Consider the following 115,343-nt stretch of genomic DNA (forward strand, 5'->3'; position numbering starts at 1 on the left):
ACCACAAGCACCAAAAATCACCCCTCCAGCTGAAATTGTAAGACGTTGGGCGATTTATGCTGAACGCCATAATACGACTGTAGGAGGCGTCAAATAATGAGTGAAAAAAGAAAAGTACTTTTAGATGTTAAAGGACTAAAACAATATTTTAACGTAGGTCGTCCTGACGAAGTCAGAGCGGTCGATGATATTAGTTTCCATATCTATGAAGGTGAAACATTTGGATTAGTTGGAGAATCTGGTAGTGGTAAATCAACTACTGGACGCAGTGTGATTCGTTTATACGATCCGACGGCTGGAGAAATCGTTTTTAATGGTGATGATATCAGTAAGATCCGTTCAAAATCTGCGATGCAGGCATTCCGTCGTGAAGTGCAAATGATTTTCCAAGATCCTTATGCGTCATTGAATCCAAGAATGAAAGTCAATGACATTATCGCAGAAGGAATCGACATCAATCATTTAGCCAAAGATGCCGCAGAACGTGAAGCGAAAGTCAACGAATTACTAAAAGTCGTTGGTCTTGATCCCAGTCACGGCACACGTTATCCACATGAATTTTCAGGTGGTCAGCGTCAGCGTATCGGAATTGCGAGAGCCTTAGCAGTTGATCCGCGCTTCATCATCTGTGATGAGCCGATTTCAGCTTTGGATGTATCGATCCAAGCCCAAGTTGTCAATCTATTACAAGACTTACAAAAAGATGCTGGGTTGACTTATTTGTTTATTGCCCATGATTTATCAATGGTAAAACATATCAGTGACCGTATCGGTGTTATGCATAGTGGTAGACTATTGGAAATGGGTTCAAGTGATGATGTATATAACTATGGAGTACATCCATATACTGAAAGTCTATTATCAGCTATTCCATTACCTGATCCAGATTATGAACGTACACGTAAACGTATCGTTTATAATCCGCAACCAGAAGATAATAAAGAACGTAAACTAAGAGAAATCACACCTGAACATTATGTGTATTGCTCTGAAGATGAAGTTGACGTTTATCGTAAAAAAATTGAAGAGAAAAAAGCCAGAATGAATCAGTAAGAATTTTGGCAAACTAAATACTAGCTAAGAGAAATCATTCCTTTTTCTTAGCTAGAATTTTTAAAAAGTAAGATGAATGAATCAGTTTTCATTGTGATACAATCATTTTAAACTAGGTTCTTTAGGGGTTAAAACATTGGAAAGTTGAGACTGAACGAGCCCGTTCAGCTTTTTATTCAATCTAGCTTTACGGGCTAGCGCCTCAGAAAAAAGATAAAATAAGAGTGAGACAAAAAGCGTCTCAATCGTATTTTCCTATTTTTCAGTCGGAGCTAAACGAGCCCGTTCAGCTTTTTATTCAATCTAGCTTTACGGGCTAGCACCTCAGAAAAAAGATAAAATAAGAGTGAGACAAAAAGCGTCTCAATCGTATTTTCCTATTTTTCAATCGGAGCTAAACGAGCCCGTTCAGCTTTTTATTCAATCTAGCTTTACGGGCTAGCACCTCAGAAAAAAGATAAAATAAGAGTGAGACAAAAAGCGTCTCAATCGTATTTTCCTATTTTTCAATCGGAGCTAAACGAGCCCGTTCAGCTTTTTATTCAATCTAGCTTTACGGGCTAGCGCCTCAGAAAAAAGATAAAATAAGAGTGAGATAAAAAGCATCTCAATCGTATTTTCCTATTTTTCAGTCGGAGCTAAACGAGCCCGTTCAGCTTTTTATTGGTAGGGTGGTATTCTAATGAAGGTATTAAAAGCGTATAAATACAGACTTTACCCTACTTTATTACAAGAAGAGTTTATTAAAAAGACTTTTTCTTGTGTACGGCTTGTGCACAATCTTTTATTGCAGGAAAGAATTCAGCTATATAAAAATTTGAAAGAAAATCCTGATTTGAAAATTAAATTACCGACACCAGCTCAATATAAAAAAGAGCATCCTTGTTTAAAGGAAGTAGATAGTTTGGCATTATCCAATGCACAAGTATACTTAGATCGAGCATTTAAAAAATTTCATCGAGAAAAATCAATTGGATTTCCTAAATTAAAGCAGAAAAAGAATTCCGTTTCCTCTTACACAACGAATAATCAAAATGGTACGATTAAGATTATTGACGAAAAATATTTAAAAGTACCGAAATTGAAATCGTTGATCAAAATTAGAATGCATCGTCCGTTAATAGGGAAAATAAAGTCAGCAACGATTTCTTTGACTCCAAGCAATAAGTATTTTGTTTCGATCTTGTGTGAAGAAGAAATACCTAAAGTTGAGAAAACATATTCAGCAATCGGGATAACTTTAGGTGCTTCGGAATTTGCTGTTTTATCAAATGGTAGACGTATTGACAATGATAAATATACGAAAGAATTTGAACAGCGGATTACTAGAGAAGAAAGAAAATTAACACGGCGTAAAGAAATTGCTAAATTAAAAGGGACAGATCTTTCTCAACAAAAAAACTATCAGAAGCAAAAACTAAAGGTAGTAAAAATGCGGGAAAAGTTAATGAATCAACGAATCGATTTTATGAATAAAATCACGACAGAAATTGTCAGGAAATATGATTTGATTTGTATAGAAGATATTCATCAAGCAGATTTTTTCAGAAATTCTAAATTACATCGTGGGATTTCAGATGTTTCTTGGGCACTGTTTGTTTCTAAACTTGAATACAAAGCTAATTGGTACAACAAACGAGTTGTCAAAGTTTTATCATGCAAAAAAAGTTCTGAACATTCAGATAATAAATCAGTAAGCCAGATATTTACCCAAGACATTAATGTAAAAAAAGGTCAGCACGATCCTGAAACTGCGGCGAGCATACAAGTGTTGATTCAAGGCTTACAGGATGCAATACCTAATTAAAAAATGAAGAACTGTAGGGACTACAGGGATAGCCTAGGGCATATAAGATAGATATAGCGTTTAGTCGATCATTTATCTTTTTCTAGGAAATTTCTAGTTGAATAGAAATAGTTCACTAATTATTAGTTGATAAAAAAGTTAAACTTTATTCTAGTTGTTCAAGCGATAAACGGTTTGAATAAAATGGAATAAAGTTTTTTTACGCTCTATTTTGAAAAGTATAGTACAATAATACTAAGGGATGATGAAAAAGGAGGAGAGGTATGAACAACTATAAAGCGCTTGTTTTTTTTGACTTAGATGGAACATTATTAGATGCTGAGTCAAATTTGCCTAAAGAAAATCACCAAGCAATTTTACAATTACGGAAAAACAAAATATTACCATTGGTAGCAAGTGGACGTTCACCAAAAGAAATCAAACAAATTACGAAAGGAACGCCAATTGATTCTTATGTGAGTTTAAATGGACAGTTTAATGTTGTGGAAAATAAAGTTATTTCAAAGCATGCAATACCATTAAAATACATTCAAAAATTGATGGCGCTTTCTAAAACATTAGGGCATTCCTTAGCTTGTTATACAGCAGATGAATATGCTGCTTGTTATTCAACTGAAAGTATGGAAAAATTATACAAATTGGATCACGCACCACTGCCGCAAATTTCAGCAAATTTTTACAAAGAACATGAAATTTATATGCTTTATCTTTTTTCAGAAGATGAAGAAACAGATCGATTCTATCAAGCAGAATTTGGTGACACATTTACCTTTTTTAGAGATAGTCCATACTCGTTAGCTGTTGTATTAAAAGGCCAGTCGAAAAAAGCAGGTATTCAACAAATTGTTGAGCACTTGAAGTTAAACGAGCTGCCTACATACGCGTTTGGCGACGGTAATAATGACTTGGGTATGTTTGAAGCGGTACAAACAGCAATTGCTATGGATAATGCCTCCGAACATGTGAAAAGCCACGCTGATTTTGTTACAAAATCTCATATGGATGATGGCATTTGTTTTGGTTTAAACTATTTTGGGTTGTTAGGCTGAAAGGAAGTAAAAAAATGACAGTAAAAATGATTGCGGTGGATATGGATGGAACATTTTTGAATAGCCAACAAGATTATGATCGAGAAAAATTTAACCAGTTGTACAAGCAAATGAAAAACCAAGATGTTCGTTTTGTAATAGCAAGCGGAAATCAATACTATCAGCTTAAATCTTTTTTTCCGCAAATCGAAGATGAGTTATCTTTTGTAGCAGAAAATGGAGCATATGTCGTGAGTGAAGGAAAAGAAATTTTCACTGGTGAAATTGATCCTGAAGTGATTCATGATGTGCTAACAATTTTAGCTGATTTTAAGTACGGGCATACAATACTTTGTGGGAAAAAAAGCGCCTATGTTTCAGACGATGAACCGGAATCATTTGTTGAATATGGCAGGAAATATTATCATCGATTGAAAAAGGTACCGAATTTATTTGAAGTGAAAGAGGATACCTTATTCAAGTTTGCTTTGAATTTTCCTACTGAGCAAGTAGCAGAAGTACTCGAACAATTACATGAAGCATTAGGAGATAAAGTGATTCCTGTTTCTAGTGGGCACGGAGATGTTGACTTGATCATTCCGGGAATTCACAAAGCACATGGTTTGATGAAATTACAAGAATTATGGGGAATAAACGATCATGAAGTGGCTGCTTTTGGTGATAGTGGCAATGATCTGGAAATGCTGAAACATGCGGAATATAGCTATGCCATGAGTAATGGACATCCAAATATCAAAGTAGCTGCTAAAGAAATTATTTTATCCAATGATGAAAATGGTGTTCTTGTTAAGATAGAAGAACTACTTGGAAACTAGTGAATAAAGAGGAAGACAGAAACTAGTTCATTCAAAATAACTAGTTTCTGTCTTAATTAAAAAAAGCATTGACAAAAGCTAATAAATGTCCTATACTATTAAAGTTGAGAAATGAAAGCAGAAGCACCCGCTTCTCGCCTTAGCTGACAACGTCACTGGGCTAGATATGGACTCTAGATATCATTATAGGAGTCTGAAATCAATCGCGGGATCTGTATTCAGAGCCTGTTTTTTATTGTATTTTTTACGATAACAAACTTTCTGAAAAAGAGTTTCAGCAATGATTTTCTCTTAAAATACTTGGAGGTGAATGACCATAGCAAAGGATATGATGGTGAACGACGGCATTCGTGCACGCGAGTTACGTTTGATCGGACAAGATGGGGAACAATTAGGTGTCAAAACAAAAGTGGAAGCATTACAAATTGCTGAAACTGCCAACTTAGATTTAGTTCTAGTAGCACCTACTGCAAAACCGCCTGTTGCGCGAATTATGGATTACGGAAAATTCCGTTTCGAAACGCAAAAGAAAGAGCGTGAAGCTCGTAAGAAACAAAAAGTGATCAACGTAAAAGAAGTACGCTTAAGTCCAACAATTGACTTAAATGACTTTAATACAAAACTTCGTAATGCACGTAAATTCTTAGAAAAAGGGGACAAAGTGAAAGCTTCGATCCGTTTCAAAGGCCGTGCCATTACCCATAAAGAAATTGGTCAGAAAGTTCTTGATCGCTTAGCGGAAGAAACTGCAGATATTGCTACAGTGGAACAAAAAGCGAAAATGGATGGACGCAGCATGTTCCTAACGCTGGCACCGAAAAACGAAAATTAAGCGAACAAGCTGATAACTAGTTAATAAAATTTTTGAGGATGCTAGTTCAACTTTTTCAACTAATTTAGTTGAACTGTATGCGAAATGAAAATGTAGGAGGAAAATTAGTCATGCCAAAACAAAAAACACACCGCGGATCAGCAAAACGTTTCAAACGTACTGGTAACGGCGGGTTAAAAAGATTCCGTGCGTTTACAAGTCACCGTTTCCACGGTAAAACAAAAAAACAACGTCGTCAATTGCGTAAAGCAGGAATGGTTTCATCAGGCGATTTCAAACGTATTCGTCAACAATTAGCAAGAATGAAATAAGAAAGCTTTTAGGATTATTTCCTGAAGTTGTATTTAAAAAACTTGCTGAATTTGAGAAATCTGAAATAATTCATGCAATAACTTAGCAATTAAAATAACTCATAGAGACAACAGATATTTAGGAGGAATTAACCATGGCACGTGTTAAAGGTGGCGTAGTAAGCCGTAAACGTCGTAAAAAGATCCTTAAATTAGCGAAAGGCTATTATGGATCAAAACATACTTTATTTAGAACAGCAAAAGAACAAGTAATGAAATCTTATAGTTATGCATACAGAGATCGTCGTCAAAAGAAACGTGATTTCCGTAAATTATGGATTGCTCGTATCAATGCAGCAGCTCGTATGAATGGCTTGAGCTATTCTAAATTGATGCACGGTTTGAAATTGGCAGAGATTGATATCAACCGCAAAATGTTAGCTGAATTGGCTGTTAATGATGCAGCAGCATTTACTGCATTAGCTGACCAAGCTAAAGGTGCTTTAGCTAAATAATGACTGAACCAAGAGATTGGGAAAGAAGCGTTTAACGCCGAGAAATAAGAGGGAATTCATGAAAATGGCTTTTCAAATTTTTGTGGAGTTCAACTTATCACCGATGGCGTTGCTTATGCTCCCACCGTTTATTCGGATTCTTTAAGGCTAGGATATAACTCGTAGAGTTATGTTCTAGCCTCTTTTTATATAAAAAATAGATAATTTAACATGTTATTTAGATTATTTTGTACATTTTTATGGATTTAATGTTATAATTATCTCGATTAATTGAATACAATAATAAATAGAAAGCTGGTTTTAAAGTGAGAAAGAAAATTTTTTGGGTTATGACGCTTATCCTTGGTTTTTTATTCTCGTTTGGGATGAAAACGGAGGCTGCTTCGCTCAATGATTTACGATTTGGTTCTCATGTTCAAACTTATGGTGATACTGGTTTTGGTAAGGACAAGAGACTAAGAACAATTAGTGAGATGGGTGCAGACGGTACAGGAAGTGGTTCAGTTCGAGAATCAAAAAGAATGGAAGCCATGTTTATTAGAGGAACAAATGATATCACGATCAATACGCATATTGAAAGTATTGGCTGGTTATCTGAAAAATTGACGGCAAAAGAGAAAAATGCAGGTGTTTCGAAACGTAACATTAAAGGCCGTAATACGACGATTTATTACGAAGCTGGTCGTGGCGGGACCGCTGGTGGATCTTTGCGAGTAGAAGCAGTCGAGTTTACCGTGAATGGTAGCTTGGCTAAACAGTATGATATGTATTATTGTGTCCATGCACAAAGTTATGGTTGGTTAGGCTGGTCGAGGGCAAAAAGTACAGCAGAAGATAGCAATTCAACAGCACACAAAGCAGGAACTGCCGGAGTTGCAAAACGCTTGGAAGCTTATAAAGTAGTGCTGGTCCCAAAAGGCTCGCCAGCACCGAAAAATTTTAGTGGACAAAAGAATTACCAATACATTGCAAAAGACTCATTGGGTCGAGTGTATGCTTATAAAGATGGTAAGCGAGTAGCTAAATAGACAAATCAACATGATTCACTCAAATACGCTTTTACAGTCATTTACTGCGTGGCTGAAGTCTGATATTATTAAAGTGTTATATAAAAATTTAGACAAAAAGGAGCGTATTGGGATGGAATATGTCAAGAAATTTTTTATTTTGGTTGGTTTGTTTTTAGTAAGTCAAATTAGTATGACAGTCTTTGGTGTAGCAAAAGGATTTTCTTTAGAGATGGGAGAAACTAATTTATCCTTGTTTGCATCGATTCTATTGATCCTAGTGGTTATTGGAAACATATGGTTGTTGATGTTTTTAGGAAAAAAGCTGGGATTTCTAAATTTAAGTTGGGATTTTTTTACTAAGAAAAATGTTGGGATTATTTTAGGCGGTTTTATTTTAGCACGTGTGATTGCGATTGGAGGAACACTTCTATTAAACACTCAAGGATCAGAATCTACTGCCAATGATGCTGCGATTCAAACCATGTTTTTAGGAGAAAATCCTTTATTGATCCTATTATTGATTGGGTTCTCGGCACCAATTATGGAAGAAATCGTGTTTAGAGGTGGAATTATCGGTTTTTGGTTGGAAAAATTTCCAATGGTCGGTATTGCAATCAGTTCTATTTCATTCGGTTTGATTCATGGACCGACGAATCTGATCAGTTTTTTGATTTATGGTTTGATGGGCTTGATTCTTTCTATGGCGTATTACAAAACGCAGCGTTTAGAGATCAGTATATCTATTCACTTTTTAAATAATATACTTGCAGCGATCGTAATCGCTTTTGGACTGATTTAGTATAATAAATTAAATAAAAAGAGGTTGGACAGCAGTGTTTGTTCATATTCCTTAAGGTTAGGAGCTAACTCTACGAGTTATACCCTAACCTCTTTTTTGTTTCATAATTTCTCCTGTTGGTTTATTATTCTTTTTTTGCTTTTACTTGTGCATCATAAACCGCTTCACCTTCCATTTCAATCTGATAGGCTTTTGAATCTTCCAGCTTGAAGAAAGGATAATACAATCCAAAGCTAAGTAAAATCTGTACGATTTGCAGAATAGCTCCCCGCCAGCCACTAACCATCAATCCTGAAATGATAGGCGGCATGGTCCAAGGTAAATTCACTCCATTTGCTAAAGGAACAATTCCAGTTGCCATTGCAGTATATGCCAAAAGACACATCAAAAGTGGGGCAATAACAAAGGAAATCAGCATCATTGGATTTAAGACGATCGGAATACCAAAAACTAAAGGTTCATTGATATTAAAAATTGCAGGTGCAAATGATAATTTACCCAATGTTTTAAACTGAGAGGACTTTGCGAAAAATAGACAAGCAATAGCTAAACCAATAGTTGCGCTAGACCCACCAAGTTTGACAAAGTTACTATAAAATTGATAGTTTACAATATTGGGGAGTTTTTCACCTGTAGCGAAAGCTTGGGCGTTTTCTACGGTGAGTGCGATCCAAATCGGCTGCATTACGGCGCCTACAATATTCGAACCGTGAATACCGAAGGACCACAACAAGGCTTCAAAAAGTAAAATAATCAATGTTGCAGGAAGTGAACTACCTAAAGCTAAGAGCGGTGTTTGGAGAACCTCAAAAATAAAATTTTGAGCCGTTTCATAAGAAGTGAAGGTAAACCCGATCCGAACCAGGTTAAATACGATCACCACAAAAAATCCGGGAATCAATGCTGAAAAAGATTTCGCGACATTAGAAGGAACAGAATCAGGCATTTTGATTGTCCAACCTTTTTGTACGACCCAACGGAAAATTTCAGATGCTAGAATAGCCGTGATCATACCGACAAACAGGCCTGATGCACCAAAGTTTCCTAAAGGCAGAAATGAACCAGCATCTGTTGAAGTGATCGGTGTTAGCACTAGAAATGCTACAAGGGCAATTGCTTGAGTAGAGCCTCGATCGACAGAATAATATTTTGCCATCTCACTAGCAATCCCTAAAATCACAAATAAGGTCATTGCATTCATAGTCATATCATTGACTTGTAAAAATAGTGACATCCAGTCTTCACCTAAAATGGCTGCCATAAAGTTAGTATAAGGTTCAATCGGCAATTGTGTGATTAATAAAAACAAAGAACCAATGATCAATAAGGGCATAGCGACAAAAAAACCATTTTTGATTGCTGAAAGATAACGATTAGAATCAAGTTTATAGGCAATCGGACCTAACTTTGTTTGTAGCTTATCTAAAAAAGTATTCATGTTGTTCCTCCTTTATTTTTTATGAAATAAAAATTTGAACCTTGAAGATTTTGTAAGCCTTTACAAAAATGAGGAATAATTGATAAACTTATTTTATAGTATATGCTTGTTAAAATCAATACATTAAAGTTGTTTTTCTTTACAAAAAGATTTTTTTATCATTAATATTTTTCAGAAAAATTATCTACTTGTTTACAAATGTTATTTCTAAATTATTTGAATCTAGAGGTAAATTAAATAGAAGCTCACTGCCATTTTTTAGCATTTTTCTATTAAACTATAAATGTAGTACGATAGTTACGAGGTTGCCGAGAACGAGTATAACTTCGTATCATATTATTAAAAAAACATAGAAGACTTACAAAATTCGGGAATGTTAGTTGTATTTTTCATTAAGATATTTTACGTTGATTACATGAATGGATTTTGAAGGTTCCAACGATCTAGCTTTTTTAGTTTTTAGATTTTTACATCGTACAAAAAAAATGTTATATTATTCTTATGAAGAAAGAGTAGCGAATGTCTATTAAATAGATGGATACAAGTATTTTATGTTATCCAGCTTCATGGGCTAGTCTCTAGGAAAAAAGATGAAAATGGCATGAGGCAAAGAGCACCTCAGTCAATTTCCCCTATTTTTCAGACGAGACAAAACGAGCCCATTCAGCTTTTAAATTTAGGAGGAAGAAAATGAAAGAGGAACAAAGATTTGGAATTATGAAAAAATATGTCAATTGGGCTTTGGATGTTGTTTTAGGTATACTTGCCTTACTTATTTTGATTTTTATGATTCGTCAACTGATTGATATTGGCACATTTATCAACAAACCAATGACCCCTAAAAATTTATCGATTGTGATGCAAGAAATTGTTGCATTCTTCATGTTATTTGAGTTTATTATGATGGTGATCCGTTATATTCAAGAAGGTCATCATATCCCGATCAGGTATTTGATTTTAATTTGTATTACGGCAATTTTAAGACAGCTCATGGTATTACATGGGGAGGCGGTTCAAACATTATTATTATCTGTATCCATTTTATCACTGGTTATTGTATTGTTTGTGCTCAATTTAAGTGGGAATAAATCGTATGCGGGCTTTAAATCTCGTATAGATGAGAATCAACAAATCGATAAATAAAAAAAAGCCACTCGGTAAAAGCTAGAGTGGCTTTTTTGTTTAGCTATACTTAAATTCTTAATAAAGAAATCAGCATGATAGCCAGTACAACTTGGATGAAGCCGACTGATAATCCATAAATCAAGAAACGTTTGCCTTCTTTAAAGAATTTTTGGAAATCCAAGCGTAAGCCAATGGCAGCTAAAGCAGTGATTTCAAACCAACCGCTAATGAAGTGAGCCGTTTCACTGAATGCCACTGGTAAATGAATCAGACTATTTACAACACAAAATAAAACAAATCCGATTACATACCAAGGCAAAGGTAATTTTTTTTTCTGTGATATCATTTCTACTGATGAAGAAACAGTGGCTTTTTGCTGTTTGAATGTACCAAAAAAGTAAACGACGAATACAAGCAACATAATTCGCATAATTTTAAACAGCATAGCAAGCTCTACAACTTGTCCATTGACCATGCTGGCACTTGCTACGACTTGTCCCACAGATTGTAAGATACCACCAATCAAGGCACTTTTGGTTAGAATATCGTTGCCATAAATAAGAGAGGCAATAACAGGCAACAGCAACATTAAGATTGTTCCTAGTAAATTGACTAATGTAATAATTTGACCTTTTTCCTCTTCTTTTGCATGGATAGTAGGCGCAATCGAAGCAATTGCAGAAGAACCGCAGACCGCATTTCCACCTGCCATCAATAAGGACATATTTTCTGAAAATCGCAATTTTTTACCAAGTATATAAGAAGCTATGATCGTCAGGCCCATTTGTAAAAGAACAAAAATACCTCCTTTAATACCGATTTGGGAGATGGTTTGGAAGGTAACTGTTACACCTAGCAGTACGACGGAAAATTCTAAGAGCTTACTTTCCGCTAGTTTAGTTCCTTTTTCCAACAAGGGGTTTTTCAAAAATGTATTCCCAAGTAAAATACCGACTAAAATCGCAATAGTTGCTGCTCCTAAAGTCGGTAGCCAAATTGCGATGATTTTACTGATGACAGCTACAATAAAAGCTGTCATTAACCCTGGTAAAATCACTATGATATTTTTTAAATATGGTTTTTTTTTATAGTTGCTCTTCACTAAATCATTCATCTTCTTTCTCGTTTTTGTTTATCTCTACATTTAGTATAACGAAACAATTTGCATTTGAGAAATAAATAGTTAAAATAATATCTATAACTAAAATGAATGGAAGGGCTCCCTATGTTTAGATTACTGAAAACATTTCGTATCGTATATGAAACAAAAAATTTTTCAAAAGCAGCGGACTATTTATTTATTTCTCAACCTGCCGTTTCTAATCAAATCAAGCAATTAGAAGAAGAACTTGATTGTCCACTATTTGTTCGTAATGGACGGCAAGAAATACTATCTACAAAGCAAGCAGATATTTTATATGAACATTTACTTAATTTAACTGATGACTGGGAAGATGTCTTGCAAGCGTTACAACTCCAAGAGTCTAATAGAGAAACCTGTAGAATTATTGCGTCTAATACCTTTGCGGTCTATTATTTGCCAGAGTTGATGGTGCAATTGATCCAGCACTTTCCAAAAGTATCATTTGTATTAGATATGAAAAATTCTGAAGAAGTTTTAGATAGAATCGAGAAACATCAAGCACATTTTGGATTTATTGAGAAGCCGTTAATAACGGATTCGATTGTTCGTCAAGAAATTTTAACTGATGAACTAGTTCATGCTGGTGAATTTTTTGCCGATTTATGGTTGGTCCGTGAAGAAAATTCTGGTGTTTTTCATTATACAGAACGTTACTTTTTAGAACATAATTTAAATCCTCAAAAAATGATTATAAAAAATAATGAAATGATCGTCAGGTGTCTGGAACAAGGGATTGGTCAATCGATCCTATCAAAGAGAGTACTAACGAAAAAAATAAAATGGCGTTCTTTAGGGCGAGAATATCAAAGGGACTTTTATTTTATTAAAAGGCCGCATATCAAATCTGCTCAATTGCGAGAAATTGACATGTATATCAATCAATACTATAAAAATTAAAAATTTGAAAATTTAAAAGTGGGGAAAAGTAATAATATAATATATTTATATAAATAAAATAGACGTTTTAATGGAAGAAAGCAGGTTAATTGTGCTATCTTAATAAGAGATATTCAATAAGGAAAATAAATCAAATAGTTATTTTCTAAAGGTAAGTTTATTTGAATGATTGTTATGATAGGAGGAAATAGTATGGAAACATTTTTATGGAACATTCCGCTAAAAGAATATGTTGCCAAAGTGGACCAAACAATTGAGATTGATCAGGAGTTTATTGATTTTTACGAGAATTTAGCAAAAGAGGCAAATCAATTAGTCGAACTTGTGAACCCTACAACATTGCCAGTGATTCTACCAAAACTGATTGCTATAGATGAGAAATGTACATTGACCATGTTTTATATCTTTAATGGATATGTATTTGAGAATGATAGCGCGGTTGATATGATTCGCTTAATCGAACGAGAATACAAGAAAACACACAGAGAAAAATATATTTTTGATATGCCAGAGTACGAAACATGGTCGATTTCTCAAAGAATTATCTAATTGAGACGTTTATCATTACATAGAATTTCGGTAAAGAATCAATAAAAAAGCATTGAAATTTTTATAAACGTAACACGACTAGTTAGTAGCTTTTAGTTGTGTTTTTTCTTTTGTTCAGAGAAATAACGTATGCTACAATAAAATAGCTATTCTGGCAAAGAACACAATTGATAGCTCAACGTCTCTTTAACTAAGTGGAGGTATCGCGATGGAATCAATGGACTATTTATCAAAAATCATTCCAAGAATAAGTGATTATTCTTTAGATGATTTCAAAGTGGAAGAACAAAATGAAGAGTATGAGGGAACTATTTTTCACTTGGGTAATCATTCGTATCGAAGTAGAAAGGCAAAAATAACGCCTAAAAAACTTGGATACTTTGTTGTGTTCTGGGAAAAAGATGAGACAAATAAAAACAAACCTTATGACTTTGATTCATCACCAGATAAATTGATTATTACGGTAGTGGATCAAGAAAAACTTGGTCAATTTATATTTCCAAAAGAGATTTTAGCAAAAAAGAAAATTTTAAGCGATGGAAAAAATAAAGGAAAAATGGCTCTTCGTGTATACCCAGATTGGGTAACAGGATTGAATAAAACAGCTCGAACGACACAACAATGGCAAAGTTCTTTCTTTATTGATTTAACAAATAAGCAAGAGCTCAGTAAATTACAAAAGCTATATTTTGGCTAATTATCTAAAGGGAAGAAAAGAAGGATTTTATTGATTATAATCAAAGTACTTTTCAAATTGAGCCACAGAAATACAGATTATTTAGCTTTTGTACCGGATCCTGTAAATGTTTCATTCTATCTTAAAAGTGAATCGTTCAAAATCATTAAAAGAAAAAACTGGAAATAAGCATTATTGCTTATTTCCAGCACTAATAGTCATCAATAAAGAAAATACAAACAATGATATTCGTATAAAAGGAAGTATCGAAAAAGGTTACGTTAGTTGTTACTCATTGTTTTTCTTAAAGAATACTTGGGAGTAGTAATTGACTATTAGTTTTAAAATCACTGCTTACTCTTTAAATCATCCAGGAGAATGGGTAAAAGCTGGTTGGGATCAGCGTTTAACAAAGTCAATGGTTGGTTGACTATTATAATTATGATTTAAAAAGTAAGCAAGTGTTTTCTAGATAGAAACGAATACACAAAAAATGGCGTTGGATACACATCCAACGCCATTGCAAGTTCAATAAATAAGCATAAACAAATCCAAGTCAGAAAAAACTAGCATAAACCCCTAGAAATTTCTCTCAAAATTGAGTAAAATGGAAGATGTCAATGTATAAGTATTGGCTTAAGCAACTTGATTGGTCAGGTGTTCACTGACTGTTCAGGGCTTCATGATTTAGTTGGTAGCTAAATCGTGAAGTGCTTTTTTTGTCTTATTCGCTTCTATCTAACACCCATTTTATAGGAAAACCCTTTTAGGGTCAATAAAGGGATGAAAAAAAATAGATAAATCTGTATTTTATTGTTTTTTTGTGTAAGTTATCTCTTTCTTTAGAGGGGGAATAAATGTCTATAGCTATTTAGGTTAAAAACACAAAAAATTAAAAAAGAGATAAACACTAATGTTCTTATTTCTCGAAATGTATAGACTGTCAAACTAAAGAAATGACTTTTCTTTAAAAAAAGTCAGGATTAGCGTAAAATGTAAGTGTATACAAAAATATGAAAATCATTGTGGGGATTAAAATGTTGATAGAACTAGTGATGGTGCTGACAATTTTTACATACGGTAGTAATTTTATTTTGTATCTGATTCTTAGAACGAAGGAAAAAATCAAAGGAATCGAAAAACTTTCAATCTTTTTCGGTGTAAATATGACAATTTTACTTTTGGATGGGGTCTTTTTGTTTATAGGAAAAGCAATTGCAGATAATAATATTACTGTTTTAGAATAAATGTTGAAAGAATGGGGACACTAATTTTAGGTTGACTTCATTTTTTTTTGTTAAAAATTCGGCTAAAAGTCCTATATGAATGACGAAGATTTTCTGATAAGGTACAATAGAAGAAACAACTGGAGGGGAAACTGATGGCAAAAATCATGATTATAGAAGATGAGGCAACGATTCGTGAATTAATCAGCGAAGAATTGCAGAAATGGCAGTTTGACACATTTGGAACGACAGATTTTAATAATGTTTTAGAAGATTTTCAGCGTGAAGAGCCTCAATTGGTTTTGTTGGATATTAATCTTCCTGTTTTTGACGGTTATTATTGGTGTCAGAAAATACGTGAAATTTCTAAAATTCCGATCATCTTTATTTCTAGTCGTAATACGAATATGGATATGATCATGGCAATGAATATGGGTGCTGATGATTTTGTCACCAAACCTTTTCAAATCGATGTGTTGATTGCCAAGATAAATGCGTTGTTACGTCGTTCATATAATTATTCAGAAGTTGGCAGTGAAATTATGTCGCATAATGGAATCACGTTGAATGTTGATAATGGCAGTATGGAAATTGATGGTGCAGTGATTGATTTAAGTAAAAATGAATATCGTCTGCTGTATATTTTGATCAAGAAACATGGGAAAATTTTAACGAGAGAGAAATTATTACGTGCGTTGTGGGAAGATGAGCGCTTCGTAGATGACAACACGTTGACTGTCAATATCAATCGATTGAGAAAAAAAATCGAACAAGCAGGTCTTGAAGGATATATTGAGACAAAAGTAGGGCAAGGCTACATCGTACCGTAGAATAGGAGAAGAAAATGACAATTGGTAAGTACTTAAAAGATCATTGGCTTTTATTGATCGGCTGGCTATTTTTTATTGGCGTAACCTGCTTTATTTTATGGTTGTCTCCTGATATGGTCGTGAATCTATCCATCATAGGGTACTTGGTCTTATTGCAAGGACTATTTTTACTTCTTTTCTTAACAATCGATTATTCATTAAAAAAACGCTGGTGGCGTTCTCTGGATATTTCACAACATCCTCCTTCTTTGGAGCAGTACTTAAGTGAGGCTTCAAAGTCAGAAGAAAGAATCGTTCAAAATTATATTAATGGCTTATTGGTGGAACATCAACAAATTATGCAACAAGCAATTAATAATCAACAGGATCAAAAAGATTACATCGATTCGTGGGTTCATGAAATCAAAGTGCCATTAGCGGCAGTCAATTTGATTTTACAATCGATCGAAGATGAGATTCCAGAAAAGAAATATTATTTAGTCGAAAATGAGTTAGGTAAAATCGATGAGTATGTCGAACAAGTTCTTTATTATGCTCGATTGGATAGTTTTTCTAGAGATTACTTGATTCAGGAGTATTCATTGAAAGAAATCGTTCAATCTGTTATTCGCACTCAAGGAAATTATTTTATCCAGAAAAATTTACGTTTTTCAATAGAAGGAAATGATCAAATGGTCTTGACCGATGCAAAGTGGGTTGCCTTTATTTTCAAACAATTAGTCAGTAATGCAATCAAATATACACCTACTGGCGGTGAGATCACAGTTGTGCTAACGCGTACGAAAGAAGGCGCTTGGTTATTTTTGAAAGACACTGGAATCGGTATTCCCGAAGAAGATCAACGACGCATTTTTGACAAAGGCTTTACGGGAGAAAACGGTCGATCGAGTGAGCAGCATTCAACAGGTTTAGGGCTATATTTGGCGAAAAGTCTTGCGGATAAATTAGGCCATCAATTGACGATGGAATCAGTTGAAGGAGAAGGTACGACGATGAAGTTGTTGTTTCCGTTTTTGAGTTACTTTAATGAGAGAAGATAATAAGCGTGTTGAGAAATAATGGGTTTATTTCTCAACACTATTTTTTATTTTTTAATAAGGTGAGTGATCACTTTTCTTCAATGAACGAGTGATCGCTTATTTTTTACCGACAAGAAGAAGGTTTTTTTTGAAGAAATGACTGACGGACAAAAAACGTTAGCCAAGAAAAAAGACAACTAGAAAAGCATTCGGAAACCTTATATGAAGCAGAATTGCAAGCACTCCAAGAGGAGAAAGATGCCCATGGTCTAAAGGGAAATGAGGAAATTCTATCAATCTTTTATTTGTCTTATAGTTGTATAGATAGAGCTTTTATTGTTAGACTAAGCCTATCATACTTTTGATAGGAGTATATTATGGAGATAATAGTAGCGTTGATTCCAATGTTCGCGTGGGGCAGTATAGCTCTTGTCAGTGGTAAAATGGGCGGTAGTGCAAATCAGCAGACATTGGGAATGACCATTGGTGCGTTGTTCTTTTCGGTCGTTGTTTTTTTAATTGTTCAGCCGATGATCAATAGTCAAATGATCGTCATTGGTATTTTGTCGGGCTTGTTTTGGAGTGTTGGGCAAAATCAGCAATTTCACGGTATGAAATATTTAGGGGTCTCTGTAGGATTACCTGTTTCAACGGGGATGCAGTTGATCGTCAATACAATTGCTGGTGCTGTATTTTTTCATGAATGGACAGGTAGTAGAGATTTTCTTTTAGGGTTTATTGCACTTGCCTTATTGGTTTTTGGGGCTTATTTGACAGCGCGACAAGATGATGACAGCGGTGTGAAAATGACGAATACTATGTTTGATTTTAACAAAGGGCTGCGAGCGTTAGTTGTATCAACAATTGGTTATGGGGCGTATACGATTATTATCAATGCGGCAGGACTTGATCCAATGGGGATCATCTTGCCTCAAAGTATTGGTATGTTGTTTGGAGCCAGTTTCTTTGCATTTAAAAGGGTTAAACTGGATCGTTATGTTTGGCGGAATATGAGTTGTGGACTTTTGTGGGGTGCTGGAAATATTTGTCTGTTACTGACGATGCGTCAAATTGGATTGGCTATCAGTTTTTCACTGTCTCAAATGGGTATTATTATTTCAACTTTGGGCGGAATCTATTTACTTGGTGAGCGCAAGTCTAAAAAAGAAATGAGAGATGTCATTATTGGTTGCTTATTCGTTATTTTAGGTGGTATTCTTTTAGGGTACATGAAAGCGTAAATGGAGTATTTACGCTTATTTTTATGAAAATTTCTGCAATTATGTGCATGAGAAAATTTGTTGATTTATATTATTGGAGGAAAAGAAATGTCGATGTTTCGAAAAAAAGAGCTGACGGCTGTTTCAAGTGAGCCAAGCGCAATGAAAAAGGATTTAAAAACAATGGATCTGATCATGCTCGGGATCGGTGCGATTGTTGGGACAGGAATTTTTGTAGTAACAGGGGTTGCAGCTGAACAATATGCGGGACCTGCATTGTCGCTGTCCTTTTTAGTGGCTGCAGGCGCGATTGTTTTAGCCGGCTTGTGTTATGCGGAGTTCGCATCGCGGATTCCAGCGATTGGCGGACCGTATGCGTATATGTATGTTGTATTTGGTGAACTTGTTGCTTGGATGACGGGTTGGCTAGTGATATGTGAATTTTTTTTAGCAGTATCCTCAGTTGCTTCTGGTTGGTCTGGATATGTTCATGGATTTTTAAATAGCCTTGGGATTGATTTGCCTAGAGCGTTGAGTGGTGCTTATAATCCGGAAAATGGTACATATGTTGATGTGATTGCGATGCTTGTTCTTTTAGCGGTTATGTTTTGGGTATCATTAGAGGCGAAAACGGCTTTGCGGTTGAATAATGTGATGGTGTTTGTCAAGTTTGGGATTATTGCTCTCTTTCTAATTGTCGGTATTTTTTATGTAAAACCTGACAATTGGCACCCTTTTATGCCTTTTGGGTTTTCAGGTGTGGTGAGTGGAGCCGCAGTGGTTTTCTTTGCCTTTTTAGGATTTGATGCAGTAAGTATGACTGCAGAAGAAGTGAAGGATCCGCAAAAGGATATCCCTAAAGGAATTATCGGTTCGATTATCATAGCAACTGTTTTATATGTGATCGTAACGCTGATTTTAACTGGAATTGTGCCTTTTGATTCACTTGGCGTGAAAGATCCAGTAGCCTTTGCTATGCGTTTTGTGCAGCGTGATGGCGTGGCAGCAGTGATTTCTGTGGGAGCAATTTTGACGCTGTTGACTGTGACGATTTCAATGATGTATAGTTTAGCTAGAATTATTTATGCGATCAGTAAGGATGGATTATTACCGAAATTTATGAGTAAGATCGATGAAAAAAATCGTACACCAAAAAATGCAACATATGTAGCAGGTGCTTGTACAATGATTTTTGCAGGTCTCGTTCCGATGGAGCTTTTGGCTGAGTTGACGAATATTGTGACATTGATGTATTTAATCGTGATGGCGATTGGTATTATACGTTTGAGAAAAACAGCAGGGGATCCTAAACCAGGGGAATTTAAAATTCCATTTGTCCCGTTTGTCCCAATTTTGCTCGTTATTGTTAGTATTGGGTTGATGTTACAATTACAAGCAGCAACGTGGAAAGCTTTCGTGATAGCATTGATTTTAGGGTTTATTATTTATTTTGCTTATGGGTATAAACATAGTAATGAAGGTAAAATCAAAAATTAGAAGAAGAAATCAGTGATCGTAATGGTTGCTGATTTTTTTATGTTTCTTTTTCATAAAAAAAGATTTTTACTGTAAATCGTGATAAGTTTACAGTATAGTGATAGTAAATGGAGTAGAAAAGAGGAGAAGGAAAGCATGTCTTATCGTATCGAAAAAGATTCTATGGGAGAAGTTCAAGTACCCAAAACAGCACTTTGGGGCGCACAAACTGAGCGTAGCAGACAAAATTTTAATATCGGTATAGAAAAAATGCCTGTAGCCTTGATTCAAGCATTAGCATTAATAAAAAAGAATGTTGCTAAAGCAAATGAAGCGACAGGGAGATTAGAAAAAAAGATCAGCCAAGCAATCCAAGAAGCTGCAGATACGATCATTATGGGAGAGGTAGATGACCAGTTTCCGTTATCGTTATGGCAGACGGGAAGCGGCACACAAACGAATATGAATGTGAATGAGGTCATTGCTCATATCGCTACTAAAAGTGGCGTAGTTGTTCATCCAAACGATCAGGTGAATATGTCTCAAAGTTCAAATGATGTTTTCCCAACGGCGATTCATATAGCCGCTGTGCAGCTGATCGAAGAACGATTGTTTCCGGTGATGAAGCAAATGATTCAAACATTGAAAAAACTTGAATCAGAAAATGAAAAAATCATAAAAATCGGCCGAACTCATTTGCAAGATGCAACGCCTATAACCTTTGCGCAAGAAATCAGTGGTTGGCGATCTGGACTGGAACATAGTTATCAAATGGTAGCCTTGACGTTAAATGAATTAAAACAGCTAGCGATCGGTGGTACAGCTGTAGGGACTGGTTTGAATGCGTCTAAAGAATATGTTGGAGAATTCTTTAAGTACTTGAATGAAGAGACCAACGCTCACTTTTCAGAAGATCTAAATAAATTTCATGGTTTAGCAAGCAAAGATGCGGTCGTTTTCACTTCAGGCGCTTTAAAAGCATTGGCTGCAAATGCAATGAAGATGGCAAATGATATTCGCTGGATGGCTAGCGGTCCACGAAGTGGTTTCGGTGAAATCACGATTCCTGCTAATGAGCCGGGCAGTTCGATCATGCCAGGGAAAATCAACCCGACACAATGCGAAGCCTTGACTATGATCGCAATTCAAGTTATGGGAAATGATACAACAATCGGAATTGGCGCGTCACAAGGGAACTTTGAATTAAACGTCTATATGCCCGTTATGGCCTATAATTTACTCCAAAGTATTGAGTTATTAACAGATGGATTGCGTTCTTTCGATCAGAATTGTTTGAGCGGAATCAAAGCAGATCAGGGAAAAATGAAACAATATGTGGAGCAGTCATTGATGCTTGTCACAGCACTAAACCCTCATATTGGTTATGATAATGGAGCTAAGATTGCCAAGAAAGCTTTTGTGGAAAACATGACATTGAAACAAGCAGCCTTGGCTTTAGAATTAGTTACGGAACAAGAGTATGAAAACTGGGTAAAACCGGAGCAAATGTTAGGTGAATAAACGTGGTCAATTTAGAAAGGGATGGGAAAGATGGCAACAATTTATGAAGAAGCTTTAAAAGCACATGCACATTGGCGTGGAAAAATTGATATTCATTCAAAAATCGAAGTAAAAACAAAAGAGGATTTATCCTTAGCATACACCCCCGGAGTTGCTGAACCGTGCAGGAAAATTCATGAAGATCCGAATGCTGTCTATGATTATACATGGAAAGGGAATACTGTAGCTGTTGTAACAGATGGGACAGCTGTTCTTGGTTTAGGTGATATTGGTCCTAAAGCGGCCTTACCTGTTATGGAAGGCAAAGCGCTATTATTTAAAGAATTTGCAGATATTGATGCAATTCCTATATGTTTGGATACAAAAGATCCTAAAGAAATCATCAACATTATCAAAGCCATGGCACCAACCTTTGGCGGAATCAATTTAGAAGATATCTCTGCGCCTCGCTGTGTGGAAATCGAACGTACCTTGATGGAAGAGTTAGATATTCCCGTTTTTCATGATGATCAACATGGAACGGCGATCGTAACCATTGCAGCGCTGATCAATGCCCTGAAAATCGTTCATAAAAAAGTCGATGAAATCAAAGTTGTTGTGTCAGGAACAGGTGCTGCAGGAAGTGCAATCATAAAAATGCTCCATCATTTTGGTGTGAAGAATATCATCACATTTAATATCGATGGCGCGTTATCTAAAACGATGGCAAGACCGATGAACTTTTTAGAAAAAGAAATTGTAGAAATTACGAATTTTGAAAACTTCAATGGTTCTTTAGCAGAAGCGATGCTGGGAGCAGATGTTTTTATCGGTGTTTCTGCCCCTAAGTTGGTGTCAAAAGAAATGGTAGCGTCAATGAACGAAGGGGCTGTCGTGTTTCCGATGGCTAATCCTGAATCAGAAATTGATTATCAAGATGCAATCGATGCGGGTGCGGCAGTTGTTGGGACAGGTCGTTCAGATCATCCAAATCAAATCAATAATGTTTTGGCTTTTCCTGGCTTATTTAAAGGGGCTTTCGTTGCAGGTGCAACAAAAATTACTGAGAATATGAAATTGGCTGCTGCAAAAGCAATCGCTGAAATCATTCCAGAATCAGAGCTTACCAGTGAGTACATTATCCCATCTGCTTTTAATCGAGAGTTGGTAGATGTTATCATTCGAGAAGTCGCTGAAATGGCTGTTCAAGATGGCGTTATCAGAGAATAAATACAACATTAACTAGAAGTTTCTGTCAGTTTTTTTTAAAAGTGAAACTGACAGAACTTTTTTATATCGAGAAAATATAAGGATTTCTAGTTCAATAAAGCCAAGTATGGTATACTACTTAGGAGTAAATTCAAGAGAATGCTAGAAGGAGGATGTTTCTACATGTCAGAAAAAGAAACATTTTATATTACCACCCCAATTTATTATCCAAGTGGACAACTACATATCGGCAATTCCTATACAACGATTGCTTGTGATGCGATGGCCCGTTATAAACGTTTGATGGGCTATGATGTATTTTACTTAACAGGTGTGGATGAGCATGGGCAAAAAATTGAAAGTAAAGCTTCAGAATTAGGCGTTACACCAAAAGAATATGTCGATAAAATGGCGGCAGATGTTCAGAAATTATGGAAAACACTTGATATTAGCTATGACAAATTCATCCGCACAACAGATGATTATCATAAAAAAGCGGTTCAACAAATCTTTGATCGTCTATTAGAACAAGGAGATATCTACCTTGGTGAATACGAAGGCTGGTATTCTGTTTCAGATGAAGAATACTTTACTGAAACACAGTTAGCAGAAGTCTATCGTGATGAAGAAGGTAAAGTAATTGGTGGTAAAGCACCAAGCGGTCACGAAGTTGAATTAGTCAAAGAGGAATCTTATTTCTTCCGTATGAGTAAGTATGCAGATCGTTTATTGGCTTATTACAATGAACACCCAGAATTCATTCAACCTGAATCACGTAAGAACGAAATGATCAATAACTTCATCAAACCAGGTTTAGAGGACTTGGCTGTGTCACGTACGACGTTTTCATGGGGGATTCCATTGTCTAATGATCCAAAACATGTGGTATATGTTTGGATCGATGCGTTGTCAAACTATATCACAGCATTAGGCTATGGATCAGAAGATGACAGCTTATTTAAAAAATATTGGCCAGCAGATGTTCATATGGTCGGAAAAGAAATCGTCCGTTTCCACACGATTTATTGGCCGATCATGTTGATGGCCTTGGACTTACCATTACCAAAGAAAATTTTTGGACATGGTTGGTTAATGATGAAGGATGGAAAGATGTCTAAATCTAAAGGAAATGTGGTTTATCCGGAGATATTAGTCGATCGCTATGGATTAGACGCATTGCGTTATTATTTATTGCGTGCGATTCCTTTTGGTAGTGACGGTGTCTTTACACCAGAAGATTTTGTTTCTCGTTTGAATTATGACTTGGCGAATGATTTAGGGAATTTATTGAACCGTACAATTGCGATGATCAATAAATATTGCGATGGACATGTTCCTGCATATGCATCAAAAGTTACACCGTTTGATAGCGAATTATCAACGACTGCTGCTAATGTAATCGGCAAGTATCATGAAGCGATGGAAAAAATGGAATTTAACACGGCAATCGCTGAGGTTTGGACATTGATTTCACGTGCTAATAAATATATTGATGAAACACAGCCATGGGTTTTAGTGAAAGATGAAGACAAGAAAAATGAATTGGATAGCGTCATGGTTCATTTAGCTGAAAGTTTGCGAATCGTAGCGATTCTTTTACAACCGATGATGACTGAGACACCAAGAAAAATCTTTGAACAATTAGGTATAAATCCTGACAAGATGAATATGGAAGAAATTCATTTCGGCGAATTTCCAACTGGAATCAAAGTTGTTGCAAAGGGAACACCAATTTTCCCTCGTTTAGAGATTGATACAGAAGTTCTTTATATTCAAAAGAAAATGACTCAAAACGCACAAACGACAACAGAAGAAATTAAATGGAATCCAGAAGAAACAGAACTTGTTTCGATCAAAGAAAAAGAAATCAAGTATGAAGATTTTGACAAAGTAGAGTTAAAAGTAGCAGAAGTCATTGATTGTAAAAAAGTCAAAGGCGCAGATAAATTATTACAATTCCGATTAGATGCAGGAGATGAACAAGATCGCCAAATTCTTTCAGGTATTGCAGAGTTTTATCCAGATCCAAGTGCGTTGATCGGTAAAAAAGTCGTGATCGTAGCAAACTTGAAGCCAAGAAAAATGCGCGGACAAATCAGTCAAGGCATGATTCTTTCAGCAGAGTCACCAGAAGGAAAGCTGCAACTTATCGATGCACCAAAAGAAATGCCAAATGGGGCAGTGATTGCCTAGGTTAATAGATAGAATGTTTAAATAAAAAATGACCAAAGGATCTGAGTTTTACATGGCAGATACTTTGGTTATTTTGATGTAAATCTAATGATTTGGAGATTTTATTAAAATTTATACCAAAATGATATGTTTTATTGTATCATTATAATTGAACAAAAAAATTGAGTGATTAAATAAGGAGAATGTTGGATGAAAATGAAGAAGTACATGTTGGGGATCATTACAGGGGTCGTAATCTTTTTATTAGCAGCTTGTGGGTCGGATCCAAGAAAAGATTTTACTAAAGAGTTGTTAAGCTCAAAAGGCGATGACTACAATGCTGCAAGTTTTAAGATGAAAATCAATGATTTGTCGTATGATGGTGACGAAGGTGGCGCCTATGTAAAAATGATTGCCAGTCAATTAAAAGATATGAGCATTGATGGAAAATATGCAATCGATGATAAAAAAGATACGATGGAAATGGAGATCACAGCGAATTTATTTGGTGAAAAATTGCCTTTCCAATTTGTAGGGAACAAAGACAAGTATTATATGTCGACTAGTTTTGTTTCAGGTGTGATGGATTTAGCAAACTCATTTAATTACCCAGTTGAACTTAGTAAGAGTGATTTGAACAAACTAAAGGGAAAATATATCGATATAGCTGAAGCTGGCGACACACTTACTTCCGGAGAACTTGATAAGAAGACAGACCCATTGAAGAATAAAACATTTACAAACGCTGAAAATTCTAAAATGAGTAGAGAAATAAAAAAATTAATCGAAAGTTTCGATAAAAAATCATTTACAAAAGACAAAGACGTTGTGACGCATACATTTACCAAAAAAGAAATTATTAAAATAATGGAGAAGATCGATGAAGTTGCCAAAGAAGACAAAGAGTACAAAAAATCAGGCGACCAAAAAGAAATGAAAGAGGCAATCAAATCCTTAAAAAATGATCTGGATAAAATGGATATCAAAGTTAGCATAAATCAAAAAACAAAAGCAGTTGATATGAGAATGGCATTAGCTGCGACGGATGATGAAGAGGCTAATATGAGCATCGATATGACGATTTCTGTTAAGCCACAAAAAAATAGCGGAAAAATCAAGATGCCAAGTAAGAAAGAGATCATCAGCCAAGATGATTTAAACGGTATTTTATCTAATCTCACAGGCTCAATTTCTGATGATTCAGATTCAGATTTAGATTTAGACGATGATTCAATCGATTATAGTGATTTGAAAGATGATCCTGAAATTCAAAAATTGATGGACGAGCAATTAGATGAAATGATCAAACAAATCGAAGCGAATCCAAGCGCTGTAACGGAAGAAAATGCGAAAGAAGTTCGTGATGGTGCAAAAACGATTTTTAATGACGAGCAAATGAAAAAATTAAATGATGCGTTAGATAAAGCATTGAAGGCTGGAACAGTATAGAATAATAAAAAAAAGATGTCCTTTGTGTTAGCTAAATTTTTGGTTTAGTTAGCGTAAAGGATGTCTTTTTTACTAGTAGGTCAAGCTTTAAGGAATTCGAAAAAAAGGCGGGAGCAGAAGCAACCCCTTCTTAAATAAGTTGATATTCACTTCTGTCCCAACCTCATAAAAAGTTTATTTTTTTTGGTCAGTTCAAGCTGATTGGTTAAAATTTGAATTTTTTAGTTGATTTAATTCTACGGAAACGAGTTGGTAAAAACAGGATCACTATCGCATATGGTACGCTAATGATCGACCAAGTCAGGGTTCGGCTTAAACTGTTATTTTGATAGAGCCAGTTAAGTAAAAAGTGTAATCCAACTATGCTAAGTGTAACAAAAATCAAAACAGCATAAGTCGGTTCGGTTTTGACAACAGCTCGAATGATTCCGCCGAGTAGAGGTACCAGATAAAAATAAGCACTAGTTAATGAAATGCGCCAACTTTTTACTACAGTTCCAAGGTTCAACAAGAAAAATACAATAGACAAAACAATGCCTAAAGGTGGGAAAAAAGCAATTAAAAACGAATAAATAGCGCCCCATAAAAGCATGAATGGACCTTTTACGATTGCTGCGATAACAACAAAAATGGCAATCAAAAGAAATTGCTGTGTCACAGTTCCATAAGCCAACAGACCAAAAAGAATCAGTAATAACCAATGCCAGATCGTATTGACTTGAGGTTTTCGTTGAAGCGTTACATTTTTTTGAATGGTTGATTTTAGAAAGTCAGATTCTTCGAAGAAATTTTTCAAAAAGCACTCACTCCTATCAAATTTAAAATCGGACTGAAACTAAGTTTACTGCTAAAGAAGAAAAAAAACATCGGGCTAAAGTCGGTTTTTTAGATGTAGTTATGTAAGGATGAATCTGTGAATCTCCTGTTTGATTTGTCTAATATTGCAGAAGAGACGTATAAATAGTTTGACTTAGACGTTTAAAGTTAATATATTGCATCATCACTAAAAAAACGTGAATGTCTACCGAATTACAGGCATTCACGTTTTTTACGCTTATTTAAACAACTCAGAAATTTCTCCAATATAAGGCAGAAAGACTTGTTTCATTCCCCTGGAAATGGCAGTATATAGAATCTTTTTCTCACGTTCAGTCGTTCCATAACGTACAGTCGAAGGATCATGGATGATCACATTATCAAACTCAAGTCCTTTAGCCATATCGATCGAAAGAATTTGAACAGTCATAGCGCTATTTTTTTGTAAAAGTTGTTGCTGTAATTGTTCTGCTTCTGACAAGGTTTTGGTAATTATTACAGTATCTTCTCCTTGTGTTAATGAATCCAAAAGTGAAGTAAGGGTAGCTAAATATTGTTCTTCATCTTCACAGAAAATAAACGAAGGTTTTTCACCATCTTTTCGGATCGAAACAATGTTGAGTTTTTCATGATTGGTCATTAACGTTTGAAATAACTGAGTAATTTCTTTACTTGAACGATAGCTATTTAGTAATTGATATGAAGTGACGGCACGACTAGAAGCAGATAATAATGCTTTTAATTCAATAAAGCTGATCGACGTATTAAAAATTGCCTGATTTTCATCACCAGCCAAAGTAAAATTAGCTTGTGGAAATAATTTCAGCAGTAAAAGAATCTGCGCTTCAGTATAATCTTGCACTTCATCTACCAAAATAAAAGCCATTTGTCGATTAGATAAATCTTCAACAAAAGTATCTTTGATTAGTAATAAAATGACCACTTCATCTGCAGTATAAGCAGTAGTTACTCGTTCGTAGTCATTGTGCTGATAGTTCAGGTATAAGGATTCAAAAAGCCGCCACTGGTCAAACCAAGCGAAATTAGCGATAGCGTCAACTACTTTTCGGTATTTTTGCTGCAATCGTTGCAGCGCAAATTCTGCTAATTGTTCTTCTTCTTCCTCAGAGAATGTCGTGTCAAAGTAACGCAATTGTTCGGCTTCAGTCAAGTCTTGCATCTGATCGATCATTTGTTTGGATTTTGATTGTTTGATCAAGTAACGATTCCACAAACTAGATAATTTTTCTTTTGTCGCGGAAAGTCTATCTCTGATCGATAAAGTCTTAGGTGTTTCTTGATACAGACCAAAAATCAATTCGGTAGAAAAGATAGGTTTTCGTTTGAATAAAATAGGCTGAAATAGTGATTGTTGAATCAGGGATGAGTCTTGGAACATTTGAATAAAATCCACAAATTCTTGTGATTGGATTACTTGTTGTTGGACATTTACTTTTTCGGCGGTGATTCGTTTGAAATAAGCGGATTCACTTTCGATTGGTGCTTTTTCACGAAATGTAAACTTAAGAAATTGTAGTAATGTCAAATTCAATGGATTTCGTTCACCTAAATTTGGCAATACTTGAGAGATATAATCAATAAATGTCGAATTAGGAGAGAGCAGTAAAATATCATCAGCTGTAATTTTGGTCCGATGATTATAAAGTAAATAAGCGATTCGTTGCATGATCGCCGAAGTTTTACCACTACCAGCAATGCCATTGACCAAAAGCAGTGGATGACTTTCGTCACGAATGATCTCATTTTGTTCTTGCTGGATCGTTGTTGTGATATCTTTCATATATTGAGAAGAATCAGCTTCTAGAGAATGAAGTAAAATGTCATCTTGAATCGCAAGCGTAGTATCAAAAAAGTTGATCAAACGGTCTTCTTCAATGATCAATTGCCTTTTCAAATTCAAGTGAACGGGTATTTCAGTTTTATTGACGCGATAACTGCTGTCACCTAAAACGTTATTGTAAAAAAGAGACGCGATCGGTGAACGCCAGTCGTAGATTCGTGATTCGCCCTCGAGATTTGTAAAGTCATTCATCCCGATATAAAAAACATCTCGATCAGAATCGGCATCTAAAAACGTCACGTCGATTTTTCCAAAATAGGGAACTTTAAGCAAGCGCTCAACTTTTTCAAGTTGCTTAGAGGCTGTTTCGTTTTTGATGTTTAGTTGATTGATTTCTCTATTTTTCATTTCCATCATGGCAAATGTTTCTAAATTATCTGAGTAACTATCAAAATTTAGCTTTGTATCGCCGCCAAATTGTTCAAGTACTGATTTTCCTGTAGTATTGACTTCATCGATAGCAGTTTGATATGTGTCTTTTGCTTGGCTCAATTCTTCATAAACCTGCTTCAGATATTGGGTTTCTTGTGTGCGATCATTTGACATATTGGTTCCTCCTGATATGAATTGCCGTGACCGAATAGTATAAGCTATTTTTTTGAATAAAGCAATTATAAGAAGCAGATAATTTATTGGAGCTGTCCATTCAGCTTTTGATTAAAATGTGATAAAGTATAGAAGAGGAACGAGCTAATATATAAATTTAGTAGAGTTGAGTCGTTGTTACCATTTTTAAATTTAGGAGTGAATAAACATGATTTTTGATTCTCATACCCATTTAAATGCAGAACAATTTAATGAGGATATTCCAGAAACAATTGAACATGCTAGAGAACTAGGTGTAACGGAGATGGCGGTGGTTGGTTTTGATACGCCAACGATTGAAAAATCTCTGAAACTTAGTCAACAATATAAAGAAATCCAAAGCATTATCGGATGGCATCCTACAGAAGCAGGGAGCTATACATCGGATATCGAGAAAAATCTTCAACAATTATTAACAATGCCAAAAGTAGTTGCTTTAGGTGAGATCGGTTTAGATTATTATTGGATGGAAGATCCAAAAGAAGTTCAAGATCGTGTGTTTCGACGTCAAATCGCTATCGCCAAAGAAATGAATTTACCTATCAGTATCCATACTCGAGATGCGATGGAAGACACGTATAAGATTCTAAAAGAGGAAGATATTCGTGATATTGGTGGAATCATGCACAGTTTCAGTGGTGATCCTGAGTGGATGGCGAAATTTTTAGATATGGGCATGCACATTTCTCTAAGCGGCGTTGTAACATTCAAAAAGGCATTAGAAGTGCAAGAAGTAGCAAAAGCTGTCCCATTAGATCGTTTATTAGTTGAAACAGATGCGCCTTATTTAGCACCAGTTCCTTATAGAGGCAAACGTAATGAACCTGGTTATACTCGCTATGTAGTGGAAAAAATCGCTGAATTACGTGAAATGCCCTTTGAAGAAATAGCCAAACAAACGACAAACAACGCTCATCGCTTATTTAGGTTAAACAAATGACAGATAAGTTGAGAATTGAAGAAATCATTGTCGTTGAAGGAAAAGACGATACCAGACGTATTCAAGAAGTTGTGGATGCTGATACCATCGAGACGATCGGTTCAGCTATTAATGAAGATATTTTAGAACAAATCGAGCACGCACAAGAAACGCGAGGGGTCATTATTTTTACTGATCCAGATTTTTCGGGTGAGAAAATCCGTAAGACTATCATGGAAGCTGTTCCAGACGCCAAACATGCATTTCTCTCACGCCAACTAGCTGTCCCAAAAAAGAAGGGTTCAAGTTTAGGCGTAGAACATGCGAGCGATGAAGCGATTTTAGAAGCATTGGAAAAAATCGTGACACCTGTCAATGAGGTAGATGATTATAAAGAAATTCCTAGACAAATCTTGATCGAATATGGTTTAATAGCGGGAGCTCATGCAAAAGAACGCCGTGAAAAATTAGGAGATGAGCTGCGCATTGGTTACACGAATAGTAAACAATTGACTAAGCGCCTAAAAATGTTCCGCATTACAGAAAAAGAACTAATAGAAGTCATGACATACTTAACTGAATTACCAAGTGAAAAATCGGAGGAATCAATTTGACAGAATATAAAGAAATAGCCACACCTTCAAGAACCAAAGAAATTTTGAAGACACACGGCTTTTCATTCAAAAAAAGTTTAGGTCAAAACTTTTTAACAGAACCGAATATCTTACGTAAAATCGTTGAGACTGCAGGAATTGACACTCAAACAAATGTAGTAGAAGTAGGACCAGGAATCGGGGCTTTAACGGAACAGCTAGCTAAAAATGCTGCACAAGTGTTAGCCTTTGAAATCGATGATCGTTTGATTCCTGTTTTAGAAGATACCATGAGTCCGTATAAAAATGTCACAGTCGTTCATAATGATGTGTTAAAAGCAGATTTAGTCGGTACAACAAAAGAGATTTTTAAAAAAGAACTTCCTATCAAGGTCGTTGCTAATTTGCCATATTATATTACTACGCCCATTATGATGCACTTTTTAGAATCTGATTTAGATGTGCAAGAAATGATCGTTATGATGCAAAAAGAAGTCGCAGATCGAATTTCGGCAAAACCAGGGACCAAAGCATATGGTTCGTTATCGATTGCAGTTCAATACTTTATGGAAGCAAGCATTGCGTTTATTGTGCCAAAAACAGTTTTTATTCCTCAGCCCAACGTTGATTCTGCTATCATAAAATTGATCAAACGTGACAAACCAGCAGTCGAAGTAACCAATGAAAAAGAATTTTTCAAATTAACAAAAGCGTCATTCCAATTACGTCGCAAAACATTGTGGAACAATTTAATTCATTTTTACGGAAAAGATGATGTAACAAAAGCGTGGCTGACCGAAAGTTTAACAGAAGCTGAAATCGATCCATCACGCCGCGGTGAGACCTTATCACTAGTGGAGTTTGGTCGATTAAGCAATGTGTTAGAAAAAAATCGTTGAATAGAAAACTAAAAAATAAGTGGAGAAAATCGGAAAAATTTTCTCAGCTTATTTTTTAGTTTTTTCATGTAATGTAGTAGAGTTTCACACTAAATGTTCTAAAATCAAGATAGAAATCAACTTATTTTGGCTTTATGTAAAATAATTGAATTGAGTTATTGACTTTTTTAAAATATCAAGGATAATCATAAATAAGAAAACGCTTTCTTTTTTTCTTGTGAAGGAGTGATGGGATGGAAATTAATAAAAGAGGAAATGTTTCATGGATGCTTGTTGCTATATTTTTAGGATACACCTGTATTTATGTAGATAAAACGACCATTGGTATGTCACTGGTGACGATTGCAAAAGATTTAGACATTGATCCACAACAGAAAGGATTAGTATTGAGTGCTTTTTTTCTAGGATATACATTTTTTCAAATCCCATTTGGGTACTTGATTAGTAAGGTTGGAACGAGAAAAGTGATGATCACGTCCATTTTCTTAGTCGGTATTTTTCTTTTTTTATTTGGATTTGGCTTTTCTTTATTGTATTTGATTTTGATTCGCTTTATGACAGGAGCTGTAGCTCATTCGGGTTATCCTGCTTCTGTAAGCACCTTTATTTCACAAGAGTTACCAATAGAAAAACGCGGACCAGCACAATCAACAATGATTGCATCTTCTGGTTTTGCTGCAGTTGTAGGACCATTATTGATCGCACCTCTTTTACTTCGATTCGGCTGGCATAAAACCTATTATTTTATAGGAACAGCAGTCATGCTGATTGCCGTTTTGATGTATTATGTGATTCCCAAAGAATTTGGTGGATTGAAGAAACCATTAAAAAATGAAAGAACAATTTCTTTTCGAACTGTATTGAAGGATCAAAATGTCTGGATATTGATTTTTGCAGCTTTTTTTATTAATGCAGCGATATACGGACTTAACGGCTGGATGGCAACTTATCTTGTTGAAGCACACGGGCTGGCATTATCTCAAACGGCGTATGTAACAGCAATTATTGGCTTATTCACTATGATGGCAGCCATGTTAGGCGGTATTATAGTGAATAAGTATTTTATTGGTAAAGAAAAACAGGTGATTTTTACTGCGAGTTTAGGTGGCGGAATTTTTGCTATATTTGTATCGATTGTTCAGTCTTTTCTACCTAGTATGGTATTTTTGACTTTTGCGGTAGTCTGTTCCAGCCTTGCTTTTGCAACCTTGATGAGCATTCCGCTAAAACTATTTCCTTCGGAGGAAGTCTCTGCAAAATATGCTACTATAAATGCAATCGGTGTTTCTGGAGGATTTGTTGCTCCGACGATTATTGGTGTATTAGTTCAACTTTCCAAGGGTAGTTTTTTTAGTTCATTTCTATTTATAGGCATATCGTTCGTGATTTCTGGTGCAATTACCTTATTGGTGCAAAAAAATAAACAATCATGATTCAGAATTTTGAAAAAAATAAACGTCTATGAGAAAATATTTATAAAGAAATACAAATAAAAAATTGGCAATAAAATATTCGAAGAATAGAGATACAAATAAAGTAGATGGAAGAAGATTACGGGAGAGACTAGTCAATAGCACCGAAGGAATAAATGAATAGTGGCGCAAACCACTGCTTATGAAGATCTCAGGTAAACGGACCGTAATTGGACATCACTCTGGAAAGCGAAAGCACCGAAGGAGCAACTCTTCGAGATGAAGACGAATCTCTCAGGTTTTGGACAGAGGAGCAGGCATTTTTTTAAGATGTCTGCTCTTTTATCTTTATATAATTAGTTTAGCTTAGGGGTATTTTGGTAAAGTATTAAAAAATAAAAGACTAAAAGGAGTGTACATGATGGATTTAAAAACACCTTTATACGATGCACATCTTGAAGCTGGTGGAAAAATGGTTTCATTTGCTGGCTATATGCTACCCGTCCAATACAAGGACGGGGGCGTGATCAAGGAACATTTAGCTGTGCGCAATCAGGTAGGATTATTCGACGTTTCTCATATGGGTGAAGTTGTTTACGAAGGGAAAGATGCTTTAGAAAATTTGCAGTATATAGTAACAAATGATTTTAGTAATTTAGAAATTGGTCGCGTTCGATATAGCTTAATGTGTAATGAAGCTGGTGGTGTGATTGATGATTTACTAGTCTATAAATGTAGCGCTGAAAAATATTTATTAGTAATAAATGCAGCAAATAAAGCAAAAGACATTGCGTGGATGAAACAGCACTTATTCGGTGAAGTCATATTTTCAGATCAATCAGATCAGTTTGTTCAGGTTGCGTTACAAGGACCTTATGCAAAAGAAATAATTGAAAAATTGGCCGATCCAGATGAAATACCCAAAACATATTATAGCTTTACTGAAAATGCCAACGTTGGCGGAGTGAATTGTATCTTATCGCGAACGGGTTATACAGGAGAATTTGGCTACGAATTATACTGCCAATCTGAAGATGGGGTCAAATTATGGGAGTTATTGCTGGAAACAGGAAAAGAATATGGTATTGTAACTTGCGGTTTAGGAGCACGTGATACCTTAAGATTAGAAGCTGGAATGCCACTTTATGGTCATGAAATGACGGAAGAAATCACGCCATTTGAAACCGATTTAAGCTTTGCTGTTAAGCTTAAAAAAGAAAAGTTCATCGGTAAACAAGCACTAATTGATAAAGGTGAACCAAAAATCACACGGATCGGTCTACAATTGATGGATCGAGGAATCGTTCGTGAAGGAGCGGATGTTTACTTTAATGAAAAGAAAATCGGGCAAACAACTTCAGGAACAATGTGTCCGTTTATAAACAAAGCGTGTGCAATGGCTCTAGTTGAAAAGGATAACGTAGAAATCGGTTCTGAAATCGAGGTTGAAGTTAGAGGGAAAAAAATTGCAGCGAAAGTTGTCGCACTACCATTTATAAAAAAATAATTGAAAAGAAGGAGTCGTTTATCATGACAAAAATGAAAGAAATGAAGTTTTCAAAATCACATGAGTGGGTATTGTTTGATGGGGATAAAGCCAGAATTGGTCTTTCTGAATTTGCGCAAGATCAATTGGGGGATATTGTTTTTATTGATTTACCAGATGAAGGTGATGAAGTGAAAAAAGGGGAATCATTCGCGGATATTGAGTCCGTTAAAGCTGTTTCAGAAGCGTATTCGCCACTTACAGCAAAAGTGTTGGCAATTAATGAAGAGTTGCTGGATAATCCAGAATTAATTAATTCTGCACCGCTCGAATCATGGTTGATTGAAGTGGAAGGAGTAGGCGAAATAGAGGACTTATTAAGTGCGGATGAATATAAGAAATTTTGCGAAGAATCTGAGGAGGCATAATGAATGGGTAATTATCTTGGCTCAACAAAGCAGCAACAACAAGAAATGCTAAAGACGATCGGCTTGGAAAAGATGAGTGATCTTTATCAAGAGCTTCCAAAAGAAATGATAATAGAAAAATTGAATATTCCAGCAGGAAAATCAGAATTTGAAGTGCGACGTATTTTGGAAAATATGGGTAAGAAAAATAAAGTATTTTCAAGTATTTTCCGTGGTGCAGGAGCGTATAATCATTATATTCCAGCGATTGTTAAGCAGATTTCAGCAAAAGAAGAATTTATGACATCGTACACGCCTTATCAACCGGAAATCAGCCAAGGATTGTTGCAGTCGATTTTTGAATACCAAACGATGATCTGCGAAATTACGGGAATGGATGCGACGAATGCTTCTGTTTATGATGGTGCGACGGCAGCCGCTGAAGCAATCAATATGTGTTTAGAGAAAAAACGGTTGAAAGTACTCATTTCAGAAACAACCAATCCTATGACGATCCAAACAGCATTGACTTATTTTAGTTCTAGAGATATTGAATTTGTCATGATTCCAGAAAAAGATGGTTTAAGTGATTTAGCTGCTTTAAAAGAAAAACTGGATGATACAAGTGCTTGTTTCATTGTTCAGCAGCCAAATTATTATGGAGGAATCGAGGATGTCGAAAAAATGGCTGAACTAGTTCACGAAGCGAATGCTAAATTTATTATGAGTGTCAATCCTGTGGCTAGTACTGTGTTAAAAAGTGCTGGCGAAGTCCAAGCAGATATTGCGGTCGGGGATTCTCAACCTTTCGGCTTACCCTTAGCTTTTGGCGGACCGTACATTGGTTTTATTGCGACAAAAGAAAAACTTATTCGTAAATTACCTGGTCGTATTGCAGGCGAAACTGTGGATGAAACAGGTGACAGAGCATTTGTTTTAACATTACAAGCCCGGGAACAACATATTCGTAGAGAAAAAGCTGCTTCTAATATTTGTTCTAATCAAGCTTTATGCGCCTTAACGAATGCCGCTTATATGAGCACAATGGGCGCAAGAGGTATTCAGGAAGTTGCAACTCAATGCTACAGTAAAGCACATTATTTGGCCGAACAATTAAGTAAAATAAGCGGGGTCGAACGATCCGATGACAGTCCTTTTTTTCATGAGTTTGTCACTACTTTTCCTGTAACAAATGACAGTGTATTGTCAAAACTAGAAGAACACGATATCTTAGGCGGCTATCCCACAGAAAAAGGGTTATTATGGTGCGTGACAGAAATGAATACTAAAGAGCAAATGGATGAGGTCGTTGCATTGGTGAAGGAGGTGTGTGTTCAATGAAATTGATTTTTGAACGTAGCGTCGAAGGATATTTTAATGAAATGATCTCACCTTGTGATGTACCGATCACAGACCTTCCAGAAAAAATAAGACGGCAAAAAGAACTACATTTACCTGAGATCTCTCAGCCTGAGATCAGCCGTCACTATACAGAATTAGCGAATGCTACTTTTGGAATCAACAATGGTTTTTACCCACTTGGTTCATGTACGATGAAATACAATCCTAAAATCAACGACGAAATGGCAGCCTATCCGGCTTTTGCGAATATTCATCCATTGCAACCTGAGCACACAGTTCAAGGCTCATTAGAAGTCTTTACGATGACTGAAATGCTTTTAAAAGAAATTACAGGGATGGATGCGATCACGTTTCAACCTGCAGCTGGAGCGCATGGGGAGTTTACGAGCTTATTAATGATCAAAGCGTATCATGAACGAAATAATCAATCGCAACGAAATAAAATCATTGTGCCAGATTCCGCACACGGGACAAACCCTGCAAGTGTAGCGATGACAGGTATGATCACCGTCAACATCCCGTCAGATGAATATGGGTGTGTTGATATTGAAGCTTTAAAAGAAGCCGTGGGAGAGGATACAGCGGGCTTGATGCTGACAAATCCAAATACAGCTGGAATTTTTGATAAAAATATTTTAGAAATAACCAAAATCGTTCACGATGCTGGCGGACTGAATTATTATGATGGTGCAAATTTAAATGCCATCATGGGAGTTGCCCGACCAGGTGATATGGGCTTTGATATCATTCATTTAAATTTACACAAAACCTTTTCAACACCACATGGCGGTGGTGGTCCAGGGTCTGGGGCTGTTGGGTGTAAAACAATATTAAAATCATTTTTACCTAATTATTATCCAATAAATGAAGGCGGGAAAATCACCTTTACTGAGCCAGAGTATTCGATTGGAATGGTCAAGGGCTTTTATGGTCAATTTTCGGTATTTTTACGAGCATTGACGTATATTTTATTTTTAGGATCAGAAGGAATCTTATCCGCTTCTAAAGGTGCCGTGTTGAATGCCAATTATATGCTTCATGAATTAAAAGATATTTTTGAAGTTCCATATGGCGAATCTTGTATGCATGAATTTGTCATTAGTTTAGACAAATTAAAAAAAGAAACAGGTGTTACAGCGTTAGATGTTGCCAAAGGAATTTTAGATCACAACATGTATCCACCGACAATGTATTTTCCGCTTACTGTACCTGAAGCGTTGATGGTAGAGCCACCTGAAACAGAATCGAAAGAACGGATGGATGATGCAATAGCAATATATCGCAAATTGTACGAAGAAACTCATAAAAATCCAGAAGTTTTTCATGAATATCCACTACATGCTCAAATCCATCGAGTAGATGAAGTGAGAGCTGCGAGACATCCGATTGTTCGTTATGATTTTGAAAAAAAGAATGTTTAGTCAAGAGAAGACGATAAAAAAGTATTGAAAAATTAACAAAAACATGCAAATAATCCAATATATTTGGTACTATAATGAGAGAAGCTTCTGATTCGTAGCTTTGGTTGTATGTTTGGTTTTTACAAAGCTATCAAGAGCGACTTAGATTCAAAAGAAAAGGAGAAAAAAATGCTAACAGAAGAACAAAAAAAAGCTGCGGATAGTTTCGAAGAAGAACTGATTCAAATTAGGCGACATCTACACCAGAATCCAGAAATAGGAATGGCGTTACCAAATACGGTTGCTTTTGTGAAAGAAAAACTAACAGAATATGGCTATGATCCAAAACCTTGTGGAGAATCCGGTGTCACAGTAGTTGCTGGTAAAAAAGACGGAAAAACATTTTTATTGCGTGGTGACATGGATGCACTACCGATTCAAGAATTGACCGATCTTCCGTTTAAATCTGAAAATGGCTATATGCATGCATGCGGTCATGATATGCATACAACAATGTTGCTTGGAGCCGCTAAACTATTAAAAGAATTCGAAGATGAATTGGACGGTCAAGTAAAATTACTGTTTCAACCAGGTGAAGAAATTCTTTCGGGTTCAAAAGACTGTATCGAAAATCATGTATTAGAAAATCCTAAAGTTGATGCAGGTATGATGATTCATGTTTTTCCTTTTAAAGGATATAAAGCAGGACAAATCATGCCGACACCAGCTGGAACCTTTATGGCCAGTGCTGATTGGTTTGAAATCACGATAAAAGGCCGAGGCGGACATGGTTCCCAACCCGAGACTGCGATCGACCCAATCAACGTAGCGGTTCATATTTATACAGCGTTACAAGAACTTTCAGCAAGAGAAATCGGTTCAGAAGAACGCTTTGTTCTCACCATCGGGGAGTTTACCGGTGGTACACCAGGTGCGTCAAATATTATTCCAGAAACGACCGTCATGAAAGGAACGCTGCGAACATTAAAAGAAGAGGTCCGCACGCAAGTCAAAGAACGAATGACCGAAATGGCTGAAAACATTGCCAAGGCTTTTCGTGCCGAAGCACAAGTGATTTTTACAAATGGTTGTACGACAAACGTGAACGATTCAGACTTGACCGAATTTACCAAAGAATCTTTAACGGAAACCTTTGGCGCTGATCGAATTGTAGCAATTCCTACCTCTACTCCGCTAATGGGCAGTGAGGATTTTGGCGAGATTAGTCAATTGATTCCAACAACGACTGTTCTGTTGGTAGCATCAGAAGAAAATATCAATCTGCATAACCCAGCGATTGTTTTTGATGAGTCAGTGTTGATCGAGGGTGCGAAAATCTATGCAGATACCGCAATGTCTTGGTTAAAGAAAGGATAAATTGTTCTGTTTTTCGGTGAGTACGTTTCATGAAATGGAGGGGAAAAAGTGGTTAAATCAGATATTGAAATCGCACAAGAGGCAACCATGCTACCAATCGACAAAGTAGCGGAAAGAATTGGATTAGACGAAGATCAATTTGAACAATATGGAAAATACAAAGCAAAAATTGATGTTGAAAAGATCAAAGCAAATAAACAGGGAAAAGTCATTCTTGTTACGGCGATTACGCCCACACCTGCAGGCGAAGGGAAAACAACAACAGTTGTTGGCTTAGGTGATGCCTTAAATCGAATTGGAAAAGATACGATCATTGCTTTAAGAGAACCTTCTTTAGGTCCAGTTTTTGGAATAAAAGGGGGAGCAGCTGGTGGTGGTTATGCACAAGTAGTGCCTATGGAAGATATCAATTTACACTTTACAGGTGACTTTCATGCAATTGGGGCGGCAAATAATTTGTTAGCAGCAATTATTGACAATCATATTTTTCAAGGCAATGAGCTAGGTATCGACAATCGCCGTATCACTTGGAAAAGAGCTGTGGATATGAATGATCGTCAATTAAGACATATCGTTGATGGGTTGGGTGCTCGAGTTAATGGAGTACCTAGAGAAGACGGTTTTGAAATCACGGTGGCATCAGAGATCATGGCTATTTTGTGTTTATCTAATGATATTGAAGATTTAAAAGAAAATTTAGCGAATATTATTATAGGATTTACGTACGATAATCAACCAGTTACTGCTAGAGAATTGAATGCTCATGGTGCAATGACCGCTTTATTGAAAGAGGCAATCAAACCCAATTTAGTTCAAACACTTGAAAATAACCCTGCGCTGATTCATGGTGGACCATTTGCTAATATTGCGCATGGCTGTAACAGTGTGATTGCAACGAATACTGCAAGGAAATTAGCAGATTATGTCGTAACAGAAGGCGGATTTGGTGCCGATTTAGGGGCAGAAAAATTCATTGATATCAAATGTCGAAAATCTGGCATTCGTCCTTCTGCTGTCGTTGTAGTAGCAACTGTTCGTGCATTAAAAATGCATGGAGGCGTACCAAAAGATCAGCTTGGAATCGAAAACGTGGAGGCATTGACTAAAGGATTACCTAATTTATTAAAACATATTGAAAATACAACAACTGTTTTTGGGCTACCAACAGTTGTTGCAATCAATAAATTCCCAACAGACACAGGTGTAGAACTTGATCTTGTCAAAGAAGAATGCCAAAAACGTAATGTAAATGTGGTTCTTTCAGATGTCTGGGAACATGGTGGAGCAGGTGGGGAAGAATTAGCGAGAGAAGTTGTTCGTCTAGCAGATTTGGAAAATGATTTCTCTTTTGCGTATCCTGATGATCTGTCAATCAAAGAAAAAATCAGCGCAATTGTCGAAAAAGTTTATGGTGGAAATGCCGTACACTATGAAGCGATTGCCGAAAGAGAAATTGCTAAATTGGAAAAACTTGGGTTTGGCCATTTGCCGATTTGTATGGCTAAGACACAATACTCGCTTTCGGATGATCAAACCAAACTGGGAAGACCGACTGATTTTGCGATCACCATCAGTAATATCAAAATATCAGCTGGTGCCGGATTTATTGTTGTCTATACAGGGACAGTGATGACGATGCCTGGCTTACCTAAAAAAGCAGCCTATGAAAAAATCGATGTTGATTCTGATGGGAAGATTGTTGGACTATTCTAAATTGAAATCAATCAAATAAAAAAATAGACCTCAATAATTCGAGCTGGTTGTTCGAGTTGTTGAGGTTTTTAGTAATCGATTAAAAATAGAATGAAAAATCTGTTTTGCCTCCTTCTTCATAAAATAAAACAACATGTGTCTTGACACCTTGGTGGATCTCCTATAAAATAAACAGCATCATATATGTCAAGACATATCGGAGGAAAATATGAAAAAGAATTCAGTCAGACATTTAACAATTTCAGCTTTACTGGTGGCAATGGGGATCATTATCCCTATGGTTATGCCAAGAATTACAATAGGACCCGCTTCTTTTACTCTAGCTAGTCATGTACCGGTATTTTTGGCAATGTTTTTTTCGCCGGGAGTGGCGATTGCAGTAAGCTTAGGGACAGGTTTTGGATTCTTTTTATCAGCGACACCGATCATAGCTTTAAGAGCACTTTCTCATTTACTATTTGCAGTAATAGGTGCATTTTATTTACAGAAACATCCGACGATCGTTTTATCGAATAATAAGTTTGTTTTGTTCAATGGTCGGTTTCAATTATTTAATTTTGTGATCGGCGTAATACATTCTGCAGCTGAATTGGCTGTAGTCAGTGTTTTTTATACGATGGGAAATATGCCAGAAACATATTATACACAAGGGTACATGTACTCAATCTTTTTATTGATGGGTATTGGTGGCTTGATCCATAGTGTGATCGATTACAACATTGCTTATTTTGTGGCAAATGCATTAAGTAAACAATTTGATATTCCAGTATTCACTCAGGCAAAAAAAGTAAAACAAGTAAAAGTAGGTAGTATTCCACAAGAAACAGAAACGTTGGCATAAAAGAGTGTGGGACAAAAGTAGCATTCACTTTTGTCCCACACTCTAAATACTTCTGTTTAGTCTTTTCTTACATAGAAATTATGGTAATTTAATTACTTGTTCAGTTTCTGGATCGAAGAAGTGTGCTTTATTGATATTGAAGGCTAAATCGACCATTTCTTCTGGCTGATGGAAATCACGAGCATCCACTTTTGAAATAAATTCTGTGTCGCCTAACCTTGTATAAAGCATTGTTTCAGCACCTAAAAGTTCAGATACTACAACTTCAGAGCGAACGACAGCATCATTCATTGTATCTAAGGCAACTTGTTCACTGTGAATATCTTCTGGTCTGATTCCGAAAATTATAGATTTTCCTTCATATCCTTTTTCAACTAATAATTTATTTTTTCCTTCTGGAATTATAAGTTCTAACCCATGTCCATCACGAATGACGCCATTGTTTAACGTAACGTTAAAGAAGTTCATAGCAGGTGAGCCAATAAATCCTGCGACAAAGATATTATTCGGTGTATTGTAGACTTCTTTTGGAGAACCGATTTGTTGAATAAAACCATCTTTCATAATGACAATTCGATCTGCCATAGTCATGGCTTCTGTTTGGTCATGAGTAACATAAACCGTGGTCGTTTCTAGGCGACGATGTAGTTTAGCAATTTCGGCACGCATCGCTACACGTAATTTTGCATCCAAATTGGACAAAGGCTCATCCATCAAGAAGACTTTGGCATCACGTACGATTGCTCGCCCTAAGGCAACACGCTGACGTTGTCCACCAGATAATGCAGCTGGTTTGCGTTGTAAATAATCAGTTAAACCTAGAATTTCACCAGCATTTTCCACCCGTTTCTTGATTTCGACTTTGTCATATTTGCGCAGTTTTAAACCAAAAGCCATATTATCAAAAACAGTCATATGAGGATATAAAGCATAGTTTTGAAAAACCATTGCGATGTCACGATCTTTTGGTGCGACATCATTCATGATTTTATCTCCAATAGAAAGTTCGCCTTCTGTGATATCTTCTAAACCTGCAATCATACGCAATGTTGTAGATTTCCCACAACCAGATGGTCCAACAAAAACAATAAATTCCCGATCTGCAATTTCCAAGTTGAAATCTGTTACAGAATAATTTTCTGCATTATCATATTTTTTATAGACATGTTTTAACGCCATTTCTACCATAATCGTCACTCTTTTCTTTTTTTATTGTATCCTTAGTATAAATGAAAGCGCTATACATCATCAACGGAAGGTTGCACAAGAAAAAATCAAATTTTTCGTCAAAGTGACAAAGAAGCAATCCTTCCTTTAACTTTATATTGGAAGACTTTGTTATAATAAGAAAAAGAACAGAAGAGAGGGAAAACAGATGAAGATTGCATTGATAGCACATGATCGAAAAAAAGAACTGATGGTCAAACTAACATTAGCGTATCAGCCGATATTAAAAGAGCACGAATTATTTGCTACAGGAACGACTGGATTAAAAATTTCGGAAGCTACAGGACTTCCTATTCATCGCTTTAAGTCTGGACCATTAGGTGGTGACCAGCAAATCGGGGCAATGATTTCAGAAGATAAGTTGGATATGGTGATTTTTTTGCGGGATCCTCTGGCAGCACAACCACATGAGCCAGATGTTACAGCGCTGATTCGCTTGAGCGATGTGTATGAAATTCCTTTGGCAACCAATATTGGAACGGCTGAAATTTTATTGAGAGGATTACAAGCAGGTTTTGCCGATTTTAGAAATGTAGTTCATGAAACAGACAATAAACCTTTATCATTTTAACTAGTATAGTCGAAGGTTGTTGCAGCAATGGAATGAATATGCTATATTTCATTTAGGCTTAGGCCTAAATAAAACAGAGTAGGAAATAAAGCGTTAAGTGCTGAAAGGATGGGATGTTGCCTTTCGGACGAAGAATATATGAAAATAGTGATTTAGCTGCATGAACTAGCTTCTAGGAAAAAAGCTAAAATAGAATCGTGATAGAAAGCGTCATATTTCTATTTTTCAATCGAAGCTAAATGATTCATTCCACTTTTTCTGTATTCGCGGTTTTGTTTTCGCATTCGCTGCATATTTTGTGTAGCAGCTCTTAGAGGAGATGCTAGAAATGAAGAAAAGAAAAATTGATACACGAACTATTACGCTGATGAGTTTGTTGATTGCGTTAATGGTGATTTTCACACGATTTATTTCGTTTGAGACACAGTTTTTGCGAGTTAGTTTGACCTTTATTCCAGAGTCATTGATGGGTATTCTTTTTGGTCCATTTTGGACAGGGATCGGTAGTGCTGTAGCGGATACAGTCGGTATGTTGTTGTTTCCAAAAGGACCCTATTTTCCTGGTTTTACATTGAATGCCTTTATTTCTGGCGCGATTTATGGATTCTTTTATTACAAAAAGGAATTAACATGGAAACGGGTAATCATGGCGACATTATCTGTTACGCTGATTATCCATATGTTCCTGACGCCTTTATGGCTTGGACTTTTATATGGCGTAAATATCTCCAATCTCGCTTGGTGGGCGCCTAGAATCGTGAAAAACATCATCTTTTTTCCGATACAAGTTGCGGCTACTTATTATTTAGGGAATAAAGTTCCTTATAAACAATTTTTGAATAAATCATTGACCCATTTAAAATAAAAAAAGCCCTCAACTTTCCAACATCCCAAGGAAGTTTGAGGGCTTTTTATCTATTATCATAATTGATTTTTAAATTGAGCATCATATAAAGCGTGGTAATACCCATCTTTTTTATGGATCAATTCATCATGACTGCCAATCTCGACAACAGATCCTTGCTCCATTACTACTATTTTATCCGCATTTTTTATCGTTGAAAGACGGTGAGCAATTACGAAACTTGTACGTCCATCCATCATTTGTAAAAACGCATCTTGAATATTTTTTTCAGTCAACGTATCAACTGAACTTGTCGCTTCATCTAAGATCAGCATAGGAGGATCACTGATCATGGTTCTAGCAATCGTCATTAGTTGTCTTTGTCCCTCAGAGATTTTGATGCCACTAGAACCTATCAAAGTATCTAATCCTTTAGGCAGCCGAGTAACAAAATCAAAGATATAAGCCTTTTTCATAGCAGCTTCAATTTGTGCATCTGTAGCTGTCGGGTTTCCATACGTCAAATTATCACGAATTGTGCTATCAAATAACCAAGTATCTTGCAAGACCATGCCAAAACTTTTGCGCAAGCTATTTCGTGTGACTTGGGTGATATTGTGACCATCAATCGAAATCTGTCCGTTATCTACTTCATAAAAACGCATCAGTAAATTGACTAAGGTTGATTTCCCAGCACCAGTTTTCCCAACTATTGCTATCGTTTCACCAGGAAAAGCGGTCAAATTAAAATCTTGAATCAACGGTTTTGAAGGCGTATAAGAAAAATCTACATGGTTGAATATGACTTTTCCTGCAGCATCTTCTAAAACAAATGCATGTTGACCATCTGGTTTTTCTTCAGGTTGGCTGATAATCTCAAACGTTCGATCTAATCCGGCCAAGGCAGTTTGAATTTGAGTAGTGATTCCGGATAACTCAATAAAAGGTTTAGAAAATTGGCTAGAATAAATCGTGAAACTTGAAATCACACCTATCGTGACTGCCTGATTCCCACTTAATACTAACAAGCCACCAACAAGACCAATCGATAGATAGGCTAAATGATCGATAAAACGAGATAACGGATTTGTTAGTGAAGAAGAGAATTGTGCTTTTTGACCACGTACATACAAGTCTTGATTTAATGATTCAAATCGTTTTTGAGAAACTGTTTCTTGCTGAAAGGCTTTGACGATTTTTTGATTTCCAACCATTTCAGAAACAAAACCGGAAATTTCCCCCACAATTTTTTGCTGTTCAAAAAAGTTTTTCTGAGATGATTTCGCAACTGCCCAATTCACTAGAAAAATAATCGGTGTCGCAATCAAAACAACGACTGTAAGAAGTGGACTGAGTTTTAACATAAAGAAGAAGGCAATAATCACAACGGATAGTCCAGAAAATAACTGATTAAAAACAGCAGAGCAAGCCACAGAAATATTATCCATATCATTTGTAAAGCGACTGACGATATTTCCGTGAGACGTTTGGTCATAATAATTTAAGGGTAATCGATTTAAATGAGCGAAAGCATCTTTTCTCAATTCAGCTATAGAAAGATACGAAACTCGGTTACCTAAGCGTTGGATCAACCACTGACTGATTACAGTGATGACGAGAATACCCGCTAAGGTGCTAAGAAATCGTAGCAGGATCGTAAAATCAACATTGCCTTTAGAAATCATTGTGTCTACCGATTTTCCCATATAATAGGTCATTAAAACAGTAGTCAATCCGCTAAGAATACCAAGAAAAACGGCAGCAATCATCTCTTTTGGATAACGAAGCAAATAGGGCATGAAACGATTGAATGAATTAGTAGACGTTTTTTTCGTTGTCATGAGTTACTTTCCTCCTCTTGTGAAGCGACGATTTCTTGGTAAGCTTTAGAATGATGTAATAACTCTTCGTGTGTTCCCAGTCCAACTTGTTTTCCACTGGCCAAAACTAAAATTTGATCAGCTTGTTGAATCGAACTGATTCGCTGAGAAATGATAATAAGAGTTGTTTCCTTTAAATCTCGTTTTAAAGCTGTCCGCAAATTTAGATCTGTTTGATAATCTAAGGCGCTTAAAGAGTCATCTAGAATTAAAATGTCAGGTCTGTGAATCAAAGCACGGGCAATCGTTAATCGTTGTTTTTGCCCACCAGAAAAGTTTTTTCCACCTTCATAAACTTGCGTGTCTAGACCGTCGGTTAGATCTTCGACAAATTCTTTACATTGAGCAGTTTCTAATGCTTGCCAACACTCATCATCGGTTGCATTTTCTTTGCCCCATTGAAGGTTTTCTCGAATTGTACCTGTAAATAAAATAGCCGTTTGAGGTGTAATTGCGATTTTATTGCGTAGTTTATCTATAGACCAGTCGCGAACGTTGATTCCGTCAACGAATAGATTACCTTCACTGGTATCGTAAAAACGTGGTATTAATTGTGTCAATGTACTTTTCCCACCACCCGTTGGTCCAGTAATACCTAAAACTGAGTTTTTAGGTATTTTCAATGAAATATCTTTCAAAGCCAATCCAGCAGTTGGTTGGTAACGGAATGAGACACGATCGAAGACGACCTCTTTTGTTTGACTATCGGAAGAAACGCCATTGTCGATCGATTGGATACTAGGTTCGACCGATAGAACCTCCTGAACCCTGGATGCCGAAGCCGAGGCACGTGTAAAAATAATAACTAGATTTGAAACAACAATCAGTGCCAGCAGCATTTGATTCATGTAATTGATCAAAGCCAACACTTCCCCTTGTTGTAATCCGCCAATCTCGACTTTGATCCCACCGAGATAGAGCAAGGCCAAAATACCAAGGTTCATTACTAAGGTGGTGGCAGGAGTTAATAACGCTGAAATGTTAGAAACACGAATGTAAATAGAAGAAAGATCATCGGTTACGTCGCTAACATGTTTTTCCTCTGTTTTTTTTCTAGCAAAGGCTCTGATCACTCGAACACCGCTTAAATTTTGACTGATTTGTCTGTTTAACAGGTCAAGCTTTTCTTGCACCTTTTTATATAAAGGGACTGTTGTTTTAATAATAAAATAAAGAATAAGGCAAAAAATTGGAAGCATTAGTAGAAAAATAAGGCCCATTTGTACATTGATGTAAAAAGCCATAATAACAGAGCCAATACTTAAAAAAGGCGCACGAATCACTAGTCGAATCAACATTGCTAAGGCAAGCTGCAACTGATTGATATCATTTGTCATACGTGTGATCAGTGTATCCGTTCCAAAACTGTTTAATTCAGCATGAGAAAGTTGGTTGATTTTTTTCATCACTTTATTTCTTAATTCTGTTCCGAATCCTTGTGAGGCGATGGAAGAGTAGTATTGGCAGATCAATACACAAATCAGTCCAATGATAGACATTAAAAGCATCCAACCAGCCATTTGAATTACGTAAGCTCGATCATTATTTTTAATTCCTTGATCCACTAAACGTGCCATAAATAATGGCAAAACCAACTCGAAACAAGCTTCTAAAAATTTGAAAAAAGGACCAAGAATGATTTGCTTACGGTATTTCTTTGCATATGTGAGTAAACTGAACATGGGGTTCCTCCTAAATATAAAAATATGGCAGACTCATCGAGTAGAAAAAAATTTAGTGCAATTTTTTGTCATAGAGAGAATTGATTCCTGAAAGATCAGCCTGTGAAACGATATAATGCTAAGAGCATAACAGACTCACTACGTTCTAACAAAAAATGAGCTTATAAAGAAACAATCATTTTGCCAATAAAGTTTCTCTTCTATTGTATATCAATTTTTCATGAGAATAAAGTTGCTCGCATAAATCTATAGTTATTTGTTACAATAACAAGCAAGTACTATTTTAAAGGAGAAAGTATATGAATAAATTTATTGAAATTGTTTTACTATTTTTTATCTACTCATTTATCGGTTGGCTTTGGGAGACAGTCTATTGCTCATTAAAAGCCAAAAAATTTGTGTATCGAGGATTTTTAGTGGGACCGTATTGCCCGATTTATGGTTTTGGTATTTTAGGTGTTCTTTATTTTTTAGAGCCGCTTAAACAAAATATCGTTGTCTTGTATTTACTATCAACGATTTTAGTGACTATTTTAGAATACATCACGAGTTATGGTTTAGAAAAAATGTTCCATGCTTCTTGGTGGGACTATAAAGACGTGCCGTTGAATATCAATGGACGGGTTGCTTTGCCTGTATCACTATTTTGGGGGATCGGCTGTGTGCTGATTGTACGTGTTATTCATCCGAGAGTAATGTTATTTGAGGAATTTTTATCTGAAAAATTTGGTATCGTTCTACCGATTATTTTGTTACTTCTAATCATTACTGATCTAATTTACACGCTAGCGAATATGCAGTCATTCAAAAAAGTCACAGCACAGATCAGTACGGCTGTGGAAGAACGCAAACAAGACTTAGCAAGTGCAGTGACTGAAAAACGTGAGGAACTCTCAGCAAATCTATCTGAACTAAAAGAAACCGTAACGGAAGAAATGAAAGAGCGTAAACAATCAAAAATGGCAGACCGAAATTCTTGGTTAGAAGAGTTTAAAGAAAGTCCTGCAATCAAAAAATTATTGACCCATATGAACTACAATCAAAAACGTTGGATAAGGAATTATCCTAATTTGAAATTGAAAAATGTGAAAAATCCTTTCGAAGTCCAACAAATTATTAATAAAAGCAAAAAAAAGTCTAAGTAATTTTTATTTAATATAACAGTCTATTTTTGTGTCTTATACCTGTGTCAAGTAATGATATACGTGGGTTTTTACAACTAAATCGAGAAGGATAAAAGCAAACAATATTACAGGGAAATAGCTGATTTCACTGAAATGTAATAAATTGTAACGCTATTGAAACAAAATAAGCCTTATAGATTAGTATAATAGGCAGAGTTGGATTTAGTTAGGAAAGGTGTTGGATTCAGTGAAGGTAAAAAAATTGATACCATTTTTAGCTGCTGTCATGCTAGTAAATGTTGCTCTTCCAATCAGTGCTGCTGCAGAGTCATTAGACGATCTGAAGAATAAAGAAGCTCAAGCTGCACAAACTGGAGAATCGCTTAGCAAAGATATCAATACAGCTTTAAATGATGTTAATGAAAAATATGCTGAAATCGAAAAATTGAAAGCAGATATTTCAAAAGCTGAAGAAACAATCAAGAACTCTGAAGCTGAAATCACAGTGACGGAACAAAGTATTGCGCGTCGTAAAGAAGTCGTTGGAAATCGTATGAAAGATGTCCAGCTAAGTGGGGAACAGCGTACATGGCAAGTATTATTAGATGCTGAAAGTGTATCAGATTTCTTTAATAAAGCCTACGCGATGACGATTTTACAAAATGCAGAAAAAGAAAAAATCAATAGTTTATCTAAAGATAAAGAAAAATTGTCTGAACTTCAAGAAACTGTAAAAAGTAAACAAAATGAATTACAAACCAACGAAACAAAATTACAGGACGAAGCATCAGCAATGAACGAACAAGTTGTAACATTGAAACAGCAATTATCTGATAATCAAGCAGCATTGCAACAAATCGCTAGCCAAAAACAGACAGAAGAAAAACGTATCACTGATGAAAAGAAAGCTGCTGAAGCACGCAAAAAGCAAGTTGCATTAGAAGAAGCACAAAAGAAAGCTGATGCGACTGTTCAATCAAGCTCAAGCAACAGTTCATCATCAAGCAGTGATTCAAGTAGTTCAAGCTCAAGTAGCGAAGAACAACCAGTTGTTACACCACCATCACAGCCTGCAGAAACGCCAAACACTGGCGGTGAAACCGGTAATAGTGGAGCAAATGGTCAAGTACTTTACATGCAATCAACAGCGTATTCATTTAGAGAAGCTGGTTCTGGCTATATCACTGCAACAGGGATTGATCTTCGCACCCAAAGTAATGTGATTGCCGTTGATCCAAGCGTAATTCCTCTAGGATCATTTGTTGAAGTAGAAGGATATGGATTTGCTGTTGCCGGAGATACTGGTGGCGCAATCAAAGGAAATATTATTGATGTGCACTTCCCATCTGTTGACCAATGTTTAACTTGGGGTCGCAGAAACAATGTTAAAGTTACAATTCAATAAATAAAGTAAAGACACTCATTGAGTGTCTTTTTTTGCTATTCTCATTCATGTTGTACTTCATGAAAAGAAATATTTTGACCAATAATGAATAAGTTAGTAGATATCTTTAACTGTTTCTCATCCAATTATTAAAACAAATTAAAAAACAAGTGAATGTAATGCATGAACAAAAAATAAATGGTACACTTCAGTAAAGAAAGTGAGGAATAACAATGATTCGTTTTGCAACAAAAGAAGACGGAGAGGCTATTGCTCCGTTGATATTAGTTATTTTAAAAGATATGGAATTATCCTTATTAGAAATTATCCCGGAAGAAACAATTTTAGCCGTATTAGCCGAAGCAGTGGCTGATCCAACCTATCGTTATGGCTATCAACGTGGCTTAGTGTATGAAGAAGATGGTCATGTGGCAGGCATTGCGTTTGGTTATCCAAATGAAGCTGAGCCAATAATCGATGAACCACTAAAAAAAGTATTGCGCAAATACAATCTTGACGAAGAAATAAGAATATTTATTGATTCTGAGACATTGCCAGGTGAATGGTATTTGGATTCGATTTCTGTTGATGAAAAGTATCGTGGATTAGGAATCGGCTCTAAACTATTGGATGCTTTGCCTAAAATGGCTAAAAGAGAGGGTAAAAACGTAATTGGATTGAGTGTGGACAAAGGAAATCCAAATGCCAAAAAATTATACACTCGAAAAGGCTTTAAAGATGTGGCTGAGATGATGATCAGTGGACATTTATACGATCATATGCAAAAAAAAATCAGCGAATAATAGACGCTGATTTTTTTATTTTAACAGGCACCCCAACCAATGATCGGTTTATGATTGGGATTCTTTTTTTTATTGTACAACCAATAATCCAAGACTGCAGCAACACATATACATAACGGTGCATCTTCGTCATTTAGTACATCCAAACTAAAATAATCACCTGAAAAAAGAGTGGCTTTATTCATTTCCATGATTTTACGATTGACTTGATAGATGGAATAGCGATGATTTTTTATGTCTCCTAAAACACTCCAATGTAAATGTTGGATGTAGTAAAAATCTGCATTCAAATTTAAAATTTTTCGTAATACGCCGACCTTTTCAAAACCTTTGTATAATTCAAACCGTGAACCAAAAGCAAAGGATGTTTGTCTGATGCTAGCGACGAGTTCACCGCTCATCGTATATAAAGAAAGAGCATCGCCGCGTGTTCCCCAACGTCCAACAAGTAGGAAAAGAGACTTGCCATCTTCCTTTTTGACAATAGTCCTCGTGACATTGCTCAATTGTCGTTCTTGAATAAAAAATTCAGACACCGTATCTCACCTCTTTTCCAAATTATTTAGCCGTTCAGATCATTACAAATTTTCGCGAATTGCCCGCAAAATAGCTTCTCCCACACCATTTTCTAAGTTGGTAGAGGTGATATAGTTTGCATGTTCTTTAACTTCTAATTCAGCATTTCCCATTGCAAAACTAACATCAGCCCATTGCAACATACTGACATCATTGAAATTATCCCCAATTGTCATCACTTCTTTTTTTGAAATACCGCGGTCTTTTGCAACATGAGCGACGGCGATTCCTTTTTGCGCATTTTTATGATTGATCTCAATATTGTTTTGTGCAGATGAGGTGACGGCTAAATCGTTCAACTGTCTTATTTGAGTACTTGCAGGACCTAATACTTGCGGACCATCCATACTAAAACCAATAATTTTTAACACTTCAATATCCTTTTGCTCAATCAATGTCCGCATATTCTCTATATAAGTGATATCGAGTAAAGATAAGTGAGCAGCAGCCATCGCAATCGCTACTTTGTAGGTCATATGCGGCATTGTCGTTGCAATATGAGAAGCAAAGTTTTCAATTCTTTTTTCTTGTTGCTCAGAATAAATGCCTTTATTAGTAGAGACTTCAAAGTATACATTGTGTGCATCCAAAATATCCATAATTTCAGTAGTCGTTTTTTTATCGATTCCTGCGGTAAAGAGGGAATTACCTGCTTTATCAAATACTTTAGCACCGTTCAACGTGATCATTGCACATTCGATCCCAGCCTCATCTAAAGCAGGTTTTGCTTCTGTATAAGCACGTCCTGTCGCCACCATAAACTCAATACCTAAACGTTCTGCTTCTCTAATTGCTGATGCATTGTCTTTTGAAATCCCCATTTTTGAATCAAGTAGAGTTCCATCCATGTCTGAAGCAATCAATTTAATCATAAATTTTTCTACACCTCATTTATTTATCTTATCTATAGTTTACCATGTTTTTTCCATTTCAGGGCAGAAAAAAATTTCTTGTCACATCATAAAAAATCAGATATGCTTATTGTGTAAAAGAAAGCGTTCAGAATAGAAGTTTTAATTAATATGAATAGAAAAATAGCATACCGATTAAATTATAGGAGGATCAAGAATGAAAGCAATTATTCATAATAGTTGGCAAGATGTTTTAGAAGAAGAGTTCATGAAGGAATATTATTTAAATTTGAGACATTTTTTAAAGCAAGAATATAAGGAACAGACCATTTATCCAGATATGTATCATATTTATTCTGCACTGGAGTTGACACCATATGAAGAAGTTAAAGTAGTCATATTGGGACAAGATCCTTATCATGGTCCTAATCAGGCACATGGATTAAGTTTTTCTGTACAGCCAAATATTAAAACGCCACCTTCTTTGATGAATATTTACAAAGAACTTCAAACAGATTTGGGTTATCCGCCAGTTTCACATGGTTTTTTAGAAAGTTGGGCAAAACAAGGAGTCCTATTATTAAACACTGTTTTAACGGTTCGAGCAGGTCAAGCTTATTCTCATAGAGGACAAGGATGGGAAAATTTGACGGATGCAATCATTAAAAAACTGAATGATCGTGATAAACCAATTGTATTTATCTTATGGGGAAAGCCAGCACAAGAAAAAGTCAAAATGATTGATACGAACAAGCATATCATTATCAAATCACCCCATCCAAGTCCATTGGCCGCTCACCGTGGATTCTTTGGATCAAAGCCATTTTCAAAAACAAATCAGGCATTAGAGCAATTAGGTGAGACTCCGATTAACTGGCAATTACCTGATACAGTGTCTTAAAACAGCTGCTTCTGTTATAGTGCAGAAATGTGAGTTTGTGAAAACAATATCAGAATCAACATTTTTACACTAATACAGCTAGAAATAACTGTTATTTTCTTGGAGAATGGTGTATGATAAGTTTGTATAAATAAACATTGGAGGGTATATCGTGGAATTATTCGATAGCTTAAAATTTAAAGTCATTCGCCGTAACATCAAAATTGTTTTCCCAGAAGCAACAGATCCTCGTATTTTAGGAGCTGCTGCTCGTTTGAAAGCAGAAGAATTAATGGAACCAATCTTGATTGGTAAACAAGAAGCAATTGTGGAAGCTGCTCATGCTCGTGGAATCAAAGCTTCTGGATTTACAATCGTCGACCCTGACAATTATGATGGATGGGAAGACATGGTTGCTGCATTTGTTGAACGTCGTAATGGAAAAGTAACAGATGAAGATGCACGTAAGATTTTAAAGGATGTAAACTACTTTGGCACAATGCTGACATATATGGGTCTTGCTGATGGTATGGTCAGTGGTGCAATCCACTCAACTGGAGATACTGTTCGTCCAGCCTTACAAATCATCAAAACTAAACCAGGCGTTAGCCGTACAAGTGGTGCAATGATCATGGTTCGTGGTCGCGACCAAGAGAAATACATCTTTGCAGACTGCGCAATCAATGTGAATCCGAATGCGCAAGAATTAGCTGAAATTGCGGTTGATAGTGCAAAAACAGCTAAATTATTTGATATCGAGCCAAAAGTGGCAATGATGAGTTTCTCAACAAAAGGTTCTGCAAAAGCACCGGAAGTTGATAAAGTTGTTGAAGCAACAAAAATTGCTAAAAACTTAGCACCAGAACTTGAGATCGATGGTGAATTACAATTTGATGCTTCTTACGTTGCGTCTGTTGCGCAACTAAAAGCACCGAATTCATCTGTTGCAGGTCAAGCAACAGTCTTTGTTTTCCCTGAGCTGCAATCAGGAAATATTGGTTATAAGATCGCTCAACGTTTAGGTAACTTTGAAGCAATCGGTCCGATCTTACAAGGATTGAACAAACCAGTTTCAGATTTGTCTCGTGGTGCAAATGAAGAAGATATCTACAAACTTTCAATCATCACTGCAGCACAAACATTAATGAATTAATTAAGACTACTAGAGAATTGAAGCAAAACGTTCAACGTTTTGTTTCAGCTCTCTAGTTTTTTTTTCAATAATTCGGTATACTACACTACATGGAATGATAGACAGTTTAAGTAGGTAGGTGACAAAATGGATGTAACAATCAACAACCCTAAAGAAATGGAATCTCTAGCAACCATTATTGGACTAGTGGCGAATTCTGGGGATAATATTATTCTTTCAGGTGAGTTAGGTGCGGGGAAAACTACGATGACAAAAGGGATCGCATTAGGGTTAGATATTGATCAAATGATCAAAAGTCCGACGTACACAATCATTCGTGAATATCAACAAGGACGTTTACCACTGTATCATATGGATGTTTATCGTGTTGAAAATAATGCGGATGATCTTGGTTTAGATGAGTATTTTGAGGGCGATGGTTTATCTGTTGTTGAATGGGGAAAACTATTGGGAGAGTTTTTACCGATGGACTATTTAGATATCACGATTGCAAAGGATACGGAAAACATGGAAAAAAGAAAACTGTTGATTCAACCCTTTGGGACAAGATCAGAGCAGTTTCTAAGACGCATTCAGCAAAAAATGGAGGAACAAATATGACAGAGGTTGAATTTACGATTCGGGAAGCAATCCCAACAGATGCTGAAGAAATTTTACAGGCATTAACACTAATTGGCAGTGAGACACCTTATTTGGTGATGGATGAAAAAGGCATGGAAATGACGCCAGATGAGATGAGTGAAAATCTAGCAAATCTGTATGAATCTCCAAATAATGTATTGATGGTGGCTTTAGCAGACGGAAAAGTCATTGGTACGGCTTCTGTCAAAGCGTCTTCTAAAAAACGTATGGAGCATATCGGTGAGATCGGTATCAGCATTTTAAAAGACTATTGGGGGTTTGGATTAGGCACTTTGATGATAGAAGAGTTAATTGAATGGGCTAAGGAAAGTAAGGTAATCCGTCGTCTAGAACTGACTGTCCAACACCGCAATCAACGCGCGGTTCATGTATATGAAAAAATGGGATTCAAAACAGAAGCAATCATGCCTCGCGGGGCAAAAACGGATGATGGAGAATTTTTAGATGTTCATTTGATGAGTATGCTGATTGATTAAGCAAAATAATGGTTCTACGTCAAATTGTGTTGGTAAGCCAAATAACTGAATAGAAATCTAGGTCTGGTAAGGATAGAACATTCTTATCAGGCTTTTTTTATTGTTGTGAAAAAATAAGACCTTGAATAATATAAATACGTGAACGAAAATGATAAAAGTTTCGATAGCCATAGGCTACCCGTTTGATTACCTTAAGTTTATTGTTTAACCCTTCAGTGACACCATTAGAATAAGGGAAGCGAAAAGAATTTTTAATGCCTTCTTTATATTTGTTAAAGAAGAGTAATTTCTTTTTGAACCAGTGTGGTAGCTGATTATCTAGCTGTTGAAGATACTCAAAAAAGAGTGTATGTTCCCGATGAGAAAAAGCATATTTTAAGTATTGAACCGTATCATAGCCTGTCCGTAGGACAGCATCATAGTGCAACAGTTCATCGACAATATCCTGTTGACTTAATGGTCGTTTAAATAAGGGCTGGTATGCTCGACAGTTTATATCTAATTTATCGGAATCTTTCAATAGTAACTTCCAATAGCGTTTTAAGCGACGGTATTGTTTTGGTTTAGAACTTTTTAAGCGGTTCATCGTTTGAATTCGCAATTGGTTCAACGTACGATTCATTTGTTGGACGATATGAAAGCGATCCGTCACTAATTGAGCATTAGGAAAGACCGTTCGAAGAAGTTGATGGTAACTAGCGTTCATATCTGTTACGAGATACGCTACATGTAGCCGAGCTTCACGTGTAAAGCGCATGAAATGAGCGGTCAATTTGTGTAGTCGTCTATCTTCCAACACTTCTAACAACTGATTCCGTTGTCCATCCACACAAATAAAGCTCATACTTCCTTGGCAAGATTTCATGGATTTAAATTCATCAATACATAAAATTTTAGGGAGGAAGTTCCAGTTTGTTCGATAATTTTGTGATAGTCTATCCATCATTCTAAGGACTGTTATGTCTGAAACAAAGTGCTTTTGAGCAATCATTTTTCTTGAAACATTCTTTTTCAAGTCAAGCATAATTTGGTATTGAAGCTGTTTAGATAAGTGATGATGTTCTTCAATCAGCTCTGTATGAGCGTGAAAAGTAGTACCACATTCATGACAAAGAAAGCGTGTCCGTTTTAGCTCTAATAGAGTGAAACGTTCATTAAAAACAGGCAATTGAGCTGTTGTTGTATGACTGCCATTTTTGATGATTTGTCCATGATCGAGGCTTCCACATTTCTCGCAATGGGTAGGTGAATAGGTCAGCTTGGCTTTAATCACTTGAGCTTGCACTCCTTTTACTGTTCTTTGTTCCAACCAATTTTTTTCAAACCAGAGGTTTTTGTCTGTAAGTCCGAGCAATAATCTGGTATTCTTATCCATAGGGAACAACCTTTCTGATGATTTGTGGTTTTTGTCGATTTCATTTTATCAGTTAGTTGTTCCTTTTTTGTGTTTAAATGCTTAAAAAAGTGCTGGTAGAAAATCTTTTTTGATTTCCACCAACACAATATATTATAGAACCTTATTGTAAGGCCTAGAGGAAAATACCTCTAGGTTTTTCTATTCGGCTGAAAAAGAACGTTACCAAAGCATAAAGCAATTCTCAATTTAAAGTTATAAAAGTTACGAAACCCATACGCATTTCTCTTTAACACTTTGATATGGTTGTTCAAGCATTCCAATGGGCCATTGGAATAGGATAATTCTAGAGCATGCTTAATTTCATTTTGAACTTTCTTAAAGGTAGAAAAAACTGTTTGGTAATAGACGGGAAGTCCAGAACAATCTTGTTCTAATAGCGAGTGGAATCTTGTGTAGTCTCGTGTTTGTACCGCATAAAGAACGTTCTGATAACAGGTGTAACCAGATTTTAACTCCTCATCATATGCAAGGAGTCGATCAACGAGTTCTGTTTCTGTTAAATAGGTGCGGAAAGAAGGACGCCATTGGCGTTTTTCAAAATCGAGCTTCGATTGGTTCTTTTGAAGAAGTTTCCAGTACTTCTTCAAGTGTCGATATTTTTTTGCCTCTACAGTTCCTTTCTGGAGAAACAGATTCATTCGTTGAATGCGGTGTTTTAAAAAGGTTCGTCCAATGTGTTGGACAATGTGAAAGCGATCGAGAATAATCTGAGCCATAGGAAACAATTTTTTGACGAGAGAAAAATAAGGAGCGTACATATCACAAACGATATATTTTACACGTTCACGAACAGACAAAGAGAATCGTGAAAAATAACGTTGTAAAAAGGACAATTGACGGTTTTCAATGACATCAATTAACTGCTTTGTTTGACCATCCATCATGATAAAACTCATAGAAGCAGCGACCTGTTTAACCGATTTAAATTCATCAAAACAAAGGACTTCAGGCAAGGTCAGGCGATTGATTTTTTCGGTTCATAAAATTGTTTCAAGACGCGATAGACAGAAGAAACAGAGACCTTCTTTTGACGCGCAATCTCACTCATAGACGTGACCTTTCTTAATCGATCGGCAATGGATAGCTTCACTTTCTTAGAAATCGAACACCCTTTTTGGATCAGACTTGTTTCAGCGACGAACGTTCTTTCACAGGAATAACAGAAGAAACGGCGTTTCTTCAAGCGTAAATACGTTTGATACTCAGACACATCGTTCATTAAAATAAGACAAGTCGTATAGCCCCAACGAATAATCTTTCCTTTTTCTTTCTCTCCACAATGAAGACAGGAGTGGGCTAAATAGTCTAATGTACCAGAAAATACCTGACAAATTCGTCCCTTAATGCGTTCTTTTTCTAAAGAATTTTCAGTAAAAGTAATGTTTAAGTCTAGAATATCTAAGGTATTTTTGATAAGATTGGTGTAAGACATCTTGATTTCCTCCTTTTAATTGGTTTTAGTCGACTTAATTCTAAAGGATATCGGGATGTCTTTTCTATTATTTTGCATTAAAAAAAGATGCCGGTGATTTCTCACCAACATCAGAAAGTATAGAGCCATAATATTGGAATCCTTATTTATTAAGGATTCTTTTTTTTATACAAAAAACCCTTCATACACACACTATATGAAGGGAAACACAATATGAAAAACTAAGAACAATAGTATAATAGCATCTATAGTTAAAATTCTCAAATATTTCGAATTTCATATAAAAAATTGAGAATTTTAAGTGTGTAAAAATTATGTATATAATTTATTTTTAATTTAATATTTTTTAATAAATTTTTAAAATAGTAAAGGGAAATATTTTACTTTATTTCAATCGCAGTATAGAATTAAGGTAATAAATAAATTTATCTTTTTTTTTTTGTATAAATAATATTTAAATAATATTTTTGTATAATTTCAGAATGTTTAAAGCTAATCGGCTAATAAATCATTAATCAATGAGGAGGCGTTAGTGTGAAACGGAAATGGTTATTTCTATTTTTAGTAGGATTGATATTGAGCATTCTACTAGTTGATGTGCATCAAGTTTATGCAGAAGATGAAGTAGTGTATGAGCAGTCTGAAATGGAAAATGAAAAGCCTAAGTTAGTAAAGGAAAAACAAGAACGCTTGGTTACTGTAGGATCAGGTACGCTTAGCGGAACTTACACAACCGGTAGCACGAGCCAGTCGATTATTACTATGTCATATACTTATACACCCACTCTAGATTTATCATTAGGTGGTCAACCGTTGATAATATTAAAATTGCCTACGGAAATAGCCAATCAAATCAATGGAAGTACGGCAAAGCAACAAAGCTTTTTATCCTTACTTTATGGAACAGTTACACTTCCTGCAGTATTAATTGGAAGTATCAGCTATAACATTCAAGATACGACGCGTGGATTTACCTTAGCGTATAGTAGCGCTTATAATTCAGTTTATGTCACATTTCCCACTAACATTGTCAGTTTGTTAGGTCTTAGCCGTTGGGCAGTTAGCTTCAGTTTTGACGTAGCAGCTTTGTATCAAAATGGCATCACGATACCACCAGCGAGTAATGGTATAAACTATCCCATCAAAGGCGTATTCGGTTCATCAACGGATGGGTTAAATATTATAAATTTAGTTTTAGGAAATGTTTCGCAATCCGCTGTTATAGCATTGCCTTCTATGTCAATAGGGAATGGTGTTCCTAATGTTACAGCACCCATTTTAAATAGTCCCATTTTAAATTTACAAACAACTGTAAGCGGTAATATCCAACAAATACAAAATAGTGCATATACTTATACTGTTCAGCTCACGATTACTCGATCGGATGGAACATCGGCACCAATCATAGTTAGTAAGATACCAGTCGATGCATCTGGAAACTTTAGTACCGTTTTAGCATCCCCTTTACAATATGTAGATAGTATTTCAGCATTCATTATCGCGCAATCAAAAACATCAAGTAATTATATTCAAAGTCCATCTTCTGCTATACAGGCTGTTAGTTGGCCAATCAAGCCAGTAACAGCCAGCACCGCAACACCAGGAACGACTCAACTTTCGGGAACTGCAGTGCAAACAAGTGCTGGGACTTACCAAGTAGCGTTGCAAATAAATGGAGGAGCAATATATACCACACCACTTAACGCAAATGGCACTTTTCAGTTTTCTAATTTGCCAATGTTTAAGGGTGGGGAAACGGTCAATTTGTCAGTGCAAGGACTAAGTAACCGGACTGGATCTATTTTAGTAACGAGCACAAGTTACAATCAAACGATTCCCTATTTGAAGCCAAATATTTCAGTCACACAGATGGTGGAAGGACTGAATGCACAAGGAAATTGGGAAACAGCATCGTCTGTTGTTACGGGTCAAACAATTCGCTACACATTAACAACAACGTTGACCAATCAGCCAGCAACTTGGAGTCAGCAGATGTTAAAAGCTTATATTCCAAATGGAATAGCTCAATTAAGTTCAGTAACTCTGATAAAAATCTCAAGTACGGGTGTACAAACCCCAGTAGTAGGAACACAACTCTTAACAGACTCTCATTTAAATCAGCAATATTGGTATTATCAAAATACACTTCCTGTAAATAATTTTACACAGCCAAATACGACTTTTAAGTTGCAGTACACAGGAGTAGCAGCTCAGAGTACAGTCGGACAATCATTGTCTTTTTCTAGTATTATTGGTGGAGTTGACGGTGGGGGAGAAGCAATTACGCCGCAAAATAATGCAAACTCAGTCTTAGTTGAGGATGGAACCTTGCGTTTTGTTCAGTCTCCTAAGCAAATTTCGTTTAAAAACATACCTGTACCATCGAAAACAACAACTTATAGTCCTAGTGTAGTGGATACTTCATTGATGGTTGCTGATGGACGAGTTGCCAAAAATCAATGGCACTTACTTGTTAGAGAAAGTCAGCCGATGAAATCCACAACGACAGAAAAGGTAATCAATCAAGCGTTTGTTTATCGAAAAAATGGACAGGATACGTCAATCACGACAATTGCTTCGGAAGCTTATGCTTATACTTCTCCTGATAATAATAATGTTGCTATTCCTTGGAATCAGCAAAATGGTGTATTTTTAAACCTCACTCCTAGTGTAAATATCAATGTAAACGAATCGTATACTGCGCAATTACAATGGATTTTATCGGATGCTCCTTTATAATCTGGGTGTTACTTCTTACAAAATAGGAAGTTAAAATAAAAATAGAAAGAAGGAAGTACAAATGAAAAAGATTTTAGGTTCTTTATCTACTGTTGCTGTACTTATTTCATGTGGTATTGCCGGAGGAACAGTTGTGGAAGCGGTTAGCGTAGGATCTTTAAATTCAAATGCAGATATTAGTTTTTCTCAAGATACAACAATAACACAGCCCGTCAATCCAACAGATCCCACTTCGCCAGTTACCCCTAATCCAAATGATCCCCACCAACCAGGAACAGGTGGACCACTGAGTTTGGATTATGTATCTAATTTTCATTTTGGAACTAAAGCGATTCAAACGTCAGATGCCACCTACTATGCTCAACTAGATCAGGTTCAAAATGCAACGACTACCTTGATCAGTGTGCCTAACTATGTTCAAGTAACGGATAAACGTGGGCTAAATCTTGGTTGGAAACTAACAGTGAAGCAAAATGGTCAATTTAAAACGGGGGCTAGCACACCAGCTGTTTTAACGAATGCTCAAATGAGCCTGGTCGCTGCAACACCCAATTCCACTCAGTTGATTGCATTGGCACCGGTAACAGTACCAGTACTATTAGATCCTTCAGGTGCAGCCTCTTCTCCCGTAGCTACCGCAGCACTTTCAACAGGGATAGGAACTTGGACGCTTGCGTTTGGATCGGGTGCTGGGGCAGCACAAGGGGTTAAATTGACCGTACCGAACGCAACAACAAAAGTTGCAAATGATCAATACAAGACGACGCTTACTTGGACGTTGAATGACAGTCCGATTTAATAGAAATGCTATATGATTTTATGAATTGATGTAACGTGATTTTATAGCTGATTTACTGAAAAGAACCTATTTTTCTGTGAATAGTGTTCTTTTCAGTGTCATTATAAATTGTTATAAAGGAGTTTTAACTATGAAAAAGAAGTTTACTCATTTGTTGTTTGCTATTATTTTAGTCGCTTCAGTGACGATTGGATTAGTCGGTCATGCTAGTGAAATTAATTTCAGTGCTAAAGCTATTTTACCGGAGAATCAGCGAAGCAAGGAAATTAGTTATTTTGATTTAAGAGTTGTGGCAGGAGAAACTCAGAAAATTAGCATAGAACTGACAAACGATACAGAAAAAGAAATTACAGTATATGCTTCAGCAAATTCAGCAATTACAAATAATAATGGAATCGTTGACTACTCTTATAAAGATACAAAAAAAGATTCGTCAGCCATTTTTACATTTAGTGAAATTGCTTCAATTCCAAAAGAAATTATTTTACCAAAAAAATCAAACAAAATAGTCGAATGCACAATTGATATACCTAAAGATTCCTTTGATGGCTATGTTTTAGGTGGCCTTTATTTTGAGCAAAAAGAAGCTAAAGAGGCTAAAAATGAAGGAGCTTTAGCCGTTGGTAATCGTTTTTCTTATGTTGTGGGCGTACTATTGAGTGAGACAGATAGGGAAGTCCGACCAGAATTAGCACTGAATGATGTGAAGGTGACTCAATTAAATGGTAAAAATGCGGTTATTATGAACATTCAAAATAAAGAAGCTGCAATGATCAAAGAACTGCAGGTAGATGCTAAACTTTATTATGAAGATGAAACAAAGCCTCGCTATGAAAATCATCAAGAATCTTTAAAAATGGCGCCAAACACGAATTTTAATTATAAAATAGACTTAAATGACCAACCTTTTGTTGCGGGAAATTATACCGTTAAAATTAAAGCAAATGATGGTTATAAAGATTGGACATGGGAAAGAAAACTCACTATAAGAGAAAAAGAAGCAAAAGAATATAATGCGATTGCCAGTAATCTACCTCCTGACCAAAAGAAAAAAGTACCATGGACTATTATTGTTATCATAATAGTCGTAACTCTAGCCGTAATATTAGGGATCATCTATTATTTTAATCAAAAAATTAAAAAAGAACGGAAAAGACAACAGAAAAAATATCAGAAATTAAAAAAGAAACTAGATAAACCGAAGTCATGAGAATTTATCTAGTTTGTATAGTCAAAATGAAGTGCTAAAAAATTTAGTTCTTAATCAATAATTTTTGTAAAATAAATAAAAAAATATCATATTTTCTTCACAATTAACTAGTAGTATATAAGCATACCAACAACAACCCTAATAAAACACTTTTTTCATTTTTAACTCCTTTCCCGTCCTTCCCCAAAGGTCGGGTATTTTTCTTATCTCAGAAAAGAGGCCAGGACATAACTCTACGAGTTATACCTAGCCTTAATAAATCCGAATAAACGGTGGGAGCAGAAGCAACTCCTTCGGAAATAAGTTGAAATTCACAAAAATTTGAAGAGCAATTTTCGTGAGTTTCCTCTTATTTCTCGGAGCTAAACACTTCTGTCCCAACCTCATCAGAGTAGATGATGCAATTTAATCAGCGATTATAGAGCAAACGATGGGCACGTGATACCAAGAAAAGCGCACTCAAAATCAATGATCAAAAAGTAAACCATAACCTAATGCACCAATTTCTCTAATATATGTTTTAAAGGTAGCAGAAGATTTTGAAACAGCTGGAAGTCCGCTAAGCTCAGAAATCCCTAAACGTTTTGCTAATAATTTTGAGCGATACATATGAAAATCACTTGTAACAATGACGGTATTTCCTAGAACTTGCTTCTTTTGAGCATTTTGAATATTTTCTTTGGTACGTGTTGAGGTATCTTCCGTCAGAATTTGTTTTTGTGAAATTCCATTCACTCTTAGATATTCTGCCATCACATTTGCTTCACTATCAGGTTCATCAGAACCTTGACCACCGCAAACGATGACTGTTGCTTTAGGATGCTCTTTTAAATAAGGAATAGCTGCATCCAATCTTTCTTTTAAAACGGTACTTGGATAGGGATTGTCTTTTGAAGTCCCTTTTACTTGTGCACCTAAAATAAGCACAGTGTCAGGTGATGCTGTTGGCTGATCTTTTGTCCCACTTAAAATTAGGAAAAGAATGAGACCAACATATATAATTCCTAAACCTATAATAATCAACATGATTCGTTTCACCCATTTCATAACACCACAACCTTTCTTAACTAGTGTAGTAGATAAATAGAGACAATAGTATTGATGTCTTCTTATTTAAAGTTTTTTTAACGATTTTAAGAGAAAGTATAGTATGACTGATAATTTATTATTATACTCTATAGTAAAATAAAAAAATGGAGGTATTTATGAGAACAGAAGAAGAAATGTTTCGATTGATTTTAGATACAGCAATAAAAGATCCTAACGTTTTGGCTGTTGGGATGAACGGTTCACGGACAAATAAAAATATACCAAAAGATTCGTTTCAGGATTATGATATTGTTTATATTGTAGAATCGTTAGATGCTTTCGTAAAAGATCAATCTTGGATTGATAGATTTGGCTCTCGTTTGATAATGCAAACACCAGAAGATATGACGTTATTTTCACCGACTGGGAATGGAAAGTTTACATACTTAATGTTGTTTGAAGATGGGAATCGAATCGATTTGACTCTCTGTCCAAAAGAGCAGGCGAACACTTGGAATGAAGGGGATCGTTTAGCTGAAATTTTATTGGATAAGGGGGCATTATTACCTAAGTTATCAGCAGCGACTGATCAAAATTACTGGACCAAATGTCCTAATCAAGAAGAATTTTCCGATTGTTGTAATCAATTTTGGTGGATCAGCACATATGTTGTCAAAGGATTGTGTCGTGGGGAATTGTTTTACGCAACAGATCATTTAAATGAATACTGTCGAAAAGAGCTGTTACGTTTATTAGCGTGGCAAGTGGGATCAGAGTATGGTTTTACTTTCAGTGTCGGGAAAAATTATAAATACTTACCTAATTATTTAATAGTTGAACAATATGAGGCAGTTATAAAAACAATGAATTTGTCTAGTGTTTCTTTAGCGTGGAAAGCGTTAATTTCATTGCAAAAACAGTTTGATCAAATTGCATATAAGTTTTCACAAAAGAATAATCTAATTTATGATCAAAAAGTGGCTAAAAAAGTGATGCAGTATACGGCAGATTTTAGTATGAGCCACTAAAATAAATAAGACGTTGAGACAAATTGAGCACAATTTGGGGTATATTTTTAAGTTTATTGTAAATTAATTAGAATTTTACCAAAGATATTGCCAAATAGCCTTTTTTCCTTTCCCTGATATGTGGTAGAATGGTAATTACACTGTATGAAATTTTGATGATTGTCATTTCCTGTTGATAGAAAATTTAAAATTCAGCATTTATACATAAAAACATGAAATTTTTCTCATATGTAAGCAAATAAATTGAAGATTGAGAGGAATTTAACTAAACTAGCTTTAAAATGAAAATATCTATAGTAAGAATAGAAAAAAATTAAGGTAATCATAGTAGGAAGGGTTATTTCCTTTTATTTTATTTCTAAAGCAGGAAAAGTCATTAAATTGAAGTAAGCATATAAATCATAAAAAAAGGAAGATAGCATAATGGAAAATGAAGAATCAGTTAGCCGCTCAGCAAAAAATGCAAAGGCACCTAAAAATAATCCTCATCCAAATAAGAAATCAAAGAAATGGTTAGTGCCGTTAGTTGGTGTGCTGATTTGTTTAGCATTGGTATTTACTGGCGGACTTGTCTATTTTCAATCGCATTTCTTTATCTCGGCAAAGGCAAATGGGGTTGATATCAGTTTACTAAACGCAAAAGATGCGAAGAAAAAGTTAGAAGAACTAAATAAAGATGAATCTGTTGTAATCAAAGTGAATGGTAAAGAAGAAAAAATTGAATTACCTAAAAAATATGAAATTACAGAAGAGTATTTGAAACAAAATATTGGGGATCGTTCAATAAAATTACCTATTAATGAAGATTATAAAACAGAATTGAAAAATAAATTAAATGAACTTACCTTTGAAGAAGGGACACCAAGTCAAGACGCTCGTATTGAAAAAGTTGATGGTAATTATCAAATTGTACCCGAACAAGTTGGGACGGCTGTTGACAAAGAAGCATTGATGAACCAAGTAATAAAAGATGTTGATGAGAATAAAGGCGACTACGTGTACGATGTCACAGCATTTTATCAAAAGCCGACAGTGACAAAAGAGGATAAAGGTCTACAAGAAAAATTAGCATTAATGTCTAAAAAAGAAAATAAAGCAATCACACTTGATATCAATGGTGAAAAATTGACTCTTACCAAAGAAGAATTACAGTCATTTATGAATGAAAAAGGAGATATTGATCCTAACAAAGTTTATGCTTGGGTGGAACAGACGAATCAAAAATATGGTTCAATCTTCAAACCAATCATTTTCAAAAATGTTCATGGTGTCACAACAAAATATAAAAACAATGGCAGTTATGGTTGGGATATCAATATGCCGCAAACAAGAGATTTAATTGTTCAAGCAATCAATAGTGATAAAGATACAGAAGAAATTACAGTACCAATCGATGGCGATGTCAATCAATCTCCTACCGTTGACAAAGATTATGTGGAAATTGATTTAAACGATCAAAAAATGTATTTCTTTAAAAACGGTGTTAAGGTCGTTGAAACGGATGTGATTACCGGTCGTTATAATAAAGGGACTGCAACAGTTCCTGGGTTCCATACTATTTTGTACAAAGATACGGATACAAAATTAGAAGGCGAAATGTTAGATGGGTCAAAATATAGTGTACCCGTAAAATATTGGATGCCATTGAAGAGTTTTGGCGGTGTAGTGACGCAGATCGGGATTCATGATGCAGACTACAAAGCAGAATATTTTGGAAATAAAGAAACATATAAAACAAACTTTGGTAGTAACGGTTGTATTAATACACCTGGGGATGCTGTTGCTCAAATCTTCAACGGTGCTTATGCTGGAATGCCTGTTATCGTTTATGGACATATCTATGATGATGCGCCAGGAGAATTCGATAAACCAGTTGATTATGGTGAGCCAGCTTAAAAAAATAATGAAAATTTGGGACAGAAGCGTTTAACTTATTTCAGAAGGATTTGCTTTTGCTCCCACTGTTTTTTTCGGATTCCTTAAGACTAGGATATAACTCGCAGAGTTATGTCCTAGTCTCTTTTGATAATGAAATAGGTAAATCCATAAAGAAAAAAGAGATAGTGCGTGTGCCTGATATTTATGATGTAAATCGCGTGAGAATTGGAAAAGTGATTGAGCGAGGAAAAGCACTCTTAGATGGCGAATTTCAATTAGCGGCATGTATTGTTGTTTTGAATTCGAATAGAGAATTTTTAGTTACTCAAAGGCACCCTAAAAAGCAAATGGGACTATATTGGGAAATTCTAGTTGGAGCTGTTGAACTAAATGAAAAAATAAAAAAGCGGCTATATGGGAATTACATAAAGAATTAGGCATTATTGTAGAAGAGGCTGAACTTTCTTCCCTATCTCTTCCAAGACGAATTGATAGCAGCCCAGTTTATGTGTTTTAATGAGATAAAAAAATATAAATTAGAAGATCGATTTACTCCTTTTAATTATGATATTTGTAAGAAACTTCAGCAAACATTCAATAGATAAACGTCAGAAAAGCTAAGAGGAGGAAATTGCTTATGAATGTCTTTGATCGAATCGCCGAGCATTACGATTCACCGAAACAATTAGAATTGGCAACGATTATCAAAAATGAAATCAAGTCAAAGTTAGGGAATACTTCTGATAAAATTGCATTAGACTACGGCTGTGGTACAGGATTGATCGGATTACAAATGGCAGATGACTTTAAGGAAATACTATTTGTTGATCCGTCTAAAGAAATGATCCGTATTGTCGATCAAAAAGTTGAGCAAAAAAATCAAGTAAATGCTAAAACAATAGTAGGAAGTTTTTCTAAAGGGGACACGCTAGGAATAAAAGCAGATATAATCATCGTTTCCTTAGTTCTTTTACATGTTCCTGATACACTTGATATACTAAAATCATTGTTTCAAGCGCTAAATTCAAAGGGACAGATTTTAATTGTTGACTTTGATAAAAACAAAAAAATTAGTCATGAGAAAGTGCATAATGGTTTTTCACAAGCCAAACTAAAAAAACAAATGGAAGAAATTGGGTTTAATTCAGTCTCTAGTGAAACATTTTATTATGGTGAGAAATTATTTATGAAACAAGATGCTTCGATGTTTAGTTTGAAAGCATGGAGGTAGACATCCTTACTATGTAAAGTTAGAGTATAATCAAAATTGACTTTATCTAGAGCGGATACTACTAGTTTTTTATTGTAAACTTTGAATATAAACCAATTGTAAATTATAGGAATAATATCCAAATTTTAAAAGCATGAGAAGATAACATGATGAAAATCATGCTGTCTTCTCATGCTTTTATCGTTTTTTTTTGAAGCTCATCTATTTTTATAAGCACATACAGCAAGCAATTAGCTTATTTAACAGAAACATTAAATAATTGCATTTTCGCTAATGTATTGTAGGGCAATTATATGTTATAGTTAATTTATCATTACTAAAGGAGAAAAAAATGAAAAAAGAAATAGCATGATTGTTATAGGATTGTGTTTACTAGCGTTAATAGGATTTGGAGGGAAATATTACATGGATGAGAAGAAAGAAGAACAAAAAAAGAGCTAACGGAAATAGAACGTCAATCAATAATTGTATTGAAGGAAACTTTTAGTGATATTAAGGAAGTTACGATAGAAAAAACTGAACATAATCAGGCAACTGGATCATATAGAATGTTTGTAACAGTGACAGACATACATAATCAGAGTGTTTCTTTTACCTATGGATACTGGAAAGAAATGAACTAGGAGATATTGGAATTGAAGATAGTAATATACAAAAAAATGGAATTACCCATTCCAAGGTAAAAGTTACTTTTTCAGACGGTGGTGTTGAATATATATGATAATCAGAGAGAAAGATTACAATCAGACCAGTAACGAAAAAAGAACAACCGACTTATTAAAGTGCTTCCAATAAAAAGGGCTGTCTCATTGAGAAGTCGTTTTTTGTTGCTAATTAGCATATGCCAAAAAGAATTTATAGATTCTCTCATAAAACGGGTCTCGTTTATAAAATGAGACTTTAGTTTGATGTAGGATGCTCTTTTTTCAAGTAATATAGAGGATATAAATAGGAAATTACGAGGTGGAATATGAAAAAAATAGTCGCGGGTGCAGCAATTCTGACAGTAGGTATTCTAATGAGCGGTTGTAATCAGAAAATAAATACAAACAACATATCCGGTGAAAAATCAAACCAGACAACCAGTAATAGAATTACAGAAAATTCTACTAAAGAACTTGATTCTTCTCAAAGTAATGAATTTTCGATTTCATTACAAGAAGCATTTAACAAATATAAGGAAGTCTACCCTAATACAGAACTAACATCAGTAGAACTAGATCAAAGTTTTGGAGAATACTATTACACAATTGAAGGTGTAGATGATCATAACCAATATGGCCTAAACATACAAGCAAATACTGGAGAAGTTAAGAAGGAACGAGAAGAAGTACTTGATAAAGATGAGCAAGATGGACTTAAGAAGAAACAGGAGGCCATTGATATAAAAAATGTATTGCCTATCCAAGAAGTGAGTGTCTTAGCAGAAAAAGAAGTGGGAACAGGAACAGCAACAGAATGGAAACTTGAGCGTGAATTAGCAACAACCTATTGGGAAGTAAAAGTAATAGAGAAGACTAAAGAGTACGAAATTAAGCTTGATGCACAGACAGGAAAAATTTTAGAGCGCTCTGAGGATTAACTTTAGCGTGAATATTTAAATTAGAAAAAGTCGAAGCTTTAGGTCTCGACTTTTTTTAGAATAATTTAACGTGTTTTCTAAAAAACATTCGTTATTGGCACATGATTAGTATGTTGGTATTTGAACTTTAATTGGTGTGATCCTTCTTTTGACTGGAACTAATTAATAACTACTAAAATAGATATAATAATAATTTTGCCTTTCTATTGTAAAATAAATTCCAAAGTAGTATACTTACTTTAAGTAAGAAGAAAGAGGGATATATAATGACAAAATATGGTGTGATCGTAGGTTCAACTAGAAAAAATTCATATTCAGAAGCAGTTGCAAAAGCAATTGTGAAGGGACTTCCAGAAAATGCAGAAGTTACCTTTATAACTATCGGAGATTTACCACTTTATAATCAAGATTTAGATGAAAATTCTCCAAAAGAGTACACTCGCTTTAGAGCAGAAGTAAGTCAACAAGATGCAATTATTTTTGTAACACCTGAACATAACCGTAGTATTCCGGCAGCATTAAAAAATGCATTGGATATTGCTTCTCGTCCATGGGGAGAAAATGTGTGGGATGGTAAGCCAGCGCTTGTAGCATCACAATCTATTTCTGGAATATCTGGAGTTTTGGCTAATCATGTGTTACGACAATCTCTGACTTTCTTAAATATGCCAACTATGCAACAGCCAGAAGTCTATATTGCCAACTCAAATAATTTATTTGATGAAAACTTAGAACCTACTAATAAAGGAACTGAAGACTTTTTAGAAGGTGTTGGAAAACAATTTGTTAATTTTGCATCAAAATTTAGTTAAATAATAATGTAGAAAGACAGTATGGGATACCCGTACTGCCTTTTTTTGCATGATCTACCACCAATATATAAGTGTTGATTGCTATTTTCTTTGTGTTCAAAACAAGGGATACAAACAATCAATGAAATCTCTTTGTGAACGTTTTCTTTCAAGGCGTTAATCAGAATGTATTCCTATGTTTTATAAAGGAATTATGATATATAATTATGTAAAGTAAAAAAGGAGGTCCTGTATGAATAATGATTATGATTCTCCAAAACCTGTACCAATTCCAACAGATACCAATGCTACTACTGTCCACGTTCAAAAAGAGAAAAATGATTTTATCTTTTTGAAAAAAAGCAGTGATTTTGAAGTAGTATTTCCTGAACCAATTTCAGTTATTGAGAAAAAACAAAAAACAAAAAAAGAATTATAAATGCTTTAGGTCAGAGTTGTCATGCTCTGACCTAAAGCATTTAAAAATTCCAACTAACAAGGAAAAGAATCTAAATTACTTAAGCATTTAGACTTTAAATAGTTTTAATTTAATATAAAATACAATTTTTGTTACAGGCTGAGGTTACACGGTATTAATCGAATCATTAAAATACGAATGTCCCATAGAAGGCAACACTTTTGCTATTACAAGACTAATATCTGCTGCGGTCGTCCCGTCTTCGTTACTCATCCATTCTACGAGAGTCCCAATCGTTCCTTTTACAAAATAAGTAAAGAAATAATCCAAAAGACGCGGATCCTCTTCCTTAAACATACGACGAAATTCCGCTAAAGCTAAGTCGCGGACTTCAGAGAAAATTGTTTCTAACAGATAACTAGTCGTGTTATTTTTTAGTAAAGTCAGTGAAATCACTTTATTTTTATCTAAAATCGTAATAAAACGTTGTAACCAGTCAACTAAATTATCCGAGGTACGTAACTTGATCAAAGGAAGAATTTCTGCAGTCAGCTCAGATTCAATCACTTGAAATAAATCTATGCTATCTTGGTAATAGTTGTAAAAGGTTCCTCGATTGATATCAGCCTTATGAGTGATTTCAGTAACAGTAATATCTTGTAAGTTCTTTTCGGCTAGTAATTCTATAAATGCTTCTCGAATCACTTTTTTTGTGTATTGTGTGCGGCGATTATCTTTTATTCCAACCATTGACAACATTCCTTTCAACACTTTTTTTATTACTGTTCAAAAAATGACAAATCGTTTAAATCTGCTTATTGTAATTCATTTTAAGACTGATTATACTTATTGAGAATCATTAAAGCAACAGTTTGTTGAAATTATAACGAGGTGAAAAAAATGAGTTTTATTGAGATAAAGAATTTATTTAAACGTTATCGAATGGGTGATACGACGATTGTAGCCAATAACGATATCAGTTTTTCTGTAGAAGAAGGAGAATTAGCAGTAATTTTAGGTCCGAGTGGTGCAGGTAAATCAACGGTTTTAAATATCTTGGGAGGAATGGACAGTCCTAGTGAAGGAAAAGTAGTCATTAATGGGATAGATATTTCACCGCTAAATGAGAAACGATTGACAGAATATCGGCGAACTGAGGTTGGTTTTGTTTTTCAATTTTATAACTTAGTCCCTAATTTAACTGCAAAAGAAAATGTTGAATTGGCAACGGCTGTTTCTAAAAATGCGTTAGATGTGGAAATGACGTTGGAGCAAGTTGGGTTAGGTGAACGAATGGCGAATTTTCCAGCACAGCTATCTGGTGGAGAACAGCAGCGTGTTGCAATTGCGCGAGCATTAGCTAAAAATCCCAAAGTTTTGTTGTGTGATGAACCGACTGGAGCTCTTGATTATGAAACCGGAAAGCAGGTCCTGCAATTATTACAGGATGTTTGTCGAAAACAGGGTCGGACAGTTCTTTTGATTACTCATAATAGTGCAATTGCACCGATTGCTGATCGAGTAATTCGAATCAATGATGCAAAAGTTCGGTCTATAGAAATCAACGAACACCCAAAACCAATTACAGAGATTGAGTGGTAGGTGAACAGAATGAAAAATAATTTATATCTTCGTAGCACATTCCGTGATATTCGAAGCTCATTAGGACGTTTTATTGCCATCATTTTAATTATTTTCATGGCTGTTTTATTATTTGTTGGGATTAAGTCAGTAGGACCAGATTTGGAAACGAGTATTCAAAATTATGTTGTGAAAAATAATGTTTCAGACCTTCAAATAGTCAGCACTGCAGGTTTAACAGAGAATGACCTTAAAGCGGTAGAAACAATTTCAGGAGTCGAAGCAGAGTTGGGCTATAGTTTTCCTTATGCCGATGAAACGCATGATAGGGCACTGCAATTATACTCTTATGATAAAAAAGCAATCCAGAATAAGTTGAAATTAATCAAAGGGCGGTTTCCTACTAAATCAACTGAGATCGTGTTAGATATAGCACTTGAGAAAGAGTACCCATTGGATAGTCAAATGATTATTGATAGCGATCGTTTGATGAAAAATGATTTTAAAGTAGTGGGTTACGTTGAATCACCAATTTACGTGAATAAAGAAGAAAAAGGGGCTACTTCTATTGGCAATGGAACGATAGATGGCTATGCGTATATAAATGAAGTTGCTTTTAATCATGATGCCTATTCGATTTTGTATCTTCGTTTTGATGACTTATTGAATGAAAATATTTTTTCAAAAAAATATTCCACTACATTAATGAAAAGAAAGGAACAAGTAGAAAAAATAGTTGAAACCAGAAAAGCGGAACGAAAACAAGAGTTGGTTGATCAGGCAACAGTTGAAATTAATAAGAATCAAACTGAACTGATCCAAAATCAAAAAAAGCTTGATGAAGGACAACCACAACTAGATTTTGCAAAGCAACAATTGGAACAAGAAAAGAATCAGCTAACTACACAAAAAGAGCAACTAATTCAAATGTATGGGGAAACGGCTGCTAGCAATTTTGCCGATGGTGAAGTACAGATAGAACAGGCAGAAAAAAATTTTGAGGAGCAACAAGAGTTACTATCAAAAAATCAAACGAAAATTTTAGCAGGACAACTAAAAATTAATGAGGCAAAAACTGAAGTAGCGGACTTGAATACACCTAACTATTTTATAACTGAGCGTGAAGCTAATCCTGGTTTTGAAGAAGTGACTAGTCTTTCTACGCGGATTGATGCAATCGGTAATATTTTTCCTGTCTTTTTCTTTTTGATTGGTGCGTTGATCACATTTACTACAATTACACGAATGGTGGAAGAGGATCGTAAGGTGATTGGATCATTGAAAGCTCTAGGTTATCGAAATAGCGAAATTTCACAAAAATATCTAGTTTACGCTCTACTGACTGTCAGTATCGGTTCCGTACTTGGTGTGATTGTGGGAACAAAATTACTTCCGCCAATAGTGTTTAAAATGCTAAGTTCTTCGTATGTATTCACGGCGTATCTGACTAACTTTTGGATAGGGCCTATCTTGATTGCTATTGGTGGTGCCTTGATCGCAACAGTTGTGGCAACTATCTATATTTTGATCAAGGATTTACGAGAAAAACCAATGGCACTTTTGATGCCTAAAGCACCAAAACCTGGAAAAAGAATTCTTTTAGAATATATTACGCCACTTTGGACGCGCTTAAGCTTTAATCAAAAAGTTACTTACCGCAATCTTTTCCGTTATAAAGCACGAATGATTTTAACAATTTCAGGAATAGCCGGATGTTGTGGTTTAATGGTAGCAGGTTTTGGTTTGAGAGATTCTATTGGTGGTGCGGCGGATGTTCAATTCAATCAACTAAATCATTTTCAAGCTATTGTGATAGTAGACAATAATGCAACAGTAAATGATACAGAAACAGTTGATATAGTTTTGAAAAATGAGCAAGAAATCAAATCTAATTATCCTGTATATACGACTCAAGTTAAGTTCAAGCAAGAAGGCTTGACTGATCAAGCTGCAACAATTTATAGCTTTTCAGACAATAATCAAGTTAATAAGTATTTTACTTTGAAAAAAGCAAATAATGATTCATTAACAAAACTTGGTGATAATGGTGCGATTATCACAACTGGGCTAGCAAAAGCATATAACGTAAAGGTTGGCGACGAGCTGACGATGCAAAATGCTGATGGAACAAAATTGAGAATCAAAGTCAGTGGGATTGTAGAAAATTATTTAGGTAATAATATTTTTGTTAATCAACAATATTTAGAAAAAATTAGTGGTGAGCGAATTAGACCAAATTCGTTTCTAGTTAAAACAAATAACATGACTGTTGAAGCTCAAAATCGCTTATCTAAAAAATTACAAGAGACTAAACAAGTTCGTGCAACAACCTTTATGAGTCAGCAAATAGAGAAACAGACCTACGCTAGTACTAATTTCCAACCAGTCGTGCTGATTTTCATCGTGTTATCAGGAACGCTGGCTTTAGTCGTTTTGTTTAATCTTACAAATATAAATGTTTCAGAGCGAGAACGGGAATTGGCTACTATCAAAGTTCTAGGATTTTTTAATATGGAAGTTACTATGTATATCGTTAGAGAAACAATTATTTTCACCGTGCTAGGTATTTTATTAGGCTTTGGAGTTGGGAAAATACTAACTTGGTTTATTATTACCACCGCTGCATCACCTATGATTAGTTTCCCACTGTTGATCCCGATTTCTGGTTATCTCTTTTCAGCTGGTCTAACTATTTTATTTTCTTTGCTTGTAATGTTCATTACTCACCGTAGACTAAAGAAAATAGATATGATTACTGCACTTAAATCGAATGAATGATTTTCTAAATATAAGGAATATAAAACTGGAATCTCATCATTTAGCTATTGATGTAAAAATTACTAATAAGCGACCTCTACCAGTAGAGGTCGCTTATTAGATCCAGAACATAAATAATTTACCTCACTATAATAATAAAGTTAAAATACTAGAATATCATAGAGGTGAAATTTAAGTGAATGAACAAAAAATATGGTTTGAATTCGTTTCCAATCATATTTTTATTCTATACTCTTATTAATTGAAACTTAAGATAAGCAATTTGGACGAATTACCAAGTTAAATTATTGCAAAGAAAGATAAACATCAGATAAATCATTTTTTATAACAGTATCAATTTGCCTAATTTGATACTGCATTAACTCTTTTTTTCTTAGCAAAACCATGTTAGAAGAATTTTTAAAAAAAGCAATATGATCTTTAGTTTCTACCACTTCAGCAAAAGCCTTCCATTGCATAGTAGAAGAGGATAAGTCAGTAGACACTAGAACATGTTCATTGTCTAAATAAAAAGATTGTTGTGGGAATAAATCCTTATTTCTAGGATCTTTTAACATTTTTTTTAAAGCTATGTCGATTTGAAATCGGTAACGTAAAGTAAAGGAAATTACCAGCAAAAAAGATAAAAATGTTATAAAAAAGCCTAATGGATAGTATTGTATTATATTACTAATAGTTAAGGGAACAAAAACAAAAGAGGGTGCTCTAAAAAAAGACCATATTAAAAATAATGAGAGCAAGAGTAGAATTGCAGAAAAAACTATCATTACAATTAAAAACAACCGTAATTTTTTATTTTTAAAATGTAAATATATTTTGTTAAAATCAAACCATTCTTTTTCTGACAATTTTTGTTCAAATTCTATTTTCATTATCATCACCTCTATTCTTATTATACAAGAAGAAGTGATTGAAAGGAAATTTCATTTAGATTGATCATTGAGCTATCAAACTCATAAATATTGATAGTATTTTACGTTATATTTAAAAAGATGCGTTATTTTTAAAGAGTACAAAATCACATTATATTTGCGAAAATATTTATATAGTCAACATTTTTCAACTGTTAAGCCAAATAAGTTTAAATAAATTTCATTATTTAAAAAATGTTGGTCTCTTGGTTGTTTATTTGTCGTGATTTAATCATCCTGGAGAATGATATTTTTTTATACTTAGAATGTAAAGTAATTATTTTCCATAGAAATAGTGAAGGAAAGAAGTCTAGATTCTATATATCCCTTTCATATATCAAAAATGAATGTTTTGAGATGTGTGTCAATTTGTAGGACACATTTTCATTTAGAAAACATCTTAATCACACATTCAAATATCCTTTTATCTAACAAATTTTAAACAGTTTAACAAGAGTGTCTAAAAAAAAAAGGAAATGGAAGTCACTAAGTTTGTAATTAAAGACGTCCAGATATAGTATACAAATAACAAATATAAAGCATTATAGAAAGAGGTAATTTTATGAAAAATAAGTTCATGGTGCTGGGAATTGGAATCGGCTTATTAGCGCTTGGCAGTCTGTATTTAGGTAAAAAAACTGGTTTGCTCGAAAATGATGATTATTTATATGATGAATATGATACTAGTAAGTAAAAGTCGAAATATGAAGGAGAAAATATCATGAAAAAAAATAAAGCTGTAATGATCGGTGCTGGAATCGCAAATATGGCTGCGGCCGTTTATCTCATTCAAGAAGGAGGTTGGAGTGGCTCTCAAATCAAATTTTATTCATTAGATGATCATGGATCAAATGATGGAGCACCGACTGATACCGTAATTGATGAATATTGGAATGAAAATCATCCGATGGAAAATACCAAAGGGTATATTGCACGTGGTGGTCGAATGTTGAACTACCGTACGTATGTTGATTTGATGGACTTATTGAGTAGAATCCCTTCAGCAACTGAACCGAATATGACGGCTGAAGAAGATACCAGAGATTTTGATTCGAAACATCGAACATACGACAAAGCACGTTTACTTGAAGGGGGAAAAGGAATCATCGATGGTGGCAAATTAGGTTTTAATAATACTGACCGAGCACTATTGACTAAACTAATTTCCATGCCTGACACTGAAGAAGAAAAATTAGATAATATAACAATTGCAGAATATTTTAAAGATGATCCGCACTTTTTTGAAACAAACTTCTGGTTTATGTGGGAAACTACGTTTGCTTTTAGAACAAGAAGTTCTGCACAAGAATTTCGCCGGTATATGCACCAAATGATTTATGAATTCACTCAAATTGAACATTTAGTAGGGGTAAATCGTACGAGATATAATCAATTTGAAAGTATCATGTTGCCATTGATTAACTACTTGAAAGATCAAGGGTGCGAAATTATTTTGAATCGTTTAGTGACCGATTTTGATTTTAAAGAAACTCAAATGCAAGATGAAATAACTGTAACGGGAATTAAAATGATTGATACAGTAACAAATGAACATCATTACTTGTCAATTGATGAAGATACAGCTGTTATTTTCACAAATGGTTCGATTACTGATTCAGCAACCTTAGGTGATTATGATACGCCAGCAGCAGAAAATATGGATTATGGCGCGGCTTCCTCACTTTGGAAAAATATCAGTGAAAAATTTTATAATTTAGGTAATCCGGATAAATTTTTTACCGACCGAGATGCAAGTGAATGGGTAAGTTTTACATTGACTTCTAAAGATCATTTATTACTAAATGAAATCATCAGAATCACGACTCAAACTCCGGGGAATGCGCTAAATTCATTTGTTTCAACTATACCAATAACACCATTAGGACAAAAAGATGTCAATATGTCTATCGTGGTTCATCATCAACCACACTTTACAACACAAAAACCAAATGAAACAGTTATTTGGGGATATTTCTTGTATCCTAGACGTCAAGGTAAATTTGTTGAGAAGGAATACATTAAAATGACCGGTAAAGAAATGGTACAAGAATTGATTGGTCAATTATCTAAAGTGGATCCTGGTCCAATCAATATTGCTGAAAAAGAAGATAAAATATTAGATAGTGTTATTAATAATATACCGGTATACATGCCATATGCTTCAGCTTTATTTAATAATAGAGCAAAGATAGACAGACCGAAAGTTATTCCAGAACATTCAACAAACCTAGCATTTACTGGAGAGTTTGTAGAACAACCCTATCAAATGATTTTTACCGAACAAAGTGCCGTTCGTTCTGGTGAAATTGCAGCTTTCCACTTTTCAGGTGTGCCAATGTCTAAATTAGTAAAAACGCCAAGATATGATAAGGATATTCCTACGTTGCTGAAAGCCGCAAAGAAAATGTTTGAATAAATAAAGTTCAACAAGTCATTTACAAAATAGAAATTGAACGATTGCAGCTTCACAAAGTTGCAATTGTTCAATTGTTTTACAAAAAAATTTTACTGGATAGCTTCCCCAAAATAGTCATTTTTAGACGAAGAAGGATAATTTTTATTTATCTTTTAATTATTCAACTTTTCTATCCTAAAAAATTTACAATAAAATCAATGTATTAATAACTACCATCATGCGCAAGGCGGACAACGTAAAAAGGAATCAATTTTTAAGAAATGCTTGCTTTTTATTTGAAGAAGTGTTTAAATTAACTCATAAATGATTGATGAGAAAGACAACTGAACTTGCAAGCAGTCTTTTAGAGAAGGAAATCTTGGCTGAAAATTTCCCAGACTGGCACAAGGAATGACCACTTTTTCCAACCTTTGTTGAAACAGAGGCGGTCGTACCGTTAACACGCTTGAGGAACATGGCAGTTTGCTGTGTTTAAAAATAGGTGGAACCACGAACTTTTCGTCCTAGTATTCCGATTTTAGTATCGGTTGCTAGGACTTTTTTCATTTTTTTTAAGAATTTGAAAAAAGACCAAAATGAAGTGAACAATCAATCTTTTCAATCATAATTTATTAAAGGAGGAAACAAAAATGTCAATCAACATTACTTTTCCAGATGGCGCAGTCAAAGAATTTGAGGCTGGTTCGTCAACGTTAGATATCGCTAAAAGTATCAGCAATAGTTTAGCTAAAAAAGCATTAGCAGGGAAATTCAATGGCACATTAATAGATTTAGATCGTCCAATAGAAGAGGATGGTACTATCGAAATCGTGACACCGGATCATGAGGATGCATTAGGTATTTTACGCCATTCATCCGCTCATTTAATGGCGAATGCCTTACGTCGTTTATTCCCAAAAATCAAATTTGGAGTAGGTCCAGCCATTGATTCTGGTTTTTACTATGACACTGATAATGGTGAAAATCCGATAACAGCTGAAGATTTACCTGCAATTGAAGCAGAAATGATGAAAATCGTAAAAGAAAACAATCCAATCGTTCGCAAAGTTGTTTCTAAAAATGAAGCATTAGAGCTATTTTCAGACGATCCATACAAAGTGGAATTGATTTCGGAGCTTCCAGAAGATGAAGTTATTACTGTTTATGATCAAGGAGATTTTGTTGATCTATGTCGCGGTGTACATGTACCATCAACTGGACGTATTCAAGTATTCCAATTACTATCAGTTGCGGGTGCTTATTGGAGAGGAAATTCCAACAACCAAATGATGCAACGTATTTATGGAACTGCCTTTTTCGATAAAAAAGATTTAAAAGAGTTCATTAAAATGCGTGAAGAAGCTAAAGAACGCGATCATCGTAAATTAGGTAAAGAGCTTGATTTATTTATGCTTAATCCTGATGTGGGTTCAGGATTGCCATTCTGGTTGCCAAAAGGTGCGACAATCCGCCGTACAATTGAGCGTTACATTACTGATAAAGAGATCAGTTTAGGTTATCAACATGTGTATACACCAATCATGGCTAATGTTGAATTTTACAAGAGATCTGGACATTGGGACCACTACCATGAAGACATGTTCCCACCAATGGATATGGGAGATGGCGAAATGTTAGTGCTTCGTCCAATGAACTGTCCACACCACATGATGGTTTATAAAAATGATATCCACAGCTACCGTGAATTACCAATTAGAATTGCAGAACTTGGTATGATGCATCGTTATGAAAAATCTGGCGCACTATCTGGATTACAACGTGTTCGTGAAATGACTTTGAATGATGGACATACATTTGTTCGTCCAGATCAAATTAAAGAAGAATTTTTACGTACATTAAAATTAATGGTAGAAGTTTACGCTGATTTTGATGTGACAGATTATCGTTTCCGTTTAAGCTTAAGAGATCCTAACAACAAAGAGAAATACTTTGATGATGACGCAATGTGGGAAAGATCAGAAACAATGATCAAAGAAGCGGCTGACGAAGCGGGAATTGATTACTTTGAAGCGGAAGGTGAAGCAGCCTTTTACGGACCTAAGCTGGATGTTCAAGTAAAAACTGCTTTAGGAATGGAAGAAACATTATCTACAATTCAAATTGATGCGTTATTACCAGAACGATTTGATTTGACTTATGTAGGTGAAGATGGAGAAAATACACATCGTCCATTGGTTATCCACAGAGGAATCGTTTCAACAATGGAACGTTTTGTTGCTTACTTGACTGAGGTCTACAAAGGGGCTTTCCCAACTTGGTTGGCACCGATTCAGGCAACTATTATTCCAGTATCAGTTGAAGCTCATTCAGACTATGCATATGAAGTGAAAAAACGACTGCAAGAACAAGGTCTGCGTATCGAGGTAGACGACCGCAATGAGAAAATGGGTTACAAGATTCGTGCCTCTCAAACACAAAAAATTCCTTATCAAATCGTCGTTGGGGATAAAGAGATGGATGATGCAACAGTTAATATTCGCCGTTACGGCAGCAAAGAAACAGAAGTGATCGATTTAAATATCTTTGTAGATAGTATGGTCGCTGATGTAGCAAATTATAGTAGAAGATAATAAAAAGGAGACTGATACAGAAGTGTTTAACTCCGAGAAATAAGAGGAAATTCAAGCAAATTGCTCTTCGAATTTCTGTGAAGTTCACCTTATTTCTGAAAGAGTTACTTGTGCTCTCACCGTTTATTTGGATTCCTTAAGGCTAGGATATGACTCGTCGGGTTATATCCTAGCCTTTTTTCTGCAGTAAAAATTAAATATTTTCTTAGTAAGAGGATTCCCTCTATTTTTTTTTGATTTTTTTCGTTACAATAGAGGAGCGAGACTTTTCTCATATGGAGGATGAATGATAAATGAAAAAAATGAGCTTTTTAGATAAATTAAAAAAAGATAATGAAGAACCAATGACACAAAAGAATAAAAAATCACATATTCCGTTCCGCTTAAACTTACTGTTTTTTGTGATATTTGGTTTATTCGTAGCATTGATTGTTCGTTTAGGCTATTTGCAGATAGCCGAGGGACAGGAATATGCGAAAAAAGCTGAAGAAAATTCAGCATTAAAGATCAAAAGTAGTGCACCACGAGGAGAAATATATGATGCTAAAGGAAACTTACTAGCAGGGAACAAGGCTAATTTAGCCATTACGTACACGCGTGGTAAAAAAGTTCAAACAAAAGATCTTGTACCAATCGCTAATAAGGTCAATGATTTGATTCATGTACCAGCAGATGAATTGACGGAGCGGGATAAAAAAGATTATTGGTTAGCTGATCCTGAAAATTTAAAATCTGCGCAAAAACGTTTGACTGATAAAGATAAACTAGATGAAAAAGGCAATAAAATTACGGATGAAGGAATCTTGTATGTTAAAACGGTGGAAAAAGTAACACCAGAAGAAATCAATTTTGATGAACATACGTTACAGGCAGCTACTATTTTTAAACGAATGAACTCCGTAGGCGAACTTAATACAGCCTTCATTAAAAATGAAGGAGTTACACAGGATGAAATCGCAATAATCGGTGAGAATACTTCAGAAATTGCGGGTGTTTCAACTGGCGTCGACTGGGATCGAGAGTATCCAAATGATACAGATATAATGAGTCTTTTAGGAAAAGTATCTTCTCAAAAAGCTGGTTTGCCAGCAGAAGAAGCCGATGAGTATATCGCTAAAGGATATGAACTAAATGATCGAGTAGGAACTAGTTATTTAGAGAAACAATACGAAGATGTTCTTCAAGGGAAAAAAGGAATTTCAGAAGTAACGCTGGATAGCAAAGGCAAAACGGTTACCCAAACACCTGTAACTGAGGGTGAAAAAGGTGAGAATCTAAAATTAACAATCGACATGGCTTTCCAAGCAAAAGTGGAAGAAGTTGTTAGAGAGCAGTATCAGCAACTATTAGCTACAGGAAATGCAGCATACTCAGATGGTGCTTATGCTGTTGTTATGGATCCAAAGACAGGTGCAGTTATGGCCATGGTTGGATTGGATCGTGATTTGGCGACAAATGAACTAACATCTAACCCCTTAGCTACGATTAACAGTGCTTTTGAACCCGGTTCTGTAGTAAAAGGTGCCACGATTTCAGCTGGATATGAGCAAGGTGTGATTACTGGAAATGATGTATTGATCGATGAACCGCTACAAATTTTTGGCAGTGAGCAGAAATCATCTGTTTTTAATAGGATTCCGGGCAATCAAATTCCTCTTAGTGCTGAAAAAGCTTTAGAATACTCATCCAATGCTTACATGATGAAGCTGGTGCTAAAAATGATGAATACTGATTATCAATATAATATGCAGTTGCCATACCAACAAGGCGATCCAACTTTGTTTAATGTTTTACGTAAAGCATTTGGTGAATATGGAATGGGCGTTTCCACAGGAATTGATTTACCAGGAGAATCAACAGGCGTTTCAAATAAAGATTTTGATTCAGATAAAGCGCCAATGCCAGGACTGTTACTCGATTTGTCTTTTGGTCAATATGATACGTATACAGCAATGCAACTAGCACAATATGCCTCAACAGTTGCAAACGGCGGTACTCGTTATGCGCCACATGTGGTTGAAGGAATTTATGATAACAATACAGATGGAAAACTTGGTGAACTGAAAGAAGAAATAAAGCCGAAAGAATTGAATAAGGTAGATATCAATACGGAGCAAATGCAGATCATTCAAAATGGTTTTTATGATGTTGTTCATGGAAGTGGTGCCTTTACGACAGGGCAATCTATGCAAGGTGCAAAATTAGATATGGCCGCTAAAACAGGTACTGCTGAGACCAATGTTGGGGAGCATAGCACGTATAATAGTAATGTCGTTGCCTATGCACCATACAATGATCCAGAGATTGCTGTCAGTGTGATTTTACCTCACTTAACCAGTGAAAGTACCCGACCAAACCAAATGATGGCTAAAGCGATCGTAGATGCTTATGCAGATTATAAACAACAATAAATTTGTAAAGTAGTTTTCCTTTACAAATTTTACTAAAAGGGTAGAAATTCTTGAATAAACATGATATGATATCTGAGGCTAAGAAATATCTTAGAAATACGAAATTAGATATAGGAGGGGAAACACATGCGCGTAAACATTACTTTAGAATGTACTTCTTGTAAAGAACGTAACTACCTAACAAGCAAAAATAAACGTAACAATCCTGATCGTTTAGAAAAGCAAAAATATTGCCCACGTGAAAGAAAAGTTACTTTACACCGTGAAACTAAATAATAATTACAATTATGAGCTAGAACCCTTGTCGTATAAGGATTCTAGCTTTTTTATTTTGGCTTGAAATAATTTTGAATGCCATCTACTAAATATTAGTAAATTTCACTAGTTTTTGAACAATTTCTTTTTTCGTTTTTTCAGTTAGAGGAAGACATTAGCAGAGGACTGAGAGATCCCTAGATCAGACTTTAGTAAATCTATGAATTTCCTTAATGGAATATCAACAAAAGAAGAAATGGTTTTAAATGATTTACTGTGCAGTATGATTTTATTCTTCGTTATTTTATTATTGTTATAAAACAATTAGCTATATAGATACATAAATATAAAGTATAGCTGCCCTTATTAATAAACTGAATATAGTATAATTATTTTCAAATTATTCTTTACTTTATAGTAAATAGTAGTGAATTTTAGCTAAAAGTGTATACTTGATAAATAAAAACTATTTTTAGGAGTGAATAAGATGAAGGTTAGTATTAGACATCGGTATATCAAAAAGATTCCGGTTCTGGAAATTGTACCAGAAGAAGAGAAGAATAATCCCTTGCCTTTAATCATTTACTATCATGGATGGCAGTCGGCGAAAGAATTATCACTGACTCAAGCTAGAAAATTAGCGAAAAAAGGAATGCGCGTGATTTTACCTGATGCGATGAACCATGGGGAACGAAAAACAGGACCGATATCTCCAATTCCATCAGTGACGTTTTGGTCAAGTATTCAATATAATATTGTTGAATTTGCTCAGTTGGTGCGTCATTTTGAGAAACAACAGCTGATTGAAGCAGAAAAAATTGGCGTTGGTGGTGTTTCAATGGGTGGTATTACAACTTGTGCATTATTGACGCAACATCCGGAAATAAAAATAGCAGCTTGTATGATGGGAACGCCAGCACCGCAACGTTATATTGAGAGAGTGATGGAACGATCAGCTGAGATGAACTTTTTTGTGCCACGGGATTTACCGTTATTACTTAGTTGGGTTTCGAATTATGATCTTTCAGAGGCGCCAGAAAAATTAGCACAGCGCCCAGTATTATTTTGGCACGGAACCAAAGATCCTAAAATTCCTTATGAAGATATGGCCGATTTTTACCAAATGATTGAAGGAGAGTCTTATGCTGATCATAGTGAGTTTATCACTGGTGAAGGCGAAGGGCATCTGGTCAAAGGTAAAATGATGGATGTTGTGGCTGAGTTTTTTGAAAAGGAATTTTCGAGATAAATTATTTAAAGAATCTGACTGAAACTAGAGGATAAAACCAGTTATGCTGAGTTTATTCTCTAGTTTTACCTCTAATTTAGATGTGAACAATCAAAACGAACTAAAATATTATGATGTTTTATTTCAAATGCACGATGGTACATCCTCTCTAAAATAAGTTGTGAAAAATTGATCTTTTTCATAGGCTTATTAACAAAAAAATAGCAGATCAAAATATGGAGAAAGGTAGTAGAAAAAATTAGTTTATAAAGTTTTTTTAATTTATTAACGTCTCTATTTTTCTTTATGATGTTATATACTAAATGATAAATCTATTGTTATTTTAGAAATAAAATCAGAGAATTTTTTTTTTATTACTTATTTATAATTTGCTTGTTTGAAAGTAGTAGAATCACTTTATTGTGCTATTACTTTTGGTATAATATGTAAAGAAACAAAAAGAAGGGAAAGGATTTGGAACAATGAAAAAAGCAACGATCACTAAAACGGTTAATTTATTAGACGGAGGCTGTAATGCCTGCGGGATTATTGAGGACGAAAATTACACGTTGACAATAGATGAGCAAAAGATCCCCATAGAATCATTGACAGTCAATGCACTTATAACAGCGATTGTTTTAAAGAATGGTTATAAACGAGAGTATCAGATGGATGTGATCGATGATTATACGATGTATAAAAAAAATGATCATCAAGTCACGCTTAAAGAAGAATATGATTTTCTGACGTATTCAAATGATACAATTAAAATTGAAACCAAAGATCAAATCAGGGATGAGAAAGAATTAGTGAAGATAGTTAATCAAATCTTATCCACTCTTTTTTATGTAGAAGAATTGGATTTTAGTTTATAGAAAATTATACAAAACATACTGAGATTACAGGGTATGTTTTTCATTATTCTATTTGAAAAATTTCTAACATTCCAATTTTTTCAAATCGTTCTTGTGAGTCGGAAGGATTTTCGTTTTGATCACAGACTAATAGTTTGAAATCCTCTGTTTTTGGGATACGTTTGAATGTTTCACTATCAATGAAGAGAATCAGCTGCTGGCAAAGCCATTCAAGAACAGTTTCTATATCTTGTTCGTCCTCCACCCAATCGTCAAATAAATGGAGAGAAGCAAACTGTTGTGTCTCATCCCAATCGCTTGAATTGTATTTTATTTCTTCTAATTGTGATTTACTATGGCCTTTATTCGTATAATAGCTTGTTGTTTCTTGCCAAAGTTCCACAGTATTAAAGCAAAGATTGATTTCACCTTCTTCATGAATATTGCAGTTTAAAGCAAATGCGTAGAATGTTTCATCAGAATGATCTAATAAAAAGTTTTCGATGCTGTCTGTTAAAAAGTTGAAAAAGAATTCTTGTTGTTTTTCTAAAAAGTGTTCCATTTGTTCCCTCCAGGTATTCTGTCTTTTAAACATTGAAACAGATATCACTGGGAAAGTCTATCTAAAGTTGATTTTTATAGAGAAATCATTATTTTTTAAGAAAATGTAAAGATTCTTTATTCGAAAATGGTTGTCTTTATCGCCTTTTTCCATTGTAAGAGCGACTACAAAGTGATTTTTTTAATAACAGCGTTACGACTTTGATTAATTTATCCAAAATTTCATTTGACTTTGTGATACGATACGCTTATAGTTTATACTGAATTAAATACTTGTTAGGTGAGGCTCCTATATAAACACAAGCTACTGCTCAAAAATGTCGAAAGACAGGTATGGGTAGGACAAATTTCGTCGAATTAAGGCGTTTTTCAAAGTAGCTAAAAGTAATGCTTTTTACGTTATATAGTGCTAAAACTCAACGAAGAGAAGATATAGATACGTTGGAAATCCATGACCAGTGTCATGTGCTTAGTCCCTATAATCTAATCCCTTCGCTGAGTATTCTTAGTGAGGGATTTTTTCTTTTTACTCAAGAGCTACCCAGTTTCATAAGCGATACTCTAATTGGAAACAAGCCATTCAATTTTAAGTTTAGAAAGGAACAAATAATGAAAAAATCTGTGAAAATAGTGACGATTACCTTACTATCGATTCTTCTTGTGATTGTAAGTGCAGCCTGCTATGCTGCAGTCTCATTCCAAGCAGCAAAAGAAAAAAGTGAATCAAAACTTCCTACAATAAATAAAAATTTTACTGGTGATGAACAAACGAGTGATAAAGAGCTGACGGTTATGGTCATAGGAAATGATTCGAGGGATGATGATGAAGATCAAGGACGTTCAGATACGTTGATGGTGGCGCACTATGATGGAAAATCAAAACAGCCTAAATTGATATCGATCATGAGAGACAGTTATGTAACATTTCCTGATGGCGGACAAGATAAAATAAATGCAGCGTACGCATATGGTGGCGCGCAAATGACAAAAGATGTGCTGAAAACGAACTTTGATTTGCCAATCAATTATTATGTTGTTATGGATTTTAAAGAGTTTAGTGATATCATTGATGAACTTTATCCAAAAGGAGTTAAGATCGATTCTGAAAAAGATATTAATTTGGATGGTGTGGATATTCCTAAAGGAGAACAAACATTGCACGGAAATAGCTTATTGCAATACGCTCGTTTTAGAATGGATGAAGAAGGCGATTTTGGACGTATCAGACGTCAGCAACAAGTGATGGATGCATTAATCGCACAGTCTAAAGATTTGATTCCAATTTGGGAATTACCTCAAGTAGCTGGTAAGATGGTAGGGAAAATCGATACAAATGTACCAACTAGTTTATTGATTGATTTAGCGAAGGATTTCCTTACTGGAAAGGTAAAACCTTTAGAATCACTATCTGTTCCTGTCGAAGATTCATGGAACTTTAATGATTATACTGAATCAGGAAGCGTAATCGAACTGGATGAACAAAAAAATGCTGAAGCGATCAAAGCGTTTTTGAAAGCCAATTAAAACTTGATTATATAAATAAAATAACCTGTCTATTCTCTTTTAGAGGAGTGTATGGGTTATTTTTTTAGTACAAAAAAAATTAGTGTATTTCTATACGAATGGACAAGGCTTGTGCTATGCTTTAAGCAAACGTTTTATTCATTTAGAAGGAAGGTTTTACTGTGAAAGTTGTGATCATTGGTGCGTCATTTGCTGGAGTATCAGCTGCTTTGGCTATCAGAAAAAAATACCCTACTGCTAAAATTTATTTAATAGAGAAGCAGCAAACAATTGGTTACCTACCTGGTGGCATCAATCTTTACTTTAATGAAGCGATCGATCCTATCGAAAAGGCTCAGTTTATGTCAGAACAACATCTAATAGATCGTGATATTTGTTTGATGTTGAATTCAAAAGTGGTTAGTATGGATTCAAAACAACATATCATTAAATATGAAAAGAAAAAATCTGAATTTTTAATGTCTTTTGATAAACTGATATTGGCAACGGGTTCTAGTCAATGGTCGCAAAAGATTCTAGGAAGTGATTCGGAAAAGGTTTTAAAATATAAATTCTTACCTGGCGTTTTTAACGCAATCGAACGTTTGAAAAATAGTGATAAAGTAGCGTTGATCGGCGGTGGTCAAATTGGTGGAGAAGCTGCAGATACCTTGCTAAAAAAAGGAAAAGAAGTGCATCTCTTTGAACGTATGGACTATTTATTGTTTAAGTATTTTGATGAAGAGATGATCCAGCCTGTGCAAGCTGAAATGGTCTCTCGCGGTGTTGTTTTCCATTTTGATGAGACCGTTGAAAAAGTAACAGACACAAAAGCAGGACTTCTAATCGAAACAAAAAAGTCTCAACTATTATGTGACAGTGCTATTTTTGCAATGAATGTTCGGCCAAATTTAGATTATTTAGATGAAAATATTCAGACTCACACAGATCATACTGTGTTTGTAAATGAGTATTTACAGACATCTCAAGCAGATATTTTTGCAATCGGCGACTGCATCCAAGTACCCTATAGCTTATCGAAGGAATCCTTTTACATCCCACTGGTGAATAATGCTGTGAGAACAGGATTAGTTGTAGCTCAAAATCTGGTGGAGCCTACTACGCCATTTACTGGGTCGATTCGCACGATTGGGACAAAACTTGTTGATTATTATGTAGCAAGCACGGGTTTGACTGAAGCGGAAGGATCATTTCATGAACAGTCAATTTCTGTCGCCCATGTTCAGCAAAAAAGTTCTTTGTCTTCAGGATGTGAAAAAATTTGCGGAAAAATTATTTTTGAAAAAGAAAGCCATAAAATTCTAGGCGCACAGCTAGTTTCAAAAGCTGATATCTTAGAGAAAATCAATACCTTAGCGCTAGGAGTTCAAATGGGGCAGACGCTTGAGGAATTTTATCAAAAAGACTTTTTATATCATCCTTATTATTCTAATGTGATCGAGATCACGAATCAGCTAGGTTTTGAAGGTCTATGGAGCGTCGCAAATGAAAATTGAAGGATTGCTGGATAAAAAAGAAGCGAGAGAAGTTAGGATTTTAAAGAAAGTCATTTTAGCTGGCGGTCGTATTAAAGATACTGAATTAATTGATTATTTAGGCGTTTCAAAGGCTTCTTTTGAAAGTGATTTAAAGGAGCTAAGTTATTACTTGAAGCCTTATGATCAAGATTGTACGTTATTTTATGATGGACGATGGTTGGCCATTCAGATGTCGGATCAGTTTTCGATTAATAAAGTGTTAGATGACTATATTCGAGCATCAATCAAGTTTCAGTTGATCGATTATTTATTTCGTTATCGTGAATTTACTATTGCCCAATTGACGACTAAATTTATGATCAGTGAGTCTTCGTTATTTCGAAAAATCAAAGAACTGAATCAACTATTAAAAGAATTTGCTCTGAAAATTAGCAATGGTCAATTAAAAGGGGAAGAAATCCAAATCCGCTATTTTTATTTTCAAATTTATTGGTTTTTAACACCCTATGAGAACCATCAAGAGAAAACACTAACAGTTCAAAATTCGAGGATCATCGAGGCATTGGAAAAAGCGTTGGCTCTTTCTTTTGAAGAACATAGTAAATTAAAAATCAGTTTATGGTTGACAATAAGTAAGAAAAGAGTTTCGGTTCAACCAAAAATGTTTAAAGAATTATATCGCAAGAGTCAGGTGTATGAACAAGATCCTTTTTTCAAAACATTACGTTCGTTTGTTTTACGTTTTTTTAGTCGGTATCCACTTGAAATTGATGAAGAAGAAAGTCTACTGCATTTTATTTTTTTGATGAGTATGTCTGTTTTTTCGGAATCGGATTTTGCTGAGTATAATTTGATTCGAGGGAGACGTACACCTACATCATTAGCTGATACGTTTGTTTTGGAACATGTGATCTTATATTATCGTCCGCAAAAATTTTTCCCTGAATTGGAAAAGAAGATTCTATATTATTTTTCACAGATCCATAGTCGATTGTATTTTTTTAAAGGTGAACTGGAATTGTTCGATCGTGAGAATATTTGGCAAAAGGAACAAAATCTTTCTAGTCATCAACTGGCGGATTTTTCTCGTGTGCTTTTAGAGAAAAGTTTAGACTGTTTTGGGCAACGTTATGAAACGAACAATAGCTTATATGAATGGTCGCTTGTAAAATATCTCAGTGTGTTGGCAATCATTGATTTTGAAATTGTTGGTGAAACGCGAATTGGGATTGATTTGAAGATGGACCATTTATATAAAGAGGTAATGACACAGGTCTTAGTCTTGAGTTTGAAAAATTTGAATGGGTTAATGATCGAACCTTATAATCCCAAAAAAACGTATGATTTGATGATCACAAATGTTATGAGAGCAAATGCTTATCGTGCTGTCAAAGAGGTTTATGTTTTATCAGAATTGGGTTCAGCTTATGATATTAATCAAATTAGAATGAAGATCCGGGAACTACATAAGGAAAGATGAATTAAATAAAAAGGTCCAAAAGTAAAATGAGAGTTGTTTTTCTTTGGGTCTTTTTTTGTTGTCAGAACAAGATTTTATCGAAAAACTTTCAATTATTTTTGAATTTAAAAAAAAGATGACGTTTTTCTGAAATGATTTACGATTATTATAAACACATAAGATATAAAGCGTTTACAAAGAAAACTGTTAATTCTCGAAAAATGATAAAAATGCAGTGAGATGAAAAATACCTCAGTCCATTTTTTATTTTCCTGTCGAGGTTAAATGACCCGTTACGCTTTTAAAACAAGGAGGAAACGACAATGGCAGAACAAAAGTACATTATGGCAATCGATCAAGGAACAACGAGTTCAAGAGCAATTATTTTTGATAAAAAAGGCACTAACATCGGTAGTTCTCAAAAAGAATTTACGCAAATTTTTCCTAAAGCAGGTTGGGTCGAGCATAATGCAAATGAAATTTGGAATTCAGTTCAATCCGTTATCGCAGGTGCTTTGATCGAATCGAGTGTCAAACCTTCAGATATTGTAGGAATCGGTATTACGAACCAACGTGAGACAACGGTCGTTTGGGATAAGCAAACAGGTTTGCCAATCTATAATGCAATCGTTTGGCAATCTCGTCAATCGTCGCCAATTGCTGATCAATTAAAAGAAGAGGGTCACGGGGATATGATTCATGAAAAAACGGGTTTAGTTGTAGATGCTTATTTTTCCGCAACGAAGATTCGTTGGATTTTAGATCATGTAGAAGGGGCACAAGAACGAGCTGAAAAGGGAGAGTTATTATTTGGAACAATTGATTCATGGCTTGTTTGGAAATTGACCGGCGGAGAAACCCATGTAACGGATTATTCTAATGCAAGTCGTACGATGTTATTCAATATCCATGAGTTGGATTGGGATCAAGATATTTTAGATATTTTAAATATTCCTCGTGCGATGCTCCCAAGAGCAACATCAAATTCTGAAGTTTATGGATTAACAAAGAACTATCATTTTTATGGTAGCGAAATTCCTATCTCAGGGATGGCTGGTGATCAACAAGCAGCACTATTTGGACAAATGGCATTTGAACCTGGAATGGTCAAAAATACGTATGGGACAGGTTCATTTATTGTAATGAATACAGGGGAAAAGCCTCAGCTTTCTGATAATAATTTACTAACAACGATCGGTTATGGGATCAACGGTAAAGTATATTACGCATTAGAAGGAAGCATTTTTGTGGCTGGTTCAGCTATTCAATGGTTGCGTGATGGCTTGAAAATGATCCAAACGGCTGCTGAGTCTGAAGCGGTGGCAAATGAATCACATAACAAAAATGAAGTGTATGTTGTTCCGGCTTTCACAGGGCTTGGAGCGCCCTATTGGGATTCTAATGCGCGAGGTGCTGTATTTGGTTTAACGAGAGGGACAACAAGAGAAGATTTTGTTAAAGCGACATTACAAGCAGTTGCTTATCAAGTGAGAGACATCATCGACACAATGCAAAAGGATACTGGTATTGCTATTCCTATCCTAAAAGTTGATGGTGGAGCGGCTAACAATGATTTATTGATGCAATTTCAAGCGGATATTTTAAATACCTCTGTTCAAAGAGCACTAAATCTAGAAACAACGGCATTAGGCGCAGCCTTTTTAGCAGGCTTAGCGGTTGGATTCTGGAAAAATTTGGATGAGTTAAAAGCATTTTATGAAGAAGGACAAGTGTTTGAAGCGAAAATGTCTGATGAAGAGCGGGATGATTTATATGAAGGATGGCAACAGGCAGTTGCTGCAACACAAATGTTCAAACATAAATCAAAATAAAGGAAGAAGTGAGTGGTATGTCATTTTCAATTAAAACAAGACAAGCATTTATTGAAAAGATGAAGTCTGAAGAATTAGATTTATTGATCATTGGCGGCGGCATTACTGGTGCGGGTGTTGCATTACAAGCAAGTGCTGCTGGAATGAAAACGGGTCTTATTGAAATGCAAGATTTTGCAGAAGGAACATCGTCTCGCTCTACTAAATTAGTTCACGGCGGAATTCGTTATTTGAAAAATTTTGATGTAGAAGTTGTTGCCGATACAGTGCAGGAACGAGCAGTTGTTCAAGCAATCGCACCGCATATTCCTAAACCAGATCCAATGCTTTTACCGATTTATGATGAACCAAAAGCGACGTTTAATATGTTCTCGGTCAAAGTGGCAATGGATCTTTATGACCGCTTAGCAAATGTGATCGGAACAAAATATGAAAACTACACACTGACAAAAGAAGAAGTGTTAGAACGAGAACCACAGTTGAAAAGTGAAGGTTTACAAGGTGGCGGCGTTTATCTAGATTTTAGAAATAATGATGCTCGACTGGTAATAGAAAATATTAAGAGAGCGGCTTTCGATGGTGGTTTGATGGTCAGTAAAGTCAAAGCGGTCGGATTTATGCAAAATGATCAAGGCAAAATCATTGGCGTAAAAGCAGAAGATTTGCTGACAGGTGAGCAATTTGAAATCAAAGCCAAAGTTGTTATCAATACGACAGGACCTTGGTCAGATAAAGTTCGTGGTTTGGATACGAAAGAAAATCTAGTACCGCAAATGCGTCCCACAAAGGGAGTCCATCTTGTAGTAGATAGCAGCAAACTATATGTCCCTCAACCTACTTATTTTGATACAGGCAAACATGATGGGCGAATGGTTTTCGTTGTTCCTAGAGAAAAGAAAACCTATTTTGGCACGACAGACACGGACTATACAGGGGATTACGAGCATCCTACTGTTACCCAAGAAGATGTCGATTATTTGCTGGAAATCGTCAATGATCATTATCCTAAAGCAAAAGTGACGATCGATGATATTGAAGCGAGCTGGGCAGGCCTTAGACCGTTGATTTCCGAAAATGGTGGTTCAGATTATAACGGTGGAAATAATGGTAAAGTATCTGATGAAAGTTTCGATCAAGTCATCGATATCGTTGATAAATATCGAAACCAACAAGCAACCCGTTTCGATGTAGAAAATGTTTTGAATCATTTAGAGGAGTCACTAGCCGAAAATGAAGAAAATCCTTCAGCTGTTTCTCGTGGAAGTTTATTGGAACGCTCCAATGATGGATTATTGACATTGTCGGGCGGAAAAATCACCGATTATCGTAAAATGGCTGAAGGTGCCTTGAAGGAAATTCAACGTATTTTAAAAGAAGAGTTTAAGTCTGAATTTCAATTGATTGATTCAAAAACTTATCCTGTTTCAGGTGGGGATCTGGATGCTGTAAATGTAGAATCAGAATTAAGTAATCTTGCAAAAATAGGTGTGGAAAAAGGGCTGAAGGAAGAAGCGGCACAATATCTTGCTCATTTATATGGGTCAAATGTGATAACACTTTTTGAAAACGCTACATCAACTGAACCGGTAAAAGGTCTAACGTTAGCGGAAACATTGGCGCTTCGCTATGCTTTAGAAAATGAAATGGTACTGACACCTGCAGATTATCTTGTCCGTAGAACAAATCACTTACTTTTCATGAGAGATACACTGGACGAAGTGAAGCAAGGGGTAATTGCTGAAATGAGTGAGTATTATGATTGGTCCAAAGAACAAAAAGAACACTATGAAAGCGAGTTAAATCAATTGATCGCAGAATCTGATTTGAGTACATTGAAAGAAGGGATAAAGTAAAATGGATACTTCAAATATGACGCAGATTTTCAGTGAGTTTTTAGGAACGATGATTCTAATTCTTTTAGGTGACGGAGTGTGTGCAGCCGTTAATTTGAAAAAAAGTAAAGCAGAAGCTTCTGGTTGGATCGTGATTGCATTTGGTTGGGCGATGGCTGTTACAATTGCCGTTTATGTTGCAGGCTACATGGGGCCTGCTCACTTGAATCCAGCAGTCACGATTGCAATGGCGATGACAGGGAGTTTTGAATGGAGTATGGTCATACCGTTTATCATAGCTCAAGTGCTTGGCGCAATTGTTGGAGCTGTTTTAGTTTGGTTGGCTTATCTACCGCATTGGCAAGTGACAGAAGATCAAGGAGCCGTTTTAGGGACGTTTGCCACTGGTCCTGCTATTCGAAATTATCCAGCAAATATGGTGACGGAGGTTATTGGGACGTTTGTTTTGGTCTTAGGATTACTTTCATTCTCTCAACATAATTTTACAGATGGATTGAATCCTTTAGTTGTTGGTGCGTTGATTTTATCAATTGGGTTGTCTTTAGGTGGACCTACAGGCTATGCAATCAATCCCGCACGTGATTTTGGTCCTAGGTTTGCGCATCAACTATTGCCGATTTCAACTAAAGGTGATTCTGATTGGGCCTATTCATGGGTTCCTGTTGTTGGACCTGTAGTCGGTGCCGCATTGGCTTCAGGTGTTTATATGATAATGATTTGATGTTTGTGGATTTCAGTTAGTCTCTGAAGAAATTCTTTTGGCTTCCAACAGTTATTCGTATTTAGGATGAGGTTGGGACAGAAGTGTTTAACTCCGAGAAATAAGAAGGAATTTACGAGAATTGCTCTTCAAATTTTTGTGAATTTCGGCTTATTTCCGAAGGAGTTGCTTCTGCGCCCACCGTTTATTCGGTTACTAAGAGCCTGAAACATAACTTTTTTAGTTATGTTTCAGGCTCATCTTTTTTGTTATAATTATAAAGAACTTTGTCTTAATGATCCTTTATTAAGATTTTGCATGATCGATTGATGTAAAACCTCTAACGGCTGACTGCTGTCTAGTTTTAAAACAGGACATTTAGAATGGGTAATTTGATAATTATGTTCAGCAAGTGTTCCTATGTTAGAAGGATCTTTAGCGGTATAATAAGTTTTACACCAATCCAAAAAGTCATTGGTTTGAAATCCGTGCTCGTCTAACCATAAAGACGATTCACCAGTTCTCTGTATTTCTCTTTTGATCAGACGTTGGAATCGTTGTTCATCATCTAAAGTGAGAAAAATCAATAGATCTCGATCTGCAAACCCAGTAGGATTCCATGCAAATACAGAGCCAGAAACAACGAATCGATCGAATTTCTCACGGTCACTATCATACATTTTTAGTCGTTGATCGATTGGATAATTTTCTGAAAAAGTTTCGTCTTTCCAGATATAACGATCAGTATCGATCCACTTAATATGTTCTTTTTCAGCGATGTAATGTCCCAAGGTACTTTTTCCTGTACCAGAGGCACCGATAAGTTGAATTTTCATTTTTGCTCCTTTCAGTGATCATAAAATAGAGAATAATCAAAAAGAAAATGCCCGTTTTACTATTTCATTTAATAAGAATACTTTATACTAAATACTATCAATTGAGAAGAGGTAGGAATATGAAACACGACACTTTTTTGTCATCAGATCAAAAAACAAGGAGTCATTTTATCTGCTGGGAGCCTGATAGTGAGCCGATTGGAACGGTTCAGATCATTCATGGAATGGCGGAATATATTGAACGGTATCATGATTTTGCGCAGTATCTAAATAATAGGGGATTTATTGTAGTCGGTCATGATCATTTAGGTCATGGCAAATCTACGTCAGCTACTGAAGCAAAACATGGATATTTTGGAGATGAGCCTGTAAATTTTGTGTTGGAAGATATTCATCAGATGAAAGAATGGATCGAAAATAACTATCCAGATTTACCACATTTTATGCTAGGACATAGTATGGGGTCATTTGCTTTACGTAATTATTTGCAAGTATATAAATCTGAAATTAGTGGTGCTATTTTTATGGGAACAGGGAAAAATGTTGCAATGTTACCTATAGCTCTTTCTTTGACAAAAGGACTAAATAGAATAGCACCAGAAAAACAAAATAAATGGTTGGATAAACTGGCGTTTGGTTCTTTTAGTAAAAATTTTACAGAAACAGGTAGTTTTAATTGGCTAAGTAAAAATCAAGAAAATGTAAGACGGTATGAGAATGATCCATTAACAGGTTTTACGTTTACAAATAATGGTTTCTATACGTTATTTCGTTTGGTCGATGGAGCAAATCATGATGGCTGGGCACAGAATATTGATCAAGATTTACCTATATTAGTCATCAGCGGTGAACAAGACCCAGTTGGAGAGTTTGGTAAGGGGCCTAGAAATGTCGCAAAAGAATTAGATGAAGCGGGAATCAAAGATGTTTTTCTCGTTTTATTTGCTGAAATGCGCCATGAAATTTTATTTGAAAATGAAAAGAATGAAGTATATAAAGTAATTGGAACCTGGTTGCAAAAAAGACTGGATCTTGAGCTGAAAGACTAGAATTCTGTTTGCTATTTAGTAGGTTTTTCTATAAACTACAGAGTAAGGCTAAAAAAACTAGGAGTCAAAAAGCAAAGTGATTTATTGTGTGGGATTTTTCTAACAAAGGAGGGTCGCAAGTGGAAAAAACACGGTTAAGAAAAGTAGGGTTGGCAAACCTAAAGTGGCTCCACGAGCATCCAATACTGAAAGCGCAAAAAGAAAAAGATATAACTCAAGCATTATTCCATGATCCTTATTGGAAAGAGGCGCAAACTGTCGCCATCACTAAACCATTAGATTTTGAATTCGATACACATATTTTACTTGATAAAGGCTGGCAAGAAGGAAAGCAAATGCTGATGCCGATAACGAGGAAAGAACGGAAGTTGACGTTTCATTCTGTAACAGCTGAAACGGAATTTAGAAAGACTACATTTGGTGTAGCGGAACCTTTCGCTGAGCCTGAAGTATCTGCTGAAAAAATCGATTTGTTAGTGGTACCAGGGATCGTGTTTAAACGTGACGGTTTTCGAATAGGATTTGGTGGGGGATTTTATGACCGCTTTCTAGAAAAGTATCAAGGCGCAACATGTAGTTTGGTATTCAGCGAGCAAATTCAGGAAAATTGGCAAGTGGAATCTTTTGATTTGCCGGTAAAACGATTATTTATCAGCTAGGAGGAACGCATGAATTATCAAGCACAAATGAAACTAAAAAAAATATTAAAACAACCGCTAGTGACGTATCTTTTACTTGGGATTACAACGATCGTTTTTCTGGGAATGGAATTGTCAGGTGGATCTGAAAATAGTCAGGTTTTGATTAACTGGGGTGCGATGTCTCGAATAGAAATTCTTTATTCAAATCAATATTGGCGATTGTTCACACCGATGTTTTTACATATCGGCTGGCTGCATTTCGTGGTAAATATGGTGACATTATACTACGTAGGTTCACAAGTGGAGAATATCTATGGTCACTGGCGTTATCTCCTTATTTATTTATTAAGTGGCGTGGCTGGAAATATTGTGAGTTTTACATTTGGTTCTCCGAGTAGTATTTCGGCAGGAGCAAGTACGTCATTATTTGGATTATTCGGCGCGTTTATTATTTTGGGTCGTCATTTTAAGAATAATCCAGCAATTTCATTTATGGTTCAGCGATATGCGACTTTTATCGGAATCAACTTGATTTTTAATTTATTTAGTAGTTCTGTTGATATCATGGGGCATATCGGTGGTTTGATCGGGGGGCTTTTCGTAGCCTCTGCTTTGGCTGTTCCGGGTCGCTCAGAAGAATTTAATATCCACGAACGTATCATATCTGGAATCCTTTTTGTATTTTTGTTAGGCGTTTGTCTAGTCTTGGGTTTAAAAAAATTCGGTTTACTTGTATAATGGGGAAGTGCATGTAATGAAAACGCTATATGACGTACAGCAGTTATTTAAACAGTTCGGTATTTACATATACGTAGGTGCTAGAATTTATGATATTGAGTTGATGATGATCGAATTAAAAAATATTTATGAAGGTCACTTGATTGATAGAGACACTTACCTCCATGCGAGAAGTGTTTTACAACGAGAACATCGAATTGAAGAAAGCAGAGCCACTGAGAAAGGAACCGAGTAAATGGATAAGAAATTGATTGGGATTGATTTAGGCGGAACAACGGTTAAGTTTGCGATTTTAACTTTAGATGGAGATGTTCAGCAAAAATGGAGTATTGAAACCAATATTTTAGATGAAGGTCGGCATATCGTACCTGATATCATCGAATCAATCAATCACAGGATTTCTCTTTATGAGATGAAGCATGATGATTTTGTCGGAATCGGCATGGGGACTCCAGGTAGTGTAAATATTAAAAAAGGCACAGTAGTTGGTGCGTACAATCTTAACTGGACGAAAACGCAAAATGTTAAAACGCAAATTGAAGAAGCAACAGGAATTCCTTTTGTTTTAGACAATGATGCCAATGTGGCGGCCTTAGGTGAACGCTGGAAAGGTGCTGGAGAAAATAATCCGGATGTTATTTTCATTACACTTGGAACGGGTGTTGGTGGAGGGATCATCGCTGAAGGTAACTTATTACATGGTGTTAATGGCTGTGCTGGTGAGATTGGTCATGTAACAGTTGATCCGGGTGGCTTTGAGTGTACATGTGGAAAACGCGGCTGTTTAGAAACAGTTTCTAGTGCAACAGGTGTGGTTCGTGTTGCTCGTCATATGTCTGAGGAGTATGCGGGTGATTCTAAGCTAAAACAAGCAATCGATGATGGTCAAGATGTTTCTAGTAAAGATATCTTTGATTATGCAAAAGCAGAAGATCCATTTGCTTTGATGGTCGTTGATCGTGTGTGTTATTTCTTAGGTCTTGCAATTGGGAATCTAGGCAATACCTTAAACCCATCTAGTGTAGTAATTGGCGGTGGGGTATCTGCGGCGGGCGAATTTTTACGGAGCCGTGTTCAAACATATTTTGAAGAATTTACTTTCCCAGAGGTTCGCAGCAGCACACAGGTCAAACTTGCTGAGTTAGGCAATGAAGCGGGTGTCATAGGAGCTGCATCATTAGCATTACAATTTTTGGAGAAAGAGTAAGAAAGGGATTTTGGAATGAACGTATTATGGATTATCAACGGTATTTTAATAGCAATTTTATTAGCAATGGGGATCAATGAGCTCTATCTTAGAATCATGGCGAAACGCTCTGCTAAAACAATCACAGAAGAAGAATTTAAAGAAGGTATGCGCAAAGCTCAAATCATTGATGTCCGCGAAAAAGACTCATTTGATGCCGGTCATATTCTTGGTGCCCGTAGCATGCCGTACACAACAATAAAAACAACGTTAAATTCAATTCGTAAAGATCAGCCTGTTTATATTTATGATCAAAAAAAATCATTAAGTATTCGCACTGCCAATCAATTGCGTAAAAATGGTTATAAAGATCTTTATATTTTAAAAGGCGGCTATGAAGGCTGGAATGGAAAAACAAAAAAGAAAAATGCTTAAGTATTGAAACACAGAGAGAAGCGATGGTTCTAAGAATGGACAACGTTTTCTTCTCTGTGTTTTTTATTTCAAAATCAAAATCGAAAATCGTTTCTTTTTTTAGTAAGTAGGATAAAATAATAATGAGGTGATAAAATGATTCAAATAAAAAGAGCGTATGAAAAAACAAACACTAATGACGGGTATCGAATACTAGTTGATCGTATGTGGCCTAGAGGCATGTCCAAGGAAAAAGAGCACTTAGATTTGTGGTTAAAAGACATTGCGCCAAGCAACGAACTTCGAAAGTGGTTTAATCATGAACCCGATAAATTTCCTGTATTCAAAGAAAAATACAAAACAGAATTAAAATCTGGTGACGCTAAGATCGCATTTCAAACACTTTTAAAAATCATAAAAGAATATCCAGTGGTCACAATGATTTATAGTGCAAAAGATGAAGTGCATAACAATGCCATTGTATTAAAAGAAATTATAGAAAAAATGAACTGAACAAATAAAAGAAAATAAGTTGAAAGGAGGAAAAAAATGAAAATCGCAATTGTCGGCGGCGGCCCTCGAGGACTTTCGATATTGGAGCGAATCGTTGAGTGGTCAAGGGAAGAACAAGTGATCCAAATTACAATGTTTGATCCATATGGACCGGGAGGGAAAGTATGGCGAGAAGACCAGTCATTATCATTGTTGATGAATTCAGTCACCTCTCAAGTTACTTTATTTACAGATGAAACGTTAAGCACAAAAGGTCCTATTGCTAAAGGGCCGAATCTATACGAATGGGCCCAAGGCGAAGCGGCGGTTTTTATCAAGAAACATACTATAAATAATAGAACGAAATTGCTAGAAGAGTGTGAAAAATTAGGACCAGATGATCACTGTTCACGTGTTTTTTATGGCTTATATCAAAGATGGTTTTATGAATATGTGCAGACTAGAATGACCAATCAAACGTCAGTGAAGTTTTTTAAAGATACTGTTCGAGCTGTAAAAATGCAGGACGACAAGTTTTTAGTTTATACCAAAGCTGTAGAGACAACAGTAGATACGGTTATTTTAGCGTTAGGTCACCAAGAAAATGAGTTGATTGGACAAGAAAAAGAGTTAGCTGCTTATGCTAGTGAACATCGTTTATTTTATTCTTCACCTAAAAATGCTGCAGATGCGTATCTTGAAGCCATTACAGAGAATACTTCTGTCTTGGTCAGAGGCTTGGGGTTAGTTTTTTTTGATTATATTACTTTGTTGACGAGTGAACGTGGTGGCGTATTTGAAAAGCAAAATGGAGAATTGGTCTATCAGCCTTCAGGAAAAGAACCTAAAATTGTTGCTGGATCTAACCGGGGAATCCCTTACCATGCTAGAGGTGTTAATCAAAAAAAATACGGCGAAGAATACCAACCGCGGTTTTTAAAGGAAAAAAGCTTGAATAAGTTTAAAAGAAAAGGAACATTTCCTGCTGAGCAATTTTTTGCACTTTTAAAAAAAGAAGTGGAATTTGCTTATTATTCGGCCCTAGTCAAGGCCAATTATCCAAAAGTAAATCAAAATCGATTCAATGAAGAGTTTATTCGGACAAAAGGTGCTGACTCAATTTTGGAAAAATATGGTATCCACAAAAACGATTATTGGGATTGGGCAATTATTCAACATCCTTATCAAGAGTTGGGAGAAGCAGATTCTTTTCAGGCATTCATTATTGCTTACTTAAATTGGGATTTTGAACAAGCAAAAAAAGGCACGATTTTGGGTCCTTTTGTGTCAGCGTTGGATAGTTTGAAAGATTTGCGAGATGAAGTTCGTTTTATGTTAGATCATGAATTGTTTTCAAATGATGACTATAAAAAATGGCTTTGGGATTGGTTTACTCCGTTGAATGCTTTTTTATCAATCGGTCCGCCATTAGAGAGAATTGCCGAGCTTAAAGCATTGATAAAAGCAGGAATTGTGACTCTCCTTAAACCTGAAATGGAAATAGTGACAGAGGCGGGCGGGTTTATCGCATCGTCTAGAAAAGAGCCAATCAAAAAATATAAGACGCATTTTTTGATTGAAGCTAGATTGCCAAAAACGGCGAATCAGTTTAGTTTAAATCCATTGGTACAGCAACTTTTAAGAGATAAGATGGCGTGTTTACATCAATTAGAATTAGCATCAGGTGAAGTCTACCAAACTGGCGCGCTTTTAGTAGAGCGTAAAACGCATCAAATACAGTCTAAAGTTGGAGAAACTGTGCGTGGATTATTTTGCTATGGCATTCCAACAGAAGGAATTCATTGGTTGACAGCAGCTACTTCACGTCCTGGAACAAATCCATGGAATCTGAGAGAAGCAGATTTGATTGCGAGAAATATATTTAAAGAAAAAAGAGTTATGAAAGATGAAGATCAGAATAATAGTGTGTAGCCCAGAGAAATAAGTAGGGATTTCTGAAATAACAAGAAAAACGGAATATTCAATTTCGATAGTGAATGATCTCTAATTAGTCTTCTTCAAACGTTTATTCGCATTTAGAGTGTGAAATAAAAATAGCTTCTATTTTTTGCCCATATTCTTTTTTCTTTCAAGACCTGAGTTATGGAATAAAAGAGAGAAAACCTATTTGTGATATTTTTTATCACAAATGGGTTTTCTCTCTTTTAGAATCAGACGGAAGTATCCACTGTTCATGACCCAGCTGCACTCGTTAGATCTTTCGGAGATACAAAATAACCCTCTATGAAAATAAACAACCTTTAAATGGAACAAAAAACGTTTCATTTTCAGATTCCTAATTTTCAAGAGGGCTAAGCACATTGTTTTGCTTTTCTGTTTATCGAGAAATGCGTTTGCGCATTGCTTTTTTACGGTTTTCCTCGATCATGTCTTCTTTTTCCTCGATTGGATCAAGAACAGTTTTTTTGATAGTAGCTGCAAAGCCGACAACAGCAGCACAAGTGACAGCTGTTCCGACAAGCACACCTGAAACAAATTTTTTCATATACATTCTCCTCTCTGCTATTATACACTTCCATTATGAACTAAAGTGCGAAAAAAATCCAATAGATTGTAGTAAATGCTTTATGAGATAGTCAACTGTGACTGAAAATATACAGATATGTTCTTTTATTATAAGTGGAACGTAAAAATTTGTAACCGTTTTAGTAAAATGTTGTAAAAGTTTAGTAAATGTTTTATAATTAATTTACTAAAAATGTGAGGTGAAAATTGTGGAAGATGAATTAAAAAAATTATTTCATTCAATATTTGGAATCGAGTCAAAAGAAGTCTACTTTGCTCCTGGAAGAATCAATTTGATTGGGGAACATACAGATTATAACGGTGGCTACGTTTTTCCAGCAGCAATCACGATAGGCACGTATGGTGTTGCCAGAAGACGAGAAGATCAAAAAATCCGTTTTTATTCAGACAATTTTTCAAAATTAGGCATTATCGAATGTTCATTAACTGATTTGGTTTACAAAGAAGAACATGATTGGACGAATTACCCCAAAGGAATGATTCATTATTTGATTGAACAAGGATATGCTATCGATCATGGGATGGATATTCTATTTTACGGCACGATTCCAAATGGAGCAGGACTTTCTTCATCTGCCTCAATCGAATTGTTGACGGGCGTAATTTTAAATGATCTATTCGATCTAACTATTAAAATGTTGGATCTTGTGATCACAGGTAAGCGTGTTGAAAATCATTTCATCGGTGTAAATTCTGGAATCATGGATCAGTTTGCTATTGGCATGGGGAAGCAAAATCACGCTATTTTATTAGATACAAATACATTGGATCACGAATTGGTACCAGCAAATTTTGGTGAATATGTGATTGTAATCATGAATACAAATAAACGCAGAGAATTGGCTGATTCAAAATATAATGAACGACGAGCGGAATGTGAGTTGGCTTTAAGCAGATTACAAAAGGTTTTACCGATCAGCTCTTTAGGTGAGCTAACACAAGAAGTTTTTGAGCGAAATAAAGAAATTATTGCTGATGCGTGCTTGATTAAACGAGCAAGGCACGCAGTATCTGAAAATCAACGAACGATCAAAGCTAAAAAGGCTCTTGTAGAAAATGATTTGCAGCAGTTTGGTCAATTACTGAATGCTTCTCATGCTTCTTTAAAAGACGATTATGAAGTGACTGGGATCGAATTGGATACATTAGTAGAAGCAGCCCAAAAGCAATCGGGTGTACTTGGTGCTAGAATGACTGGTGCTGGATTTGGCGGCTGCGCAATTGCATTAGTGAAAGAAACGGAACAAGATCATTTTATTAAACAAGTTGGACAAATTTATCAAGAAAAAATCGGTTATGCAGCAGATTTTTATATCGCACATGTTGATGATGGAGCTAGAAAGCTGTAGAATAAAGACTGCGTAAAAAAACGATTTTAATTTCTTATGTGTTTAAAAAAGGGGATAAAAATATGTCGATTTTAGTTTTAGGTGGAGCAGGTTACATCGGTTCTCACGCTGTTGATCAATTAATTAATTCTGATTATGAGGTGGTCGTAGTTGATAATCTTCAGACTGGCCATAAACAATCAATTCATGAAAAGGCGACATTTTATAAAGGCGATATTAGAGATAAAAAATTTATGCAAGAGGTATTTAAAAAGGAAAAAATCGACGGTGTGATCCATTTTGCTGCAAGTTCACTTGTTGGTGAATCAGTCGAAAAACCTTTAAGCTATTTTAATAACAATGTTTACGGAACTCAAATTATTTTGGAAGTAATGGAAGAATTTGGCGTCAAATATATCGTATTTTCTTCAACTGCTGCTACTTACGGGGAACCAACAGAGATGCCGATAGTAGAAACAATGCCGACAACTCCAGAAAATCCATATGGCGAAAGTAAATTGATGATGGAAAAAATGATGAAATGGTGTGATCAAGCATACGGCATGCGGTATGTTGCACTTCGTTATTTCAATGTTGCTGGCGCTAAATTAGATGCTACAATTGGTGAGGATCATGATCCAGAGACGCATTTGATTCCAATTATTTTACAAACTGCTTTAGGACAACGAGAGTATTTAGGAATTTATGGTGAAGATTACGAGACACCAGATGGTACTTGTATTCGAGATTATGTTTATATAGAGGATTTGATTGCGGCTCATATTGCAGCGTTGAAATACTTACAAAAGGGAAATGAAAGTAATATTTTTAATCTAGGCAGCAATACTGGCTATTCGGTCAAAGAGATGCTAGAAGCAGCTAGAGAGGTAACGGGTAAAGAAATTCCCGCCAAAGTCTTGCCCCGTCGTATAGGAGACCCTAGTAAATTGGTTGCCTCAAGTGAAAAAGCTAAAATGATTTTAGGCTGGCAACCTCAAACCACAGAAATCAAACAGATCATCAAGACTGCTTGGGATTGGCATGTTAGCCATCCAAAAGGTTATCAGTAACATAGTGTAACGGTATATCATATAGTTTTAAGAGCTAGCCTCTCGGAGAAAAGATAAAAAATAAAAGAGCCAAAAGGCGCCTCATTTCTTTTTTCCTATTTTTCTGCCGAGATTAAATGAGCCCTCTACGCTTTTAAATTTAGGAGGAAACGTTGTGTCAATTAGTCAAACTATTACTGATTTTGTCACATTAGCAATTCAAGCTGGCGGTTTTATGGAGTTAGATCGTCTCTATTTACAAAATCGTATCCTTGCAATGGTTGGTGAAGAAACGTTAGAGTCTATTTCTCCAACACTCGTGACAAAAACATCATTAGAATTGCTTGATGAATTAGTCGATCAAGCGAAAAAAAATAACATTATTCAACCAGAAACAGTTGATTTAGAAATTTTTGAAGCACAGTTGATGGATTTTTTAACACCGCCACCTTCAGTCGTTAATGCGCTCTTTGCCCAACATTATGAAAAGGCACCAGTTGATGCAACAAATTATTTCTATAAATTAAGTAAAGAAAATGATTACATCAAAACTAGAGCAATCGCTAAAAATATTGTTTTTCCTGCAGAAACAGAATATGGTCAATTGGAGATCACGATCAACTTATCAAAACCTGAGAAAGATCCAAAACAAATTGCTGCTACACGTCAAGCAACTCAGTTGGATTATCCTAAATGTGTTTTATGCATGGAAAATGAAGGTTATAAAGGACGAGTGAATTATCCAGCAAGAACCAATCATCGAATCATTCGGATGAATTTAGATGGTGAAAGTTGGGGATTTCAATATTCGCCGTACGCTTACTATAATGAACACTCAATTATTTTGTCTGAGGAACATCGCCCGATGGTTATTTCAAAAGACACATTCCGCCGATTGATTAGGATCATTGAAGTATTGCCTCATTATTTTGTAGGTTCTAATGCGGATCTGCCAATCGTAGGTGGCTCCATTTTGACGCATGATCATTACCAAGCTGGACAGCATGTTTTTCCAATGGAGAAAGCAGAGATTGAACACTATTTTGAGTTGAGCGATTATCCTTTGATGAATGCTGGAATCGTCAAATGGCCGATATCTGTTATTCGTCTGCAAAGTCCTAATTCAAAAGATATCGTTGAAGCTGCTTCTATGATTTTAGAAAAATGGCGTAATTATTCTGACGCTAGTGTATCAATTCAAGCTTTTTCTGCAGATGGAACACCTCACCATACGATAACACCGATTGCTCGCCGCAAAGGCCAACTGTTTGAGTTGGATTTAGTGTTGCGTGATAACAATGTTTCTGCCGAATACCCAGATGGAATTTTCCATCCCCATAAAGAAGTTCAACATATCAAAAGAGAAAATATAGGATTGATCGAAGTGATGGGTGTTGCAATATTGCCGCCACGTTTAGATGATGAGTTGAAAGAAGTAGAAAAGTATGTTTTAGGGGAAAAAAATCTAATAGCGGATTACCATAAAAAATGGGCAGAACAGATGAAAGAAACGTATTCTTTCAATGAAAAAAATGCAAAAGAGATCATTCAAAAAGAAGTAGGTCAGATTTTTACTAAAGTTTTAGCTGATGCAGGTGTTTATAAAAGAACACCTGAAGGACAGGCAGCGTTTAAACGATTTATTGACAGTTTATAAAACAAGGCAGGTGAAAAGATGGCAACGATTAAAGATATCGCAAAATTAGCAGGAGTTTCTCCAGCCACAGTTTCTAGAGTGCTGAACTATGATCCTGACCTTTCAGTTGGGATCGAAACAAAACAAAAAATATTTGAAGCAGCAGAAGAATTAAGTTATACAAAACACAAAAAAAATACCAAAACTGCTAAAGCCAAAATCCTATTGATTCAATGGTATGATGAAGCAGAAGAATTAGAAGATATTTATTACTTGTCTATTCGTTTAGGAATTGAGAAAAAAGCTGAAGAGCTTGGACTTGATTTGATTAAACGTTCGTTAGAAGAACTCGATAGTGAACCTGTTGACGGAATTCTTGCTTTAGGAAAATTCACAAAAAAACAAGCTGATCATTTAGGTAAGATGAATGCCAATCTTTTATTTGTGGATTTCGATGCACTGGATTTAGGCTATAATTCTTTGGTTATTGATTTTCATCAAAGCATCTCTTGTGTTTTGGCTTACTTGATTAAGCATGGCCATCAAGAAATTGGCATGATTGCTGGAGAAGAATATACTTCGGGAAATCAAGAACAGCTTGAAGATAAACGGCTGATAATTTTTAAAGAGATGTTGGCACAAAAAAAACTACTTAACGAAACTTTTATCTTAAAAGCTCCCTTTAAGGTCGCTAGCGGCTATGACGCGATGAAGAATTTTTTAAACCAACATTCAGAAAGTCTTCCAACTGCTTTTTTTGCTTCCAGTGATGCCTTAGCAGTGGGGGCGCTAAAAGCAATTCAAGAAGTAGGACTCAAGGTACCAGAAGATATTTCAGTAATTGGTTTCAATGATATCAGTGTGTCAAAATATGTTAGTCCACCTTTGACGACAATAAAAGTCCATACAGAATGGATGGGAGAATTGGCGATTGAAACGATTCTTTCAATTATTCATGAACAAGCACCTGTGGCAAAAAAAGTAACGATTGCGACAGAACTGATTGAAAGAGCATCAACGAAATAATTTTCGCTGATGCTCTTTTTTACTATTTATAGGCAATTACAAACAAGTTTATATCGTCGTTTATACAACTTTGCAAAGTAATACGTTCTCCGCCACCTGTACCAACTGTCAGATCCCAGTAGTCGGTACCTGTTCCAACTTCCATTCCATAGTCATCTAACTGAAGCGTTGTACGTACAGTATACGTAGTCGGAGTTCCGCTGGCATCTGTTACAACGATTTGACTACCTGCACTTAATGAGAAAACAGTTGAAAAGGCACCAGGATTATGACCGATAAAATGAGTGTTTTGACCATCATCACCCGATTGAACAGCAGCTCCTCCCCAAGTAGAAGCGACACCGCTAGGATTAGAATCGATCACACTTTGTCCACTACCTTGACCGCCATTTTGATAGGGAATCGTTTGGCCATTCATCGTGATAGTCATTGCTCCATATGTCGATTCCACTGGAGCTTCAGGTACGGATGCACTAGCTTTGGCAGGTTCGGTAAGTGCTACTGTTTGTTCTACAGGAGCTTGTTCTACAACAGGAGTTGTTTCAGGCTCATTTTTTGGCACAATATTATATATTCTATCAGCACTACCAGTGTTTCCACTAGAATCCGTTGCAGTATAACGAATGGTTTGTGTGCCTATAACAGATGTATCTAAGACGCCATCTGCAGATATCTTAGCTGTCACATCACCGTCTTTATTGTCAGTCGAAGTGACGCCATCATATACATTTACTTGAGCATTTTGTTCAATAGTTTCTTCTGGTACATTGATCTTTGGTGCAACAGCATCTTTGGCAGTATTCAACGCAACGATTTTTTCTTTCCGTTGTTTTTTCTCAGTAGCCGTTGCACTTTTTTCCAATTGCTTTTCTGTCGGAACATTTTTTACTAGGGTAATTTTTGCTTTTTTAGTCTCATTAGCTAAACTGCCTAATCTACTAAACGCATCGGTAAAAATAAATCCACCTACAAATAAAGTAATAGCAAAAATACTGATGAAACCAATGATAATAGTGTGTTTTATTGTGTTTTTTTTCATGTAGAATCCCTCCCAAATTGTGGTGAGATTTTCCATTTATCGATAAATTTTAAATCCGCGTTTTTATATTCTTATAATAAGACCCGGCTTTAAATAAACCAATTCTGTTGCGCTTCAGTTTGATTTAAAAATGGACCAAAAGATGCTATAATTATTGTTAAATAGGGATTTCTTCAAAAAAATCTTAACTAATGGAAAAATTTGAAGAAAGATAGAGAAAAGCTGAAAAGAGGAGAGAAAATGGAGAGATTGCTATCGCCGTCTATGCATCGAAGAGTGTTATTGCTGAACTTATTGAATGGACCAAATAACTGGATCACTTCGGATTATCTTGCTGAGCATATTGAATGCTCAAAAAAAACGATCATGTTGGATTGTCAGTACATAGAAGATCGCTGGTCAGATTATCTGACAATAGAAACTTCCAGAAAGCACGGAATCAGGCTGATTGCTTCCCCACACAAGTCGATTCATGAAATTTATATTGAAATTATGCAAGAATCAAATGCGTTTACTTTATTAGAATCGATTTTTTTTGAACCTAAGCAATCGGCAGCTTATTGGGAGAAAAAACTATTTTTAAGTAATTCTAGTTTATATCGTTTGTCAAATTTGATTAGTTCAGCGTTAAAAGACCGCAATATTCAAATGAGTCGATCCCCGTATTTTGTACATGGAAAAGATGAACGACAGATTCGCTATTTTTTTACTTGCTATTTTATTGAGGTTTACGGTATTCGGGAATGGCCCTTTCATTTAGACCGAGAAAAAGTCTTCAGTTTATCAAACAAGATCAATGAAAAATTCAACTTAAAATTGAATGATAGCCAAATTGTTAATTTAGCATATTCGATTGCAATAACCATTATTAGAGAACGGCAAGGCTTTTTAATTAAGAATAGAAAAGACCCAATCAATTGTTTTGTAAAAAATACGATCGATGTTAGAAAATATCAATCAGATGTCGAAGCAATTGCTGAACCATTAAATGTAGTGCTTCCTGATAATTGGTATGAAGATTTTTGTTATTCTATTTTTTGGTGGGATTTTGGATGGGATAACGAACAAGAAAAAATAAATGTTATAAATCAAGCGGAAAATTTAGTGAATACAATCAAAGACGCTTTGTCTATTTCTATTTCAGAGCAAAGTAGAGTAAGTATTGTTCGTTTGATCGAGTATCTTTATGCAAAACACAAAATGTTTCCTTATAAAAAATTTATGGTCTATAATCGCTATTTGTATTCCAGCAGAGCAATCAAACAAAATTTTGTTGTATTTACGGCTGTGGTCAATAAAGCCTTAAATGTTCTAGAAGCAAAAATGAAGTTCCCTTGGGAAACAATATATTTAGATGTAATTCTTCATGAAATGGCAATTCGCTGGCAAGATTTGGGCAAGCTTACAGATGAAATGAGGCACCAATTATCGGTATTAGTATTAAGTGATTTAGGGAAGGAACATGCTCAGCTACTCAGCTCCGTTTTAAAAGAAAATTTCCAAAATAAGATTAATCTTTCTATTCAAGAGAGTCATTTTTATGACCCAATAGTTGAGAGTTTCAAGCAAAATTATGATTTATATGTATCAAATTATGCAGTTGAAACAGTGGATGAAGAGATTAATATGATTGTTGAAGACATTCCGTCATTTAAAAATCTCACTGACTTACGAAAATATATTGATAAAAGACGCCTAGTTCTGCCAAAAGATATTGCCTATTTAAATGTCTGAAATGCTATTTTATTTGATTATTAAAGCCAATTATTGCGTTGGAAATTAAAATAAGGATTGTCATTTAATAAGTAGTAATGCTATACTAAAATGGTATTATTATTTAAAAGGAGAGAATTATGAAAAAGAAAGCGTACAGAAACACACCTGCATTTGTCTTTCTAAGTTGGGGATCATTTGCCTTTTTTGTAGCATTGATGTTGATTGGTCTATACACCTTGAAAGAACCATTGATGGTTAAAGGGTACTATTTGATGGGATCTGTTGGATTGATTTCTACATCTTTTACACTTTCAAAAGTGATCAGAGACAATCAAGAAGATGAAGAACGTTACAATCAAATGTTCCGAGCTCAAGATGGATTAATAAAAAAAGAAGAAACTGACACTCATATTTAATAGTTATTTAAAAAGGATAGGACAGAAGTACCTAACCCTTAGAAAATAAGAAGAAATTCACGAAAATTGTTCTTCAAATTTTTGTGAATTTTGTTTTATTTTCTAAGGAATTGATTTGCTCTTATCATTTACACGGATTCTATGTGAGAGGGACATGACTCAAAGAGTCATGTCCCTCTCATTTTTTTTGAAAGAATTTTTTAATGAACTTCTTTTTTTAATGCCTTATCCATAAAAATCACGTATAATAGAAGATAGTGAAATGTCGAGGGAGGGGTAAATTATGGCTTATCAAGCTTTGTATCGTGTCTGGCGTTCTCAGCGTTTTGATGACGTTGTTGGTCAAAAAGCAATCACGCAGACATTAAAAAATGCGATCATACAAAAGAAAACCTCGCATGCCTATTTGTTTACCGGCCCAAGAGGAACAGGGAAGACAAGTGCGGCGAAAATTTTTGCTAAAGCAATCAACTGTAAACATAGCGTCGATGGGGAACCGTGTAATGAATGTGAGACATGTATTGCGATAACGGAAGGTCGTTTGAACGATGTAATCGAAATCGATGCGGCGAGCAATAATGGGGTAGAAGAGATTCGTGACATCCGTGATAAAGCAAAATACGCCCCAACACAAGCAGAATATAAAGTCTATATCATCGATGAAGTACATATGTTGTCTACTGGTGCTTTTAATGCATTGTTAAAAACCTTGGAAGAACCACCGCAAAATGTGATTTTTATTTTAGCAACAACTGAACCACACAAGATTCCATTAACAATCATTTCAAGAACGCAGCGTTTTGACTTCAAACGAATCAGTACACAAGATATAGTGGATCATTTGGGGTATATTTTAAAACAAATCGATGTTGGATTTGAAGAACAGGCATTATATGTCATTGCCCGAGCTGCCGAAGGTGGGATGCGAGATGCTTTGAGTATCTTAGATCAGACGATTTCATTTAGCGACGAAAAAGTTACTTTGACAGATGCAATGCAAGTGACTGGTAGTTTAACTTATGAAATGATGGATCAATATATTTCCAATTGTGTAACAGGAGATGTCGAACAAGCGCTAGAAGTATTAGAAAGTATTCTTAGCTCTGGCAAAGAGGCAAGGCGCTTTTTAGAAGATTTATTATTATATTGCCGTGACTTACTTATGTTTCAACAAGCGCCTAATTTATTAGCTGAAAAAGTCGGAAATCTGACAGAGAATTTCAAAAAACTAGCAGGACAGACTGCTGCAGAAAAAATTTATCAGATGATCCAAATTTTAAGCGATACGCAAAATGATATTCGTTTTACCAATAATGCGAATATTTATCTCGAGGTAGCAACGGTTAAATTAGCTAAATCAGTTAAAAGACCAGTCGAAATTTCAACTGAGTCTCAGCCAACGTCAACTGCAGAGATTTCTACCTTACAACAACAAATCGAACAATTACAAAAAGAATTAATAGAGTTGAAGAAAAATGGTGTCACAGCTAAAGAAGCTGAGCCAGCTAAAGTGACACGAGCGGCAAGCAGCAAGAATACGCTGCGAATACCAACAGAGCTTGTGTATAAAGTGCTGAATGAAGCGACAAAAGATCATTTATTGAACGTCAAAAATGTTTGGGATGACTTATTACAAATGATGTCTGTGACCCAAAGGGCGATGCTAAAAGCTAGTGAGCCAGTTGCAGCAGGTCCTAATGGTTTAGTGATCGCGTTTGAGTATGAGATCGTATGCGGCCGAGCCATGGAAGATGAAGAAATGCAGTTAGCCGTTCATAATAACTTAAGCCGTTTGGTAAACAATTACGCACCTGACATGGTTTGTATTACCAAAGAAAGCTGGCCGAAGCTGCGCCAGTCATTTATCAGCCAAAATAAAGAAACATCAGATGATCAAATCAATGAAAAGCAATCTGATAATAATGAAGAGAATCATTTACTAACAGAAGAACCGAAAGCAGAAGTCAACAACCAAGTAGTAGACGAAGCGATTGCCATGTTTGGTGAGGCGCTTGTTGAAGTAATAAATGATTAAGAGGAGACGATAGTTATGATGCGAGGTATGGGAAATATGCAAGGGATGATGAAACAAGTCCAAAAAATGCAAAAAGATATGGAAAAGGCGCAAGCTGAATTAAACGTAAGAGAATTTGTAGGAGCTTCAAGCAATGATTTAGTGACAGCAACATTTACAGGAGACCGTAAAATGAAAGATATTTCGATCAAAGAAGATGTGATTGATCCAGAAGATGTAGAAATGCTGCAAGATTTAGTGATTATGGCAGTCAATGATGCCTTGACTAAAGTTGAAAAAGAAACAGAAGCAACAATGGGCAAATATGCTAAAGGCATGCCAGGATTTTAGTTTAAAAGTGACTAGAAATAAGATGGACTCGAGGATAGGTTTTGAGTTCATCTTTTTTAGTGGTTGTTTAGTGAGTGAATGATCATCTGCCTATGAGGAGGAAGAAAATGTTAAAGAAAATTTGTTTATTTTTATTTATTTTACTTGCTTCTATGGGTATTAGTTATGAATTAGAAAGTATTGGTCTATCAAATTTGAATAATTCAGCCTACTTAGTATTATTTTTATCATTATTGCTATTATGTCTGTATATTGTACCAGGTACTCTATTATTGAAGAAATTTTCGAGTTATTTCAATATTCCGAGCTATATGATCGTACTTGGGATTTTTGGTGGAGCTTTTATTCCAGGGTGGTTATCTGCTTTTGGTAATGAGATCGGCGCAAGTTTGATCAATAGCCTATTTGGAAAGTCTACGTCTATCATAAATTGGATAGATTTATTGACAGCACCTATTGTTGAGGAATCAACTAAATTTTTATGTGTGTTGTTGATCATCTATTTATTAAAAATCAAGAAATTATCTGAAGTTTTCGGAGTAGGTGTAAGTGTGGGGCTTGGTTTTCAGATTATGGAAGATATTTCATATGTAGTAAATGCTGCAAGTGAATCGATCCAAGATGTCGTTCCTCAAGTGATCATTAGAATATCGGGTTCAATCAGCTCTCATTGGTCCTATACGGGAATCCTTTCATTAGGTATTATCTGTTTAATAACCAAAAATAAAAACATAAGCAAACGAGACGCGTATCTCTGGCTTATTGCTCCGATCGTATTGCATTTCTTATGGAACTCGCCAATAAATGAAGTTGATTTTAATGGCATTTCTATTGTTTCAGCTATTTTGACTACATTAACGATTATGATAGTAATTCAAATTATCAACCAATTAAAATTATTGAAAACTAATAGGCCATAATTTCATGATGTAGAGATAGTCATGCTATGTGGTTGTCAGGTATGAGTGCTGACATAAAGACTATAAAAAAACGGCTTAGACGACTATGAGTGATTCTCTTGATAAAATATAAGAGA

The 115,343-nt window shown here is 35.4% G+C and carries 102 protein-coding genes, 1 pseudogene and 3 riboswitches (1 of these 106 running past the window's edge); of the genes and pseudogenes, 85 read left to right on the forward strand and 18 right to left on the reverse strand.

The window, feature by feature from the left end; genetic code table 11:
- The 10 genes from opp1D to IGI43_RS14160 all read left to right on the forward strand — a co-directional run.
- Positions 1-97, forward strand: the 3' end of a protein-coding gene (opp1D, locus tag IGI43_RS14115) for an oligopeptide ABC transporter ATP-binding protein Opp1D (RefSeq protein WP_438758415.1). The gene continues 965 nt to the left of window position 1, outside the view; the window shows 97 of its 1,062 coding nt (coding positions 966-1,062); its start codon lies off the left edge, out of view; its stop codon occupies positions 95-97.
- Positions 97-1,053, forward strand: coding sequence for an ABC transporter ATP-binding protein (locus IGI43_RS14120; RefSeq protein ID WP_438758416.1), 957 nt, complete (start codon positions 97-99; stop codon positions 1,051-1,053). Before opp1D ends, IGI43_RS14120 begins: the two co-directional genes overlap by 1 nt.
- A 682-nt stretch (positions 1,054-1,735) precedes the next feature.
- Positions 1,736-2,860 carry an RNA-guided endonuclease TnpB family protein gene (locus IGI43_RS14125; protein ID WP_438758417.1) on the forward strand — a complete coding sequence of 375 codons (1,125 nt, stop codon included), beginning with the start codon at positions 1,736-1,738 and terminating at the stop codon, positions 2,858-2,860.
- Between the two features lie 263 nt (positions 2,861-3,123).
- Positions 3,124-3,909 (forward strand): Cof-type HAD-IIB family hydrolase, encoded by a 786-nt coding sequence (locus IGI43_RS14130; protein ID WP_438758418.1) that lies wholly within the window; start codon positions 3,124-3,126, stop codon positions 3,907-3,909.
- Between the two features lie 14 nt (positions 3,910-3,923).
- On the forward strand, positions 3,924-4,724 hold the full coding sequence (locus tag IGI43_RS14135; RefSeq protein WP_438758420.1) for a Cof-type HAD-IIB family hydrolase: 801 nt from the start codon (positions 3,924-3,926) through the stop codon (positions 4,722-4,724).
- Positions 4,725-5,034: 310 nt separating this feature from the next.
- Positions 5,035-5,556, forward strand: a complete 522-nt coding sequence (gene infC, locus IGI43_RS14140) for a translation initiation factor IF-3 (RefSeq protein WP_010762696.1) — start codon at positions 5,035-5,037, stop codon at positions 5,554-5,556.
- Between the two features lie 110 nt (positions 5,557-5,666).
- Positions 5,667-5,867 carry a 50S ribosomal protein L35 gene (gene rpmI, locus IGI43_RS14145; protein WP_010762697.1) on the forward strand — a complete coding sequence of 67 codons (201 nt, stop codon included), beginning with the start codon at positions 5,667-5,669 and terminating at the stop codon, positions 5,865-5,867.
- Between the two features lie 134 nt (positions 5,868-6,001).
- Entirely contained in the window at positions 6,002-6,361 is a 360-nt protein-coding gene (rplT, locus tag IGI43_RS14150) for a 50S ribosomal protein L20 (RefSeq protein ID WP_010763962.1), read from the forward strand.
- Between the two features lie 305 nt (positions 6,362-6,666).
- On the forward strand, positions 6,667-7,389 hold the full coding sequence (locus tag IGI43_RS14155; RefSeq protein WP_438758421.1) for a hypothetical protein: 723 nt from the start codon (positions 6,667-6,669) through the stop codon (positions 7,387-7,389).
- A gap of 112 nt (positions 7,390-7,501) precedes the next feature.
- On the forward strand, positions 7,502-8,170 hold the full coding sequence (locus IGI43_RS14160) for a lysostaphin resistance A-like protein (protein WP_438758422.1): 669 nt from the start codon (positions 7,502-7,504) through the stop codon (positions 8,168-8,170).
- Positions 8,171-8,294: 124 nt separating this feature from the next.
- On the opposite strand, the gene IGI43_RS14165 is transcribed toward IGI43_RS14160, so the two are convergent.
- Positions 8,295-9,608, reverse strand: a complete 1,314-nt coding sequence (locus IGI43_RS14165; protein ID WP_438758423.1) for a PTS sugar transporter subunit IIC — start codon at positions 9,606-9,608, stop codon at positions 8,295-8,297.
- Between the two features lie 690 nt (positions 9,609-10,298).
- Here IGI43_RS14165 and psiE point away from each other — a divergent pair.
- Positions 10,299-10,751: a phosphate-starvation-inducible protein PsiE gene (psiE, locus tag IGI43_RS14170; RefSeq protein WP_438758424.1), complete on the forward strand. Its 453-nt coding sequence runs from the start codon at positions 10,299-10,301 to the stop codon at positions 10,749-10,751.
- Between the two features lie 49 nt (positions 10,752-10,800).
- On the opposite strand, the gene IGI43_RS14175 is transcribed toward psiE, so the two are convergent.
- Positions 10,801-11,847, reverse strand: coding sequence for a YeiH family protein (locus IGI43_RS14175; RefSeq protein WP_438758425.1), 1,047 nt, complete (start codon positions 11,845-11,847; stop codon positions 10,801-10,803).
- A 111-nt stretch (positions 11,848-11,958) separates the two neighbouring features.
- On the opposite strand from IGI43_RS14175, the gene IGI43_RS14180 reads away from it, so the two are divergent.
- The 12 genes from IGI43_RS14180 to IGI43_RS14235 all read left to right on the forward strand — a co-directional run bounded on the left by IGI43_RS14180 (position 11,959) and on the right by IGI43_RS14235 (position 26,100).
- Positions 11,959-12,774: a LysR substrate-binding domain-containing protein gene (locus tag IGI43_RS14180; RefSeq protein ID WP_438758426.1), complete on the forward strand. Its 816-nt coding sequence runs from the start codon at positions 11,959-11,961 to the stop codon at positions 12,772-12,774.
- A 192-nt stretch (positions 12,775-12,966) separates the two neighbouring features.
- Positions 12,967-13,323: a DUF7006 family protein gene (locus IGI43_RS14185; protein WP_438758427.1), complete on the forward strand. Its 357-nt coding sequence runs from the start codon at positions 12,967-12,969 to the stop codon at positions 13,321-13,323.
- A gap of 208 nt (positions 13,324-13,531) precedes the next feature.
- A complete protein-coding gene (locus IGI43_RS14190) occupies positions 13,532-14,020 on the forward strand; it encodes a MepB family protein (protein WP_438758428.1) in 489 nt (162 codons plus the stop codon).
- Between the two features lie 1,016 nt (positions 14,021-15,036).
- A complete protein-coding gene (locus tag IGI43_RS14195; RefSeq protein ID WP_438758429.1) occupies positions 15,037-15,246 on the forward strand; it encodes a hypothetical protein in 210 nt (69 codons plus the stop codon).
- A gap of 134 nt (positions 15,247-15,380) precedes the next feature.
- A complete protein-coding gene (gene sapR, locus IGI43_RS14200) occupies positions 15,381-16,055 on the forward strand; it encodes a two-component system response regulator SapR (protein WP_438758430.1) in 675 nt (224 codons plus the stop codon).
- 14 nt (positions 16,056-16,069) lie between these two features.
- Positions 16,070-17,095: a two-component system sensor histidine kinase SapS gene (gene sapS / locus IGI43_RS14205; RefSeq protein ID WP_438758431.1), complete on the forward strand. Its 1,026-nt coding sequence runs from the start codon at positions 16,070-16,072 to the stop codon at positions 17,093-17,095.
- A gap of 356 nt (positions 17,096-17,451) precedes the next feature.
- On the forward strand, positions 17,452-18,315 hold the full coding sequence (locus IGI43_RS14210) for a GRP family sugar transporter (RefSeq protein WP_438758432.1): 864 nt from the start codon (positions 17,452-17,454) through the stop codon (positions 18,313-18,315).
- 87 nt (positions 18,316-18,402) lie between these two features.
- Complete coding sequence (locus IGI43_RS14215) at positions 18,403-19,791, forward strand: amino acid permease (RefSeq protein ID WP_438758433.1); 1,389 nt, start codon at positions 18,403-18,405, stop codon at positions 19,789-19,791.
- Positions 19,792-19,926: 135 nt separating this feature from the next.
- Positions 19,927-21,291 carry a class II fumarate hydratase gene (gene fumC / locus IGI43_RS14220; RefSeq protein WP_438758434.1) on the forward strand — a complete coding sequence of 455 codons (1,365 nt, stop codon included), beginning with the start codon at positions 19,927-19,929 and terminating at the stop codon, positions 21,289-21,291.
- A gap of 30 nt (positions 21,292-21,321) precedes the next feature.
- Complete coding sequence (locus tag IGI43_RS14225; protein ID WP_438758435.1) at positions 21,322-22,500, forward strand: NAD(P)-dependent malic enzyme; 1,179 nt, start codon at positions 21,322-21,324, stop codon at positions 22,498-22,500.
- Positions 22,501-22,662: 162 nt separating this feature from the next.
- Positions 22,663-24,672 carry a methionine--tRNA ligase gene (gene metG, locus IGI43_RS14230; protein ID WP_438758436.1) on the forward strand — a complete coding sequence of 670 codons (2,010 nt, stop codon included), beginning with the start codon at positions 22,663-22,665 and terminating at the stop codon, positions 24,670-24,672.
- A gap of 189 nt (positions 24,673-24,861) precedes the next feature.
- Positions 24,862-26,100, forward strand: a complete 1,239-nt coding sequence (locus IGI43_RS14235) for a hypothetical protein (RefSeq protein ID WP_438758437.1) — start codon at positions 24,862-24,864, stop codon at positions 26,098-26,100.
- 205 nt (positions 26,101-26,305) lie between these two features.
- Here the strand turns inward: IGI43_RS14235 and IGI43_RS14240 are convergent, their stop codons facing one another.
- Positions 26,306-26,896, reverse strand: coding sequence for a hypothetical protein (locus IGI43_RS14240; RefSeq protein ID WP_438758438.1), 591 nt, complete (start codon positions 26,894-26,896; stop codon positions 26,306-26,308).
- Positions 26,897-27,154: 258 nt separating this feature from the next.
- Positions 27,155-29,323, reverse strand: coding sequence for a HelD family protein (locus IGI43_RS14245; protein WP_438758439.1), 2,169 nt, complete (start codon positions 29,321-29,323; stop codon positions 27,155-27,157).
- A 208-nt stretch (positions 29,324-29,531) separates the two neighbouring features.
- Here IGI43_RS14245 and IGI43_RS14250 point away from each other — a divergent pair, with 208 nt between their 5' ends.
- From IGI43_RS14250 to IGI43_RS14300, 11 genes are all read left to right on the forward strand, one after another.
- A complete protein-coding gene (locus IGI43_RS14250) occupies positions 29,532-30,302 on the forward strand; it encodes a TatD family hydrolase (RefSeq protein WP_438758440.1) in 771 nt (256 codons plus the stop codon).
- On the forward strand, positions 30,299-30,895 hold the full coding sequence (gene rnmV / locus IGI43_RS14255; RefSeq protein ID WP_438758441.1) for a ribonuclease M5: 597 nt from the start codon (positions 30,299-30,301) through the stop codon (positions 30,893-30,895). The genes IGI43_RS14250 and rnmV overlap by 4 nt, the downstream gene beginning before the upstream one ends.
- A complete protein-coding gene (rsmA, locus tag IGI43_RS14260; RefSeq protein ID WP_438758442.1) occupies positions 30,892-31,773 on the forward strand; it encodes a 16S rRNA (adenine(1518)-N(6)/adenine(1519)-N(6))-dimethyltransferase RsmA in 882 nt (293 codons plus the stop codon). Before rnmV ends, rsmA begins: the two co-directional genes overlap by 4 nt.
- Before the next feature lie 233 nt (positions 31,774-32,006).
- Entirely contained in the window at positions 32,007-33,206 is a 1,200-nt protein-coding gene (locus IGI43_RS14265; RefSeq protein ID WP_438758443.1) for an MFS transporter, read from the forward strand.
- A gap of 111 nt (positions 33,207-33,317) precedes the next feature.
- A riboswitch (glycine riboswitch) is annotated at positions 33,318-33,422 on the forward strand.
- A gap of 184 nt (positions 33,423-33,606) precedes the next feature.
- Complete coding sequence (gcvT, locus tag IGI43_RS14270) at positions 33,607-34,692, forward strand: glycine cleavage system aminomethyltransferase GcvT (RefSeq protein ID WP_438758444.1); 1,086 nt, start codon at positions 33,607-33,609, stop codon at positions 34,690-34,692.
- Between the two features lie 23 nt (positions 34,693-34,715).
- The gene (gene gcvH / locus IGI43_RS14275) at positions 34,716-35,099 is read left to right on the forward strand and encodes a glycine cleavage system protein GcvH (protein ID WP_438758445.1); all 384 of its coding nucleotides are present in this window, start codon (positions 34,716-34,718) and stop codon (positions 35,097-35,099) included.
- A gap of 3 nt (positions 35,100-35,102) precedes the next feature.
- Complete coding sequence (gene gcvPA, locus IGI43_RS14280; protein WP_438758447.1) at positions 35,103-36,419, forward strand: aminomethyl-transferring glycine dehydrogenase subunit GcvPA; 1,317 nt, start codon at positions 35,103-35,105, stop codon at positions 36,417-36,419.
- Positions 36,416-37,861, forward strand: coding sequence for an aminomethyl-transferring glycine dehydrogenase subunit GcvPB (gene gcvPB, locus IGI43_RS14285; protein WP_438758449.1), 1,446 nt, complete (start codon positions 36,416-36,418; stop codon positions 37,859-37,861). Before gcvPA ends, gcvPB begins: the two co-directional genes overlap by 4 nt.
- A 168-nt stretch (positions 37,862-38,029) precedes the next feature.
- Entirely contained in the window at positions 38,030-39,217 is a 1,188-nt protein-coding gene (locus IGI43_RS14290) for a M20 metallopeptidase family protein (RefSeq protein ID WP_438758450.1), read from the forward strand.
- Between the two features lie 48 nt (positions 39,218-39,265).
- Positions 39,266-40,930 carry a formate--tetrahydrofolate ligase gene (locus tag IGI43_RS14295; RefSeq protein ID WP_438758451.1) on the forward strand — a complete coding sequence of 555 codons (1,665 nt, stop codon included), beginning with the start codon at positions 39,266-39,268 and terminating at the stop codon, positions 40,928-40,930.
- Between the two features lie 208 nt (positions 40,931-41,138).
- Positions 41,139-41,771: a hypothetical protein gene (locus IGI43_RS14300; RefSeq protein ID WP_438758452.1), complete on the forward strand. Its 633-nt coding sequence runs from the start codon at positions 41,139-41,141 to the stop codon at positions 41,769-41,771.
- A gap of 78 nt (positions 41,772-41,849) precedes the next feature.
- Here the strand turns inward: IGI43_RS14300 and IGI43_RS14305 are convergent, their stop codons facing one another.
- Entirely contained in the window at positions 41,850-42,959 is a 1,110-nt protein-coding gene (locus IGI43_RS14305) for an ABC transporter ATP-binding protein (protein WP_438758453.1), read from the reverse strand.
- A 187-nt stretch (positions 42,960-43,146) separates the two neighbouring features.
- Between IGI43_RS14305 and mgsA the strand changes: the two genes are divergently transcribed.
- Both mgsA and IGI43_RS14315 read left to right on the forward strand, forming a co-directional pair.
- Positions 43,147-43,569 carry a methylglyoxal synthase gene (mgsA, locus tag IGI43_RS14310; protein WP_438758454.1) on the forward strand — a complete coding sequence of 141 codons (423 nt, stop codon included), beginning with the start codon at positions 43,147-43,149 and terminating at the stop codon, positions 43,567-43,569.
- A 72-nt stretch (positions 43,570-43,641) separates the two neighbouring features.
- A riboswitch (THF riboswitch) is annotated at positions 43,642-43,739 on the forward strand.
- A gap of 158 nt (positions 43,740-43,897) precedes the next feature.
- Positions 43,898-44,434 (forward strand): folate family ECF transporter S component, encoded by a 537-nt coding sequence (locus tag IGI43_RS14315; RefSeq protein ID WP_438758455.1) that lies wholly within the window; start codon positions 43,898-43,900, stop codon positions 44,432-44,434.
- A 56-nt stretch (positions 44,435-44,490) separates the two neighbouring features.
- On the opposite strand, the gene IGI43_RS14320 is transcribed toward IGI43_RS14315, so the two are convergent.
- Both IGI43_RS14320 and IGI43_RS14325 read right to left on the reverse strand, forming a co-directional pair.
- The gene (locus tag IGI43_RS14320; RefSeq protein ID WP_438758456.1) at positions 44,491-46,254 is read right to left on the reverse strand and encodes an ABC transporter ATP-binding protein; all 1,764 of its coding nucleotides are present in this window, start codon (positions 46,252-46,254) and stop codon (positions 44,491-44,493) included.
- A complete protein-coding gene (locus tag IGI43_RS14325) occupies positions 46,251-47,975 on the reverse strand; it encodes an ABC transporter ATP-binding protein (RefSeq protein ID WP_438758457.1) in 1,725 nt (574 codons plus the stop codon). The genes IGI43_RS14320 and IGI43_RS14325 overlap by 4 nt, the downstream gene beginning before the upstream one ends.
- Before the next feature lie 299 nt (positions 47,976-48,274).
- Between IGI43_RS14325 and IGI43_RS14330 the strand changes: the two genes are divergently transcribed.
- From IGI43_RS14330 to IGI43_RS14340, 3 genes are all read left to right on the forward strand, one after another.
- The gene (locus tag IGI43_RS14330; RefSeq protein ID WP_438758458.1) at positions 48,275-49,120 is read left to right on the forward strand and encodes a putative ABC transporter permease; all 846 of its coding nucleotides are present in this window, start codon (positions 48,275-48,277) and stop codon (positions 49,118-49,120) included.
- Positions 49,121-49,334: 214 nt separating this feature from the next.
- Positions 49,335-50,504 carry a 3D domain-containing protein gene (locus IGI43_RS14335; protein WP_438758459.1) on the forward strand — a complete coding sequence of 390 codons (1,170 nt, stop codon included), beginning with the start codon at positions 49,335-49,337 and terminating at the stop codon, positions 50,502-50,504.
- Between the two features lie 212 nt (positions 50,505-50,716).
- Positions 50,717-51,286, forward strand: a complete 570-nt coding sequence (locus IGI43_RS14340; RefSeq protein ID WP_438758460.1) for a GNAT family N-acetyltransferase — start codon at positions 50,717-50,719, stop codon at positions 51,284-51,286.
- Positions 51,287-51,306: 20 nt separating this feature from the next.
- Here the strand turns inward: IGI43_RS14340 and IGI43_RS14345 are convergent, their stop codons facing one another.
- On the reverse strand, positions 51,307-51,822 hold the full coding sequence (locus IGI43_RS14345; protein ID WP_438758461.1) for an LURP-one-related/scramblase family protein: 516 nt from the start codon (positions 51,820-51,822) through the stop codon (positions 51,307-51,309).
- A gap of 42 nt (positions 51,823-51,864) precedes the next feature.
- Positions 51,865-52,734 (reverse strand): Cof-type HAD-IIB family hydrolase, encoded by an 870-nt coding sequence (locus IGI43_RS14350; protein WP_438758462.1) that lies wholly within the window; start codon positions 52,732-52,734, stop codon positions 51,865-51,867.
- Between the two features lie 196 nt (positions 52,735-52,930).
- Here IGI43_RS14350 and IGI43_RS14355 point away from each other — a divergent pair, with 196 nt between their 5' ends.
- The 4 genes from IGI43_RS14355 to IGI43_RS14370 all read left to right on the forward strand — a co-directional run bounded on the left by IGI43_RS14355 (position 52,931) and on the right by IGI43_RS14370 (position 55,864).
- Positions 52,931-53,614, forward strand: a complete 684-nt coding sequence (locus IGI43_RS14355) for a uracil-DNA glycosylase (protein ID WP_438758463.1) — start codon at positions 52,931-52,933, stop codon at positions 53,612-53,614.
- Between the two features lie 151 nt (positions 53,615-53,765).
- Complete coding sequence (gene pta / locus IGI43_RS14360; protein WP_438758464.1) at positions 53,766-54,746, forward strand: phosphate acetyltransferase; 981 nt, start codon at positions 53,766-53,768, stop codon at positions 54,744-54,746.
- Positions 54,747-54,872: 126 nt separating this feature from the next.
- Positions 54,873-55,346, forward strand: a complete 474-nt coding sequence (tsaE, locus tag IGI43_RS14365) for a tRNA (adenosine(37)-N6)-threonylcarbamoyltransferase complex ATPase subunit type 1 TsaE (RefSeq protein ID WP_438758465.1) — start codon at positions 54,873-54,875, stop codon at positions 55,344-55,346.
- Complete coding sequence (locus IGI43_RS14370) at positions 55,343-55,864, forward strand: GNAT family N-acetyltransferase (protein WP_438758466.1); 522 nt, start codon at positions 55,343-55,345, stop codon at positions 55,862-55,864. Before tsaE ends, IGI43_RS14370 begins: the two co-directional genes overlap by 4 nt.
- 97 nt (positions 55,865-55,961) lie before the next feature.
- On the opposite strand, the gene IGI43_RS14375 is transcribed toward IGI43_RS14370, so the two are convergent.
- Together IGI43_RS14375 and IGI43_RS14380 are read right to left on the reverse strand one after the other, a co-directional pair.
- The gene (locus IGI43_RS14375; RefSeq protein ID WP_438756097.1) at positions 55,962-57,239 is read right to left on the reverse strand and encodes an ISL3 family transposase; all 1,278 of its coding nucleotides are present in this window, start codon (positions 57,237-57,239) and stop codon (positions 55,962-55,964) included.
- Positions 57,240-57,409: 170 nt separating this feature from the next.
- Positions 57,410-58,713 (reverse strand): annotated as a pseudogene (locus IGI43_RS14380) (ISL3 family transposase).
- Positions 58,714-59,247: 534 nt separating this feature from the next.
- Between IGI43_RS14380 and IGI43_RS14385 the strand changes: the two are divergent.
- The 3 genes from IGI43_RS14385 to IGI43_RS14395 all read left to right on the forward strand — a co-directional run bounded on the left by IGI43_RS14385 (position 59,248) and on the right by IGI43_RS14395 (position 63,461).
- Positions 59,248-61,452: a hypothetical protein gene (locus tag IGI43_RS14385; protein WP_438758467.1), complete on the forward strand. Its 2,205-nt coding sequence runs from the start codon at positions 59,248-59,250 to the stop codon at positions 61,450-61,452.
- Positions 61,453-61,513: 61 nt separating this feature from the next.
- On the forward strand, positions 61,514-62,251 hold the full coding sequence (locus IGI43_RS14390) for a WxL domain-containing protein (protein ID WP_438758468.1): 738 nt from the start codon (positions 61,514-61,516) through the stop codon (positions 62,249-62,251).
- Between the two features lie 130 nt (positions 62,252-62,381).
- A complete protein-coding gene (locus IGI43_RS14395; protein WP_438758469.1) occupies positions 62,382-63,461 on the forward strand; it encodes a DUF916 and DUF3324 domain-containing protein in 1,080 nt (359 codons plus the stop codon).
- A gap of 465 nt (positions 63,462-63,926) precedes the next feature.
- On the opposite strand, the gene IGI43_RS14400 is transcribed toward IGI43_RS14395, so the two are convergent.
- Positions 63,927-64,508, reverse strand: a complete 582-nt coding sequence (locus tag IGI43_RS14400; RefSeq protein ID WP_438758470.1) for a YdcF family protein — start codon at positions 64,506-64,508, stop codon at positions 63,927-63,929.
- 158 nt (positions 64,509-64,666) lie between these two features.
- Here IGI43_RS14400 and IGI43_RS14405 point away from each other — a divergent pair, with 158 nt between their 5' ends.
- The 7 genes from IGI43_RS14405 to IGI43_RS14435 all read left to right on the forward strand — a co-directional run bounded on the left by IGI43_RS14405 (position 64,667) and on the right by IGI43_RS14435 (position 71,439).
- Positions 64,667-65,518 (forward strand): aminoglycoside 6-adenylyltransferase, encoded by an 852-nt coding sequence (locus IGI43_RS14405; protein ID WP_438758471.1) that lies wholly within the window; start codon positions 64,667-64,669, stop codon positions 65,516-65,518.
- Positions 65,519-65,941: 423 nt separating this feature from the next.
- Positions 65,942-67,414, forward strand: a complete 1,473-nt coding sequence (locus IGI43_RS14410) for a L,D-transpeptidase family protein (protein WP_438758472.1) — start codon at positions 65,942-65,944, stop codon at positions 67,412-67,414.
- 173 nt (positions 67,415-67,587) lie between these two features.
- A complete protein-coding gene (locus IGI43_RS14415; RefSeq protein ID WP_438758473.1) occupies positions 67,588-67,833 on the forward strand; it encodes a hypothetical protein in 246 nt (81 codons plus the stop codon).
- 194 nt (positions 67,834-68,027) lie between these two features.
- Positions 68,028-68,627, forward strand: coding sequence for a class I SAM-dependent methyltransferase (locus IGI43_RS14420; protein ID WP_438758474.1), 600 nt, complete (start codon positions 68,028-68,030; stop codon positions 68,625-68,627).
- Between the two features lie 970 nt (positions 68,628-69,597).
- A complete protein-coding gene (locus IGI43_RS14425) occupies positions 69,598-70,209 on the forward strand; it encodes a PepSY domain-containing protein (protein WP_438758475.1) in 612 nt (203 codons plus the stop codon).
- A gap of 266 nt (positions 70,210-70,475) precedes the next feature.
- Positions 70,476-71,021, forward strand: coding sequence for an NADPH-dependent FMN reductase (locus tag IGI43_RS14430; protein ID WP_438758476.1), 546 nt, complete (start codon positions 70,476-70,478; stop codon positions 71,019-71,021).
- A 232-nt stretch (positions 71,022-71,253) separates the two neighbouring features.
- Complete coding sequence (locus IGI43_RS14435; RefSeq protein WP_438758477.1) at positions 71,254-71,439, forward strand: hypothetical protein; 186 nt, start codon at positions 71,254-71,256, stop codon at positions 71,437-71,439.
- Positions 71,440-71,583: 144 nt separating this feature from the next.
- On the opposite strand, the gene IGI43_RS14440 is transcribed toward IGI43_RS14435, so the two are convergent.
- Positions 71,584-72,168 (reverse strand): TetR/AcrR family transcriptional regulator, encoded by a 585-nt coding sequence (locus IGI43_RS14440; protein ID WP_438758478.1) that lies wholly within the window; start codon positions 72,166-72,168, stop codon positions 71,584-71,586.
- A 150-nt stretch (positions 72,169-72,318) separates the two neighbouring features.
- Between IGI43_RS14440 and IGI43_RS14445 the strand changes: the two genes are divergently transcribed.
- Both IGI43_RS14445 and IGI43_RS14450 read left to right on the forward strand, forming a co-directional pair.
- On the forward strand, positions 72,319-73,020 hold the full coding sequence (locus IGI43_RS14445; RefSeq protein ID WP_438758479.1) for an ABC transporter ATP-binding protein: 702 nt from the start codon (positions 72,319-72,321) through the stop codon (positions 73,018-73,020).
- A gap of 9 nt (positions 73,021-73,029) precedes the next feature.
- Positions 73,030-75,777 carry an FtsX-like permease family protein gene (locus IGI43_RS14450; RefSeq protein ID WP_438758480.1) on the forward strand — a complete coding sequence of 916 codons (2,748 nt, stop codon included), beginning with the start codon at positions 73,030-73,032 and terminating at the stop codon, positions 75,775-75,777.
- 284 nt (positions 75,778-76,061) lie between these two features.
- Here the strand turns inward: IGI43_RS14450 and IGI43_RS14455 are convergent, their stop codons facing one another.
- The gene (locus IGI43_RS14455; protein WP_438758481.1) at positions 76,062-76,649 is read right to left on the reverse strand and encodes a YcxB family protein; all 588 of its coding nucleotides are present in this window, start codon (positions 76,647-76,649) and stop codon (positions 76,062-76,064) included.
- Between the two features lie 601 nt (positions 76,650-77,250).
- Between IGI43_RS14455 and IGI43_RS14460 the strand changes: the two genes are divergently transcribed.
- From IGI43_RS14460 to IGI43_RS14490, 7 genes are all read left to right on the forward strand, one after another.
- A complete protein-coding gene (locus IGI43_RS14460; RefSeq protein ID WP_438758482.1) occupies positions 77,251-77,382 on the forward strand; it encodes a methanol dehydrogenase in 132 nt (43 codons plus the stop codon).
- Between the two features lie 27 nt (positions 77,383-77,409).
- Positions 77,410-79,104: an oleate hydratase gene (locus tag IGI43_RS14465; protein WP_438758483.1), complete on the forward strand. Its 1,695-nt coding sequence runs from the start codon at positions 77,410-77,412 to the stop codon at positions 79,102-79,104.
- A 629-nt stretch (positions 79,105-79,733) separates the two neighbouring features.
- Positions 79,734-81,674 carry a threonine--tRNA ligase gene (gene thrS / locus IGI43_RS14470; protein ID WP_438758484.1) on the forward strand — a complete coding sequence of 647 codons (1,941 nt, stop codon included), beginning with the start codon at positions 79,734-79,736 and terminating at the stop codon, positions 81,672-81,674.
- A gap of 293 nt (positions 81,675-81,967) precedes the next feature.
- Entirely contained in the window at positions 81,968-84,085 is a 2,118-nt protein-coding gene (locus IGI43_RS14475; protein ID WP_438758485.1) for a penicillin-binding transpeptidase domain-containing protein, read from the forward strand.
- Between the two features lie 126 nt (positions 84,086-84,211).
- Positions 84,212-84,361 (forward strand): 50S ribosomal protein L33, encoded by a 150-nt coding sequence (gene rpmG / locus IGI43_RS14480; protein WP_002296119.1) that lies wholly within the window; start codon positions 84,212-84,214, stop codon positions 84,359-84,361.
- Positions 84,362-84,827: 466 nt separating this feature from the next.
- Positions 84,828-85,589, forward strand: a complete 762-nt coding sequence (locus IGI43_RS14485) for an alpha/beta fold hydrolase (RefSeq protein WP_438758486.1) — start codon at positions 84,828-84,830, stop codon at positions 85,587-85,589.
- A 461-nt stretch (positions 85,590-86,050) separates the two neighbouring features.
- On the forward strand, positions 86,051-86,443 hold the full coding sequence (locus IGI43_RS14490; protein ID WP_438758488.1) for a DUF4809 family protein: 393 nt from the start codon (positions 86,051-86,053) through the stop codon (positions 86,441-86,443).
- Between the two features lie 43 nt (positions 86,444-86,486).
- On the opposite strand, the gene IGI43_RS14495 is transcribed toward IGI43_RS14490, so the two are convergent.
- A complete protein-coding gene (locus IGI43_RS14495) occupies positions 86,487-86,984 on the reverse strand; it encodes a DUF4303 domain-containing protein (RefSeq protein ID WP_438758489.1) in 498 nt (165 codons plus the stop codon).
- A 264-nt stretch (positions 86,985-87,248) separates the two neighbouring features.
- Positions 87,249-87,417, forward strand: a riboswitch (M-box (ykoK) riboswitch).
- Positions 87,418-87,592: 175 nt separating this feature from the next.
- On the opposite strand from IGI43_RS14495, the gene IGI43_RS14500 reads away from it, so the two are divergent.
- The 6 genes from IGI43_RS14500 (at position 87,593) to IGI43_RS14525 (ending at position 95,850) form a co-directional block, all read left to right on the forward strand.
- Entirely contained in the window at positions 87,593-88,507 is a 915-nt protein-coding gene (locus IGI43_RS14500; protein ID WP_438758490.1) for an LCP family protein, read from the forward strand.
- A gap of 161 nt (positions 88,508-88,668) precedes the next feature.
- Positions 88,669-90,003, forward strand: a complete 1,335-nt coding sequence (locus tag IGI43_RS14505) for an FAD-dependent oxidoreductase (protein WP_438758491.1) — start codon at positions 88,669-88,671, stop codon at positions 90,001-90,003.
- The gene (locus IGI43_RS14510; protein WP_438758492.1) at positions 89,993-91,465 is read left to right on the forward strand and encodes a helix-turn-helix domain-containing protein; all 1,473 of its coding nucleotides are present in this window, start codon (positions 89,993-89,995) and stop codon (positions 91,463-91,465) included. The genes IGI43_RS14505 and IGI43_RS14510 overlap by 11 nt, the downstream gene beginning before the upstream one ends.
- 302 nt (positions 91,466-91,767) lie before the next feature.
- Positions 91,768-93,276 carry a glycerol kinase GlpK gene (gene glpK / locus IGI43_RS14515; protein WP_438758493.1) on the forward strand — a complete coding sequence of 503 codons (1,509 nt, stop codon included), beginning with the start codon at positions 91,768-91,770 and terminating at the stop codon, positions 93,274-93,276.
- 17 nt (positions 93,277-93,293) lie between these two features.
- Positions 93,294-95,129: a type 1 glycerol-3-phosphate oxidase gene (gene glpO / locus IGI43_RS14520; protein ID WP_438758494.1), complete on the forward strand. Its 1,836-nt coding sequence runs from the start codon at positions 93,294-93,296 to the stop codon at positions 95,127-95,129.
- 1 nt (position 95,130) lies between these two features.
- Complete coding sequence (locus IGI43_RS14525; protein ID WP_438758495.1) at positions 95,131-95,850, forward strand: MIP/aquaporin family protein; 720 nt, start codon at positions 95,131-95,133, stop codon at positions 95,848-95,850.
- 254 nt (positions 95,851-96,104) lie between these two features.
- Here the strand turns inward: IGI43_RS14525 and IGI43_RS14530 are convergent, their stop codons facing one another.
- Positions 96,105-96,665 carry an AAA family ATPase gene (locus tag IGI43_RS14530; protein WP_438758496.1) on the reverse strand — a complete coding sequence of 187 codons (561 nt, stop codon included), beginning with the start codon at positions 96,663-96,665 and terminating at the stop codon, positions 96,105-96,107.
- 119 nt (positions 96,666-96,784) lie between these two features.
- Between IGI43_RS14530 and IGI43_RS14535 the strand changes: the two genes are divergently transcribed.
- The 8 genes from IGI43_RS14535 (at position 96,785) to IGI43_RS14570 (ending at position 103,117) form a co-directional block, all read left to right on the forward strand.
- Positions 96,785-97,714, forward strand: coding sequence for an alpha/beta fold hydrolase (locus IGI43_RS14535; RefSeq protein ID WP_438758497.1), 930 nt, complete (start codon positions 96,785-96,787; stop codon positions 97,712-97,714).
- 119 nt (positions 97,715-97,833) lie between these two features.
- The gene (locus IGI43_RS14540; RefSeq protein WP_438758498.1) at positions 97,834-98,373 is read left to right on the forward strand and encodes a 5-formyltetrahydrofolate cyclo-ligase; all 540 of its coding nucleotides are present in this window, start codon (positions 97,834-97,836) and stop codon (positions 98,371-98,373) included.
- A gap of 9 nt (positions 98,374-98,382) precedes the next feature.
- On the forward strand, positions 98,383-99,093 hold the full coding sequence (locus IGI43_RS14545) for a rhomboid family intramembrane serine protease (protein ID WP_438758499.1): 711 nt from the start codon (positions 98,383-98,385) through the stop codon (positions 99,091-99,093).
- Positions 99,094-99,109: 16 nt separating this feature from the next.
- On the forward strand, positions 99,110-99,328 hold the full coding sequence (locus tag IGI43_RS14550) for a YqgQ family protein (protein WP_438758500.1): 219 nt from the start codon (positions 99,110-99,112) through the stop codon (positions 99,326-99,328).
- Complete coding sequence (locus IGI43_RS14555) at positions 99,329-100,300, forward strand: ROK family glucokinase (RefSeq protein ID WP_438758501.1); 972 nt, start codon at positions 99,329-99,331, stop codon at positions 100,298-100,300.
- 15 nt (positions 100,301-100,315) lie between these two features.
- Positions 100,316-100,714 (forward strand): rhodanese-like domain-containing protein, encoded by a 399-nt coding sequence (locus IGI43_RS14560; protein ID WP_438758502.1) that lies wholly within the window; start codon positions 100,316-100,318, stop codon positions 100,712-100,714.
- 135 nt (positions 100,715-100,849) lie between these two features.
- A complete protein-coding gene (locus tag IGI43_RS14565) occupies positions 100,850-101,206 on the forward strand; it encodes a DUF488 domain-containing protein (protein WP_438758503.1) in 357 nt (118 codons plus the stop codon).
- A gap of 36 nt (positions 101,207-101,242) precedes the next feature.
- Positions 101,243-103,117, forward strand: a complete 1,875-nt coding sequence (locus IGI43_RS14570) for an FAD/NAD(P)-binding protein (RefSeq protein WP_438758504.1) — start codon at positions 101,243-101,245, stop codon at positions 103,115-103,117.
- A gap of 406 nt (positions 103,118-103,523) precedes the next feature.
- Here the strand turns inward: IGI43_RS14570 and IGI43_RS14575 are convergent, their stop codons facing one another.
- Entirely contained in the window at positions 103,524-103,691 is a 168-nt protein-coding gene (locus tag IGI43_RS14575) for a DUF3042 family protein (RefSeq protein ID WP_438758505.1), read from the reverse strand.
- A 229-nt stretch (positions 103,692-103,920) separates the two neighbouring features.
- Here IGI43_RS14575 and IGI43_RS14580 point away from each other — a divergent pair, with 229 nt between their 5' ends.
- From IGI43_RS14580 to IGI43_RS14595, 4 genes are all read left to right on the forward strand, one after another.
- Complete coding sequence (locus IGI43_RS14580) at positions 103,921-105,081, forward strand: galactokinase (protein ID WP_438758506.1); 1,161 nt, start codon at positions 103,921-103,923, stop codon at positions 105,079-105,081.
- A gap of 62 nt (positions 105,082-105,143) precedes the next feature.
- On the forward strand, positions 105,144-106,130 hold the full coding sequence (gene galE, locus IGI43_RS14585; protein ID WP_438758507.1) for a UDP-glucose 4-epimerase GalE: 987 nt from the start codon (positions 105,144-105,146) through the stop codon (positions 106,128-106,130).
- 154 nt (positions 106,131-106,284) lie between these two features.
- On the forward strand, positions 106,285-107,766 hold the full coding sequence (gene galT / locus IGI43_RS14590) for a UDP-glucose--hexose-1-phosphate uridylyltransferase (protein WP_438758508.1): 1,482 nt from the start codon (positions 106,285-106,287) through the stop codon (positions 107,764-107,766).
- An 18-nt stretch (positions 107,767-107,784) separates the two neighbouring features.
- Positions 107,785-108,771 (forward strand): LacI family DNA-binding transcriptional regulator, encoded by a 987-nt coding sequence (locus tag IGI43_RS14595; protein ID WP_438758509.1) that lies wholly within the window; start codon positions 107,785-107,787, stop codon positions 108,769-108,771.
- Between the two features lie 22 nt (positions 108,772-108,793).
- Here the strand turns inward: IGI43_RS14595 and IGI43_RS14600 are convergent, their stop codons facing one another.
- Positions 108,794-109,810 carry an immunoglobulin-like domain-containing protein gene (locus IGI43_RS14600; protein WP_438758510.1) on the reverse strand — a complete coding sequence of 339 codons (1,017 nt, stop codon included), beginning with the start codon at positions 109,808-109,810 and terminating at the stop codon, positions 108,794-108,796.
- A 240-nt stretch (positions 109,811-110,050) separates the two neighbouring features.
- Here IGI43_RS14600 and IGI43_RS14605 point away from each other — a divergent pair, with 240 nt between their 5' ends.
- The 5 genes from IGI43_RS14605 to IGI43_RS14625 all read left to right on the forward strand — a co-directional run bounded on the left by IGI43_RS14605 (position 110,051) and on the right by IGI43_RS14625 (position 115,227).
- Positions 110,051-111,544 carry a helix-turn-helix domain-containing protein gene (locus tag IGI43_RS14605; protein ID WP_438758511.1) on the forward strand — a complete coding sequence of 498 codons (1,494 nt, stop codon included), beginning with the start codon at positions 110,051-110,053 and terminating at the stop codon, positions 111,542-111,544.
- A gap of 119 nt (positions 111,545-111,663) precedes the next feature.
- On the forward strand, positions 111,664-111,942 hold the full coding sequence (locus tag IGI43_RS14610) for a YiaA/YiaB family inner membrane protein (RefSeq protein ID WP_438758512.1): 279 nt from the start codon (positions 111,664-111,666) through the stop codon (positions 111,940-111,942).
- Between the two features lie 283 nt (positions 111,943-112,225).
- Positions 112,226-113,977, forward strand: coding sequence for a DNA polymerase III subunit gamma/tau (dnaX, locus tag IGI43_RS14615; protein WP_438758513.1), 1,752 nt, complete (start codon positions 112,226-112,228; stop codon positions 113,975-113,977).
- Positions 113,978-113,992: 15 nt separating this feature from the next.
- Entirely contained in the window at positions 113,993-114,307 is a 315-nt protein-coding gene (locus IGI43_RS14620) for a YbaB/EbfC family nucleoid-associated protein (protein WP_438758514.1), read from the forward strand.
- 107 nt (positions 114,308-114,414) lie between these two features.
- A complete protein-coding gene (locus IGI43_RS14625; protein ID WP_438758515.1) occupies positions 114,415-115,227 on the forward strand; it encodes a PrsW family glutamic-type intramembrane protease in 813 nt (270 codons plus the stop codon).
- Positions 115,228-115,343: the final 116 nt, after the last annotated feature.

Source organism: Enterococcus sp. AZ126, assembly GCF_051714545.1.
Classification (GTDB): domain Bacteria; phylum Bacillota; class Bacilli; order Lactobacillales; family Enterococcaceae; genus Enterococcus_L.

Excerpts from the sequence above, each read along its gene's own strand:
- gcvPB (WP_438758449.1), top strand. The coding sequence starts at position 36,416 with ATGAAATTGATTTTTGAACGTAGCGTCGAAGGATATTTTAATGAAATG.
- rplT (WP_010763962.1), top strand. The coding sequence starts at position 6,002 with ATGGCACGTGTTAAAGGTGGCGTAGTAAGCCGTAAACGTCGTAAAAAG.
- IGI43_RS14235 (WP_438758437.1), top strand. The coding sequence starts at position 24,862 with ATGAAAATGAAGAAGTACATGTTGGGGATCATTACAGGGGTCGTAATC.
- IGI43_RS14545 (WP_438758499.1), top strand. The coding sequence starts at position 98,383 with ATGAATTATCAAGCACAAATGAAACTAAAAAAAATATTAAAACAACCG.
- IGI43_RS14160 (WP_438758422.1), top strand. The coding sequence starts at position 7,502 with ATGGAATATGTCAAGAAATTTTTTATTTTGGTTGGTTTGTTTTTAGTA.
- IGI43_RS14425 (WP_438758475.1), top strand. The coding sequence starts at position 69,598 with ATGAAAAAAATAGTCGCGGGTGCAGCAATTCTGACAGTAGGTATTCTA.
- psiE (WP_438758424.1), top strand. The coding sequence starts at position 10,299 with ATGAAAGAGGAACAAAGATTTGGAATTATGAAAAAATATGTCAATTGG.
- IGI43_RS14535 (WP_438758497.1), top strand. The coding sequence starts at position 96,785 with ATGAAACACGACACTTTTTTGTCATCAGATCAAAAAACAAGGAGTCAT.
- thrS (WP_438758484.1), top strand. The coding sequence starts at position 79,734 with ATGTCAATCAACATTACTTTTCCAGATGGCGCAGTCAAAGAATTTGAG.
- IGI43_RS14215 (WP_438758433.1), top strand. The coding sequence starts at position 18,403 with ATGTCGATGTTTCGAAAAAAAGAGCTGACGGCTGTTTCAAGTGAGCCA.
- IGI43_RS14355 (WP_438758463.1), top strand. The coding sequence starts at position 52,931 with ATGAAAGCAATTATTCATAATAGTTGGCAAGATGTTTTAGAAGAAGAG.
- IGI43_RS14565 (WP_438758503.1), top strand. The coding sequence starts at position 100,850 with ATGATTCAAATAAAAAGAGCGTATGAAAAAACAAACACTAATGACGGG.
- gcvH (WP_438758445.1), top strand. The coding sequence starts at position 34,716 with ATGACAAAAATGAAAGAAATGAAGTTTTCAAAATCACATGAGTGGGTA.
- sapR (WP_438758430.1), top strand. The coding sequence starts at position 15,381 with ATGGCAAAAATCATGATTATAGAAGATGAGGCAACGATTCGTGAATTA.
- gcvPA (WP_438758447.1), top strand. The coding sequence starts at position 35,103 with ATGGGTAATTATCTTGGCTCAACAAAGCAGCAACAACAAGAAATGCTA.
- IGI43_RS14450 (WP_438758480.1), top strand. The coding sequence starts at position 73,030 with ATGAAAAATAATTTATATCTTCGTAGCACATTCCGTGATATTCGAAGC.
- rpmI (WP_010762697.1), top strand. The coding sequence starts at position 5,667 with ATGCCAAAACAAAAAACACACCGCGGATCAGCAAAACGTTTCAAACGT.
- infC (WP_010762696.1), top strand. The coding sequence starts at position 5,035 with ATGACCATAGCAAAGGATATGATGGTGAACGACGGCATTCGTGCACGC.
- IGI43_RS14120 (WP_438758416.1), top strand. The coding sequence starts at position 97 with ATGAGTGAAAAAAGAAAAGTACTTTTAGATGTTAAAGGACTAAAACAA.
- IGI43_RS14320 (WP_438758456.1), bottom strand. The coding sequence starts at position 46,254 with ATGACAACGAAAAAAACGTCTACTAATTCATTCAATCGTTTCATGCCC.
- IGI43_RS14250 (WP_438758440.1), top strand. The coding sequence starts at position 29,532 with ATGATTTTTGATTCTCATACCCATTTAAATGCAGAACAATTTAATGAG.
- IGI43_RS14410 (WP_438758472.1), top strand. The coding sequence starts at position 65,942 with ATGGAAAATGAAGAATCAGTTAGCCGCTCAGCAAAAAATGCAAAGGCA.
- IGI43_RS14290 (WP_438758450.1), top strand. The coding sequence starts at position 38,030 with ATGCTAACAGAAGAACAAAAAAAAGCTGCGGATAGTTTCGAAGAAGAA.
- IGI43_RS14530 (WP_438758496.1), bottom strand. The coding sequence starts at position 96,665 with ATGAAAATTCAACTTATCGGTGCCTCTGGTACAGGAAAAAGTACCTTG.
- IGI43_RS14340 (WP_438758460.1), top strand. The coding sequence starts at position 50,717 with ATGATTCGTTTTGCAACAAAAGAAGACGGAGAGGCTATTGCTCCGTTG.
- IGI43_RS14190 (WP_438758428.1), top strand. The coding sequence starts at position 13,532 with ATGGAATCAATGGACTATTTATCAAAAATCATTCCAAGAATAAGTGAT.
- IGI43_RS14445 (WP_438758479.1), top strand. The coding sequence starts at position 72,319 with ATGAGTTTTATTGAGATAAAGAATTTATTTAAACGTTATCGAATGGGT.
- gcvT (WP_438758444.1), top strand. The coding sequence starts at position 33,607 with ATGGATTTAAAAACACCTTTATACGATGCACATCTTGAAGCTGGTGGA.
- rpmG (WP_002296119.1), top strand. The coding sequence starts at position 84,212 with ATGCGCGTAAACATTACTTTAGAATGTACTTCTTGTAAAGAACGTAAC.
- IGI43_RS14330 (WP_438758458.1), top strand. The coding sequence starts at position 48,275 with ATGAATAAATTTATTGAAATTGTTTTACTATTTTTTATCTACTCATTT.
- sapS (WP_438758431.1), top strand. The coding sequence starts at position 16,070 with ATGACAATTGGTAAGTACTTAAAAGATCATTGGCTTTTATTGATCGGC.
- IGI43_RS14625 (WP_438758515.1), top strand. The coding sequence starts at position 114,415 with ATGTTAAAGAAAATTTGTTTATTTTTATTTATTTTACTTGCTTCTATG.
- IGI43_RS14550 (WP_438758500.1), top strand. The coding sequence starts at position 99,110 with ATGAAAACGCTATATGACGTACAGCAGTTATTTAAACAGTTCGGTATT.
- IGI43_RS14490 (WP_438758488.1), top strand. The coding sequence starts at position 86,051 with ATGAAAAAAGCAACGATCACTAAAACGGTTAATTTATTAGACGGAGGC.
- IGI43_RS14400 (WP_438758470.1), bottom strand. The coding sequence starts at position 64,508 with ATGAAATGGGTGAAACGAATCATGTTGATTATTATAGGTTTAGGAATT.
- IGI43_RS14375 (WP_438756097.1), bottom strand. The coding sequence starts at position 57,239 with ATGGATAAGAATACCAGATTATTGCTCGGACTTACAGACAAAAACCTC.
- galE (WP_438758507.1), top strand. The coding sequence starts at position 105,144 with ATGTCGATTTTAGTTTTAGGTGGAGCAGGTTACATCGGTTCTCACGCT.
- IGI43_RS14560 (WP_438758502.1), top strand. The coding sequence starts at position 100,316 with ATGAACGTATTATGGATTATCAACGGTATTTTAATAGCAATTTTATTA.
- IGI43_RS14430 (WP_438758476.1), top strand. The coding sequence starts at position 70,476 with ATGACAAAATATGGTGTGATCGTAGGTTCAACTAGAAAAAATTCATAT.
- IGI43_RS14570 (WP_438758504.1), top strand. The coding sequence starts at position 101,243 with ATGAAAATCGCAATTGTCGGCGGCGGCCCTCGAGGACTTTCGATATTG.
- IGI43_RS14125 (WP_438758417.1), top strand. The coding sequence starts at position 1,736 with ATGAAGGTATTAAAAGCGTATAAATACAGACTTTACCCTACTTTATTA.
- fumC (WP_438758434.1), top strand. The coding sequence starts at position 19,927 with ATGTCTTATCGTATCGAAAAAGATTCTATGGGAGAAGTTCAAGTACCC.
- IGI43_RS14390 (WP_438758468.1), top strand. The coding sequence starts at position 61,514 with ATGAAAAAGATTTTAGGTTCTTTATCTACTGTTGCTGTACTTATTTCA.
- IGI43_RS14525 (WP_438758495.1), top strand. The coding sequence starts at position 95,131 with ATGGATACTTCAAATATGACGCAGATTTTCAGTGAGTTTTTAGGAACG.
- dnaX (WP_438758513.1), top strand. The coding sequence starts at position 112,226 with ATGGCTTATCAAGCTTTGTATCGTGTCTGGCGTTCTCAGCGTTTTGAT.
- IGI43_RS14500 (WP_438758490.1), top strand. The coding sequence starts at position 87,593 with ATGAAAAAATCTGTGAAAATAGTGACGATTACCTTACTATCGATTCTT.
- IGI43_RS14555 (WP_438758501.1), top strand. The coding sequence starts at position 99,329 with ATGGATAAGAAATTGATTGGGATTGATTTAGGCGGAACAACGGTTAAG.
- IGI43_RS14305 (WP_438758453.1), bottom strand. The coding sequence starts at position 42,959 with ATGGTAGAAATGGCGTTAAAACATGTCTATAAAAAATATGATAATGCA.
- IGI43_RS14395 (WP_438758469.1), top strand. The coding sequence starts at position 62,382 with ATGAAAAAGAAGTTTACTCATTTGTTGTTTGCTATTATTTTAGTCGCT.
- IGI43_RS14510 (WP_438758492.1), top strand. The coding sequence starts at position 89,993 with ATGAAAATTGAAGGATTGCTGGATAAAAAAGAAGCGAGAGAAGTTAGG.
- rnmV (WP_438758441.1), top strand. The coding sequence starts at position 30,299 with ATGACAGATAAGTTGAGAATTGAAGAAATCATTGTCGTTGAAGGAAAA.
- IGI43_RS14180 (WP_438758426.1), top strand. The coding sequence starts at position 11,959 with ATGTTTAGATTACTGAAAACATTTCGTATCGTATATGAAACAAAAAAT.
- IGI43_RS14350 (WP_438758462.1), bottom strand. The coding sequence starts at position 52,734 with ATGATTAAATTGATTGCTTCAGACATGGATGGAACTCTACTTGATTCA.
- IGI43_RS14225 (WP_438758435.1), top strand. The coding sequence starts at position 21,322 with ATGGCAACAATTTATGAAGAAGCTTTAAAAGCACATGCACATTGGCGT.
- IGI43_RS14130 (WP_438758418.1), top strand. The coding sequence starts at position 3,124 with ATGAACAACTATAAAGCGCTTGTTTTTTTTGACTTAGATGGAACATTA.
- IGI43_RS14185 (WP_438758427.1), top strand. The coding sequence starts at position 12,967 with ATGGAAACATTTTTATGGAACATTCCGCTAAAAGAATATGTTGCCAAA.
- IGI43_RS14440 (WP_438758478.1), bottom strand. The coding sequence starts at position 72,168 with ATGGTTGGAATAAAAGATAATCGCCGCACACAATACACAAAAAAAGTG.
- IGI43_RS14315 (WP_438758455.1), top strand. The coding sequence starts at position 43,898 with ATGAAGAAAAGAAAAATTGATACACGAACTATTACGCTGATGAGTTTG.
- IGI43_RS14600 (WP_438758510.1), bottom strand. The coding sequence starts at position 109,810 with ATGAAAAAAAACACAATAAAACACACTATTATCATTGGTTTCATCAGT.
- IGI43_RS14175 (WP_438758425.1), bottom strand. The coding sequence starts at position 11,847 with ATGAATGATTTAGTGAAGAGCAACTATAAAAAAAAACCATATTTAAAA.
- IGI43_RS14620 (WP_438758514.1), top strand. The coding sequence starts at position 113,993 with ATGATGCGAGGTATGGGAAATATGCAAGGGATGATGAAACAAGTCCAA.
- IGI43_RS14300 (WP_438758452.1), top strand. The coding sequence starts at position 41,139 with ATGAAAAAGAATTCAGTCAGACATTTAACAATTTCAGCTTTACTGGTG.
- metG (WP_438758436.1), top strand. The coding sequence starts at position 22,663 with ATGTCAGAAAAAGAAACATTTTATATTACCACCCCAATTTATTATCCA.
- IGI43_RS14370 (WP_438758466.1), top strand. The coding sequence starts at position 55,343 with ATGACAGAGGTTGAATTTACGATTCGGGAAGCAATCCCAACAGATGCT.
- IGI43_RS14455 (WP_438758481.1), bottom strand. The coding sequence starts at position 76,649 with ATGAAAATAGAATTTGAACAAAAATTGTCAGAAAAAGAATGGTTTGAT.
- IGI43_RS14135 (WP_438758420.1), top strand. The coding sequence starts at position 3,924 with ATGACAGTAAAAATGATTGCGGTGGATATGGATGGAACATTTTTGAAT.
- IGI43_RS14495 (WP_438758489.1), bottom strand. The coding sequence starts at position 86,984 with ATGGAACACTTTTTAGAAAAACAACAAGAATTCTTTTTCAACTTTTTA.
- glpO (WP_438758494.1), top strand. The coding sequence starts at position 93,294 with ATGTCATTTTCAATTAAAACAAGACAAGCATTTATTGAAAAGATGAAG.
- IGI43_RS14210 (WP_438758432.1), top strand. The coding sequence starts at position 17,452 with ATGGAGATAATAGTAGCGTTGATTCCAATGTTCGCGTGGGGCAGTATA.
- IGI43_RS14575 (WP_438758505.1), bottom strand. The coding sequence starts at position 103,691 with ATGAAAAAATTTGTTTCAGGTGTGCTTGTCGGAACAGCTGTCACTTGT.
- IGI43_RS14460 (WP_438758482.1), top strand. The coding sequence starts at position 77,251 with ATGAAAAATAAGTTCATGGTGCTGGGAATTGGAATCGGCTTATTAGCG.
- IGI43_RS14165 (WP_438758423.1), bottom strand. The coding sequence starts at position 9,608 with ATGAATACTTTTTTAGATAAGCTACAAACAAAGTTAGGTCCGATTGCC.
- tsaE (WP_438758465.1), top strand. The coding sequence starts at position 54,873 with ATGGATGTAACAATCAACAACCCTAAAGAAATGGAATCTCTAGCAACC.
- IGI43_RS14195 (WP_438758429.1), top strand. The coding sequence starts at position 15,037 with ATGTTGATAGAACTAGTGATGGTGCTGACAATTTTTACATACGGTAGT.
- IGI43_RS14405 (WP_438758471.1), top strand. The coding sequence starts at position 64,667 with ATGAGAACAGAAGAAGAAATGTTTCGATTGATTTTAGATACAGCAATA.
- IGI43_RS14435 (WP_438758477.1), top strand. The coding sequence starts at position 71,254 with ATGAATAATGATTATGATTCTCCAAAACCTGTACCAATTCCAACAGAT.
- IGI43_RS14265 (WP_438758443.1), top strand. The coding sequence starts at position 32,007 with ATGGAAATTAATAAAAGAGGAAATGTTTCATGGATGCTTGTTGCTATA.
- IGI43_RS14605 (WP_438758511.1), top strand. The coding sequence starts at position 110,051 with ATGGAGAGATTGCTATCGCCGTCTATGCATCGAAGAGTGTTATTGCTG.
- IGI43_RS14475 (WP_438758485.1), top strand. The coding sequence starts at position 81,968 with ATGAAAAAAATGAGCTTTTTAGATAAATTAAAAAAAGATAATGAAGAA.
- IGI43_RS14465 (WP_438758483.1), top strand. The coding sequence starts at position 77,410 with ATGAAAAAAAATAAAGCTGTAATGATCGGTGCTGGAATCGCAAATATG.
- IGI43_RS14325 (WP_438758457.1), bottom strand. The coding sequence starts at position 47,975 with ATGTTCAGTTTACTCACATATGCAAAGAAATACCGTAAGCAAATCATT.
- IGI43_RS14610 (WP_438758512.1), top strand. The coding sequence starts at position 111,664 with ATGAAAAAGAAAGCGTACAGAAACACACCTGCATTTGTCTTTCTAAGT.
- IGI43_RS14595 (WP_438758509.1), top strand. The coding sequence starts at position 107,785 with ATGGCAACGATTAAAGATATCGCAAAATTAGCAGGAGTTTCTCCAGCC.
- IGI43_RS14245 (WP_438758439.1), bottom strand. The coding sequence starts at position 29,323 with ATGTCAAATGATCGCACACAAGAAACCCAATATCTGAAGCAGGTTTAT.
- mgsA (WP_438758454.1), top strand. The coding sequence starts at position 43,147 with ATGAAGATTGCATTGATAGCACATGATCGAAAAAAAGAACTGATGGTC.
- glpK (WP_438758493.1), top strand. The coding sequence starts at position 91,768 with ATGGCAGAACAAAAGTACATTATGGCAATCGATCAAGGAACAACGAGT.
- IGI43_RS14485 (WP_438758486.1), top strand. The coding sequence starts at position 84,828 with ATGAAGGTTAGTATTAGACATCGGTATATCAAAAAGATTCCGGTTCTG.